The sequence below is a fragment of the Bradyrhizobium sp. CAR08 genome (genome assembly GCF_052871955.1).
In genome coordinates this window covers 230687-345411 of the sequence record NZ_JBIXJX010000006.1, presented here as the reverse complement: position 1 = coordinate 345411, position 114725 = coordinate 230687, and the positions used below count along the sequence as shown (strand labels likewise).

The 114725-nt window shown below is 61.0% G+C and carries 101 protein-coding genes, 1 tRNA gene and 8 pseudogenes (2 of these 110 running past the window's edge); 53 read left to right on the top strand and 57 right to left on the bottom strand.

The features are described from left to right. The 13 genes from ACIPUD_RS15805 to ACIPUD_RS15745 all read right to left on the bottom strand — a co-directional run. Positions 1-136 carry the beginning of a type IV secretory system conjugative DNA transfer family protein gene (locus tag ACIPUD_RS15805; RefSeq protein WP_446481092.1) on the bottom strand. 1811 nt of this gene lie to the left of the window's left edge, so 136 of the gene's 1947 nt are visible here — the first part of the coding sequence; it begins with the start codon at positions 134-136; its stop codon lies off the left edge, out of view. Beyond that, the gene (virB11, locus tag ACIPUD_RS15800; protein WP_446481091.1) at positions 102-1133 is read right to left on the bottom strand and encodes a P-type DNA transfer ATPase VirB11; all 1032 of its coding nucleotides are present in this window, start codon (positions 1131-1133) and stop codon (positions 102-104) included. The genes ACIPUD_RS15805 and virB11 overlap by 35 nt, the downstream gene beginning before the upstream one ends. Then, complete coding sequence (virB10, locus tag ACIPUD_RS15795; RefSeq protein WP_446481090.1) at positions 1130-2275, bottom strand: type IV secretion system protein VirB10; 1146 nt, start codon at positions 2273-2275, stop codon at positions 1130-1132. The genes virB11 and virB10 overlap by 4 nt, the downstream gene beginning before the upstream one ends. Positions 2276-2286: 11 nt before the next feature. Then, positions 2287-3135, bottom strand: a complete 849-nt coding sequence (virB9, locus tag ACIPUD_RS15790; RefSeq protein ID WP_446481089.1) for a P-type conjugative transfer protein VirB9 — start codon at positions 3133-3135, stop codon at positions 2287-2289. Then, positions 3132-3803 carry a virB8 family protein gene (locus ACIPUD_RS15785; RefSeq protein WP_446481088.1) on the bottom strand — a complete coding sequence of 224 codons (672 nt, stop codon included), beginning with the start codon at positions 3801-3803 and terminating at the stop codon, positions 3132-3134. The genes virB9 and ACIPUD_RS15785 overlap by 4 nt, the downstream gene beginning before the upstream one ends. A 350-nt stretch (positions 3804-4153) precedes the next feature. Continuing rightward, a complete protein-coding gene (locus ACIPUD_RS15780; RefSeq protein ID WP_446481087.1) occupies positions 4154-5140 on the bottom strand; it encodes a type IV secretion system protein in 987 nt (328 codons plus the stop codon). A gap of 11 nt (positions 5141-5151) precedes the next feature. Continuing rightward, positions 5152-5394: an EexN family lipoprotein gene (locus ACIPUD_RS15775; protein ID WP_446481086.1), complete on the bottom strand. Its 243-nt coding sequence runs from the start codon at positions 5392-5394 to the stop codon at positions 5152-5154. 2 nt (positions 5395-5396) lie between these two features. After that, positions 5397-6116: a type IV secretion system protein gene (locus ACIPUD_RS15770; RefSeq protein ID WP_446481085.1), complete on the bottom strand. Its 720-nt coding sequence runs from the start codon at positions 6114-6116 to the stop codon at positions 5397-5399. Beyond that, positions 6113-8479: a VirB4 family type IV secretion/conjugal transfer ATPase gene (locus ACIPUD_RS15765; RefSeq protein ID WP_446481084.1), complete on the bottom strand. Its 2367-nt coding sequence runs from the start codon at positions 8477-8479 to the stop codon at positions 6113-6115. Before ACIPUD_RS15765 ends, ACIPUD_RS15770 begins: the two co-directional genes overlap by 4 nt. After that, a complete protein-coding gene (locus tag ACIPUD_RS15760) occupies positions 8472-8810 on the bottom strand; it encodes a type IV secretion system protein VirB3 (protein WP_009859428.1) in 339 nt (112 codons plus the stop codon). The genes ACIPUD_RS15765 and ACIPUD_RS15760 overlap by 8 nt, the downstream gene beginning before the upstream one ends. Further along, positions 8810-9106 carry a TrbC/VirB2 family protein gene (locus tag ACIPUD_RS15755; protein ID WP_009859429.1) on the bottom strand — a complete coding sequence of 99 codons (297 nt, stop codon included), beginning with the start codon at positions 9104-9106 and terminating at the stop codon, positions 8810-8812. Before ACIPUD_RS15755 ends, ACIPUD_RS15760 begins: the two co-directional genes overlap by 1 nt. Before the next feature lie 78 nt (positions 9107-9184). Next, a complete protein-coding gene (locus ACIPUD_RS15750) occupies positions 9185-9712 on the bottom strand; it encodes a type IV secretion protein (RefSeq protein WP_446481083.1) in 528 nt (175 codons plus the stop codon). Between the two features lie 39 nt (positions 9713-9751). Next, positions 9752-10387 (bottom strand): acyl-homoserine-lactone synthase, encoded by a 636-nt coding sequence (locus ACIPUD_RS15745; protein ID WP_354201985.1) that lies wholly within the window; start codon positions 10385-10387, stop codon positions 9752-9754. 426 nt (positions 10388-10813) lie between these two features. Between ACIPUD_RS15745 and ACIPUD_RS15740 the strand changes: the two genes are divergently transcribed. Further along, positions 10814-11545: an autoinducer binding domain-containing protein gene (locus ACIPUD_RS15740; protein ID WP_009859432.1), complete on the top strand. Its 732-nt coding sequence runs from the start codon at positions 10814-10816 to the stop codon at positions 11543-11545. Positions 11546-11623: 78 nt separating this feature from the next. Here ACIPUD_RS15740 and ACIPUD_RS15735 read toward each other — a convergent pair whose 3' ends face one another. Continuing rightward, the gene (locus ACIPUD_RS15735) at positions 11624-11881 is read right to left on the bottom strand and encodes a WGR domain-containing protein (protein WP_446481082.1); all 258 of its coding nucleotides are present in this window, start codon (positions 11879-11881) and stop codon (positions 11624-11626) included. Positions 11882-12526: 645 nt separating this feature from the next. On the opposite strand from ACIPUD_RS15735, the gene ACIPUD_RS15730 reads away from it, so the two are divergent. The 3 genes and pseudogenes from ACIPUD_RS15730 to ACIPUD_RS15720 all read left to right on the top strand — a co-directional run. Beyond that, positions 12527-12703, top strand: coding sequence for a hypothetical protein (locus ACIPUD_RS15730; RefSeq protein WP_028143687.1), 177 nt, complete (start codon positions 12527-12529; stop codon positions 12701-12703). A gap of 206 nt (positions 12704-12909) precedes the next feature. Then, complete coding sequence (locus tag ACIPUD_RS15725; protein WP_446481081.1) at positions 12910-13794, top strand: DUF3991 and toprim domain-containing protein; 885 nt, start codon at positions 12910-12912, stop codon at positions 13792-13794. Between the two features lie 330 nt (positions 13795-14124). Then, positions 14125-14358, top strand: a pseudogene (locus ACIPUD_RS15720) (DUF1419 domain-containing protein); the annotation flags it as partial. On the opposite strand, the pseudogene ACIPUD_RS15715 reads toward ACIPUD_RS15720, so the two are convergent. After that, positions 14359-14487, bottom strand: a pseudogene (locus ACIPUD_RS15715) (DUF1419 domain-containing protein); the annotation flags it as partial. It abuts the pseudogene before it with no gap. Positions 14488-14996: 509 nt separating this feature from the next. Beyond that, positions 14997-16055, bottom strand: a complete 1059-nt coding sequence (locus ACIPUD_RS15710; protein ID WP_446481080.1) for a tetratricopeptide repeat protein — start codon at positions 16053-16055, stop codon at positions 14997-14999. 588 nt (positions 16056-16643) lie between these two features. Here ACIPUD_RS15710 and ACIPUD_RS15705 point away from each other — a divergent pair. Further along, positions 16644-17519, top strand: coding sequence for an ABC transporter substrate-binding protein (locus tag ACIPUD_RS15705; protein ID WP_446481079.1), 876 nt, complete (start codon positions 16644-16646; stop codon positions 17517-17519). A 94-nt stretch (positions 17520-17613) separates the two neighbouring features. On the opposite strand, the gene ACIPUD_RS15700 is transcribed toward ACIPUD_RS15705, so the two are convergent. Next, positions 17614-19362: a cache domain-containing protein gene (locus ACIPUD_RS15700; RefSeq protein ID WP_446481078.1), complete on the bottom strand. Its 1749-nt coding sequence runs from the start codon at positions 19360-19362 to the stop codon at positions 17614-17616. Positions 19363-19528: 166 nt separating this feature from the next. Here ACIPUD_RS15700 and ACIPUD_RS15695 point away from each other — a divergent pair, with 166 nt between their 5' ends. Further along, positions 19529-20548, top strand: coding sequence for an ABC transporter substrate-binding protein (locus ACIPUD_RS15695; RefSeq protein WP_446481077.1), 1020 nt, complete (start codon positions 19529-19531; stop codon positions 20546-20548). Between the two features lie 97 nt (positions 20549-20645). Further along, positions 20646-21605 carry an ABC transporter substrate-binding protein gene (locus ACIPUD_RS15690; protein ID WP_446481076.1) on the top strand — a complete coding sequence of 320 codons (960 nt, stop codon included), beginning with the start codon at positions 20646-20648 and terminating at the stop codon, positions 21603-21605. Between the two features lie 222 nt (positions 21606-21827). Here ACIPUD_RS15690 and ACIPUD_RS15685 read toward each other — a convergent pair. Next, positions 21828-23271, bottom strand: a pseudogene (locus ACIPUD_RS15685) (IS1182 family transposase). A gap of 635 nt (positions 23272-23906) precedes the next feature. On the opposite strand from ACIPUD_RS15685, the gene ACIPUD_RS15680 reads away from it, so the two are divergent. Continuing rightward, a complete protein-coding gene (locus ACIPUD_RS15680) occupies positions 23907-24494 on the top strand; it encodes a hypothetical protein (protein WP_446481075.1) in 588 nt (195 codons plus the stop codon). A 36-nt stretch (positions 24495-24530) separates the two neighbouring features. On the opposite strand, the gene ACIPUD_RS15675 is transcribed toward ACIPUD_RS15680, so the two are convergent. Further along, entirely contained in the window at positions 24531-24752 is a 222-nt protein-coding gene (locus ACIPUD_RS15675) for a hypothetical protein (RefSeq protein WP_446481074.1), read from the bottom strand. A gap of 82 nt (positions 24753-24834) precedes the next feature. Here ACIPUD_RS15675 and ACIPUD_RS15670 point away from each other — a divergent pair, with 82 nt between their 5' ends. Together ACIPUD_RS15670 and ACIPUD_RS15665 are read left to right on the top strand one after the other, a co-directional pair. Then, the gene (locus tag ACIPUD_RS15670) at positions 24835-25761 is read left to right on the top strand and encodes an ArdC family protein (protein WP_446481073.1); all 927 of its coding nucleotides are present in this window, start codon (positions 24835-24837) and stop codon (positions 25759-25761) included. Between the two features lie 650 nt (positions 25762-26411). Further along, positions 26412-26729, top strand: coding sequence for a DUF736 domain-containing protein (locus tag ACIPUD_RS15665; RefSeq protein WP_446481072.1), 318 nt, complete (start codon positions 26412-26414; stop codon positions 26727-26729). Between the two features lie 207 nt (positions 26730-26936). Here ACIPUD_RS15665 and ACIPUD_RS15660 read toward each other — a convergent pair. Further along, positions 26937-27849 (bottom strand): annotated as a pseudogene (locus ACIPUD_RS15660) (nucleotidyl transferase AbiEii/AbiGii toxin family protein). Then, positions 27846-28583, bottom strand: a complete 738-nt coding sequence (locus ACIPUD_RS15655; RefSeq protein ID WP_446481071.1) for a type IV toxin-antitoxin system AbiEi family antitoxin domain-containing protein — start codon at positions 28581-28583, stop codon at positions 27846-27848. The pseudogene ACIPUD_RS15660 and the gene ACIPUD_RS15655 overlap by 4 nt, the downstream one beginning before the upstream one ends. A 262-nt stretch (positions 28584-28845) precedes the next feature. Here ACIPUD_RS15655 and ACIPUD_RS15650 point away from each other — a divergent pair. Then, positions 28846-29053 (top strand): annotated as a pseudogene (locus tag ACIPUD_RS15650) (DUF2285 domain-containing protein); the annotation flags it as partial. A gap of 56 nt (positions 29054-29109) precedes the next feature. Here the strand turns inward: ACIPUD_RS15650 and ACIPUD_RS15645 are convergent. From ACIPUD_RS15645 to ACIPUD_RS15635, 3 genes are all read right to left on the bottom strand, one after another. Further along, a complete protein-coding gene (locus ACIPUD_RS15645) occupies positions 29110-30249 on the bottom strand; it encodes an RHE_PE00001 family protein (RefSeq protein WP_446481070.1) in 1140 nt (379 codons plus the stop codon). A gap of 170 nt (positions 30250-30419) precedes the next feature. Then, a complete protein-coding gene (locus ACIPUD_RS15640) occupies positions 30420-30815 on the bottom strand; it encodes a type II toxin-antitoxin system VapC family toxin (protein ID WP_446481069.1) in 396 nt (131 codons plus the stop codon). Next, a complete protein-coding gene (locus ACIPUD_RS15635) occupies positions 30815-31060 on the bottom strand; it encodes a type II toxin-antitoxin system VapB family antitoxin (protein ID WP_446481068.1) in 246 nt (81 codons plus the stop codon). The genes ACIPUD_RS15640 and ACIPUD_RS15635 overlap by 1 nt, the downstream gene beginning before the upstream one ends. A 1756-nt stretch (positions 31061-32816) precedes the next feature. Between ACIPUD_RS15635 and repA the strand changes: the two genes are divergently transcribed. From repA to ACIPUD_RS15615, 4 genes are all read left to right on the top strand, one after another. After that, positions 32817-34031, top strand: coding sequence for a plasmid partitioning protein RepA (gene repA, locus ACIPUD_RS15630; RefSeq protein WP_009859460.1), 1215 nt, complete (start codon positions 32817-32819; stop codon positions 34029-34031). Beyond that, on the top strand, positions 34028-35047 hold the full coding sequence (gene repB, locus ACIPUD_RS15625; protein WP_446481067.1) for a plasmid partitioning protein RepB: 1020 nt from the start codon (positions 34028-34030) through the stop codon (positions 35045-35047). Before repA ends, repB begins: the two co-directional genes overlap by 4 nt. A 197-nt stretch (positions 35048-35244) precedes the next feature. Beyond that, on the top strand, positions 35245-36477 hold the full coding sequence (gene repC / locus ACIPUD_RS15620; RefSeq protein ID WP_446481066.1) for a plasmid replication protein RepC: 1233 nt from the start codon (positions 35245-35247) through the stop codon (positions 36475-36477). 109 nt (positions 36478-36586) lie between these two features. Continuing rightward, on the top strand, positions 36587-37006 hold the full coding sequence (locus ACIPUD_RS15615; RefSeq protein ID WP_446481065.1) for a hypothetical protein: 420 nt from the start codon (positions 36587-36589) through the stop codon (positions 37004-37006). A 141-nt stretch (positions 37007-37147) separates the two neighbouring features. Here the strand turns inward: ACIPUD_RS15615 and ACIPUD_RS15610 are convergent, their stop codons facing one another. After that, positions 37148-37348 (bottom strand): hypothetical protein, encoded by a 201-nt coding sequence (locus tag ACIPUD_RS15610; RefSeq protein ID WP_085398278.1) that lies wholly within the window; start codon positions 37346-37348, stop codon positions 37148-37150. A gap of 148 nt (positions 37349-37496) precedes the next feature. Here ACIPUD_RS15610 and ACIPUD_RS15605 point away from each other — a divergent pair, with 148 nt between their 5' ends. The 3 genes from ACIPUD_RS15605 (at position 37497) to ACIPUD_RS15595 (ending at position 38901) form a co-directional block, all read left to right on the top strand. Then, positions 37497-37679, top strand: coding sequence for a hypothetical protein (locus ACIPUD_RS15605; protein WP_446481064.1), 183 nt, complete (start codon positions 37497-37499; stop codon positions 37677-37679). Positions 37680-38384: 705 nt separating this feature from the next. Continuing rightward, on the top strand, positions 38385-38696 hold the full coding sequence (locus tag ACIPUD_RS15600) for a DUF736 domain-containing protein (protein WP_446481063.1): 312 nt from the start codon (positions 38385-38387) through the stop codon (positions 38694-38696). A gap of 61 nt (positions 38697-38757) precedes the next feature. Beyond that, positions 38758-38901, top strand: a complete 144-nt coding sequence (locus ACIPUD_RS15595; protein ID WP_446481062.1) for a hypothetical protein — start codon at positions 38758-38760, stop codon at positions 38899-38901. 18 nt (positions 38902-38919) lie between these two features. Here the strand turns inward: ACIPUD_RS15595 and ACIPUD_RS15590 are convergent, their stop codons facing one another. Next, on the bottom strand, positions 38920-39225 hold the full coding sequence (locus ACIPUD_RS15590) for an HU family DNA-binding protein (RefSeq protein ID WP_446481061.1): 306 nt from the start codon (positions 39223-39225) through the stop codon (positions 38920-38922). A 594-nt stretch (positions 39226-39819) separates the two neighbouring features. On the opposite strand from ACIPUD_RS15590, the gene ACIPUD_RS15585 reads away from it, so the two are divergent. The 6 genes from ACIPUD_RS15585 to ACIPUD_RS15560 all read left to right on the top strand — a co-directional run bounded on the left by ACIPUD_RS15585 (position 39820) and on the right by ACIPUD_RS15560 (position 44082). Then, positions 39820-40581 carry a ParA family protein gene (locus ACIPUD_RS15585; RefSeq protein WP_446481060.1) on the top strand — a complete coding sequence of 254 codons (762 nt, stop codon included), beginning with the start codon at positions 39820-39822 and terminating at the stop codon, positions 40579-40581. Beyond that, on the top strand, positions 40571-41551 hold the full coding sequence (locus ACIPUD_RS15580; RefSeq protein ID WP_446481059.1) for a ParB/RepB/Spo0J family partition protein: 981 nt from the start codon (positions 40571-40573) through the stop codon (positions 41549-41551). Before ACIPUD_RS15585 ends, ACIPUD_RS15580 begins: the two co-directional genes overlap by 11 nt. Positions 41552-41975: 424 nt before the next feature. Further along, complete coding sequence (locus ACIPUD_RS15575) at positions 41976-42494, top strand: MobC family plasmid mobilization relaxosome protein (RefSeq protein WP_446481058.1); 519 nt, start codon at positions 41976-41978, stop codon at positions 42492-42494. Continuing rightward, positions 42491-43567 (top strand): relaxase/mobilization nuclease domain-containing protein, encoded by a 1077-nt coding sequence (locus tag ACIPUD_RS15570; protein ID WP_446481057.1) that lies wholly within the window; start codon positions 42491-42493, stop codon positions 43565-43567. Before ACIPUD_RS15575 ends, ACIPUD_RS15570 begins: the two co-directional genes overlap by 4 nt. Further along, positions 43543-43621 (top strand) — tRNA-Ser (locus ACIPUD_RS15565). The genes ACIPUD_RS15570 and ACIPUD_RS15565 overlap by 25 nt, the downstream gene beginning before the upstream one ends. 101 nt (positions 43622-43722) lie before the next feature. Beyond that, positions 43723-44082 carry an SIR2 family protein gene (locus ACIPUD_RS15560; protein WP_446481056.1) on the top strand — a complete coding sequence of 120 codons (360 nt, stop codon included), beginning with the start codon at positions 43723-43725 and terminating at the stop codon, positions 44080-44082. 304 nt (positions 44083-44386) lie between these two features. On the opposite strand, the gene ACIPUD_RS15555 is transcribed toward ACIPUD_RS15560, so the two are convergent. From ACIPUD_RS15555 to hxsA2, 9 genes are all read right to left on the bottom strand, one after another. Further along, the gene (locus tag ACIPUD_RS15555) at positions 44387-47056 is read right to left on the bottom strand and encodes a helicase-related protein (RefSeq protein WP_446481055.1); all 2670 of its coding nucleotides are present in this window, start codon (positions 47054-47056) and stop codon (positions 44387-44389) included. After that, complete coding sequence (locus ACIPUD_RS15550; RefSeq protein WP_446481054.1) at positions 47053-49002, bottom strand: hypothetical protein; 1950 nt, start codon at positions 49000-49002, stop codon at positions 47053-47055. The genes ACIPUD_RS15555 and ACIPUD_RS15550 overlap by 4 nt, the downstream gene beginning before the upstream one ends. Beyond that, entirely contained in the window at positions 48999-49247 is a 249-nt protein-coding gene (locus ACIPUD_RS15545; protein ID WP_446481053.1) for a hypothetical protein, read from the bottom strand. Before ACIPUD_RS15545 ends, ACIPUD_RS15550 begins: the two co-directional genes overlap by 4 nt. Further along, a complete protein-coding gene (locus ACIPUD_RS15540) occupies positions 49244-50215 on the bottom strand; it encodes a hypothetical protein (RefSeq protein ID WP_446481052.1) in 972 nt (323 codons plus the stop codon). Before ACIPUD_RS15540 ends, ACIPUD_RS15545 begins: the two co-directional genes overlap by 4 nt. 369 nt (positions 50216-50584) lie before the next feature. After that, positions 50585-52486: a DUF262 domain-containing protein gene (locus ACIPUD_RS15535; protein ID WP_446481051.1), complete on the bottom strand. Its 1902-nt coding sequence runs from the start codon at positions 52484-52486 to the stop codon at positions 50585-50587. A gap of 168 nt (positions 52487-52654) precedes the next feature. Continuing rightward, positions 52655-53860, bottom strand: a complete 1206-nt coding sequence (hxsC, locus tag ACIPUD_RS15530) for a His-Xaa-Ser system radical SAM maturase HxsC (RefSeq protein ID WP_446481050.1) — start codon at positions 53858-53860, stop codon at positions 52655-52657. Continuing rightward, positions 53857-55305, bottom strand: coding sequence for a His-Xaa-Ser system radical SAM maturase HxsB (gene hxsB / locus ACIPUD_RS15525; protein ID WP_446481049.1), 1449 nt, complete (start codon positions 55303-55305; stop codon positions 53857-53859). The genes hxsC and hxsB overlap by 4 nt, the downstream gene beginning before the upstream one ends. A 17-nt stretch (positions 55306-55322) precedes the next feature. Beyond that, entirely contained in the window at positions 55323-55589 is a 267-nt protein-coding gene (locus tag ACIPUD_RS15520; RefSeq protein WP_446481048.1) for a hypothetical protein, read from the bottom strand. 58 nt (positions 55590-55647) lie between these two features. After that, the gene (hxsA2, locus tag ACIPUD_RS15515; protein ID WP_446481047.1) at positions 55648-55923 is read right to left on the bottom strand and encodes a His-Xaa-Ser repeat protein HxsA2; all 276 of its coding nucleotides are present in this window, start codon (positions 55921-55923) and stop codon (positions 55648-55650) included. A 624-nt stretch (positions 55924-56547) separates the two neighbouring features. Here hxsA2 and ACIPUD_RS15510 point away from each other — a divergent pair. Genes ACIPUD_RS15510 through ACIPUD_RS15500 form a run of 3 tightly spaced genes read left to right on the top strand, consistent with a single transcriptional unit; the run spans position 56548 to position 63138 of the window. Beyond that, on the top strand, positions 56548-56922 hold the full coding sequence (locus tag ACIPUD_RS15510; RefSeq protein WP_446481046.1) for a hypothetical protein: 375 nt from the start codon (positions 56548-56550) through the stop codon (positions 56920-56922). Positions 56923-56965: 43 nt separating this feature from the next. Further along, positions 56966-61705: an AAA domain-containing protein gene (locus ACIPUD_RS15505; protein ID WP_446481045.1), complete on the top strand. Its 4740-nt coding sequence runs from the start codon at positions 56966-56968 to the stop codon at positions 61703-61705. Continuing rightward, on the top strand, positions 61702-63138 hold the full coding sequence (locus ACIPUD_RS15500) for a hypothetical protein (RefSeq protein WP_446481044.1): 1437 nt from the start codon (positions 61702-61704) through the stop codon (positions 63136-63138). Before ACIPUD_RS15505 ends, ACIPUD_RS15500 begins: the two co-directional genes overlap by 4 nt. Positions 63139-64818: 1680 nt before the next feature. On the opposite strand, the gene ACIPUD_RS15495 is transcribed toward ACIPUD_RS15500, so the two are convergent. Next, positions 64819-66564 carry a hypothetical protein gene (locus ACIPUD_RS15495; RefSeq protein WP_446481043.1) on the bottom strand — a complete coding sequence of 582 codons (1746 nt, stop codon included), beginning with the start codon at positions 66562-66564 and terminating at the stop codon, positions 64819-64821. A 300-nt stretch (positions 66565-66864) separates the two neighbouring features. On the opposite strand from ACIPUD_RS15495, the gene ACIPUD_RS15490 reads away from it, so the two are divergent. The 3 genes and pseudogenes from ACIPUD_RS15490 to ACIPUD_RS15480 all read left to right on the top strand — a co-directional run bounded on the left by ACIPUD_RS15490 (position 66865) and on the right by ACIPUD_RS15480 (position 70809). After that, entirely contained in the window at positions 66865-67743 is an 879-nt protein-coding gene (locus ACIPUD_RS15490; protein WP_446481042.1) for a peptidylprolyl isomerase, read from the top strand. A 2186-nt stretch (positions 67744-69929) separates the two neighbouring features. Next, positions 69930-70205, top strand: a complete 276-nt coding sequence (locus ACIPUD_RS15485) for a hypothetical protein (protein ID WP_446481041.1) — start codon at positions 69930-69932, stop codon at positions 70203-70205. A gap of 185 nt (positions 70206-70390) precedes the next feature. Next, positions 70391-70809, top strand: a pseudogene (locus ACIPUD_RS15480) (hypothetical protein). Positions 70810-70970: 161 nt separating this feature from the next. Here ACIPUD_RS15480 and ACIPUD_RS15475 read toward each other — a convergent pair. From ACIPUD_RS15475 to ACIPUD_RS15435, 9 genes are all read right to left on the bottom strand, one after another. Next, a complete protein-coding gene (locus ACIPUD_RS15475; RefSeq protein ID WP_247489829.1) occupies positions 70971-71561 on the bottom strand; it encodes a PIN domain-containing protein in 591 nt (196 codons plus the stop codon). 2 nt (positions 71562-71563) lie between these two features. Then, positions 71564-72022: a helix-turn-helix domain-containing protein gene (locus ACIPUD_RS15470; RefSeq protein WP_446481040.1), complete on the bottom strand. Its 459-nt coding sequence runs from the start codon at positions 72020-72022 to the stop codon at positions 71564-71566. Positions 72023-72148: 126 nt separating this feature from the next. Further along, on the bottom strand, positions 72149-72577 hold the full coding sequence (locus ACIPUD_RS15465; RefSeq protein WP_446481039.1) for a class I SAM-dependent methyltransferase: 429 nt from the start codon (positions 72575-72577) through the stop codon (positions 72149-72151). A 10-nt stretch (positions 72578-72587) separates the two neighbouring features. Next, the gene (locus ACIPUD_RS15460) at positions 72588-73304 is read right to left on the bottom strand and encodes a c-type cytochrome (RefSeq protein ID WP_446481038.1); all 717 of its coding nucleotides are present in this window, start codon (positions 73302-73304) and stop codon (positions 72588-72590) included. Positions 73305-73440: 136 nt separating this feature from the next. Continuing rightward, positions 73441-76626, bottom strand: coding sequence for an efflux RND transporter permease subunit (locus ACIPUD_RS15455; RefSeq protein WP_446481037.1), 3186 nt, complete (start codon positions 76624-76626; stop codon positions 73441-73443). Beyond that, entirely contained in the window at positions 76623-78041 is a 1419-nt protein-coding gene (locus tag ACIPUD_RS15450; RefSeq protein ID WP_446481036.1) for an efflux RND transporter periplasmic adaptor subunit, read from the bottom strand. Before ACIPUD_RS15450 ends, ACIPUD_RS15455 begins: the two co-directional genes overlap by 4 nt. Continuing rightward, positions 78038-78445 carry a FixH family protein gene (locus ACIPUD_RS15445; protein ID WP_446481035.1) on the bottom strand — a complete coding sequence of 136 codons (408 nt, stop codon included), beginning with the start codon at positions 78443-78445 and terminating at the stop codon, positions 78038-78040. Before ACIPUD_RS15445 ends, ACIPUD_RS15450 begins: the two co-directional genes overlap by 4 nt. 94 nt (positions 78446-78539) lie before the next feature. Beyond that, positions 78540-78893: a hypothetical protein gene (locus tag ACIPUD_RS15440; protein ID WP_377831324.1), complete on the bottom strand. Its 354-nt coding sequence runs from the start codon at positions 78891-78893 to the stop codon at positions 78540-78542. A gap of 375 nt (positions 78894-79268) precedes the next feature. Further along, a complete protein-coding gene (locus tag ACIPUD_RS15435) occupies positions 79269-79667 on the bottom strand; it encodes a MerR family transcriptional regulator (protein ID WP_446481034.1) in 399 nt (132 codons plus the stop codon). Positions 79668-79807: 140 nt separating this feature from the next. Here ACIPUD_RS15435 and ACIPUD_RS15430 point away from each other — a divergent pair, with 140 nt between their 5' ends. The 3 genes from ACIPUD_RS15430 (at position 79808) to ACIPUD_RS15420 (ending at position 83488) form a co-directional block, all read left to right on the top strand. Continuing rightward, entirely contained in the window at positions 79808-80386 is a 579-nt protein-coding gene (locus ACIPUD_RS15430) for a cation transporter (protein ID WP_446481033.1), read from the top strand. 484 nt (positions 80387-80870) lie between these two features. Further along, on the top strand, positions 80871-81488 hold the full coding sequence (locus ACIPUD_RS15425; protein ID WP_446481032.1) for an efflux RND transporter periplasmic adaptor subunit: 618 nt from the start codon (positions 80871-80873) through the stop codon (positions 81486-81488). Then, positions 81485-83488: an autotransporter domain-containing protein gene (locus tag ACIPUD_RS15420; RefSeq protein ID WP_446481124.1), complete on the top strand. Its 2004-nt coding sequence runs from the start codon at positions 81485-81487 to the stop codon at positions 83486-83488. The genes ACIPUD_RS15425 and ACIPUD_RS15420 overlap by 4 nt, the downstream gene beginning before the upstream one ends. A gap of 213 nt (positions 83489-83701) precedes the next feature. Here the strand turns inward: ACIPUD_RS15420 and ACIPUD_RS15415 are convergent, their stop codons facing one another. Both ACIPUD_RS15415 and ACIPUD_RS15410 read right to left on the bottom strand, forming a co-directional pair. Continuing rightward, complete coding sequence (locus ACIPUD_RS15415) at positions 83702-84028, bottom strand: DUF3303 domain-containing protein (protein WP_446481031.1); 327 nt, start codon at positions 84026-84028, stop codon at positions 83702-83704. A gap of 292 nt (positions 84029-84320) precedes the next feature. After that, a complete protein-coding gene (locus ACIPUD_RS15410) occupies positions 84321-84728 on the bottom strand; it encodes a hypothetical protein (RefSeq protein ID WP_446481030.1) in 408 nt (135 codons plus the stop codon). 616 nt (positions 84729-85344) lie between these two features. On the opposite strand from ACIPUD_RS15410, the gene ACIPUD_RS15405 reads away from it, so the two are divergent. Together ACIPUD_RS15405 and ACIPUD_RS15400 are read left to right on the top strand one after the other, a co-directional pair. Further along, positions 85345-86328, top strand: coding sequence for an ABC transporter substrate-binding protein (locus ACIPUD_RS15405; protein WP_446481029.1), 984 nt, complete (start codon positions 85345-85347; stop codon positions 86326-86328). Between the two features lie 503 nt (positions 86329-86831). Beyond that, positions 86832-87446: a LabA-like NYN domain-containing protein gene (locus ACIPUD_RS15400; protein ID WP_446481028.1), complete on the top strand. Its 615-nt coding sequence runs from the start codon at positions 86832-86834 to the stop codon at positions 87444-87446. A 283-nt stretch (positions 87447-87729) separates the two neighbouring features. Here ACIPUD_RS15400 and ACIPUD_RS15395 read toward each other — a convergent pair. Further along, positions 87730-87920 (bottom strand): annotated as a pseudogene (locus ACIPUD_RS15395) (arsenate reductase (glutaredoxin)); the annotation flags it as partial. 828 nt (positions 87921-88748) lie between these two features. Here ACIPUD_RS15395 and ACIPUD_RS15390 point away from each other — a divergent pair. The 6 genes from ACIPUD_RS15390 (at position 88749) to ACIPUD_RS15365 (ending at position 95569) form a co-directional block, all read left to right on the top strand. After that, positions 88749-89573, top strand: a complete 825-nt coding sequence (locus ACIPUD_RS15390) for a metallophosphoesterase family protein (RefSeq protein WP_446481027.1) — start codon at positions 88749-88751, stop codon at positions 89571-89573. A gap of 5 nt (positions 89574-89578) precedes the next feature. Continuing rightward, positions 89579-90745, top strand: coding sequence for an ABC transporter ATP-binding protein (locus ACIPUD_RS15385; protein WP_446481026.1), 1167 nt, complete (start codon positions 89579-89581; stop codon positions 90743-90745). Beyond that, positions 90742-91671, top strand: a complete 930-nt coding sequence (locus ACIPUD_RS15380) for a carbohydrate ABC transporter permease (protein ID WP_247295184.1) — start codon at positions 90742-90744, stop codon at positions 91669-91671. The genes ACIPUD_RS15385 and ACIPUD_RS15380 overlap by 4 nt, the downstream gene beginning before the upstream one ends. Continuing rightward, positions 91671-92546: a carbohydrate ABC transporter permease gene (locus tag ACIPUD_RS15375; protein ID WP_446481025.1), complete on the top strand. Its 876-nt coding sequence runs from the start codon at positions 91671-91673 to the stop codon at positions 92544-92546. The genes ACIPUD_RS15380 and ACIPUD_RS15375 overlap by 1 nt, the downstream gene beginning before the upstream one ends. 28 nt (positions 92547-92574) lie before the next feature. Beyond that, entirely contained in the window at positions 92575-93879 is a 1305-nt protein-coding gene (locus ACIPUD_RS15370) for an ABC transporter substrate-binding protein (protein ID WP_446481024.1), read from the top strand. 70 nt (positions 93880-93949) lie between these two features. Next, the gene (locus tag ACIPUD_RS15365) at positions 93950-95569 is read left to right on the top strand and encodes an inositol monophosphatase family protein (protein WP_446481023.1); all 1620 of its coding nucleotides are present in this window, start codon (positions 93950-93952) and stop codon (positions 95567-95569) included. Positions 95570-95618: 49 nt separating this feature from the next. Here ACIPUD_RS15365 and ACIPUD_RS15360 read toward each other — a convergent pair whose 3' ends face one another. The 8 genes from ACIPUD_RS15360 to ACIPUD_RS15325 all read right to left on the bottom strand — a co-directional run bounded on the left by ACIPUD_RS15360 (position 95619) and on the right by ACIPUD_RS15325 (position 103875). Continuing rightward, positions 95619-96008 (bottom strand): NUDIX hydrolase, encoded by a 390-nt coding sequence (locus tag ACIPUD_RS15360; protein WP_211416050.1) that lies wholly within the window; start codon positions 96006-96008, stop codon positions 95619-95621. Between the two features lie 64 nt (positions 96009-96072). Beyond that, on the bottom strand, positions 96073-97167 hold the full coding sequence (locus ACIPUD_RS15355) for a zinc-dependent alcohol dehydrogenase (RefSeq protein ID WP_446481022.1): 1095 nt from the start codon (positions 97165-97167) through the stop codon (positions 96073-96075). Positions 97168-97243: 76 nt separating this feature from the next. Next, positions 97244-98191 (bottom strand): sugar-binding transcriptional regulator, encoded by a 948-nt coding sequence (locus ACIPUD_RS15350; RefSeq protein WP_211416048.1) that lies wholly within the window; start codon positions 98189-98191, stop codon positions 97244-97246. A gap of 144 nt (positions 98192-98335) precedes the next feature. Continuing rightward, positions 98336-99817: an alkaline phosphatase D family protein gene (locus ACIPUD_RS15345; protein ID WP_446481021.1), complete on the bottom strand. Its 1482-nt coding sequence runs from the start codon at positions 99815-99817 to the stop codon at positions 98336-98338. Then, positions 99814-100575 carry a glycerophosphodiester phosphodiesterase family protein gene (locus tag ACIPUD_RS15340; protein WP_446481020.1) on the bottom strand — a complete coding sequence of 254 codons (762 nt, stop codon included), beginning with the start codon at positions 100573-100575 and terminating at the stop codon, positions 99814-99816. Before ACIPUD_RS15340 ends, ACIPUD_RS15345 begins: the two co-directional genes overlap by 4 nt. A 9-nt stretch (positions 100576-100584) precedes the next feature. Then, positions 100585-101505, bottom strand: a complete 921-nt coding sequence (locus ACIPUD_RS15335) for an ABC transporter permease subunit (protein ID WP_446481019.1) — start codon at positions 101503-101505, stop codon at positions 100585-100587. 4 nt (positions 101506-101509) lie between these two features. Beyond that, positions 101510-102547, bottom strand: a complete 1038-nt coding sequence (locus ACIPUD_RS15330) for an ABC transporter permease subunit (protein WP_446481018.1) — start codon at positions 102545-102547, stop codon at positions 101510-101512. Then, a complete protein-coding gene (locus ACIPUD_RS15325) occupies positions 102544-103875 on the bottom strand; it encodes an extracellular solute-binding protein (RefSeq protein WP_446481017.1) in 1332 nt (443 codons plus the stop codon). The genes ACIPUD_RS15330 and ACIPUD_RS15325 overlap by 4 nt, the downstream gene beginning before the upstream one ends. A gap of 100 nt (positions 103876-103975) precedes the next feature. On the opposite strand from ACIPUD_RS15325, the pseudogene ACIPUD_RS15320 reads away from it, so the two are divergent. The 12 genes and pseudogenes from ACIPUD_RS15320 to ACIPUD_RS15265 form a co-directional block, all read left to right on the top strand. Then, a pseudogene (locus ACIPUD_RS15320) lies at positions 103976-104200 on the top strand (substrate-binding domain-containing protein); the annotation flags it as partial. A gap of 116 nt (positions 104201-104316) precedes the next feature. Further along, positions 104317-104622: a hypothetical protein gene (locus ACIPUD_RS15315; protein ID WP_446481016.1), complete on the top strand. Its 306-nt coding sequence runs from the start codon at positions 104317-104319 to the stop codon at positions 104620-104622. 103 nt (positions 104623-104725) lie between these two features. Continuing rightward, positions 104726-104944, top strand: coding sequence for an SDR family oxidoreductase (locus ACIPUD_RS15310; RefSeq protein ID WP_446481015.1), 219 nt, complete (start codon positions 104726-104728; stop codon positions 104942-104944). A gap of 215 nt (positions 104945-105159) precedes the next feature. Next, positions 105160-106554 carry an ABC transporter substrate-binding protein gene (locus tag ACIPUD_RS15305; protein ID WP_446481014.1) on the top strand — a complete coding sequence of 465 codons (1395 nt, stop codon included), beginning with the start codon at positions 105160-105162 and terminating at the stop codon, positions 106552-106554. A 3-nt stretch (positions 106555-106557) separates the two neighbouring features. Continuing rightward, positions 106558-107493 carry a carbohydrate ABC transporter permease gene (locus tag ACIPUD_RS15300; protein WP_446481013.1) on the top strand — a complete coding sequence of 312 codons (936 nt, stop codon included), beginning with the start codon at positions 106558-106560 and terminating at the stop codon, positions 107491-107493. Continuing rightward, complete coding sequence (locus ACIPUD_RS15295; protein WP_446481012.1) at positions 107490-108329, top strand: carbohydrate ABC transporter permease; 840 nt, start codon at positions 107490-107492, stop codon at positions 108327-108329. The genes ACIPUD_RS15300 and ACIPUD_RS15295 overlap by 4 nt, the downstream gene beginning before the upstream one ends. After that, entirely contained in the window at positions 108326-109378 is a 1053-nt protein-coding gene (locus ACIPUD_RS15290) for an ABC transporter ATP-binding protein (protein ID WP_446481011.1), read from the top strand. Before ACIPUD_RS15295 ends, ACIPUD_RS15290 begins: the two co-directional genes overlap by 4 nt. A 4-nt stretch (positions 109379-109382) precedes the next feature. Further along, positions 109383-110156 (top strand): GntR family transcriptional regulator, encoded by a 774-nt coding sequence (locus ACIPUD_RS15285; protein WP_377831289.1) that lies wholly within the window; start codon positions 109383-109385, stop codon positions 110154-110156. Between the two features lie 31 nt (positions 110157-110187). Beyond that, positions 110188-111831 (top strand): arylsulfatase, encoded by a 1644-nt coding sequence (locus tag ACIPUD_RS15280; protein ID WP_377831288.1) that lies wholly within the window; start codon positions 110188-110190, stop codon positions 111829-111831. 3 nt (positions 111832-111834) lie between these two features. Further along, complete coding sequence (locus tag ACIPUD_RS15275; protein WP_446481010.1) at positions 111835-112809, top strand: formylglycine-generating enzyme family protein; 975 nt, start codon at positions 111835-111837, stop codon at positions 112807-112809. A 1-nt stretch (position 112810) separates the two neighbouring features. After that, entirely contained in the window at positions 112811-114403 is a 1593-nt protein-coding gene (locus tag ACIPUD_RS15270; protein WP_446481009.1) for a chloride channel protein, read from the top strand. Next, positions 114327-114590, top strand: coding sequence for a hypothetical protein (locus tag ACIPUD_RS15265; RefSeq protein WP_446481125.1), 264 nt, complete (start codon positions 114327-114329; stop codon positions 114588-114590). The genes ACIPUD_RS15270 and ACIPUD_RS15265 overlap by 77 nt, the downstream gene beginning before the upstream one ends. 67 nt (positions 114591-114657) lie before the next feature. On the opposite strand, the gene ACIPUD_RS15260 is transcribed toward ACIPUD_RS15265, so the two are convergent. Beyond that, positions 114658-114725 carry the final stretch of a GntR family transcriptional regulator gene (locus ACIPUD_RS15260; protein WP_377831284.1) on the bottom strand. 655 nt of this gene lie beyond the right edge of the window, so only the last 68 of its 723 coding nucleotides appear in the window; its start codon lies beyond the right edge, outside the window; the stop codon is at positions 114658-114660.

The window sequence follows — 114725 nt, the reverse complement described above, 5'->3', positions numbered from 1 at the left end:
TGCCTCCATCGTGATGCCTGAGCCCGAGCAGCAGAACATTCGAGGCGACCAGCAGGAACAGCCCGATGGCGCCGACCGCAAGCGCAGTGCCGAGCGCGAACCTAGTGGGCGTGGTCGCGTTTGCGAACGGGCTCATAGTAGATTTCCGAGATGCGGTACCGGCCGTCTCGCTTCTGCATCTGGACGACAACGTCGACCAGAAGCAGTAGCAGGGAGCGGATATCGTCGCGATGAAGGTCACGGCCCTCCGCGCTTTCCTTCACCAACAAAGTCAGTTGCTCGAAGGCGAGCCGGGCGCTATCGGCGTGGACCGTCGTGATCGACCCCGGATGGCCGGAGTTCACGTTCCTTAAATAGAAGAACGCGGTCCCATCCCGAAGCTCCTGCAGCAGGATCCGATCTGGTCGCATCCGCAAGCACGACTCGAGCAGTTCGCGGGGGCCAATTTTGGCGACGCCGTGGCCGTCCTTGGCATAGAGCAGCCGCACGCAATTCTGATGGGGGATGACAAGCTCGGCAGTATCCTCAATCGTGATGAGCCGCTCATGCGACGGAATCGCCGCGATTAGCGCCTTGGACAGAGTGGTCTTGCCGGAACCGGTCGCTCCGGAAATGAGAATGTTGCGGCGAGCTCTCACGGCCAGCTCGAGGAACTCGCGCCATGCGCCGGCTTCCTTTAGGGCAAGTAAGCGATGCTCGTCAGGGCTGAGCTCATTCCCCGTGACACGGATCTCGTCGAACAGCTTTGCCTGCTCGAAGGCGTCAAGCGTCATGGTCAGGGTCGAGGGCTTGCGGATCGTCAGACTTATCGTCCCGGCCGGCACAGCCGGCGGGACCACGATCTGACAGCGCTCCTCGCCGATCAGGGTCGTCGACACCACTGGATGCTCCGCACCGATGTCCTGGCGGGTGTGACCAGCGGCGGCAGTCGCCAGATGCGAGAGGTAGGCATGCGTCAAAGCCGGCGCCTCATGCCGGGTCCAACCGCCCGGCCCTTCCACGAAGATCTCGCCCGGGCGGTTGACGACGATTTCGGTCAGGCTCTTGTCCGCCAGGTATGGGGCCAGCGGCTCCAGATAGCGCTCCAGCACCAGGGGGCCACCGTCGCGTTCGCTCGGTGCACCCGCGCTCATTTCGTCACCACAGCCGGGGCCACGATTGTTCCAGGGATGGTGCGGTCGAGAATCTGGGTCCGGGTCTCGATTCGCCGAAGTTGATAGACCGAGGAGAAATCGACGTCGCGCGCAACAAAGATGTTCACGAGTTCGCCCTGGTTCTTATTCAGCGTCGGCGGGATGTTGATCGACTGCTCAACCGCAATAGCGGCGGCCGTATTGGTGGCGCCCGCGGTGTTGTTGATTTGGATAGAGCCGTCCTGCAGCTGCTGGCGCCCGATCGAGGAGGCATCGTTGACGATCGACAGCAGGAGCGCCGAGCCAAACCGCTCAAAGAAGTGGGTGTCGATGTCGCCGTCGAAGCCGGCACGGCCCAGCGCATCGGTGGCCGGCGAGGACAGGGCTGCAATCACGCCGGTCGGCGTCTTGGCGCGGGTCCACAGCACGAACAGGCGCTTTGAGCCGCGCCGCACATTGCCGCGATACTCGCCAACCACCTGCGTGCCTTTTTCCATCAGCACCACGTTGCCGGAGTCCGACATCACGTCGCGTATGACGACGCAGGAGACGAAGCCGGCCACATCAGACGACATCGCAGTCTCCAGTACGCACGGAATTGAAGTACCCTGGGTGACCAGCAGATTGCGGTTGGGAAGCCGCGCGGCGCGCACGCCCTCGATCGGCGTAGGTTTCAGCTTGTCGCCAAGGTCGTTGCGCGGCTCGCCCCGTCCAAACCCATAGGGATCGGCAATGACACTTCCGGTCACGCTATCGCGGGCGGGACGCCCGGAAGAAACGGGCCTATTATAGGCCAAGACTGGGGCGCGCCGGGCGCTCTCCAGCAGCTGGTCGGAGGCGGGCGCCGGCGCCGCTGGCGCAGCTGCGACCGGCGTGGCTGCAATTGAAGCGGTGATGATTGGTGCAGACGGCGGTTCCGGTGCGGGCTCGAACGCCGCCGCCGGCCGGATCATGAGCTTGCGGGCGGAATCGCTGACTGGCTTATCGCTCTTCCAGGTGCTCCAGATGATCAGAAAGGCAAAAGCGGTCAGCGCCAGCGCGCCGAAGCCGCGCTTAAGCATCGCCGTTCGACCATTCTCCCCTCCTCCCACGGGGGTAATGCCGCGGTCGCCGGCAATCGTCTCATCGTCATGCTCGGTCATGTCGCGCCCGCCTATCGTGACTTCAGGGATGGAGGTGATTTCTTCGCCCGCCGCTCAATCGACGGGCTGGTGGTATTGCCGGGGTTGATTCCCACTGCGTCGAATGCCTCGTTGAAAATGCAGAGCACGTTCTCGCCTTTGCGCAGCCGAAACTCTCGTGCTGTGGCATGAACGACCACGAGCTCGCCGCGGACATCCTTGGGCACCAGGCTTTCCGAGCCGTCTGAGTTGATCAGGTAGATCGCCGGAACTTCGCGGTTGCCCGCGAAGCGGAAAGTGGTCTCCTTGCCGTCATCGAACACGGCTTCCGGCTCGAGGTCGATCGATCCCTGGGCCGAAAACCGCCAGTTGCGCGCTCCATAGGCATGGTGCAAGTCGAAGGTCTGCTCGATCAGCGCGCCTTCCCGCTCGGCGCCCCGCGCGGCCGCTTCCATGCGCCGGCGCTCAATCTCGTCACCGGGATAGGCGAAGCGGACGACAAAATAACTGTCCGCCAGCGTGGTCTCGGCGATCGACAATTCGAACTGATACGAGCGCTTGCGGCCGTCGGGACGGGTGGTCACAACCTGCAGATTGGTCGGCGGATGCTTTTCCCGAGGCTTGAGGAACAAGATCGAGCCTGCCGGGGCAACCTCCCATGCGACGGAGTCGCCGATCGCGACATGCGCGACCTCCTCGTCATCAGCAAACAAAATCTGGGTTGAAGCCCGGATGACGCCGTTGACCCGCACCACGTTGGCCGGATCGTAAGCGACCGTGCGCACGCGAGCGTCGTGTTGACCAGGTGCCGGCTGCTGCAGCGCCAGTACCGGTCCCGCGAATCCAAGCGCAAAGATCATCAAAAGGACCGAACGTTTCATGGCACCACCTCCGGATCGGCGCGATATTCCGAAACCACAAAGCCGAGGGGGTTGATGAGACGGTCGGCGGAGGACATGGGCGCACTGGCATAGGAGAACGTCAGGGTCGAGACCCAATGGGTGATGCGGGTTTCCTCGCCCTTGCGGATCTCCTTCATGAACCGTACGGAGGCGACATTGTCGGCGAGAAGCGAGATCACCTTGATGCGTACCGTGGCGACCCCGAAACGGCCTTGAACGACCTGCGGGCTTTCAGGATTGGAGCCGCGGTACCATGCCGCGAAACGGGCTTGCTCGCCTGCGCCGGACAGCAAGGAAATGGTTCGAAAGTTGGTTTCCGCCTCCGGATAGCTGTAGCCCTCGCGTGCACGCACATAGCGGCCGAGAAAATACTTCGTCACGGCCTCATCGTAGCGCGCCGGCGTCGATTTAAGCGCGGAGACCGTGTCAACAATGCCGGTGGCATTATCGACCCGGATCACGAACGGCTCGACTCTCTTGAGCGGCGCAAGGGCCGCGACCGCACCGACCGAGGCGGCCGCCAATACACAGGCACCCGCGGCGATCACCCATGCCGTTCGGCGCGAACGATGGGCCGACAGCAACAGATCCTGTTCCCACCGGCGCGCGTTGTCGAAATAGGTCTTCAGATCATCCTGCCGGACCATCTCACGCCTCCTTGCCGCAGGCGCGGTAAGAGGCTGCAATGTCCAACCGAGAGCTCGAATTGGCGGTATGGCTGGATGGCGCTGACGGCCCGATCTCGCCTTTGCGGATGATGGGTGGTGGTGCCGATGGCGGAATTGGCGGCTCGGGCGCGGCCAATGGCGTGCCGTTCTCCCAATCCCAAAGTGAACGATTGAGCGGTCGGCGCGTCAGACCATCACAGGACGGCGGCCCCTTTGACCAGTTCGCGCAGCCCCCAAGCTGCCATGGGATAACGCAAATGATGAATAGTCGACGCCACATCGTTCTGATGCCCCTGTCTTTCCTGTCGCCTGATGCCGGCGATCTTTGCTTACGCTGTCGTAGTGCCCTGGGATCGGACCCGCCGCATACTGCCGCCCTGCCGGCTGGCTCTGACTGCAGCAAGACCCCGGCTTGCCGACCAGCGTGCGCCGGCATAAGCGCCGCCGGCTGCGGCCGTGGCATTGGCAATCAGGGGACTTGTGACCAGCCGGCTTGCGAGCGATGCCCCACCCCCGGCAAGACCGCCTGCGATGATCGGCAGTTGCAGCGAGATGTATCCGGACAGACCGAGCACTGCGCTGATCGCGACCGCGGCCACCACCATCTCGCCGGCTGTGCCCGCATTGGCTGCGAACCTGTCGATGAAGCCGCTGACCGTGCTTAACATCAGTCCGACCAGCGCGACCACCAGCACCAGCAGGATTACGAAATTCGCGACCTGCCGAAGCCAGGCTTCCGTAAACGGCCGCGTCGCCTCAAATAGCCCCAGCGCAATGAAGATCGGTCCGAGCGCTATGACGACGCCAAGACCAACTTTCGCGTAAAGCAGGATGGCAAACTGCAAGAAAGAACCAACCGCCACGAACACAAGCAGAATGCCCGCAATGAGCGCCGGCGCTACGTCGGTTATTCCTGCTTGATCGTAGATCTTGTTGGCAACATCGATCCCTTTCGAGAGAAGCTGATCGAAAGGAGCTCCGGAACTGGTGTTTAGTCCTGAGCCCGCTAATGCATTGCCGATTTCCTTGGGCAAGGAGTCGAAGAACAGGCCGGTGACGTATTGCTGGAACGCGCTTGAGTTGGTCGCGAGCAGAACCACAACCACGATCCGCATCGCCCGCCAGGCGAATTCCATGATCGGCTCGGAAATGGCGCCGCGCATCACAGCAAAACCGTAGAGGACCACATAGAGCATCACGGCCACGCGCAGCGGGCCATCGATGTACGACGCGAGATTCGCAACCGACGTCGACACGAATGCCGTTATCGGTTGCTCGAACTCCTTCAGGAAACTGTCGAAGACGTTTACGTGCATCGTGGCGGTCCTTACTTGATGGCGTCCTTCATCTCTTTGACGAAGGCCTTCTTGCGGGCTTCATTGGCGTTGATGCAGTCGGGAGTTTTCCCCCGCTCGCCCGGATTGTCGCGGCACGCCTTGAGGGCCATCGCAAGTGCATCCCGATGATCCAGAAACCAACCGACAGTTTTGACATGCTCACCCTCATTGGCGTCGTTGCAGCCCGTAAGAGCCGCCGCGGCGACGTTGAGGAGAACAACGGCAAGCCTCATCCTCATTGCAGGGCCGCCTTCATTTCATCGATGAGTTGTCGCCGTCTCTCCCGCTCGCGCTGCCCGTCCATGTCCATACGGGCTTGCTGGACCATCGCAAGGCCCTGCATCCGAAGCACATCGTTCTGCAGCAGCGCCTGTTCGGCCTGCAGCCGGGCTGACAAATCAAGGGTCTCCTTGACGTCTGTCGCACTGCTGATGCGAGTTCTGAGTTCCTCCAGCGCATCGATGCGCTGCGAAGCAGTGTCGTACACCGCCTGCCCCATGGAGTGCTTGGCGCCGGTCTGCCGTGCGATCCGGTCGAGCTCGCTCTGGTAATACGAATTGCCGCTGTTGCCGGCATATGCGCGGTTCTGCGTCAGGTAGTGGTCGATCGCGTCGGCGAAGTTGCCGCCCTGCCCCGCGACGAGACGTTCGATCTCTGAGAACTGTTGGGGCAGCGTTTTCCGGAACTGCGGTGTGTTCAAGAGCGCCCCGATCTCGTTGGCGTTGGTCCGCTTGTTGAAGCTGTCATAGAGCTGCTTGGCCTGGTTCAATTGATCCTGCGCTACCTTGAGCTGCGACGTCAGGGTATCGACCTGCTTCTTCAGCTCCGTCAGTTGCTCGAATTGCCGCGCGAAGACGTTGGGGTCGAACACAATCTCGGCTGCTGCCGGAGACGCGATCAGGAGGGCTGCGACTGACGCGGAGGCAAGCATCGCCGCCATGCGCTGAACCATCATCGAACTTTCCTCCGCTCCGCGTGAAATGCCGGCAGCCATTGGGCCGGATCGTCGCCGACCTCGCTGCGAATGCGATCGAGCAGCTCGACCGTTTCCGTCCGCCCTGACAGCACGGCAAGGGCGTCGTCGAAACCGCCGAGATCAAGTTCCGCCACGACCGAGTTGTGGCCCTGTTTGACGAGAAACCGCCGGCTCTCGGGCGCGAGCTCCTCCTTGATCAGGCGGAATTCAGTGTCGGTCAGATGGAAGCCGTCGACATAGTCCGATCGCGTTCCCCGCGCGTTCGCCAGGAAGATCTGCGTCGGACATTGCTCGACAATGGTGTGTGCGATCGGCGAGGCGAGTGCATCCCGGGGCGACTGCGTGCCGAACACCATGACGCCATTCTGCTTGCGGATGGTTTTCAGTTTGTTGTTGGCGAGATCCCGAAATGCCTCATCGCCGAGCGCCTTCCAGAACTCGTCGATGTCGATGATCAGACGCCGCCCGTCAATCAGCCGCTCGACCCGATGGAAGAGATACATCATCAGCGGCGTGCGAACGGTCGGATGATCCAGGAGGTCGGTCATGTCGAACCCGATGAACCTGGCGTCCAGCCCGATGGCATCTTGGTCGCCATCGAGCACCCAGCCGAACGGCGCGCCCCGGCACCATCGCTCCAGCCGCGCTCCAATGCCCTCGCGATCCTGCTGGCCGAGGAAGGCCCGCAGCGTCCCGAACGAGCGTTCCGCCTGCCGCAGTTGGCCAAGAGCTCTTAACCCGGAATCGATCCGTTCCTCCTCGGTCACGGTCAGCGGCCGGTTGTCCGGTGTGACGAGTTTCCGGACAAGTGCGCCGAGGAAAGACAGGTTCGCTGGCGTCAGCTCCAGCGCCTTGAGCGGCGCGCAGCCGGTTGCAATGCCGTTGTGGAGCGTCAGATACGTCCCGCCCGCGGCGCGGACGAAGAGTTCTGCGCCACGGTCCTTGTCGAAGAAGACGTAAGTGGCGCCAAGCCGCTCGGCCTGCGACAGTAGGAAGTTCTGCACGACGGTCTTGCCGGACCCGGACGGGCCGCAGATGAAGGTGTTGCCGAGATCGCCGTGATGGAACGAGAAGTAGAACGGCGAGCCGGAGGCTGTTTTGAGCATCGCAACTGCCGGACCCCAATGGTTGCCGGCAGCCCTCCCCGTCGGATAGGTGTGGAACGGGGAGAACGCCGCGAAGTTACGTGAGCTGATCGCTCCAGTTCGGGCCCGATATTTGAACAGCCCGGGGAGCTGGGCCCAATAAGCCGCTTCAAGTCCAAGATCTTCGCGCGCGACCACGCTACCGGCATCGGCCAGTGCGCGTCGCGCTACGCTCATGTGCTCCTGTAGCTCCGAAGGCGTTTCCGCATAGATCAGAAGCGAGAGGTGATGATCGCCGAGCGCAAATCTGTTGGATTCGAGATCGTCGAGCGCGTCAGCGAGTTCGTCGATCTGCGAGGCCGCCGGATCCTGAGCCGACACCAGCTGGTTCTGCTTGCGCGTCAGGACCGTCTTGGCGTCGGCCTTGGACAAAAACGCGAAGGATTGCGTGAGGATGGTCTCGAAGGGCGCGGAAAGCAGCGCGTTCAACAGCCCAGGTCTGGTGGACGCCGGATATTCCTTGATCCCGAACATGCCAGCGAAGCGCGATCCGCCGGCACCCCGGATTTCGATGGCTTCGCGGCCAAAGATGACACGGTTCGAATAGAGCGCGGGGCCGATCGGTCCTTGCGGCAAAGCGACCGGCAGCCACTCCCCACTTGTGATGGCGTGGAGCAGTTCCATCGGTTCTGAAAACACAACACCGTTGTGCTCGACTAATCCCATGGTCTGGGCACCGTAACGCTCCAGGGCCGCGACCATGTCGCGCCTGGCATCCTCGAGCCGCTTCAACGCGTCGCTGTCGACCTCGACCATGTGTGCAACGCTTCGGCCAAGCTGCTTGAAGAACGCTGCGGCCACGTCCGTGGTGGCACGGCCGGGATGCCAGACCAGTGTCAGATAGAGATCATTACGAAAGAGCGCTTCGTGACGAAGCCGATCGCGATATTGCGCGTCAAGCGCGGCTGCAAATGTCGATCGGAATGTACCGGCCGGATAATTGGACGTGCGGCGGCGCACCAGATGGGTCCATAACGCCAGCCGTGGATCCGCAACGTTGCGCAGTGTGAGGTTCAGCTTGGCGTGAAGGTCGTTCAGATCCGCCGTTTCGGCGGTTTCGAACGAAGTTCCGTCAAGCCTGATCACCGTGAGCAGCGCTCGTGTCGTGAGACTGATCACCGTATCCGTGACATGCCGGCCGAACGGCAGGTAGACGTCAGGCCCGATCTCTCTGGTCTTGAGCGCTGCGTTACGCATATCCAAGGTCTCTTGTTCGATATCGCCGAACGAGCTTGAGCGGCGTGCAGGACGATCCACCCCAAAATGACGTGTTGCGCGTGCGCCCTCGCGTTTCGATCCAGGCCAGCAGAATCCTGAACATGTTGGGGTCGTGCCGGCAGATGATGCGGCAAAGCCCATGGATGGGAATCGCGACCAAACCGTAGAGAATGCTGCCAGCTACTAGAAACAGGATGCAGGAAAACATCACGTTGAGCGCCATAGCCTCCATCGTCACGCCGGCGACCATGGCCGGACGCGTGCAGGCCAGGAACAAGGTGTCCTCCGTGAGACGCGCGGACTCGGTCATCAATGACCCCCAGTCAAGGTCGAAACCACCTCGGAGGCGCCGAACGTGATGGCGACGCCGAGCACGACATAGGCCGCCTTGCGCAGATCGAGATACCCGAACATCCAGGCGATGCCGACGATAATGACCGCTAGCGTCGCCAGCAGGCGGGCGACGTTGCCGGTCAGCATGTTGACGATGTTTTGCAGCACGCCTTCGATGTTCGCCGTCTGCGCGAACGCCGGCTCAACCAAGGCGACGCTGAGAACGGCGCCCAAGCAAAGGAGGGCAGCGGAGTGTTTAACAGGAGAAGTCATGGTACGGCTCCGATTGGCACTGCAGCCGGACCCCAGCAGCCCGGACCGCGGCAGTGAGTTGAGAAAAAACGGCGATCCTCATCGTTCGTAAACAAAGGCTGACGTGCCTATTCCCGAGCGATAGACGTCCCAGGGCCGGCGCTCGCTGGCAGACCCACCGGTGGTCGCCATCGGCTCGACACGAGGCTCCGAGAGCTGACCGGAAGCCTTGGGCGCGAAGCTCGCGATGACTTCGGCAATTGCCTGGTCGCGGTCTGCGCGTTTTACGCTCGCCGCTTGCAGCCGCGCGTCGAACAATCTGCCGAGCCCGGCAATGTGCTGACACGCATCGAAGGTGGTACTAGCGGTCAGCCCGGCCTTTCGTGTTTCCTCCGCATCAAGTTGACCGAGACCTGTTCGGACCTGCTGACCGGTCGCGATGGCCTCGGTTGCGAGCTGGATGGCTTCGTCCCGGTCGGTTGCCTGAATCGGAATCGGCTTGCGCCCCTGAATCGTGATGAGCAGCGGCTCGAAGGAGCTCGCCTGCCGGACGAGTTCCGTCAGCGGCCGAGCCATTGCCGTGGGGGCGCATCGTTCGACCAGAGCCGCGAATGCAGCTGGATCCATGGTTGAGAGCCTTTCTCTCAGCAGCTGAGATGTTCGATGCTAGGCGGCGATCGCCAGGCTTGATGGCGCGTCAATTGCGCAGCTTGAGATCTGCCCGGCCGCTCGGATCGCGCCGAGAGCCTCCTCGGTAATCGGCAACAATCCGGCGACGGCTTTGGTCGCCCCGATTTGACGAGGCGTGCCGAGGCGATCGAGATGCCATCCGGCCCGACGCAGGATGCGTTCCATGCGCAGATCAGTGACGGTTGCGATGGCCTGAAGATTGTGCTGCTGACCCCATTCGATCATGGCCGCAAGCAACAGGAACGTCGCTTTGCGCAGACCATTCTCTGCTGTTGCCGCGACGGTCTTTGTATCAACGCAAAAGCGCGAGCTCTCCCAAATCGTGGTCGCCTTCGGCGCCGGGTTGCCATCCAGCAACACCGGGAACGTATCCGCGAGCATGTTGCGCCCTGTGGTGGGCAGCAGACGAACACAACCAACAACGTCGTTCTGCTCGAGTGCGAGGAGATAAGTTGGCTTGAAGGTGTCGTACTGATCGATCTCCAATCCGTTGCAGACAGAGACGTCCCAGTCGAGCCGTTCCTTGAACACACGCCCACGCAGGCGGTGCATTCCTAGCGTTAGTTCGGAGTCGCGCATGAGTGCCGCACGGCTACGCACAATGACCTTCATTCTTAACCTCAAACTTACGAATCACAGCTTCGAGATCAGGAAAGCAGCCACGGTCACGGCGTTGCGCTGTCAGTTCTGACAGGGCGCTATGGATCTGCTGGGTCACGAACCGTGTTCGCAAGGCACGGTTATCCGCGCGCGCACTTTGGAAACTGTATAAGTTCCGCGATGCGCGGATCTAATAGCGCAGAGAAGGAAATTCCTTAGCCTCTACCAAGAGGAGAAAATATTTTGTTTAGAGTGGCTGCAGTCAGAGGTTGTTCTCCTCCGTCGTATGTGCGCGTTGCTGCTGTAGGTTTGAAAGGGGCGATATCGAATTGTTCGTGCCGCAAAGCTGCCGCAACGTCGCAATAAATGCCTGCACGTGGAGCGCGAATCATCAAAATATTCGCGTTGTGGGAACTAAGAAAAGACTGAAGTGGCGCAATGAAAGACGTCAAAAGAGCATGCGATGAATTTGTCGATTGTCTGCACGCTGCCCATACGGAAGATGATTTTCGGCGTGTTGCGGAACGAGCTGCGCATGCCCTGGGCTTCCGGTGGTTTGCCTATTTTGGTCAGCGCGCCAATGGCCCCATTCTGATCTCATCCTATCCGAAGAGCTGGACCAGCCACTATTTTCGCGAAGGCTATCACAACATCGATCCCGTTCTTCAGGAGCCGCGAAACACGAGCCGTGTGTTCCTGTGGGATGGACGTGAGGCGCGAAGCGCAAAGTCGGCGAAAGAGCGCCGCCTGTTCGATGATGCGCTCAGCTTCAAGATCAGGACCGGCCTGACCATTCGCATTCCCTCAAGCCAAAACCGGTTCGCGGCGTTCACGCTGGCGGTGGATGAGCGCAGCCTTGACCTCGATCGCTTCGTCGAGAGCTCGCAAGATATGTTGCAAATGGTGGGGCTCACCTACCATGCCCATGTGAGCGCTGCCGGAATTGGACGGACGCCTCGGTATGCTCAGCAGGTCTGCACCTTGACCCAGCGTGAAAGGCAATGCTTGGGGTGGATCTCCGAGGGCAAGACGATGCAGGATATTGCCCAGCTCCTCGGTGTTCGCCCGCGGGGTGTAAAATTTCATTTGGATAATGCCCGGCGGAATCTTGCTGCATTAACCCTCCCGCACGCTGTGGCTCTCGCGCTTCGGCAGGGATTGCTCCCGTAATGCGCAAAACAGCTGTCCGGCTTGCAAGAAGTTGTGAAGATCGACGGTTCAAGCAGGTGGGAATACTGGGCGCTGCACTCAGGGCACGGGATTCTTTGGTACATAACCACGGCGTGCTTTGCGGACGAGCCAAGCCTCGAGTGCTTCGACGGCCTGGACCCTCCCGGCAAACAGATCCATCCGCCGGCGGCCGCGCTGGCCCAGACGTCCCCATTCGCGCACCAATGCCGTATCACCGAACAGAGTCGGTTCGATCGTGAGGACATAGAACCTGGCCATATTGCGGGCCGGTTCACACCGTTGGAGCACGAGGTATGGCACCGTGAGTTCGGACATGCGCAAGAATCGCATCTGTCGAAACCGTCGTCCAATTAAGTTATCGAATCGATCAGGCCTATCGATTCAAAATGTTAATACCGGTGATGAAAGCCATTGAGGGTGCTCAACGAGCGGTGTCCGAAACTATAGGGTGTTGTGCGCCTCTGACTGCGAACAAAGTGGGCGTCGCCCTGCGGGCCGGGCTGCAGGCTGCGCTGAAGCCCCCCGAGCGGGTCTTCCCCCTTACGGGCTGCCATCCCTGACGGGAACGGCCCGAGTCCCGAACAAGACAGCTGCTGAGTCATCGAAAGCTCCCGCATATTCGCGTCGGACCTTTCGCAGAGCAACCTCCAGGTGGGCAAATCCACTTTCGCTCCCGACAAAAGGACGGCGGCAGTTCTCGCTATCAATCAGACAAACACTGCGTCCGCTGGACGAAAGATGTGCGCGCTGGCTCGCCGTGCTTTTCGGTGATGGACCAACCCCGCTCTCGAATGGGCTTTCCTTGGTTCTGGTGCGGCCTTCCACGATCAACCCGCAAGGGGTTCGCTACGCAAGCGTGCGACCTCTTCGGCTTCGCCTGCGAGGTGACCGCAGCCACCCCCGAACACGTCGGCGCCTGTCGAGCGGGGATGGTCCCCGCCGCAAGACGGGAGCCTTTCGATGTCGCACGATCTCACCCTCGCTCAGAACCACGCTTTCGATCTGGCCCGCACGCTGATGGTGCCGGTCATCCTTTTCCAGGCTGAGAGCGAATTCGGCGTGATGGTCTCCAGCGAATACGACGGCGATCAGGATGCGATCGTTCATGAATACGACCCCTGGTGCCCGGCTCATTGAGCCGGGTGACCGGCTGCCGCTGGCGCCTTGCCGGCTGCAAGGGAGGCTTCGCCGCGCCCGGCTATCTGACAACTTCGACAGCTTGTCCGCGCGCCCTTGCGCCCGGCAGGCTTCGCGGCCGGTCCGGGATCTGCCGCAAGGCCAGGAACAAGTGAGACCAACAGAAGAAGGGGCCGGACGTCGCCTGCGCGACGCCGGTGCAAACAATGGACAAGAGAGAAATCGAAGAACTCCGCGAGAAGGTTGGCTGCGCAGCCCTGCTGGAGAAAGACGGTTGGAAGGTCGACCTCAAGGAAAGCACCCGGCGGGCGATCAAATATCGCCGCGACACCAACATCATCATTGTCATCCACCAAGGCCGCGGCTGGTTCGATCCGTTATCGCCGGCGAAAGGGGACGTGTTTTCGCTAGCCGAACACCTTGGCGCCGACGGTTTCGCCGAGGCGTGTGACCGTGTTGCGGATATGGTTGGCTTCGTCCCCGCTGCACCTGCGTGGCAGCGCCCGGCAAGGCCCAAGGCCCTTGCGTCCATCGTGGAGCGATGGGGATATCGCGTGGGGCCGCGCCCCGGCTCGCCAGCCTGGCGCTATCTCACCCGCGAGCGCGGGCTGCCGGCAAACATCGTGAAGCAGGCGGTCGCTAGCGACCGGTTGCGAGAGGGCCCCCAAGGCAGCATGTGGGCGGCGCATAGCGATTCTGCTGGAGTGCTCACAGGCTGGGAGGAGCGTGGACCGGGATGGCGGGGCTTCGCCACGGACGGCGGCAAGGAGCTTTTTCGCTTCGGGTCGGAGGAGTCCGAGCGGATCTGCATCACGGAGGCGGCCATCGATGCGATGAGCCTCGCCGCAATCGAGGTCCTGCGGCCTGACACGCTTTATGTCAGCACCGGCGGCGGTTGGTCGCCCGCGACCGATGACGCCATCCGCAGCTTGGCCAAGCGCGCCAATGTTTGGCTCGTGGCAGCAACCGACAACAATCGGCAAGGCGAGGTCTACGCCGACCGAATTCGTGCCATCGCCGCAGACGCAAGTGCGCGGTATGCCCGTTTGCGGCCGTGCGCCGGCGACTGGAATGAGGATTTGAGCGCCTGACGTCTAACTGATGCGGCTCGCCAGGGCGACGCGCCGGCTGCGTGGGGGCGCCGCGCCAAGGCCTTCAAATGAGTGGGATCTTCTGACGGCTTGGCGTTGAGCAAAGGAAGAGGGGATCGAACAATGAGGGAGGGAAAATGAAATGGGAATGAAGCGCTGCAGCATGCCCGGCCGGCGCGTCAAGGGTGAAGCTTCGCCCGCGTTCCGCGGCCCTTGACCCGCCGGACCTTCGATGCGGCCGGCGAGGAGGTGTGATGAAGGACTGAAGTGACGAAGGGATCAGGCGGATCGCTCGCGCTGTCAGTCCGGCCAGGCCAAGAGGAGCCGCCCATGCACACCTCCCCCAGCATCCGCAAAGTCTTCGAAGGCGTTGCGACGCGCCACGAGATGCATCGCTTGTTCAACCGCCATCGTGGTGACCCCGCTATGGCCGAAGGTGACGCCCCGCATCTCTTTGTGGGCGAGTGGTTCGAGATCGCAGAATGCGATCATGATTATATGCTCGAGATCCTGCCGCCGCTATGGATGCGCGCCGACATGTTTGCGATGCGCGAATTCATGACCACGCTCGATGATCGCCGCCTTCATCCGCTCCGGCGCCCCCCGGTCAGACAAGTCGCAATAGCCGTGGAACCAGCGCCGCCTGCCATCGATGGTGAGCGCGAAGAAGATGCTGGTGACGCTGCCAGCGAGCGCTGGCCCACGACCATGCACAAGAGGACGAGGAAATGTCCGCAATGCGTCAAAATGCGAGGAATTCAAGGTTTGAAAATCTGGTCCGCCATGCCTCGCTGAGCGGACCTCAATTTGGTGCGCCACGACTTCGCTGATGGGCCAATCAGCGACATTCGAGATGTAAGAGGCCGACGTCAGCAAGCGAATAGCCTTGCTTCTTATTGCTCCCGAACCCCTCCCTTCCTCAGCCCATCGAGAATGTCGTCGATCTCTCGACGAAACTGCGGGTTCGTTGACATTGAGTAAACAAGATCACGGTACCAGTGGACCGTGAAGTGTGGCCGCAGCTTGTTCAATTCAGTCAAGCTGCGCTGTGCCTGTTCCATTTGCCCCGTGGCTCCATAAGCCGATGTCAGATCTACATAAGCGTACATGTGCGAGTTGTTCAGATTGACCGAGCGCCCGCATTCCTCGATGGCTTCTCCATATTGGTGCAAGTGCAGGTGTGCATGGCAGAGCCAGAAGTGTCATTGGAAAGCAAAAGGATCTCTGGGACTGAGACGGAGAGCCAACTGGACCGGCGAGAAGGCTTCACGCGCGCGCCCGGAGGCGACGAGTGCAATTGCTTTAGCAGCGTAGGCAGCTGGATTATTTGGATCAATTTCAAGCGCCGCATCGTATTCAGCCAATGCCTCCTCAGGACGTCCAAATAGAAGAATGGTTCCCTTGGTCGTATGAGCACTCGCGCTTGCCGGGGTTTTGGACAGAACTCTGTCGATGAGGTAGATCGCTTGCTTTTTGTCTTCAACAACGGACGAAGACCATCGATTGTTCACACCAGCCGCCAGACACCGCGCTTTGCCAATAATGGCCTCAACGTTGTCCGGATCGAGGCGTAGCGCGTTATCGAATAGGTCCATTGCCTGACCGTTTTGGATCTTCGACTGCGGCCCATAGAGTTTTGCCCAGCCGCGCATCGTGAAATCCGTGGCGTCGGGATTTCTCGAGCGGTCCAGTTCGCTGCGAAGGCTTTCGGCTTGGATCAGTTCAATGTTAAGCGAGCGAGCGAGCCGCGCTGTGATCTGGTCCTGTAAGGCGGCGAGGTTCGTACGGTCGCCGTCGAAACGATCGGACCAGACGTCCCGACCGCTCGCGATATCCGTAAGTGATACGTTGACCCGAACCTGATCCCCATTGCGTCGCACCGCGCCCTGGACCGCCCAGCGGATGCCAAGGTCCTTGCCGAGCGTCCTGAAGTCGATCTGCTTGTTCTTGAATGTAAACGCCGTTCCGCGTCCAATAACGAAGGCGCCGGGCATTTGCGCGAGGTCGGTCGTCAGGTCGGTCGTGATGCCATCGGCGAAATAGTCCTGCTCCAGATCATTGCTGACGTTTGCGAACGGCAGAATGACAAGTGACAAGCGGGGAGCAATGTCGGGCCGGGCAGTAGCCTCCCTCTGCGTCTGTTGCTTATCCGCAAACACGTCGGTGCGAAGCGTCTTCCACACAGTCCAATAGCCGACGAGGCCACCCGCGATCGCACCGATAGCCGCAATCGAAGCGAGCGCCCCGCCGATCATTTGCATTCGCACCCGGAAGCGACCCTTAAAGTTGCGAGCCGATGCTGGTTGGTCCGGAGGCTCGTCGTCAGATGGCGCCTTGTTCGGTGGGTCACTCTCGCAGGCTGGTATATTCGGTCGGTCGCTGGAGACGTCAGAGCCTGTCACCATTGCCTCCCCGCACGGGCCAAACGCCCGGATGCTCGAACCTAGCAGAGTTTTGTGGTTTTGCGTTGGTCAAGGTTGCTGACTAGGTTCACGGCCCTTACAAGTTGTTGCGGTGATGTTGAATGGACGTCCGCTTCGGGTCAAAAGCGTCGATCGGGCGCTTGGCTGCAAACGTCCGGTCCGTCCTTGAGAGCCGACACGACGAGCCGCCTCTCGGACGGCGGCGATGGGCCACGACCGGACATCCCGAGAAATCAAGTTTGATACAATCCCATCGATAGGCGATTAAAACCTCGGCTGCATCAAAAGGTGCTAGGCTGGATGGATTGGCTGGGCGGCCACGGAGGCGCAATGCGACGACGCACATTCATTGCAGCTCTCGGCGTTGCGGCGTCATGGCCAGTCGCAGCCCGTTCGCAACTTCACGGGAGGATACCTCGCCTTGGGGTGCTGCTGTACAGCACGCCGAAAGACGATCCCCAGTCAAGAGCCCTCCAGCAAGGCTTGCGGGATCATGGCTACGTCGAGGGGCAGACTATTTCGATCGACTATCGTTTTGCGGAAGGTGTTACTGCGCGACTTCCCGACCTCGCCTCCGACCTCGTGCGTATGAAGCCCGACGGGCTGTTTGTGATAGGCGGCGACGTTGCACCATTCCTCAGTAAAGCGACCCAAACGATTCCGATTGTGTTTGTGATGAGCGCCGATCCGGTGCAGCTCGGGCTCGTTGCTACCCTCGCCCGCCCCGGTGGCAATGCCACCGGCTTTACATTTCTGCAGGACAAACTCGCTTCAAAGCGCCTGGAATTGCTCAAAGAGATAGCTCCCCGCATTTCCCGTGTGGCATTCCTGTCAAATCCAGATCATCCCGACAACGAACTGCGCGTAGCCCAACGGGCTGCAACAACGGTTGGCGTACACATCGAGCCGATTGAAATGCGCGGTGCCGACGACCTCGATGGCGCATTCCAGGTCATGACGAAGGCATCCATTGACGCAATTTATGTGGTGGCGTCCCGCCAGACGGTGGCATCTCTTCCGCGCATCGTAGAGTTTGCCGCGAAGCAGCAGCTTCCATTAGCAGGCGGCTGGGGGGCGTGGGCGCAGGCTGGCGGATTGCTCTCCTACGGTCCAAATGTGGGCGAAGTTGTTCGCAACGCTGCTACCTACGTGGCCAAAATTTTTAAAGGGACCAAGGTGGGCGATCTTCCGGTCCAGCAGCCCGCGCGCTTCGAGCTTTTAGTAAATCTGCGAAGCGCCAGAAGTCTCGGCCTCTCGATCTCTGAATCATTCCTGCTGCAGGCTGATAAGGTGATTGACTAAGGTTGAATACTTCCGAGCCCGGCTGCACTGAGGCATGACCACCAAGGCGGATTGGACAAGACTAAAGCGGGATCGCGGGAAACGACGCCGGCCCTTAAAAGCGAGAGTCGTTGACCGAATAGACGCACAGCGGCTGGTCATAACCCTTGATGGCGAGCTCACCGATACTGTCAAGCCCGATGGCTCCACCAACTGCGCGAGCAAGAACGGGATCGAGCAAGATCTGAGAATCCACAGCGGCACCGCAAAGGCGTGAAGCGAGGTTGATGACGCTACCGATCGCAGTGTAGTCAATCCGGCCTTCGTAACCCACCGTACCGACCGTCGCCGGGCCCATTGCAATACCGACGCCGAATCCGATTGTGTGCCCTTCAACGCGCCAGCCGACGATGAGCCCTTGCACAGCGTCCTGCATATCCACAGCAAGACGAACACCGCGTAGCGCTGGTTCGTCACATTCGAGTGGCGCATTGACCAGGACCATCAGTCCGTCGCCGGCAAATCCAGTGAGCGTTGCTTGATGGCGCGTGATAACGGACCCGAGCGCAGCATAATAATCGCTAAGAACTCTCATGATAATTTGAGGTTCTGCGTGCGCTGAAAACGCGGTGAATCCCCGGAGATCCCCAAAGATTGCAACAACCTCGCGGCGCTGTCCGTTGAGTAGTGCCTGATTGCCGGAATCCTCGACAAGCTCAGCTACTTGCGGAGCTAGAAATCGCTTCAATCGGTTGATGCGCTCGGACTTTTCCTTTGAAGCCGCGAGTTCTCCCGCCATCTCGTTGAAACGATCGGCCAATTGTTCTAGTTCGTCACCACTAGACATATTGATCCGGTGTTCGAACTGACCCGCACCGATGCGTTGTACGCCGTCCTCAAGCTGACGGATGGGGCCAGACATTCGGCGGGCCAGCCACCATGCGAGAGATATCGCGAAGAGCGTGCCGACAACGAGCAGCCCCAGTGAGCGCCATAGCGCGGCGCGAATCGGTGCAAACGCTTCTGCGACCGGTTGCTGCGCTATCACAGTCCAATCGACACTCGCGGTTCTGGCAGAGGTGGCGATCGCCGACTTGCCATCCGCATCCCGCGTGACCACAGCGGCTCCATTGGCAGCGGCGACCGCGGCTCTTATCGACCCGAACCCCTCGGAAGCGGCATGACCACGAAGCACCTGGCTGATATCCGGATGAGCGATCAGCCGGCCAGCATCGTCGATCACGAACGCATGGCCGGTCTCGCCGATCCTGATTGCAGCTATTACTTCCTGGATTAGTTTCAGGTTGATGTCCGCAATGACAATGCCCGCGGCAGCGCGATTGCCGGCAACTGCAATGGTCATGTAAGGCTCGGAATCACGCTCATAGCGTACGGGGCCGAACCAGACCTTGCTGGTGTGGGCGCCCTTCACTGCCGCGTCCGACGCCATGGAGGCGCCCAGCCCTATCCGGTTCACATCCTGCCGGGAGATGAAGGCGCGCTCTCTATCCGTTTCGTCGACCAGTGTGATTGAGGATATTGCCGGCACCTGACGCAACAAGCGTAAAGCATCGATGCGGTGGCGCTCCTCGTCACCAACCATCCAGGGCAGTTGGACAACCCAGCCTAGCTGATCACGAATGCCATCAATGAATGTTTGGATACGTTCAGTGGCCGAACGAGATTCAGCCTGCAACAGTTCATTGAGGGCGGCGCGCTGGCCGCGGTAACCGAACCAGGCCTCGCTGGCCGCGCCAAGCAACAGCGGACCTACGACGGCTATGAGCAGTGTGATGAAGTATTTTACGAACAACGAATTCCGCGGCCTAACCCTGCGAGGAGGCGGCGGCTGATCGGTGCTCATCGGTCACCTTGGTCGTGCATCGGTATCCTGACCCAGTCAGAACGCTCCCGAACGCGGCGCGGCAATCCTCGCAAGTCAGCGAAGGAATGTCGAGTCAGCCTAGCCAGTGCTCTTCGGCTCTGGCCGAAATGAAGACAAAGACCGCGAGCGCGAGATGTGATACCGCTTGCCTAGCTACATCCGGGCGAACGAGCTTTTGGGGGGCGTTGTGCGGCGACTGCAATTTGTTGCGCAACTTAGCGTTGCGCTCCTCACTGTGACCGAGGCCTACTCTCAATCTCTCGAACCAAACATCGGCTTTATGAGCACGCGCTCTTCAAGCGACTCTAAGAGAGTCGTCGCGGCGTTCATCAAGGGCCTGCAAGAAGCGGGCTTCGACGAGGGCAGGAACGTCAGCATCGAATACAGGTTTGCGGACGGCGCGTTGGATCGCCTTCCCGAAATCGCCAACGATCTAGTGCGCTCTCGCGTCAAGGTTATTGTGGCCGCAGGTGGCGCGAATTCGGCGCTGGCGGCCAAGGCGGTCTCGGCCACCACACCCATTGTGTTCGTAATTGGAGCGGATCCGATCAAGTTGGGGTTAGCCGCAAGTCTCTCGCGGCCGGGAAGCAACGCCACGGGCATGACAATTTTCTCTGCGGTTTTGGGGCCGAAGCGGCTCGAGCTACTGCGCGAACTCGTTCCAAAGGCAACCGTTTTCGCTGCGCTGACCAACCCCAATACCCATGAGGGACGCGCCCAGACATCGGATATGTCCGCGGCAGCTCAGAGCCTCGGGCTCAAGATTCACTTGCTGGAGGCAAGCAACTTGGAGGAAATGGAGAGGGCATTCACCACGCTAGCGCAGCTCAAGGCGGACGCGCTGCTGGTTGGAAGCGACCCGATTTACGACGTTCATCGGGACAAGCTCGTCGCAATGGTGGCTGCAGCGGCCATCCCGGCGATCTTTCAATTTCGTGATTACGCAGTCGCCGGCGGCTTAATGAGTTACGATCCGGACATTGCGGACGCACATCGATTGGCCGGCGTTTATGTAGGCAGGATATTGAAAGGCGCGAATGTAGCCGATCTGCCGATACAGCAGCCAATCAAGTTCAGGCTCGCGGTCAACCTCAAGACGGCGAAGACCCTTGGGCTCGAGGTCCCTCCCGCCTTGCTTCTGCTGGCAGATGAAGTCATCGAATGAGGGCGCGACTACACGTTTGACGCAATGCTTGTTACGAACGGCCGAAGTCTCACAAGATTCAGAGGCTGATTTCTTCCGACAACGCCCGGGACGAGCAATGAAGCGACGCAAGTTTCTTGTTGGACTGCTGGGCGGGCTTATTGCGAGTGGCGCACGTGCTCAGCAGCGTGTGCGGATTTCCATACTTCACAGCGGTTTCCCGAATCGAACGCCGATCCATCAGCTCTTCGACGCTCTGAGCAAGCTTGGGCTCGATAACCGCACCGCGACAATTGATCTGCTGGGCGGAGAAGGAGACCCCAAGAGACTGAATGCTCTTGTCGCACAAATCAAGTTGCAAAATCCAGATGTTATCATTGCGATCACTTCGCCAGCGGTGGTCGCCCTCAAGGAGGCCAAGCTGACGATCCCTGTTGTGTTCGCCTTTGTGCCTGACCCGGTCGGGCTCGGAATCGTGGAAAGTCTCGCTCAGCCCGGCGGTAACTTCACTGGAGTCACCTATAGCGAATCTGGGCTTGGTGGAAAGCGGCTTGAACTGCTTGTTGAAGCGATCGCAGGGACGACGAAAATCGCTGTGTTCTGGAACCCGTCGTTTCCCGGGCATGCTGACGCTCTGGAAAACACCCGCACATCCGCTTCGGCGCGAGGCATAGAGATCTTTTCGCGTGAACTTAAGGGTTTGGAGGACCTGGAGCCGGCGTTCGACGATGCCATTCGCGCGAAAGCACAGGCCGCGGTTTTCATGGCTGACAACATAATGTTTGGGAACCGGAAGCGGGTCGCGGAAGTCGCACTTAAACAACGCCTTCCCACCATTCATTCCTTTCCTTCGGAGGTAGAGGATGGCGGGTTGATGTTCTACGGGCCCAGTAACGGTGAAAACTACCGGCGCGCCGCTGCGTTGACCGAAAGAATTCTCAAAGGCAAGCGTCCGGGTGAACTTCCGGTCGAAAGGCCCACCAAATTTGAGTTAATCATCAACTTAAAGACCGCGAAGGCACTCGGCTTGACGATTTCCGAAGCCTTCCTGCTTCGCGCCGACCAAGTGATCGAATAGCGGGTTCTGTGGCCCACCATGAGACGGAAGGCGGTACTCTGCTGACGTGAGATTTGGGCGAATGTCCGCTTCGGGTCTTGGTTGTGTGGAAACGGATAGCTCAAAGGCGGTCGTGGTCGACAATCGTTGCAAGCGTTGATGTTTTCAGGTCGGATCGTCTACGTAGCCGCCAAGGTGATTTATTGCGACGGGCGGCGTCGCTTTTGGATGCACTTCCCGCCTTCAGGTGGCTCGGATAGCTGCAATCAGGCTCGGTTTGCCGACGATGTTCATCACCCGTGTGAGATTATAGGCCAGGACGTGCAAGGCCATCTCAGCGGCTACATTCCCTAGGCGCTTCATCAGGAAGTGTGTCGCACCCATACGGGCTTTGATCGTGCCGAAGGGATGCTCGACCGTCTCGCGCCGCGTCCGCATGGCGTCGGGATTGGAATCGAGCCGTCTCTGGACCTCCTCGACCACATGCTCATGCTCCCAGCGCGTGATGCGGCGCTCCTTTGACGGCGTGCATTGGCTCTTGATCGCGCAGCCTTGGCACGCTGCTGTCGACCATAACGGCGCAGCGTCATTCCGTGCTCGATGTTGGTGGAGCGATGGGGCAGTCGCTGGCCGGATGGGCAGCGGTAGACGTCTTCAACAGGCAGGTAGGCGAAGTCCTGTTTGCCGAACCGGCCCTCCGCCTTGGCATTCGACGTCATGGGCTTCGGCAAGGTAACTGCAACGCCAGCATGTTCGCAGGCTAATATCTCTTCTCCGTCGAAGTAGCCACGGTCGGCAACCGCCTCGAGTTTGTCCACTTCGAGCACTTCTTTGGCTTGCTTCGACATCCGAGCAAGCTGCCCACGGTCGTTGCCGACGTTTATGACCTCGTGCGTGACAATCAGATGATGTTCGGTGTCCACCGCGATCTGGACATTGTAGCCGACGACACCCGATCCGCGTCCGCTGGTGGCCATGGAAGGGGCATCCGGATCGGTCAGCGATATCTGTTGATCCGGCGTGTTGCGCATCTGGGCATCAAGCACTTCCAGGCGGCTCATCTCCTGCTTCAGTCGCGCGATCTTTTCCTTGATCCTCGTCGTCTTGATGCTGATCGCTTCCGATGGCTCCTGCCGATCCGCGCTTCAAGTTGACGCAGATATCGACCGACACTTTCCTCGATCTGGGCCATCCGCCTCGCCATCTTGGCATGCGTGAAGTTGCGGTCGCGGTTGTTCACCGCCTTGAACTTGCTGCCGTCGATTGCCACGCTCGGATTCTGCAACAGGCCCATTTGCCGACATAGGGCAACGAACTTCGCGCAAACCTTCCGGATCGCCGCGCCATTGTCCTTCCGGAAGTCGGCAATTGTCTTGTGATCGGGAGCCAGGCGGCCGATCAGCCACATCACCTCGATATTGCGGCAAGCCTCACGTTCCAGGCGGCGACTGGATTGCACCCGATTGAGATAACCGTAGATGTAAAGCTTCAGAAGGACCGCAGGATGATAGGAGGGCCGGCCCGTCTCCTTGGCGATCACACGCTCGAACCCCAGTTTATGCAGGTCGAGCGCCGCGACGAACGCATCGATCACATGGACCGCGTTGTCCTCGCTTACCCAATCCTCCAGGCAGTCCGGCAAGAGCGTCAGCTGGGATCTGTCCGCGCCTTCAACGAAGCGTCCCATCCGTATCCCCCCAATCAGGAAGTGGAGGAATCGTAGCCGACTCGTGGCTTTTCACACAGCCAGGGTCAGAAGGCGAAATGCTGATCTCCCCTACATGGGTCTGCTTTACCCGAGAAGCGGCGCTTATTGAGTGCGCGCCCAAGACCCGCTCCTGACGACCAGGTGCGCGCGCATCGCACGGACGAATGTCCCACTCCGGCCCGACGGTCGTCCGGGGAAGCGGCATGGCGCGGCGGCATAGCGGGACCGTGTCTGAATTCGCGGCTCGTTTCGGCGAACGTCTCGAGCATGGCGCGGCGGCGGCGGTCTGCCAGGGCGAATCTTTCCGGCATCGTCGACCCGGCCCCAACCCTGTCGCCTCTCCCCTCGGGTTTGCTGCGGTCTGCGCCCCCGGCGGTCCGCCTCAAGGCCAAGCCGCAAGCGACCGGAGACCCCCGATCTCGGCAAGGCCCGGCCGCGTCCGGCGCAGGGCCCAGTAGCGTGGCCCCGCTTGTCCGCAACCGAACCTCGCTCGCCTGGCGGTCCCCGGACCTTGAAGCGGCCCTCATCCCGGCGGCGCTGGGCGACGGCACCCGAAGGGAGAGCCGGCAGGGGCCGGACCGAACCCGACGGCGAAACCAGAAAAGGACTTCACCATGACCAAGATCGCTCGCGCACCTCGCACCAACGCCCGGATCGTCCCGCTCCGCCGCGGCGCCACAGTCGAAATGGTCCGGCTCGTTTGCCCGGACGCAGCCCAGGCCACCCGCATCGCCGAGAGCTTCGGCCTCCCCGTCCTCGACAGCGACGGCATCCGCGATCTCCATCAGCGGCTCATCAGCGAGACCGCCGACGCGCTCGGCGAAAGCGTCAACGAACGCGCCATGCAGATCCACCTGCAGCGGATCGTCGGCTCCTATGTCGGCTCAGCCCACGGCGCCGGGCAGTTCTACAGCCGCGCCGTCACCGAAGCGCGCGAGGCGACGGCAAAGCTCGCCAACGACACGCGCGACGAGGACCTCGACGGACCTGTCGGGTTCGAATCCGCGGCCCAGCGCAAGCGCGAATTCGCCGCCGAGGTCGCCGTTCAGGCACACGCACTGCGCATGGCGGCCGAAGGCGCCGCCGCAGCCTACGAGCACGTCGTCGGCGAGAGCTGGAAGCCGTTCGAGCGCCAGCCCGAACAACCCGGCGAGACCGTCAGCCGCAAGGCGGCCGAGGTTCAGATGGCGGCGTTCGGGTGACGCCGCCGGCGGGGCTTCGGCTCCGCCTTTGCTCGTTCACAATCCGACGTCGGCCGGCCCCTGCGGGCCGGCCGTTTTCATGTCGCACATCGCGACGGCGCAAAAGCGCAAAGAGAAATGAACCGGGATGGAGCGCACGTTGCGGCCCGTACCGGCTTTCGGTCGATGCTCCGGCCGGCGCGGCAGCGCAACGGCTCTGCCGTCCTCCACTGCGTTCCGGTCCGGCGTCTCTCCCCTCACCCCGACGACCAGCGTCACCGGATGCGCGACCCCGCAGGCCTTCGCAGCGGACCGCCGTGACGGGCCGCGACGGGCGCGGCCTCCAACGGAGGTTAGAATCATGACTGGTAAGGAAACCAAGCCCCGCGCCGACATCTATGCGCGAATCACCGATCGCATCGTCGCAGACCTTGAGCGCGGTGTGCGTCCGTGGGTCAAGCCATGGAATGCGGCCAACGTGGCTGGGCGCATCACGCGTCCACTGCGTCACAACGGCATGCCCTATCAGGGCATTAACGTCGTGCTGCTGTGGTCGGAAGCGGTCGCGCGCGGCTTCACGTCGCCGATCTGGATGACGTTCAAGCAATCGCTCGAGCTCGGCGGCCACGTCCGTAAGGGCGAGAGCGGAACGATGGTGGTCTATGCCAACAAGATCACCAAGACCGAGCCCGACGAGCATGGCGATGACGTCGAACGGGCCGTTCCGTTCCTGCGCGCCTATACGGTGTTTTGCGTCGATCAGATCGACGACCTTCCGGATCACTATTACGGGCGCGCGGCACCGACCGTCGCGCCGGCGCAACGCATCGCTCATGTAGATACCTTCTTCGCCAACACCGGTGCGAACATCCGGCACGGCGGCGACAAGGCATACTTCGCGCCGGCGCTCGACCTCATCCAAATGCCGCCATTCGAGAGTTTCCGTGACGCCGAGAGCTATGCCGCCACGCTCGCCCATGAATGCGTGCATTGGACGGCGCCGGCGCATCGCGTCAATCGCGATCTCAGCCGCTACGCGAAGGATCGCAATGAGCGGGCGCGCGAAGAGTTGGTCGCGGAACTCGGCGCGTGTTTCCTCAGCGCGGACCTTGGTATCGTGCCCGAACTCGAGCCGCGTGCCGATCATGCGAGTTACCTTGCATCGTGGTTGGAGGTGCTGGCCAACGACAGGCGTTTTATCTTCAGCGCGGCCGCCCACGCTCAGCGGGCAGTCACCTATCTGCACGATCTTCAACCCAAGCCGGCCGAGATCGACCAGGCGGCATGAGGCGCAACGATCCGTGTCTCGGCCGCTTGCGCTCATCGTTCACCTTTCTAGACAATGGCGAAGGCGTCGTCTCACGGCGAGGCCGTTCTTTTGTGCATCATCATGCCTGTGTCGGCGACTGGAGAGGCGGCGCTTCCCATCCCGACGGCGTAGGCGAGATGCGCCAGGCGGATTCTTCTGGCTTCCGAGATGCCCGTCTGTTTCTGGGCGAGCGTCTTTCCGAAGCCGCAGAAGGCTAGTGTCGTCACGATACAACAGTCCGGGGTTGTTATTGCGTCCGCTGGACTGGCGGAAAGCTTACGCGGCGCACGCGAGTGCCTTTCACCAACGCGCCCGTCGTCGTGCGGTGTGGCTTGCCTGTGGCTCAGCCGTATCCTCACGGTTCGGCCTGTCGCGCCCAATGCGTCCTCGATTTGGCATGTCTAACCGAAGGCCGTCGTCGCTGCGCTCCGCCTCGATCAAAAGACCGCAACGGCCGTTCTCGGCTTTCTTCCCCTGGCCGCTGCGCCCATTCTCGCGAGACAAGAAAGCCTCACCCTGGCCGTCCTCTACTGCGTGGCGGCCCTTCGGGTGCGGCCCGATCGCCTCCGGTCAACGACAGCCATCGAGGTCGCGATGGTCGCGGCCCGAGAACGAAAGAGGACACGAACATGGCTACCATCGGCAACTTCAGCGTCAACGGCAACGGCTTCGTCGGCACCGTCAAGACCCTCGCTCTAGGCACCGTCAAGACCAAGATCGTTCCGGCCGAACGCACTTCAGACAAGGCCCCGGACTACCGCATCTTTGCGGGCGCGAACATCGAGTTCGGCGCCATGTGGAAGAAGAAGTCCCAGGACACTGGCCGCGAGTACCACTCGGTCAAGCTGGACGACCCGAGCTTCCCGGCTCCGATCTACGCGACGCTGGTCGAGGTCGAAGGCGAGGAAGGCCACTCGCTCATCTGGTCTCGCCCGAGTCGCGACTGAGACGCCGCGCAGGTGGCCCCGCCGCGAGGCGGGGCCTTCACCCCGTAGGCGGAAAGGAGAAACGATTTTGAACGCGCGCGTAAGGTCGGCATGCGCTGCCTCATTGTGCAGCTTATCCCTTCACGGACAGCTGATGGGGAGACCGGCAGGGCCTCGTCGGCAGTCACACCGCATCACCTGCGGGCCGTGGCGACGGCCCACCTACGCTCATCCAAATAGCCGAGCCAGCGCATTCGATTGCTCGGTGAATTTTCGAGCGTTGGCCTTCCGAAGCCGTTCCAGGTTTTGCAGCTTCCATCGCAGGCCGGGAAGCTGCTCCAAGTGCGGCACGCCCAGTAGCGACCATTCGGGCTCTGCGGCAACCAGCGACAGCAGGAAGCGGCGCTCGTCGGCGCTCAGACCTTGCTGCAGCTCGCGCATCATTCGCTCGCGCGCTGCCAAGAGCGCGTCAAGTTCAACGGGCTCGGTGGTCATGCCCGCGAAATTGTGCTCGAACTCCTGGCGGAGATCCCGCAGCGATGGAAACAGGACCTCGTGCACCGGCCGGTTATGGCTCGCAAGATAGACGACGAAAGCGCGGCGAATGCCCGCCGTGATTCCCTCGTGCACAAAAAGCTGCGTGACATCGAACAGATCGCGGGGATGCTGCCGGTCCATCGCCGCAACCAGTTTGCCGCCATATACGTCTTCGAACGACACCACCGGGATTTCGAGATCCGCCTGCAGCGTGTCACGCGCGGCCTCTGTCAGCGACGCCATGTCCACCGGACGGACGGTGCCGCGCATGACGAAGTTGACCTCGATCTTGACCTCAATGCCCCCTCGCCGCACCATCAGCTTGGTCTCGCCGGATTCCGTCGCGGCCGGCGCATGGGTCAGAAATCCCTGCTTCTGCAGGCGCGCGGCCGACTGACGGATGGCCTCGTTGATGCGCCGCAGCCTGCTCGCGCGGCAGTGTGTGGTTGGGAAACACCAGATCAAGATCGACCGAGAGCCGCGGCATGTCGCGCACGAACAGGTTGATCGCCGTGCCGCCCTTAAGTGCGAACGTATCGTCGACGAGCACCAGCGGCGCCACGCGCGTCAGCAACCGCGCGCTGTCGAGGTAGACCTGGTTCATGGCTTCAGCACCAGGAGCCCATCAGCGGAGCGGGACACCCAGGCCCTGTCGCTGCCCTTGGGCAGTTGAGACGGATCGAGCTTGCTGGCCCAGGGCTGAGAGAGTTCGCGGCCAAGCTGCAGGCACAGACGCACGGTCTTGATGCTGGTGCAGCGCTTGAGCAGGTCTCGCAGCAGATCGGCACGCAGGCTGTAAGTGCTTTCGACCAGCTCGCGCGCTTCTTGCAGCGGCTGCCGGACGCCGACTTCGCTCAGCACCTCCAGCAATGCGCGTTCCGGCGCCGAGACGAGCGGGCCGCCCTTGCGGCTCTCGAAGGGCCTGACTTGAAGCAACGCGCCGGGTTCTTCCTTGAAGAGTCGCTTGCGGTGGTACTCGGCCGGGAAGCGCTGGGTGAACCACTCCGGAAGGCGTCCCGCTTTCCAGCCGTACAGATGGAGGATGGGCCGCTGGGGGACGTACTGGCGGATGCCGTGCCAGTCGAAGGCCGACTTGCCGCCGACATGCAATCCTTCGAAGCTCCGCTGCAGCAGGGCGAGGCTCGGGTGCAAAGTGGGCGGATCGTTTGGTCGGCAATAGACGCCGCGTGCCAACCGTTGCAACCAGCCAGCACGGACATAGTGGACGGCAAGGTCGGCCGATATCCCGAGGGCGGCGAGGTCATCGGAGGTTAGCGGCGCTCCCGGCGCCAAACGGGTACAGAGCCTTTTTAGCTTGTTTCTTGGGGTCGTAGCCATGCTACGATAATAGGAATAATGTCAAAGTTCTGCAAGCCTGAATTGTAGGTCGAAGTCGTAGTCACGCTACGATAACCCGGATTAAGCTAAGAAGCCCCAGATCGACCATGAACTCGTCAGCTGCGATTGCGCTATGCCCGGTGATACCCGACAGGCACCACGCGGTGCCCAATTCGGGTCTACTCACCGGTGCACGAACGCGCCTAATCTCTGCTGACAAGAAACTTGCCGGCGAATACACCCCATGCAGAAGTCACCTTAGGATCCTAATGTCGCCGATGCCGCGCCGACGCGCCACTTCTGACCGGCTACGACGAGCAGCACCTGGTTACCTCTCTCCGTCTGCTCGACGCCGCAGCCGATGGCATCGACTGGAAAGAGGTCGCACGGACCGTGCTGCATATTGACGTCGTGCGCGAGCCCGATCGGGCGCACCGGGCTTGGAAACCCATCTCGCCCGTGCCCGCTAGATCACCGAGCATGGCTACCGGGATCTGCTGCGGGGCGGGCACCGCACCGAGGGCGCTTACAGAATCCCCCAGGCCCGATATCGTCCCCTGCCGGTCACCTCCCGCAGGTCAAGCTCGCCGACCAGGTCCTGAGCGGCGCGCGGCGTGATCTTAAGCTCCTTCGCGATCATACCGGCCGAGGCGATCGGCCGGGTCAGCATATAGTCGAGCAGCGCCGGCAGTTTTGACGTGGCGCGACGGCCGGCGAGTTTTCGGGCGAGCAGGGTTCGCTGGTTAAGCCAGCGGTCGTGGTCCTTGAGACCGGCCGCCGCAGCAGCGGTGATGGCCTCGAGTTGCACGGCGAGTCGCGCCGCCGCGTCGCGCGGCCGCCGGCGTTCGCGGGGGATGGTCTTCAACCCGTCATGCAGGCAGGGCAGATGCCAGCGGGTCTTGGCCCGCGCGCGCAACACGCTGGCTGCCATCAGCCGGCCGAGCCAGGGCGTGTGCTGCAGCGGGGCGATGGCGTCCCAAGCCTCAGTCGCAAGCGCGGCCGCGAGCGTCGGCGGCAATATGCGGGTCTGCTCGACCACGGCGCGCCAGTCGTCGAGACGCGCGTCCTCGTCCCAGTCGGGGTCGTAGACCAGCGGGTTCCGCTCGGACTGGGTGCGACTCCCGCCGGCGAGTGTCCGCTCCGCCTTGGCATTCGCGGCGTCGACCGCGGCGAAGGCGGCGGCTAGGTGCGGGTCGGACTCGATGCCGCCAAGCGGCGTGTCGAGATCAGCGTCTCCGCAATCGTAGCCGCCGACGAAGCTTCGCTCCCCTTCCTTTCGGATGCCCCTGCCCTCCTCCCACTCGCCCTGCCCGGTGCGGCCGCGCAGGCTGTCGAGCCCCACCGGCGATGGCGCCCAATCCGGCTTCGCGTCGGCGATGCGGCGCCGGGTCCGTAGCACGGCGTGGGCGCGGGTGAGTTCGTGGGTCGGGGCGCGGATGTCCATGCCGGCGTCGTGGAGAACCAGATCTTCGAGGTGGACCAATTCGCCTTCTAGCCACAGACTGGCGCAGGCGTCAGTATAATGTGTGCGCGCAATCCAGCCGTCGCGGATCGGGCTCCTGGCCAGGCGTTCGTCGAGCCGGGCAAGCGCGTCCTCGGCGGTGGCGAGTGGACCGGCTAGCTGAGCCCAAGGCAGTGGATCGGGAATTGAGTAACCGTTTTGCAAGGTCTTGATAACCTTAACAGGAATCGTTCAAACGGAAGCTATCACGGAAATAACTTCGGTCATAGCGACAGGCTGGTTCCCCGTGGCGCTCGGCCGCTGCCCGGTAAACTCCCTGCCCTGGTCCGGACAAGCCCCTTCTTTCCGCGCCGCGGCCGCCCCAGCCGGGTCGCTTAGGCGGCTTCGATATCGGTTTGCGGAAAGTCACCGCCCTTGAACATCAAGGGCTGCCCCAGATGCCGGGCGCAAGCGTAGGCAAAACAGTCCCCGAAATTGAGGCTCGCCGGATGCCGGCCCTTGCCGAATCGGTCGAAGGCGTCGAGAGCGAGCCTTGCCGTTTCAGCCGGCACCGCGACAACGGCGATCTCCATCAGCGCCAAATACTCTTCGACCGCTTCGGCGGCGGCGCTGACCGAAAGATCCAGCACGCGCGCGACCGCGACCGCCGCCTCCCATACCGCCAACGGCGACGTCAGACGCGTTCCGGTCTGCTGCAGGCGAGCCAAAAGCTCTCGTGCCTCCTCCTCGTCGGTCAGGAGCGCGGTCAAAGCCGAAGCGTCGATGAACATTAGGTGTCCTCATACAAACTGTCGCGGAACGCCTTATCGGCGGGCAGTCCCTTGGCGGCGTCGCCCCTCGCGCGTAGATCCCGGCAGAACTGGACGCCAAGGTCGACCAAAGACGGCTTGCCCTGCTCGCGCTCGAGCTCATGGGCGAGCGCCACGTGCACTGCTTCGGTGAGGCCGAGTTTTTTTAGCGTGGCCACCTTGCGAGCGAGCGCGTCGGTCTCAGGGTTCTTGATGTGGAAGGCCATGGCGCGCTCCTCTAGACCGCATCGTGTATACCTGTATATCATCACGGATACACAAATGGGAAGGGCCGGCCTCGTCGTTTGCGCCCCGAAGACGTGCGGCCTTCGTGACGTGTGAGGGCAACTTTTATGGTTAGTTGTCTATGAACACCTGCCCTCTCCCTCTCCGGATGCTGCTTCCCTTAGGGCTGTCCTCGCAGGCCGTCGGGACAATAACGACCATCCCCCTCGCCCGCTCCTTCCTCTTTGAATTCTGCGCGGCGCGGATCGACGTCGACTACCGATGGGATACCGACTGGTGCGACGCGCCTTGGCGAATTGAAGCGACTGACGACCGCAGGTCCCAAATTGTTGTCAGCTGACAACATCCATCCTTGGTAGGGCCCTGTTGTCAGCTGACAACAATCGCCCAGGCGGGTCGCTGCTGTCTGCCATGATCCAACGGCGTCCATGGGGCAGATCGGCTTCGTTCGAGAGCCAAGCAGCTCGATATCCGCGCCAGCACCCACCATTGAGAGATCGTATTCATTCGGCGGCCTTGCCGCCTCGCCAAAGGAGCACCCCCCACGCCGGACGCCTTCGGTCAACCTCCCGTTAAACGGGGCCTTCAACCGCGAGCTCGGCCTGGACCTCGCCCAAAGGTCCTGAATGCGTTCGCCTGCTTAGCCCCTCACGCCGGTCCATTGTTGCGCCGGGCGAAACGAGTCAACAGGAGGCTCTTGCGTAGCGATGCGGACTTTCGAGGAAACCGTCCCTATCTGGAACCCGGGCGATCTCGGCGAGCGTTCCCGCGGATGGATCTGAAGGCCCGGCGTCGAGCTCCCCGCTTAAGATTGGATCCGCACCACGGCATCCCGGACAAGGTGGCGGCCCGTTGCCGTTCGTTCGTCGGATCGCACGCGCCCGGGATGAAGCGATGATCGACGCGCTGCGGCACTCTGAAAAGGGCAGAAGGGTCTCCGTTACAGCGCCGAGCCCTGAGGTCGATGTCGCGCCTGACGATCCGTCGGTGTGGCCACACGGAAGTGCAAGAGAAGGGCCAGCGCGCATGACCTGGGATGTGTCTGCTCGGTTGCTTGCGACCTGTTCGTCCGGCCCCGGTGGACCCCTGCGACAGTGCGGTTCTTCTGCTTGCCCTTTTGGGGCGAGCGGCGGCGCAGCGAAGTGACGCGCCAGCCCCCCGATCAACACCCGGGAAGGTCCGGCGCGCCTCCGATCCAAGCGAGACGACATCGTCGCTTTACGGTGTTTTGCCATTCAGCACGGGCGTCTGAGGCAGTTGTCGTAAACGAGGCGGGGAGGGTGCTTCTCGCGGGACCGCGGCGCTAGACGTTGGGCAATGGCGGGCAGGAGCCGACGCTACATGCCGGCGCGATTCTCTAGAGTTTGCCCTACATGACCTGAGATCAGAGCATTGAACGGAGGCTACAAGCCGGGGCATGCCCCGTCGCCCGGACTCCAGCCGTGGCAGCACCGTTCAGCGCAGCGGTTGACGAGCTACAAAATGACGCACTGGGGACTCGTGACGGCGAGCCGACTCACGCCATAGTCGAGGCTCATCCCATTCGCGCTGAGCTGTTGTTGTCAGCTGACAACAACAGGGCGGTGCACCAAAAAAAAGGCCCGCGCGCCGTTTGGCACGTCATCGAGCGTTAATAACTCGTTAACCCTTTAATTCTTGCTCAAATCACAGAATCGTGGCCATCTCTCAAGACGGAGACTAGGCGTCTGACGAGCAGAAACCGTCTTGAGAAGGCAAATGGCGATCTTAGCGGAAGATTCGGCTACCATGAGCGAGACTGCGTCTGCGCGGATCACTCGGCACGCGGGAATTCTTTCCGGCCAGCTTCGCTCGCTCGCGACAACTCTTTTCCCGCCTTCGGCGAGCAAGTCGCTCCGGTCGTTCACCTCTGGAGAGGTTGCGCGAATTGCGGGCGTGTCCGATGGGTACCTTCGGCAGCTCTCTCTTGACGGGCTTGGACCGACCCCAGCGACAGGAACCGGGGGGCGACGGTCTTACACTCTGGGTCAGATTCATGAGTTGCGCGAGTATTTAGCCACTGCGCGGCCGCGCGAAGCAATGGAATTCCTTCCGCGCCGGCGCCCAGGCGACAAGCTCCAAATCATCACCGTCGCAAACTTCAAAGGCGGCTCCGCCAAGACGACGACGGCATTGTATCTGTCGCAATACCTCGCCCTTGCCGGCTTTCGGGTCCTCGCGATTGACCTCGATCCGCAAGCTTCGCTTTCAGCAATGTTCGGGTACCAACCCGAGTTTGACATTGGGGCGAACGAAACCCTGTACGGGGCCATCCGATATGACGAACATCGCCGGCCACTGCGCGAGATTGTCCGGCCGACCTATTTTGACGGGATAGGGCTCGTTCCAGGCAATCTCGAGCTTATGGAGTTTGAGCACACTACGCCTCGAGCAATGGTCGAGCGGCGAGAACGCGGACACGACCTGTTCTTTCGCCGCGTCGCCAGTGCCATCGACCAGGTTGCAGACGAATACGACGTCGTTGTTATCGACTGCCCACCCCAACTTGGTTACCTGACCATGGGCGCGCTAAACGCGGCTACCGCTATGCTCGTGACCATCCATCCGCAGATGGTCGATGTCGCATCCATGAGCCAATTTCTCCTCATGACGTCCGACCTCATGTCCGTCATCGAAGAAGCTGGCGGGAGACTCGATCACGATTTCATCCGGTACGTCATCACGCGTCACGATCCCAATGACGTGCCCGAAGCTCAAATCGTGGCTCTCCTCCGCACCCTCTTTGGTTCGGATGTGCTCCAGGCGACTGTGTGGAAATCGACCGCCATCGCCAATGCCGGTCTCACGAAGCAATCACTTTATGAACTGGAGCGCGGCGCCGTAGGGCGGGGCGCCTACGACCGGGCATTAGAATCGGTCGACGCGGTAAATGCCGAAATCGCGCAACTTCTTAAGAAGGTGTGGGGTCGATGAGCAAACGTACTGACACGATCAAGAGCCTTTTCACGGCCCCGCAATCAAGTGCGTTGTCAGCTGACAACATGCCCGCTGCCTTGCCGCGGGTCTCGTCGGGCTCGGTTCGCTCGTTGAAAGACTCTTTCTCTGAGGTCGAGAAAGAGAACGAGGAGCTTCGCGAAAGAATTGCATCCGGGGCTGTGATACTTGAAATCGACCCCTCGCTCGTCGATCCGTCACCGCTGGCCGACCGTTTTCGAGATCAGGATGATAGCTCGTTCGAAGCGCTCAAACAGTCGATCGCACAGCGTGGCCAAGAGGTGCCCATTCTCGTTCGCGAACATCCTGAAGCGAAAGGGCGCTATCAGAGCGCCTATGGTCATCGCCGCGTCCGCGCCACGCGCGAACTAGGTATTTCCGTCAAAGCGATTCTGCGACCGTTGACAGATGAAGCGCTTGTCGTGGCGCAAGGACTTGAGAACGCACCGCGCGAAGATTTGAGTTTCATCGAGCGCGCCAGCTTCGCGATGCATATCGAGGATGCCGGGCATAGCCGCTCAGTCGTGCAAGATGCGTTGTCGGTCGATCGGGCGGAGGCCTCGAAACTTCTTGCCGTGGCTCGGTCGGTTCCCGCCGAGGTTATTCAAGCAATCGGGAAAGCTCCGAAAGTTGGCCGAGGCCGCTGGCAGTCATTCGCTGAATTGATCAAGGATTCTGCGGCACTCAAACGTGTCAGAGCGGCGGTCGCCGAACCTAAATTTGCAGAGCGCGAAACCGACGCACGATTTCTTGCAGCATTCTCCGCAGCAACCCGTCCATCTCGCGGGGAGCCCCGGAAAGAGCCGGACGAGAAGCCGGTCTTTTCCGTGTCCGGGGATAAGATTGCGCACGTGCGTCAGGCCGAGCGCGAATTGAAGCTTACCATCGACAAGAATGTCTCGACGACATTCGCGGCATTTCTTGTGGACCAACTCCCGGCCCTGTTCGACGCCTTTTCCAAGACGAGCAGTGGCCAGGAAAGTACCGAGACCTGACGGTCTCGTCCCGTAAACACGAACCAGGAGCAGACAAGGCAAAAGAAAAAGGCCCCCGAAACGGAGTTCCGGAAGCCCTTCTCTTCAAGTTTGGCGACTGACAGAGAATCACTTTCGCGAATCGCAGTCAAGAGTTTCTACGCGATTTTATCGTCGTTTCGGCGAGCGGATTTTCTTTGCCCAACTGAGGCAAAGACATGCAGTCACACTCTCCAACGACGCCCTTTGGGCGGCGATCGCTGACGCTTGCCCATGTGGCAAGCCAGATGGTCGCAACCGAACGTCCTCCCGAAAAGATCGTGCACAAATGGAAGATCTTCCACGCCATCTGCACGGCACGGCCGCGCCTTGGGGTGTCGGAGCGCGCGCTCTCGGTGCTAAACGCGCTCTTAACCTTCCATCCCGAGACCGCGCTGACAGGGGAGGATGACCTGATTGTCTTCCCCTCGAACCATCAGCTCGCTCGGCGAGCGCACGGCATGCCGGCATCGACGCTGCGACGCCACCTCGCTGTGCTGGTCGACGCGGGGCTGATCGTTCGACGTGACAGTCCGAATGGCAAGCGATATGCGCGGAAGGACGATGCTGGCGAAATCGAGCTCGCGTTCGGCTTCGATCTGTCACCGCTCGTCGTGCGCTCGGAAGAGTTCGAGAGCCTGGCGGCCGATATCGAAGCCGAGGCCCGCGCACTCAAGCTCGTGCGTGAGCGGATTACACTGTGCCGGCGCGACATCGCGAAGATGATCGCAACCGGCATCGAGGAAGCCGTCCCGACGCGAAGGGGAGGGCAGGGGCCTGCCGATTGGCAGGTCGTGCACGCTGCCTTCCGCGCGATCGTCGATCAGATTCCGCGCACGGCGAGGCGCCAGGAGCTCGAGCCGATCGCCGACGAGTTGTCCCAGCTCGCAGACGACGTGCTCAATCTTCTGGAAGCACACATCAAATCCAAGAATCCGAGCGCCAATGAGTCCCATTCTGAGCGCCACATACAGAATTCAAATCCAGATGCCCTCATTGATCTTGAACCTGTCTTACGAGAAGGCAGGACGGCGGGAGCTGAGCCAAAGCCTCAACCATCGCGAGTCGGGGAGGGGGCGTATCCATTGGGAATGGTCCTGAGTGCATGCCCGGACATCGTCGATTATGCGAAGGGCGGGATTTCGAACTGGCGCGATTTCCTGGCCACAGCGGCCGTCGTGCGATCGATGCTGGGGATCAGTCCGAGCGCCTGGGAGGAGGCGCAAAAGGTTATGGGCGAGGTGCCCGCAGCCATCGTCGTCGCGTGTATCCTGCAGCGCGGGACGGCGATCAATTCCGCTGGCGGTTATCTGCGCGGTCTGACGCGGAAAGCCGAGGTCGGCGAATTTTCGCTTGGCCCGATCCTGATGGCACAGATCAATTCTCGCCGCCGAGACAAGCAGCGGGCGTGAGGCGATGAGGCGCCGTTCCCAGACCTTGCCGTTTTCGCGTAATCGAAGATGCGCGTGCTGACCCGGCTGCTGCGCTGTGTCGACGCAAAGCCGTTCGGAGAGATAGTCAATGGCAAAACACCCTCCAATCACCCTCACGCGGTTTTTCCAGCCTCGTGATGAAGGCGCCGCGGAGCAACGGATGTACGTGGCGGGGTTCGCGGACGAGACGGGCGAGGCCTGGGGAACGCTGATTCCGTTGGATGCGGAGATGGTCGAGCACGCCGTTCTGGGACAACAGACATTCACCATCTGGTGCAACTCCGACGGTGGCATCCAACCGCAGCCGAGCAGCGACAGTCTTTTTGAAGAGCTTCTGGAGAAAGGCCATTTGACGGAGACGCCCCTCGATGAGCTCGTCGCCGAAGCCATCGAGCAGGGCAAGAATGAACCCAATGATGACATCCTCGATATGTTCGACACCCTGCATGAGCGGCTGGTGCGGGCGGAGGGCATGGTCGCTGACGAGATCGCGCGGCGCAGGCGATGACTCCTCGCGCTGCAGTCAGCGCGGTTCAGTGCTGGAGGGCCAGCTTGTACTAACGGGAGCACCGCGACCGCGGGCGGCCGACACCCGGACCGGTCGATGAACACATAGAAAACCGACGACCGGGCCGCGCTCCGACTACTCTTAAGCTTCGCCGGAGCCGGAAAACAGCACCGTCGGTGGCGTCGCGCGCGGCGGCGGGAGAGTCCGACCGCCCGGGGCTCCCGGTTTGCTCTTGAGATCGTATCGCTGGGCTAGGTCGAGCAGCCGCCGCTTGGTGAATGGGTCCGCGTTCTCCGCCAAATCGCGCGCCCGCTGCGCGAAGCCCCTATAAAATTCTTCCACGACGCAACCCCCGCAACAACACTGAGAATCGGATTTCAACGTGAGACGCACTCCGCGTCAAGCGGCCTGGTGCATGCGGACAATTTTCGGCGATTTACTTGTGCTCGCGGCGCACGGGGAACTAAGCTGGTCCCGGCAGGCAAAAATCATGACTCCGCTCTACCTCAGCCGGAAGCTGTGCCCGAAGTGCGGTAAGCCGATGACGGCCGTGCCCGACGACCTCGCGCCCGGCGGGCCGCGCTACGTCTGCGTGGTCTGCGAGGACGATCCGCTGCGCGATCCCCTCGCCCGGAAGTGGTCGGAAAGCCCGCTGCGACCGCCGGCCAAATAACGTTCGGGTTGAATCGAGCCCGGCAGCCGGATTGCTGCAGAGGCCGATTGTGCTCACAACCCTCTCCGACGATGTGGCGGGGCAACCCGAACGCCCAGCTTCGTTCCATCGCGCGTGCCGGCGGAATCATCCCGGACTCGGAGGCCGGCATGACCAGCGACGCATCTGTTTTACGCCTCGGGAGCGTTCGGCCGCATGGATGCGCAGGGCAGGGTTGATCCACATGGCGAGTACGTTGCCAGCCTCGTTATCGATCTTGCGATGGCGAGTTCGACAGGTGCGCCGACGTTGCTGACAGCGACGGTTTCCATTGCGGGTGATGACGCGCCGTCCAGGTGGCCTGCTTAAGGTGAGCTACGTTTCGTTGCGACGCCCTTGCCTTGATGCGAATGGCCGGACCGACTAGGGCCGCCTGTCTTCAGTCCATGTGTTTTCGCGACGGGCGCACCCATCAGCGTCCTCGATAGAGGCTGGTCTGACCGAAGGCCGATCCCGCTTCGCGGGCTCTCGATCTTGTCCCTGCAACGTCCGTCCTCGACTTTCTTCCCCTGGCGCTGCGCACCATTCCTCGCGGTCCAAGAAAGTCGCTGCCGGCCGCCCTCCATTTCATTCCGGCCCTTTGGGTGCAGGTCGATCGCCTCCGGTCCCACGACCGCCATCGAGGTCGCGATAGGCGCGGCCCGAGAAAACCAAGGGAATGAGACAATGGCTACCATCGGCACCTTCACCTCCACGGGCAACGGCTTCTCCGGCGCCATCAAGACGCTCAACCTCAACGTCAAGGCCAAGCTGATCCGTGTAGAGAGTCCTTCCGACAAGGGACCGCACTTCCGCATCTACTCGGGCAACGTCGAGCTGGGTGCTGCCTGGCAGAAAACCGCCAAGGACACCGAGCGCGACTACCTCTCCGTCAAGCTGGACGATCCGAGCTTCCCCGCTCCGATCTACGCCACCCTGACCGAGGTCGAAGGTGCGGAAGGTCTCCAGCTGATCTGGTCCCGGCCGAACCGGGACTGAGGTTCAGCCAGCGGGCTCCGCCGCAAGGCGGGGCCAGCTCCCTTCGACTGGAGATGCGATCATGACCATCGACACCATTGAGGAGTTGCGCGCCGAGCTGCGCGGATGCGTATTCACGCCGGCGGAGCGCAAGGCGCTCGAAGTCGAACTGGCCGAACTCATCCGCCAACGCAACGAAGCGCTCGCAGCCGAGGAGGGGGCATAAGCCCTCTCGTCCTGCATCTTACGATGCGCCGTCGTTACGGTCCGCTCCTCCGTTGAGACCGTCCTCGTTGGCTTTGGCAGGCGTAAAAGTCAGCTTCCTGGAAGCAGCGATCGCAATCGTTGCGCCGGTCGACGGATCGCGGCCCTCACGAGCGGGGCTATCCTTGACCTTGAACTTGCCGAACCCGGGAAGGCTCGTCTCGGCTCCGCTCACGGCCGCATCAGCGATCGCCTTGAACACGCTATCGACGATGGTTTTCGCCTGAGCCTTTGTTAGGTCGTTCTCGGCTGCGATCTTTTCGGCGATCTCATTGGTAGCTGTCATGGGACGAGCTTCGTCTTGTTTCGAATTTGCGCGTCTGACACCAAGGCCGTGGAACAGATAGAGCCGGCACCACAGGCAGAGCCGTAATCCTCGAAAATTGTCAGACTAAGACGGTTTTTCGTCCGCGACAGCGTAACCGCGCCTCCGCTTGGCACGCTCGGGACGCGCGCGTCGCAATGCCCTAGCTTGCAATTGCGCCAGTCCTGATCACAACAGCCGCCCGCAAGAGATCGGCTCCTAGTTCAAAGGTTCCTACGCCTCTTCCAGCCTAACCTGCCTGGGCGAGCCCCTTCGGGGACGGCTCTACTCGCGCCGCCGCGGCAATGCTCCCGGAACCCACAAGCGGTCTCCGCGCCTTCGCGTGACGATCCTCTCGCGACCGCGTCGCAGAGTCCCAGCAACGCGCTCAAGCGTTCCAGAATTTCCCTCGATGGCGGGTGACCTGACTCTTCTGGCAGGGGATACGCCGGATGAATTCCGGGATCGTTCCGGTGGTCGGATTCGCGATCGCTGTTGGTTCAAACCAACATCCGCCACGACATGATTGGACGAAGAAATGCGCCTCGCGCCAATAGACCCATTTCGGACCTTAAGATGAAGACCATTGTCATCAACAATCAAAAGGGCGGGGTCGGCAAGACGACGCTCGCGGTGCATTTGGCCTGGTACATGGCGGAAGCGGATCTCCGCGTTCTCGTGATCGACGTTGATGCGCAGAGCAATGCATCGGATACGTTGAGACACTACGCCGGTTCAACGCTAGCCGCGGATCTGTTCAAGCCGGGGATACGGGTCGTACCTCGGGAAGACGAAGGCCTAACGCTCGCGCCGGCCGATAGCTCGCTGACTGATCTGGATCGTAGCAGTGCGGCCGCCATAACGACTCTGCAAGACAACCTCGCTCTCGCGTCGGATCAGTTCGATGCCTGCGTCATCGACACACCGCCGTCACTTGGACTTCGCAGTGTCGGCTGCTTGGTTGCGGCCTCGCATGTGCTGGCCCCTATTTATCTGGAGGATTATTCGATCAAAGGCGTCAAAGGGCTGATGCAGACCGTGATCGGTGTGCAGAGGCGTTATGGCCGCCAGGATACGAAGTTCCTCGGGTTGCTGCCTTCGAACTTCAACACGAAATCGCCCCGTCAAAGGACCCATCTTGAGCAACTCTTGCGCGAGGCGGGTAAATATGTGTTCCCGGGCCAGATCGTTGCACGGGACGGCTACGCTGAGGCCGTTGCGGAACGCCTGCCGGTCTGGAAGCTGAAGCGCCGCTCTGCGCAGGAGGCTGGTCGGGAAATCCGCGATGTTCTCGCCAAGATCGTTGCGCAGATGGACGAGCCGGCACATGGCGCTTGATCTCAGCTTTAAGCAGCTCATCGACGCGGCGGAAGATGGTGCCGCCACAATCGGACGGCCGACTTGCATCGCCATCGACCATATTGACGAAGATCCGGACCAGCCTCGTCGCAGTTTCGACGAACAGAAGCTGGAGGAGCTTGCGGAATCGGTCCGTCAGCATGGTGTGCTGCAACCGATCGTGCTGAGGCAAGCGACGGAGGAAGGTCGATACGTGATCGTCATGGGTGCGAGGCGGTATCGCGCTGCTAAGCGCGCTGGCCTCGGTGACATCCCGGCTTTCATTCATGCCGCTGGTTCTGCGGACCGCTATGTCCAGATGATCGAGAATATCCAGCGCGACGACCTCAATGCTCCCGAAATTGCGGCGTTTATCGCCGGCCGCTTGGAGCAGGGTGATAACCAAGCCGACATCTCGCGCAAGCTCGGCAAGCCGAGGGACTGGGTGTCTCGCTACGCGTCGGTCCAGAGCATGCCGGAGTTTCTCCGGTCGAAGCTTGCGGGCTCATCAATCCGTGCTGTGTATGAACTCTACCAGGCTTGGCGTGAGCAGCCCAACGCCATCGAGATTTTATGCGCAGCACAGGAGAGCTTCACCGATGCCCAGGCCCGTCAATTGGCTCGCAAAGTTCGGACGGGAGTCCGCGGCTCCCCCGCTGATGGAGAAGGGCCGTCTGGAGCTCAACGCGCACGAAGCCCGATCGCACCGCAAGTGGAATTGCTACCCAAAGAGAGAGACCCCGTGGCGGCGATCGCAGAAAAGCCCCCCGACTCTTCGGTCGATCGGAACGGGCGAATGAGCACATCACTGACGATCAGAGTGCGTCACCAAGATCGCACTGGCTGTCTTATTGTCGATCGACTTGCGTCTCAAGGGTCACGGCACGCAGTCCTGTTGGTTGATGGCGCAGAAGACGCGGAAGAGGTTCCAGCATCGACCATCACAATCGAAGAGATCCGTTTCGCATGAAGCTTGTCTTTGACAGCCTCCTCAGAAACGCTGGTGCAGTTCGTGCGCCGGCGGAGCGGATTTCCCATCCGAAGGATGGCGCGTTAGCGCAGCAGCCGCAGGCCGAACGCGCCCCCCACAGCGCTGGAGAGAGGCCGGAGGCTGCTGGAAAGCCGCGGCCCACATATTCGGTGCCAATATTGCCGATCGGGACGCGCGGCGTTCGCGGAGTACAAAGATTAGGGGCGACGGCGGCGTCATTCCAAGGGGAATTCTCCGCATCGATCGTCAGCTGGGTTGGATCCCATCTGGGGCAACTCTTCAGCTTTGAATGCCGAGCCCGTTGGTTTGAACCAACACGGAGGGGGTGGAAGGATTCGCGTTTTCTAGTGCAGGATAGGCTTCGCGCCAGCGGTGTATTACATCGCGATTGGGGTTGGAGTGCATGGCTCTAATCTCGCTTCGCGTCCCCGACGAAGTCGCGGCACAGTTCTCCGCTTTTGCAGCTACGCAAGGCGGCAAGTCCGCGCTGCTGCGGCGTCTCATTGCTGATGCCCTAGCTGCACCAGTGCCGCACATCTTGGCGTTGCCGGTCGGACGGCCGGAGAAGGTGACTGTGCGGTTTCGCGAGAGTGAGATGCGGCAGCTCGCTGAAGTGTCACATCAGCGTGGCATGACCCGAACCGGTTGGATCGTTGCCCTGGTGCGCTCACGATTGGGGTCGCCAGTGCAGCATTCCCCAGATGAGCATGCGGCGCTTCGCGCGATCGTTCGCGAGCTCAACCGGATCGGTGGCAACGTCAACCAGATCGCGCGTGCCGCAAACACGAGTGTGCTGCAGGGCAGGGCGGTTGAGCCCGATCTGTCAGTAATTCGAGAGGCCAAATTGGTCATTGAAACAGAACTCTCGCAACTACGTAATGCGCTGCGTGGTAACGCGGATTATTGGGATGGGCGGCGATGAGCCGGCGCCACTCGCCGCGTCCGACCGACCTGGCCTCCGAACTTCCGCCGATCTCGTATGTCTGGAAAACGCCCAATCGGCGCGCGCGGCGGGCCGAATGGGATATCCCCGATCCGGCCGCTCCCGGACGCCTTACGCCGGCGATGCGCGCAAAGCTCGAACGCATCGTTCGCCGGGCACCAGAGGTGATGGTCAAGATCACCGGTCGCACCAAGGGCGTGGCGCATCTCAAGTCGCACCTGGCATACATCACGCGAAACGGCGAACTCGATGCGGAAACGGAGCAAGGTGCGGCTCTGACGGGTCGTTCCGGATTAAAGGATCTGCAGCAACGCTGGGAGGATGATGCCGGTCTCGACAACAAGCGTCGCCGGGATGGATCGTTTTCGATCAACATCATTCTGTCCATGCCGGCCGGCACCGATGCGGTCGCTGTCAAGGATTCAGCTCGGGCATTTGCCATCGAGACGTTCGGGGACAACCACGACTACGTCTTCGTCCAGCACCTCGATGACAAGCATCCCCACGTGCACTTGACCGTTCGGTCTTTGGGCCATGACGGCAGACGCCTCAGCCCCCGCAAAGCGGATCTTCAGGCCTGGCGAGAACGGTTTGCCGGCGAGCTCCGGCTGCGCGGGATCGCGGCGGAGGCAACGCCGAGGCGAACCCGCGGACGGGTTCGAAAGGCCGCTCGCGGAGCGGTGCTTGGTTTACGCAAGCGAAAGATCACGCCCGATGTCGATCGGCTCGCCCGTAAGGAGGTGCTTTCGGAGGTGAGGGGCGGCAGAACCGCCAAACATCCCTGGGAGGAAAAGATTGAATCACGTCAGGACGCCATTCGGCGGCGATATCTAGACTATGCCGCGGAGCTGCAGCCTTCTGGAGCGGCAGCAGATCGCGAGTTGGCTCGCCAGGTTCGGCAATTCGTCAAGGATATGCCCGCAGTCGAAACCCGCCGGCATATGTTGAAAAGCGAGTTGTCGGAGCTTGCGAAAATCCGGAGCGTGGGCGCAGAGCAGGGCGTCGTTGCAGACCGGCGCGACGATACGCGAGGCGATGAAAGGACGAGATAGGCGAGCGCAGGAATCATAATCCTGGGGTCGGGGGTTCGAGTCCCTCTCCCCGCTACGATTAAAGCAAGGACTACTTTTGACTGTCCGCGCCGGTCTGGCATCTTCGTACCACGCTTCGTACCACATTTGAATCAGCCTTTGTCGCGGAACCCGGGATGGGCCTTCATGGATTTCTTCCGCTTGCGCCGGATCGGAAGGGCAGCGACAACATCGTGCTGAGAACGGCCGAATACTTGGACGTCATGAAATCGGTGTGGCGGCCGTTGCTCGAGTCCTTCCTGCGAACTCATACTTTTCTCTACATAGGCCTGTCCGGCTCGGACATGCATCTGCAGAGTCTGATCCACGGTGTCAAAGACGGGCACGCAATCAAGGAGGAGCGGATACTTTACCACACCGTGCGGTTCGCGGTTGAAGGAAAGCGAGACGATATCGGAGACTTGCTTGAACCGCAGGGGTGTTCACTCACCAGATCCCTGGTTACTCCGACATTCCTCCATTTCTATTCGCAATAAGTCAGGCTGCTCGAAAGATCAGGACGACAAGCTGACAGCGAACACACCTCGGTCGCAGCCTTCTAAACTCACTTCTTTGCAAGGTGGCGCATTCCGAAGGGGCGCAAGTCGTCCCGGCGCAGTTGGCCGGCACCTATCTAAATTTCTTTGTCACACGGAAAAGCGTGCTGCCCGCGCGCTTCAGCGACGAGCAGGAGGATTCCATGCCCCATCTCTGAATCCGTGGCTGTCTTGGGCTGTGTCGAATCTCGAAGCGGCGGTCCCGGTGACTTTGCTATCGCAGTTGCCAACACGAGGCCCGCGTTTACTGCTGCGGATCCCCATGCTCTCGTTTCAGAGGCGAAAATTCAGGTCGCGACTGTGCGATCTGTTCAAGGATCATCCGGCCTTCGTCATCTTCGCCCGCTCTCAATCGTGCAGGGATCGCTTCTCCGTGTAGCTGTGCCCGAAGGTCATCCCACCGTTCCTGCAGAACCTTCCAATTGTGCTCGTCGTACGTACCCTTAAAGATGACGGGCCGGATTTCGATGCGAGGCAGGTCGGCGCCTGTCTTTCCCTCCGCTATGGCTCGGTTGAGCTCCATGGCCCAGCGGCAGTTGACCCGGTCGACCCTGCCGATCTGCTGCTCGACCACACCTGGATTCCACTCGGGGTGCAAGAGAACGACGATCCGGCAGCTTTCGTGCAGGTTCAGGCCTTCGCGCCCAACCAGCGACTGGGTGACAAGGACACGTGGGAAGCTGTTGGATCGGTTGAATGCCAACTGCATCATGCGGCGGGCCTGAGGCTTGGTCTCGCCGTACATCAGGCGGGCGTAGCCTCCCTGACGGTTTGTGTAACCTCCTCCGAGATGCTCTTCCAGGCCCCGCCAAGCATCCCGGGCAGCCTCGTCGTCCAAGTGATCATCATCTGCATCGTCCTGATCGCCAGCGGCGTTCACGAGCGCAATGAAAGCTGACGCAATGTCGGCGTCGGACGCGTCGGTGCTGTCGGTGTTGGCCGTAATTGCGCGCGCAAGCAGAGTCAGTTGACGGTCGTCATCGTCCGGATCGTCGGCTGCTTGTTGCGATTGCAGTTCAACAACACGCAGGATGGCTTCGTATTTCGTGCTGTTGTTTGTCGCTTCCGGGAGCCCTGCGCGGATGCGCGGGATCATGGTGTCGCGCATTTTAGCGCGGAGTTCGGTGTCTCTGCGATAACGCTCGGCGAGCACGTCGTCGAGCGCATCGAGATCGACCGGCGACGATAGCTGGTAATGCGCGGCGAGGACCGCCGGCCACTCGCTGTCGCCGTAAATTGCATTCCGGTCGCCATGAACTTTTCGCTGCGGCCAGGCTTCGCCCTTGCCGACGCGCAACAGCATTTGCCGGGCGTTCAACAAGCTGACGAGCGCGCGAAGCGGGCGCGTGAATCGCCCAAAAACAAGCACCTTCTCGCCGATTTCGGTCTGATGTTCGATGTACTTGACCGCAGCGAGGATGGCCGGATGCTCGAAGAGAAGTTCCCGGTCGTCAGGAAAGGAGCGGCGAAGGGTGTCCATCCACCACGCGGTTCGATCCGTAACGGGGACTTCGGTCTTCGGGGCAAGTTCCGACTGACTGGCTTCGAACGAGTCCTGCTTCCGATCGTCTTCGGCGTCGTGCAGATTTTCATCGATCACGCTTGCTATGCCATGCCCGTTGCCGATGGTGAGGCGGAGAAGTCTGGTCCTGTTGTCGATGGCCCCGTCGGTCAGCGACAGGGCTTCCGCCGCACAGACTGCCTGACGCCATGCCGGGGATAGATCGTCGAATTCGACCGCTATCTCTTGCTGGCGCCGATAGTCATGGATGGGCAGCCGGCTAACGCGAGCGAACGTCAAAACATCTTCGTCTTCACGCTTGTCACGCCGGATGAGATAAGGCGACAGAGCGCTCTGAAACTCTCGTGATGCATCCACGTAATTGCTTCGCAACTCCGCGCTTGCTCTCCAGCCGAGCCGCAAACGACGGATGGCGTCGGCATAATGGCTGGTCGCTGTCGTGATGATTTCCATCTGATCCGAGCGAACGGAAATGCGTTTGAGCGTCGATTCCCATTGCGCAACGTCGAGTTCGATCGGTGTCGCCGTCAGGGCAATGCGACGACTTTCATTTCCTTTCAGAACGATATTGTCGAGGACGCGTGAAAGGCCGCTCTCGTCGTCGCGGCTCTTATGAGCTTCGTCAACGATGATCAGATCGAAAACTCCCATTCCGAGGCCCACGACGTTTTCGAGCAGCCTACGCAGCACGTCGTTGCGTCCGTACCGCTGTGGATCAAGCGGTTCTGGCCAACGCACCTCCAGCAATTGTTTGAGAAGTCGGCGCGCTGGATGGCCGGCGCTGCGGGGTACCGCCTGCGTCATTGACCTCGCCGCGGTGACCACGCGTTGAACCCTGGCCTGATCGGCGTGATCATTTGCGTCACGATAGGAGCGCGGCAGCCGTCCTTCGGTCAGTTGACGGGCTACTGCGTAGACTTCCGGAAGAAGCCACCAGCGCCAAGGATGGGGATTCGATCCAAGCCGCCAGTCGGAGAACCGGTGCGATACCATCACCACGGACTCCCTGAACCACGGCACCATTGTCTTGGTGTCGCCTTCGGCTTCGCCCCAGGCATCGTAGTAGCCTTTCAAGCTGCGAATGACCGGCGGCACGTCGGTTCCGCATGCCCGGAATTCCGCTTGCCACTGGAAGCTGAGGCCTGGCGGGATAAGGACTACGCTTCGTCCGCCGCTGCGCGTGACGGCGTTGGCCACATAGGCGGCAATCCGGCTTTTGCCCATGCCGACTTCGTCAGCAACGACAATACCATTGCTGGCGATGCGTGCAGCGATAGCTCTGAGGCTTGCGCGCTGGCCATCGTTGAGCGTCGCGGCCGAAGGCGGCGATGAAGAAGCAATTTCTTCGAGATGGCCCGCGACTTCATCCCATCCTCTAAAAGTGCTCTTCACGGCAGAACTCCGAGCGCGGGTCGGTCGGTGAGTTGCCAGGCTTCGGTCACCCGATGCAGCGCCGTCGCGTAGCGGACACCTTCGGCGGTTTGAATGTCAGCGGCGAAGTGCGGCCGGAAAGACGCCTGGAGAAGAGGGTGAAGCGGGTTCAGCCCGATTGCTCTGAATTCCGTGACAACCGCGCTGTCCTTGGATTGGACCAGGACTTGTTCGAGGCGGTTGCACCATGCTGTCCAGTCGGCTTGATCGACGTTGACCTGCTTGCGGGCAATGTCTTCGACCAGCGTCATCATGCGCCGCACTGGATAGCCGGAGGAGCGCCCCTGCGCGGCGGTCCCACTGGCCGCAACGCCGTCAATCGAGGTCGTCGCATCGCCGCCGGCTAGTTCCTCGTCGTCGGGCGGCATCGGGAAATTGGCAAGTTGTATCCAGGCGTCTTCAAGATCGAGTGACGGAAGATCGGTCGCACAGAAGCGGCCATAGTGATCGATGACGGGCACGTCTGCGCGACGCGGGCCGTCCTCCGCCGACCAGATAATCGTGACTTGGCGCGGGCGAGCTGAATTCCACGCCAGGTTGCCGTCCGCAAAGCGATGACAGGGACGCCCGTGAGGATCGAGTATCTCGAACGGGCTTGTCGGCCCGCCTTGCGGAACGAGGATTGATCCGTCGGGAGTTTCTCGCCACAGAAACAGGGCAACCGGCACCGCCGCGAAGGCGACATCGCGCTCCGGCATGTCGTCACCGGGCTGCAAAGGCGGAAGAGGAAAGCTCTCATCATCCCAATGGATGGGCAGCAAATTGGTGACCATGCTCACAGGCTCGCTACCGCGGTCCTGCTCCCACCTCAAATTCGCGGGAGCGAGGATGACGCCAGCCTCCAAGTTTCCGTTGGCGCCTGCCTTCTGCTTGAAACCCGGGTTGGTGAGATTGCCCGAGCCAAGATAGATCCACGGACTTGAGCAGTTGTTCGAGCCACCACGTGAGGTGCAGCTGAACACAAACTTCGCATGGAGGACCCGTGGCGCACCGCCAAAGTATTCGGGGGCGCGCGCTGGCCGGATCTTCCAGCCTTTGTTTTCAAGCGCAGCACGCCCCCTCGCGATACCTTGGCAGGCCCGTGGATTGACGAACAGGTTTCGGTCAGAGCTCGTGGTAAGCAGATCGTGTTGCTTAAGATCAGTAACTATACTGTCTGGAACGTCGGGCGCGCCTGATTGAGTGCTCTCGTAGTATCCCGATCCCAACGCCAGATAGTTCCGGGCCGTCGGACCCGCATGGTGCCCGATGAGGTCAGGCAGCTGCCGCAGCAGCGATGCTTCCCGATTGTCGAAAAATCGCGCGCGGTATCCCCGGTGGCGCGTCCCGAGTTGAGCTGCCCATGTGGCAATCTTCTCGATTGCGCCGGCAGATTCGTTGCTCGGGTCGATCGCGAGGTCGAGAGGACGGGTGTCAAAGTGTAAGCGAACCCAGGTGAGAAAAGACCAGACCGCGGCAAGGTCGGTTCGGTCCTGCCGGGACGACTCCGACGGCCTGTCCTCGACGTCGACGTGCCAAGCAAGGTCCAGGCTTTCCTCGAGGGTCTGCCGGGTCCAGTTTCCTGTGGTGACGATGACACGAAGGAGAAACCGGCCGGCGCCCTGGAAGCCGAGAACGGCGACTTTGGCGTGCAGGAGAAGAAATGGCAACGGAGAGGACTTGATCGGCAAATGGAGGACAGCGGGAACTTCGGAGGGCAGAATCTGCGGGTTTCCCGGATCGAGCATCACGGCAAGCAGTATCCGGCCTTGATGCTCGCGTTGAGCCTTGGTGAGCCCGGAAAATCGTTCGGCAGCATCCTCAAGGAAGCCGGCGTCCGCGGAATAGCCGCAGATCCAGCCGAAGATGCCTTGATAGTCATCAGGAGGGTCGAACAGCTGAGCAAGCGAACATGGTTTGAAGTTCATGCCGCTTCCTCGTCAGCAAGCGGATTGAGGAAGGTACCGAGCCGGTGGTTGAGATCGAGTTCGAACAAATACAGGTTCTGTACCCGTGACGAAATGCCCTCGGGGAGAGGAATGCGGCTCGCATTCTCGGTACCCGGACCCGCGGCATCTTCTTCGACATCCTCTGCTTGCGCCCGGCCAACGAATGCCGAACCGGGAACGATATTGTTGTTGCGGAGCTGAAGAACCCGGCGGTCTCGCGTCACGAGTTGCGGATGATCTGCGCTGGGTCGGCAACGATGCATTCCCGGCAGAAACTGGTTGCTATCCTTGCTTCGGTCGGATCGTCCTCTTCATCCAGAAAACGCTGGGCCGAGTTGCGCAGCCTGCCGAGCTGCTTCTGCATCGCGGGAATTTCGGCAGCAGCGCTCGAGGCCATTGCCTGAGCATTTGTCCGGGCGATGGCTGTTTCTATTTCGATGAGCAAGTCGATGGCTGTATCGCGGGCCTGAAAGAACAGCGCGCCGCGGCGAAGGTCGTTCCAATGATCAACATCGATGGTTGGCGGTCGAACCTTCCAACTGGTGGGTTTTTCCGGATCAATGGATGCGACCCATGCAAGGCCATTTTTTCGACGAGCCGCGTCCTTGTTCGCGCCCGCTCCTTCGCAGAGCCTGCTTCGAACAAGATCACGTGCAAGGGGTGCCAAGGGTTCTATCGGCGACAAGGCTCGTTGCAAGTCTCGTGTAACCGTGATCGGCGCGGATTCGATCGCCAGGCGGACGAGGCAATCTTCGACGGTCAATCTGTACGGCCTGTACTCGCTGGTTGCCGCTTCGACCAGGTCGCGGCCGGACTCGGTGCATCTGAAGCTGTTGAAGCGTGTGCTGCCGGGATGCACAAAGCCAAGGTCGACCAATGCCTCCACCGTCGCCATGCGCATGGGCTGAGTGACGTAAAATCTTGGCTGCCGAAGTCTGGCGAACGTCAGGTTGGCTTTTCCCGCGAGTTTCTGCACGCCCCGAAGACGAGCGTCTCTCCGCCAGCCGTTGCTCTCAAACGCTCCCCAGCACGCGAGGGCTTCGACAGCGTTGGCCACTTCCAGCGTTTTGACGTTCCGGCTGGTCTCCCGAAGCCGCTCGGCGACAATCACGCCAAGTGTTGCAAGGACCAACTGCTTGGCGAACCAGACACCCCCCAGACCGGGTACGGCCAACTGATTGAATTTTCGCACGGCAGCGCCAAGTCCAAGCGTGCGCGTTCGCCGCGACCCGGCTAGTTGCTCGGGTCCCAATAGGCCCCAGTCCATTTGTAATCCCCCGCTCCCTGCAGCAGCAGAAATTCGTCGGCTATTTCCACCCAATCATACGACGCGTGTAACCAGACCTGAAACGTTTCTCGGATCTCGCTTGCGATGATCGCAGACCGTCGAAAGTGGACGCCAAGAACATGTTGACCTACTCGTCAGACGCGCCTTGCGGCCCGAGCCCGCGGCTGTCTATTTTGCGCATTCCCCGCCAGAAGCAGCAGCATTTCAGGGCGAGCGACTGGGGGCCCAAACAATCGGTCCTCTGACGCGCGCCGGTCAGCGAAGCTGCGCACCTCATGGTATCGGCGAAGGCCATATGGACGTAGCCATCTTAAAAAGGTCATCGGCGCGTTTCACGATGTCATCCTCAGACCATGTGACGAGCGAGTGATCCTGAAACCGAGCATTCAGTCGCAGGGCACTGTTCGCCGCAATCTGGGGACGCTTGTCGGCGAAGGGTCCGTTGCTGATGGAGGAGTTGAGCGGTCCCGTGAGAAGCGTGAGATTTCCCAACGTGTGGAGTAGCCTTCTCCGGCGCTCATCCGGAGAGTCGCCCATCTTGTCCGCCGGAAGTGGCGCATACGGGTAGTCGGACAAAGAGCCGTTCTGTGGGAGCAGATGCTCCACCGTCAAGTTCTCGGGTAGAACTACATTTTCCGTCTTGCTCGTATACATACGTGCATCAAGGGCCTTCAACAATATGACGGCGCGGTCCGGTCGTGATTTGACATACAACGGCGTTTCAAGAAATCCAGCCTTCAATTCGACATCGCCAGGCCAGCGTACCGTCACGTCGTTCGAACGGACCAGTTCGGCTCTGACGACCTTCTTAATCCTCGAACTCGTCGGCTCGAGACCGTCCTTGTTGGTCTTCTCTGTCTCTTGGACCTTCGCGAGTAAGGAGACGAAGAACTTGTTGTAGTTTTTGTTCGTGAGCCCACAGATCATCCGTCGTATGAGCCAACTTTCCACATCGGACAGCACTTGTTCCTTGTCTGAAAGATCGAGCCGATCCGCTGGAAGGCCTACAATATGCAGCAAAAAGGGATAGACCGTGCTTGTGTCCAACGCACGAAGTCGGCGTGCGAACGTCGCGGCCCGGCCGTCGCCCACAGGTGAGATGAGGGAGCGAAAGATCGAGCCGAATCTTTTGAGTTCGCTGAGGAAAGCTTCCAGCCCCTGGTCCGACTCGTCACGCCAATCCCGAAACTCCTGAAAGATCTGACCGATCGCCAGCTCTTTGCCAGTCTTCATGGTCAGGAAATGGAAGATGAAAAGATCGATGCGTGGTCTATTAAGCCGTCCTTGCCGCTCTTCGACGTGCCAATATCGGGTTTCGCCTTTTATGGCGGTTTCGATGCGGTCGTTGTCGAAGTGGTACCAATACTTTGCGTAGAGCTCGTCCGCGTAATGCTCGTTCGCCGCGTGCTCTGGATCGGCCGCCGCCTGTTGGAAAACGGTGTTTCTGATTAGGTCGGAAGGCAACAACGGCTGCCCACGGGCGTTAAGAGTCTCGAAGATTACTTGCGGATCATCGTTCTCTTCCAACTCGATGACTACCAGCTGAAGACCCGTCCGCAACGCTTGGAAGAGGCCGAAGATGTGAAGGTCGACGCTATCGGGATCGTTGACCGACGTCGCGAATGCCGTGATTTGGGAATGGAAATAGATGTAAGCTCCTATCATGCGGGGGAGCTCGGACTGCGTCGTGAGGCAGCACTCCTTTAGCAGAGCTTCGGGCGTTTTTGCGGAAAGTATGAGCCGAAAGGTCGATCTGTCGGCGTTCGTTGGCCATACCTTGAAGCTGCTGTCGGCGCCTGGGTTTTCGTCCTCATTCAGCGTCAGCCGATTGATCTTCGACGAATGGACGGACGAATTCGAAGTCGCGAAATCCCGGAGCGCGCAAATAAAAATCTGAAGGGTCGTCAGACGTTGCTGCCCGTCGATAATTTCGGACCGGGCGACGGCGCTGCCGACAATCTTCTGCACGTTGAGCACGACGGCGCCGAGAAAGTGTGAGCGCTTAGGGCTGCCGGTCTTGCTCGCTATACAGGCTTCAGCCTGCCGTTGGATATCGTCCCATAGCGGTTCCCATTGTTCGGCCTCGTTCCACACATAGGCCCGCTGGTAAAGCGGGACAATATAACGGCGATCCTTCTGGAACAGTTCGTAGATCGAAAGCTTGTCGGGCTTCATTGCGTTTCCAAGTTGATTTCAGTTCGATCATCAATCCGAGCAAAAACTAGTAGAACGAGTGGTTTCTCAGGCCCTAAAGTTGTGCACGTCAGCCGCGGAGATGCCGTACACAATCGCAGCAGCAATGAGACCAGTACCGATCTTCATGTTCGATCTTTTTCTGGCCTGCTAGTCCGCCAAGCAATCATTCGTCTCATTGGAAGTGATCGCGTGCACACCTCGACTGAACCGCGGGCGTCCCGTCGTAAAAAAGCCGCTGCACGTATTCTTCTCGTCGCATTGCTGGCATTCTTCCACGAACCCGTTTTTCCAGTCTGAGATCGACTGGAGCGCATGCGGCCAGCTCGACTTTGGGAGGACACATTTCGGTAGGTTATAGATTGATACGTTGACGCCAGCGGCGCTCAAGTGATCGACGGCTTTTGCGAGCCCGTCCGCGTAGTCCACCGGATCCATCCAGAGCATGGCATCGTTTGCGATGGCAAAGCCCGTGTTTTCGAGCCCCATTAACGCGACGTGGTCAACGAACGGCAGATTGCGGGCAATCCACCGACCGGTGTCCTCAATGATCGGCGCGGTCAATGCATGCAGCACAACACGGATTTCCACGCGTTGTCCTCGATCCTTGAGCTTTAGGATGCCTAGGATTGTCTCGTCGAACGCACCCTTAGCCTGCACCACGTGATCATGGATATGATCTACCCCGGCGTAGACGGGAATGGCCGCCATCATGTTCGGGTGGCCGATCTCTTTCCAGGCGTCGACGATCCGCGAGTCCGCGAACGCCCGGCCATTGGTCAGCACTTGGATGGCCGTTGCCGGCAGCCAATCGCGGCATTTCTTGAGGACGGCGATAAAGTCTTCCCAATCCGACAGGGTCTCTCCGCCGGTGAACGTCAGGGCGCGGGTCGCTGGATCGACGAGCGGCAGACTTTCCTTGATTTCGCTGAGGATCCATCGGTCATCGACATCTTTGGGTGGTTGCGAGCACATCAGGCAATAATTGTTGCACCGTTCCGTGACAAGAAACGAATTGTGCGCCGAATTCCGCCGATACAGCGTGCGGAATTTCCCCGACACATGATCGAACCCGATGATGTCTCCGTCCGAAAAATAGTCATATTTCGTGGAGACCGCGACGAGCCGTCCTTTGAACGTGCCGGGTGGATCGATTGGAGTGTCGGAGATGGCAAAGATGGACGGCCAATCGGCTGCTATCGCGCGTTGGACTTCGTCCGGCGTTCTGGCGAGCGCAAAATCAGCCACGTGACGTTCGGCGTTGCTGTCGATCCACCGGAGCCTGAGGGCTGATCGGGCTTTGTTCGATGAAAATCCATTGCTCTGCAAGGCTGTGCCATAGAGAGGGAGGGTCATGCAGTGGCCCATCGTCGCAGGATGGCAGCATCTTCCGGACAACTCTCCATAATGTCCAAGAGCAGCCCCATGATGCCTTTTTGCCGAGCGCAAAATGCCGACAGCGGCTTGATCCCCAGGGCGTCACCCTGGGTCGCGTGATGATAGACGGGGTCCGCCCCGCAGTGGCTCTCATACACGCAGGTCGAGCATTCGGGCGCGCACTGGGTAAGCGACGACGAAATCGCCCCCATCAGCTTATCCGACAGGATGAGAGAATTGTAACTGTCGCATTCGACGTGACCGAGCCGGAAAGCGTCGTCACCGGTCTCGGCCAGCATCCTGCCTTCATCCGATGCGAAAACACTGCCGTCATAGTTGTAGACCAGCGCGCCCAAGCCGGCCCCCGCGGGGCTGCGCAAATCAACGTAGCCGATGGGCCGGTCCGAGAGCATCCGTGTGAGAAGCAGCGCCGCATAGAACTCCCGGAACGGGGTGCCCTGTCGGTTGATCTCCAGAACGCGGCGCAATCCTTGCTCATAGAACGCAAGCCACTTCTGCGCGTCGTACTTGGCGAACTGCTTCGTTTTGATCGCAAATCCGAATGGCGAAAGCGGGCGCAGGAAGATGCCATCCAGCCCCAGCTGGAGATATTCGTCGATGATTTCATCGACCCGGTCCAGGCTCGCCTCCGTGGTAGTCATCAAGGCCCCGACCCTGTCGGGACCTAAAGTCTCCCTGGCTCGCCGTATTCCCGCAACAGCTAGTTCATGACTGTTTGCACCGGGGCGGGGACGGTTTTTGTTGTGCAGGTCGGATGGACCATCGAGGGAAGTTGAGAGCAAGACGTTATTTTCTTTGCAAAACTCGAGAACGGTGTCGTCCAACAGGGCCAGGTTTGAGGCGATGACGAAGTCGAGCTTCTTGCCGGACCGTTGTTTCGCAGCGGCAACAATCTTCCTGATCAGCGGGAAATTGAGAAGTGGCTCCCCACCCTGAAACTCAATCTTGATCCTTGCCGACGGGCTGGCGAACGCAATATCGAGGGCACGCATCGCGGTTTGCTCGCTCATGTCGAAGCGTGAGCGGTCGGTACTTTGACGCGAGACCTGGCAATAAGGGCAAGAGTGTTCGCACCGAAGCGTCACGACGAAAATATGAAGCGGGGTCATCTGCTGCAGGAACGACATCCGGCTTCTCAGTCGGGCGGCCAGAAGCTGACGTTGCGCCTTCTGGTTCGCTCCGGTGACGAGATGAGCGGCATAGGCCCTTTCGTAGAGGCCGTCGCCGGGTCGGACCCGAAGGTCGACAAGCCTGCTTAGTTCATCCTTCGTCAGGCGGATGAAATCGCCGATCATGTTGGCGACAAGATACTGGCCCTCGCCGGTGCGCTCAAAATTGAACGGCAACAGCGATAGATCTTCGGTTGCCGCTCTGAAGGTCTCAGGAGATAAAAACCGCGCCATGGTTCTCCGGCAGGACTCTAATTTTGGTTGGTGGCCAGGGCCCCGAAGGCAAGTGCGAGGATGACGTTCCGAACGCCTTCGGTTTTTTCAGCGACGTGAATCCGCAAGTTTTCGTCGGCGACAAGGTGCAGAAACCGCTCCTTCAGTTCGTCCGAACTAAGCACGGCTCCTTTTTGCGGATTGCCAGACGAAACTAAGCGGCAAATATAGCGGTCGCCTGCACGGTCAACCTGGCAGGTCGCCGATCCGATCAGACGATAGGCTGCCGCATCCAAAGCGTTCAAGCTTTGGATGCTTGAATCGAAATCGACAGCTACCTCGACCTGAGACGCCGCAGGAAGCTTAGCGGCTGGAGGCATGAGAGGCATGTGAAGCATGCGACGCGTGCGAGCTATGTCCCGCGACGATGGTGCCGTCGGCCTGCTTCGTCATGACAAACCCGAGAAGGTCTTCTCCTGCTTGATAATAGGCATTGGGCCGAGGCTTATCAGCAGTGACTTCGGTGGCTACGGAGGTCCGTTCATCGGCAACTACCGCCTTGGCCTCGGCGCCCGACATTCCCGCGAGCGACGCAAGTGCAGCGCCAAGCGAAAGCACAATTTTTGATTTTTCAGTCACGTAGCCCCCTACTTTGCTCAATTAATAGGCTCTCTTTACAACTCCGGGGGGCAAGAAGTCTATAGTTCTATTGAACGAGAGGGTCCCGGTCGGGCAGCGGATCAGCTATCCTTTACGCACGGCCGATTCGATCGAACGCGCGCGAACCGCATGTCAAGATGACCGCACCACGCCTTATGTCCGGAACGGACGCCGCGGCCTATTGCGCCGTCACGCTGAATACCTGGTCAAAGTGGGTCGCATCCGGATTGGCGCCGGCACCGCTACCAGGGACGCGCCGTTGGGACCGCAAGGCGATCGATTTGGCCCTCGACAAGGCATCGGGGATAGTCGCCCCCTCAAATCGTCCAGCGAATTCGGCAAGCTCGCCGCACGCACAAAATAGGACTATCTGCGTTTCCTCGCTGTGATTGAAGTACGGTTCGGCACGCTGCCCATCGCGGCACTGCAAGAACCCGGAGTGCGCGGACTTTTCAAAAAGGCGGGATGAAATCGCCAACGCGCCGACGCGGAGCCCGAAGCAACGCGCCGAACTAAAGAGGGCCGGGGAGTCTGCGCCGATCGAAGGGGACCGCCAAGCCGATTATGCACGGGGCGTGCTCGCGCGCGTGCTGTCGGTGGCCAATGACCGTGGCACCATCTCAACGAACCCCTGCAAGCGCGGCGGGAGGCTGTACGAAGCCGAACGGGCCGAAGTCATTTGGCAGCCGCCAACATCAGGCATTCGGCGAGGCCGCTCCGGACGAACTGCGCTTTGCCCCGGTGCTCGCGCTATGGACCGGCCAGCGGCAAGACGATCTAATCAAGCTCACCTGGTCGCAGTATGACGGCACTCATATTCGGCTGCCAGGGCAAGCGCAAGGCCCGCGGTTTGCTGCCCATCGATCGGTGCTGAAAACCGAACTGGACAGCCGGTGCCCGGAGAAGCCGGAAGGGGGCTATCCTGCGCAACGCGCGGCGATGGCTGGACGAGCGATGGCTTGCCGCGAGCACTTTTGACATACCACAACCTGTGCAAAGGTATCGACCACGATCGGTTCGAATGCCGCGATTCGCGTTGACCGAAGGGGGAGATTTGATGGTCTGTCGAGTGCGATACCTGAGCAGTGCGGGTATTCACCGCCGTGAAATCCCAGGCATTAGCGCCCTTGCAGAGGCCTATTCGGCCGACTGGTTACTCTACGCATCGTTGCAGTGCTTTCCTCGCGGGGAAACGCCGATCGAAATGGACGCCATAATAGTTATGGGCGACCGAATCCTGATTCTTGAACTCAAAGATTTCAATGAAAAGCTGACCCATAACGGCGATCAATGGAAACACGGACGTCGACGGTTCCGTTCGCCTGTTCAAGGATTGGCCGAGAAGGCTCGTAAGGTCAAAACTTTCCTGCAACAGCACATTCCCGGCTTTCATTACTACGTAGATTCTCGCGTTGTGCTGACCGGTATTGCAACGAAACGAGATCTTGCCGCCGCCGAGCAACCCAGCGTCTGGTCACTGCAAGAAGCGATATCGATCTCTACGGCAGCGGGCAGACAGGCACTGCTCAACAGAACAAGACTCCATTCTCAGAAGGCCTTTGCCCTGGAGGCGGATTTCGAGCGCATCACTCTGAACCCGAAGATGTTCGGTCCTTTAGAAGCCGAGTGGGACGGCTATCGCGTTGTCGACGAGGATTTCGTGACCCATCCTGATAGAGTTTGGCGAGAACACCGCGCCGAGCAGATCAGTGACCCTCGGTTCAAGGCACTAGTTCGGATTTGGGCGTTCGACAAACTTCCCGTGGGCCTGAACAGTCCCGACCGGCGACGCTTCATTGCCGGTCGTGAGATGCGCGCGATTGGCCGTCTGCATGCACTTGGTAGCCCTCTCGTTGAACGCAACGCAATTCTTGCGCCCGTCGGCGACGAAAAGGAAGAAGTTCTAACTCAACATTTCGAACTCAGGCGGCTGACTGCTGGCCTCACTACCCTAGACCGCTATCTCGAACGCGCCTCTGAAGATCTCAACACCGATGATCGCGTCACAACCGTTGCAACCCTGATGGAAATCGTCGCGGAGCTGCATGCGCAGGGCATAGCTCATCGAGATTTGGGTCCAAGATCAGTGTGGGCGGCTACTCCGACTCGCGTTGCACTCGGCGGTCTGATGACCTGCCAATTGCCCGACGAGGAATCACTAAGTGATTGGGCGTCCGTCATTCGAGGCCACGTTAGCTATCTGCCAGAAGATATCGATAAGAGCCTGGCCGGCACGGCCAAGCAACGCGACGTCCACGCGCTCGGACGGCTGGCATTCCAAATATTGACGGGCTCTCCGCTGCCACCCGATGCGGCCGCGGCTTCGGAAATGCTGCCTGTCACTCTACCGGATATCGCGACCTGGTTTGCGCGGGCGATGACTAGGGATGCTAATTCCCGATATTCGGATGCTCGTGTCATGGCGGATGGTTTTGCCGATATCGTGGACCGATCGCAAACCGGCGACATTGATCAGACCCTGATAGACCGGCACGAGACTGCCGATTCTCCATACTTTCTTTGGCCAATCAAACGAAAGCTTAAAGGCACCACCGTTTACGTCGGCACGAGCGAGGATAGCCAAGAAATTGTCGTCAAGACCTGGCCACGCATCAGGCGAGGCGCGAATGTGGCGAGCGACGTCGCGATGACACGACTTTTCGATGGTGTCGGAAGGCTAGTCAGTAGTCCTTTGCCGGGGCTCCCGCGTTACCTACGGGCAGGGCTGTCAGAAACAGGCCCTTTTGTTGCCTACAAGTTTGAGCCCGGCACCCCGCTCGACGAGACGTTCCCGAGAGACACGGAGTTCACGGTCAAGCTAGCAAATAGACTGGTCCAATGCATCATCGCAATCCACGCGATGGGGCATTCGCACGGTGATGTTGCGCCAAAGAACATCTTAGTTTGTGACGAGGGCAACGATATTCGACTGCTCGACTTTTTCGATATGTCCGATGTTGGTGATGGCCGCGTTCGGACGCCGGCAATGTGCCCTGAAAACGCCGATGCGCTTACCGATGAGCAGCTTGACCGATATGCAACGGTGAAAATCATCCGAGACATGCTCGCGAGCACCAACGACTCAAATTTAGTTGACGACATTGCTGAACTTGATCGCGAACTGACCCGCCCACGGCTCGACACGCTTGATCCAGTCACCGCAGTTCTGCGGAGCATAATTCTTCGCATTGAAGTAGATCGCCCTCGCAGAATGACGGTTTCGTTCAGAGGCGCAGGTAGCGAACCATTCTTGCCCGACGGCGGGCGCTACTATGTGCAAGCCGACAAAATCGATTCTTCGACGGTCGAGTATAAAGTCTTCGGGATCGAACGTGAACTGACAATACAGATGCGCGGTCGCGAGATTGTACATGTGCGCTACGCCCCCGCCAACTTTACTCGCCTTTCTTACGCTTCGCAGCACGGCCTCCCCGTGAGGGTTCTGATTGATCTTACGGATGGCCTGGATGACGGCCTGGATGAGTTGCTCGCGTTCATAAAGCCCCTCGTCGAATTACAATTCTCGTCGCCTGACGATGATCGGGGCGAAAGACCGCCGACGCTTGACGTGCCTCGCTACTGGCGGAAACTTCTCGAATTAGAAGCCTCCTTCCAACCGGAAGTGGAGATACTGCAAGATATCGGACCACCGAGCGGCGCTGTCGCGGTGTATGCTTATGAACGACAAGGACAAGATTTCGACTTTGATGCTGGCACGACCGTGGAAGTGAGGCTGCCAAATGGCCGTAAGGTTGGTGAGGTAAATCTCGAACAGACAGACGCTCAGCGGCTGGTCGTTGAATACTCAGACCGGCGACTTGTCCCGGGCGATCGGGTAAACTTGGTTGACCGGAGATCTCGCTCGTCGTTTGATCGGCGGACCAAGGCAGTTGACCGAATCCTTGCTAACGAGGCCGCGATCCCCGCGCTTATCAGCTACTTCGAGACCGAACGTTCGGTTGCTGCCATCGATTTTGGTGACGATGTTTCCGACGAAATGCTTGATCGCTACAAGCTGAACCGTGGCCAGCGGAACGCGTTTCGGCATGTGATCGGGCATGGTCCGGTTGGCTTGTTGCAGGGGCCACCTGGTACGGGCAAGACGCACTTCATCGCGTCGCTGGTGCACTGGCTCACGACCGAGAAGGGTGCGCGAAAAATATTGATCGCGAGCCAGTCGCATGAAGCTGTGAACAACGCGATCGAAGCCCTTCTTGATCTGTTCAAAAAGCTCGGAGGTCGGCGCCCCAGCCTTCTACGCATTGGGTCGAAAGGTATTACAGAGAAAATTCGGCCTTATCATACCGCGTCGCTGCAAGAGCGATTTCAGTCGCGGTTTGAGAACGCTTTTCGATATCGGGTCGGTGTTCTCGGAAGCGCGATCGGTCTGAAGCGCGCCTTGGTCGCCGACGCGGTCGACGTCGACCGCAGCCTTGGCGAACGTGTTCGCCGGCTGAAAACACTTGCTGAAGGGGAGCGAGATTCAGTAAACCTCACTCGGGCCGAACGAAATAGGCGAGACGCAACCGTGCGCACCGCCGCGGCGGCCTTTTCCTCCTCTGCTGAAAAAATTCTTGGGCGTCCTGCGGACGTTACTCAAATCGACGCCGAACTCGACGCCGCATTCGATAAATTATTGGCGCGTCATCCCGAAACATCGCCCTCGGACCTAACGAAAGCGCGGCAGCTAATAGAACTATCGCGAGAATGGTCGGCGTCACTGGCATCTCCCTATCGCAACTTCGAGGAATTCCTCGCCAAAACTCGGACGATCGTCACAGCTACGTGCGTTGGAGTGGGGCAGACGAAGATACGAATGGAAAAAAGCACCTATGACTGGGTGATAGTCGACGAAGCGGCGCGTTGCACGCCCGGAGAGCTGGCAGTGCCGATCCAGCTAGGTCGACGCGTGCTGCTTGTCGGCGATCATCGGCAATTGCTGCCAATGACTGAGCGCGCTGTGCTCAAGGGCCTTTCGGCAGAAATGCCAGAAACACCGCGCGTGGAGTTTGAGCGAAGCGATTTTGAAAGAGCATATCTGTCGCGTTACGGGCAAGACAACGGCCGAACGCTGACGGAACAATACAGAATGGCGCCTGAAATATGCGATCTCGTATCGAAGGTGTTTTATGAGCCGCACGGTGTTAAACTCATAACTTCCGATAACCGAGAATCGGATCAGGCGTTTGCTCGCGAATTATCTGGGCCACTCTCGTCGCCCGTTACTTGGATTGATACTTCAGACGAGCCCCGTCATTTAGAAACGCCGGCCACCTGGGATGAGACAACGTTCAGCAATGAGGCGGAGGTCGATGCGGTTATGCGCCTACTTGAAGTCATTGCTGCTGATGGCGTTCTTGTCGAATCGCTTTTAGCCGCCAAGAGCGAAACGCCGATCGGCATAATTTGCATGTATAGCGCGCAAAAGGCGCGCATAGAGGAGGTGTTTTCTCGGCGGCCGTGGGACGTGAGGTTCCGCGGCACAGTGCGTATCGACACGGTCGATTCCTACCAAGGTAAGGAGAATACGATCGTGATCGTCTCGCTCGTCCGGAGCAATAAGCGCGGTGATCAGGGGCATGTGCGGATACCTAATCGCTGCAACGTGGCCCTGTCGCGCGCGAAAGAGAGGCTCTTTATAGTTGGTGCGCGCTCAATGTGGGGCGCCGTACAAAAGCGATGGCCGATGCGGCAGGTGCTCGACGAGATCGATTCAGGCCCCGCCACTCTCGCGGTTTTGAAGGTGGGAGATATTCGATGACGGAGGGTATCTTAGGGCCAACCCGGGTGCGTAGCTTTGGCTTCAATATTCCTTGCCGGCGGTTTCTGATCCGCGCGAACGTAACGAGAGACCGCCGTCTGCCTGTGGTTGACGAGTTTGTGCTTCGGACCTTGAAACTTTGCGAGGACGTGCCGGTTCAGCGGCTTGCGACTTACTTTGGTTTCACGCCAGCCGAAACAGAAACGGTGATGGCCGATCTTAAGGGCGCGGGTCTTGTCACGCTTGAGGGAGACACAGCACGGTTACATCTCTCTGCCCATGAATATTTTCGAGGGGCTGAGGATGGCGCGCCGCGTGTAGTCGACGTTGACAGTTGGGTCGTTCGCTTGTGGTTCGATCTTGTGAGCAAAAACATGGCGGCACCCGACCGAACGCGGTCGGCCCGAAACTTAATCGATATCCGCCCGGCAAGCATGGCGCGCGACTTGCCAGCATCGTATGCGAAAAAGGCGTTCGAAGACAACTTTGCGGAGTATCTGCGCAAGGTCCGACGAACTTCGAACCCTGATCGCTTCGCCCTCTACTCCGTCTCGGAAGCAGTCGCCGAGCGCTTTGGTTCACTCGTTTTCCGGATGGATGAGGATCTGGTGTTTGACCCGGAACCGCGGTTAAGACCCAATCTGGCTGCTATCGAAGCCGTAGATATGCCTCGATTCAGGTCTCTCGCGACTGCGATGCTCGACGCCTATCGTGGTCTCAACTGGATGGAATCGTCGGCAGCAGCACTCGCCGACTTTTCCGGCCTATCGGGAGAAACCACTGTGACCGACGCTTACAGCGGAGGGGCCAGGTTCGATCTCACGAGATGGTTGTTGTTGAATCCTGAAAAGACAAAGCCAGATCGACAGAATCTTGTTGGCGCATCGTACATTCGCAGGAATGTTGATTTTCTAGTCAACCTTATTGAAAGCTATCCCATCGCTCCGTCATCAACCGAAGCTCGAAAAGGGTGCGAGGTTATATGGTACAGACCCGGGGGGTCTGGTTGGGGCTGCTCGCCGGAGTTGCAAGAGGCTCTTTTGTCGATAAAGTTCGCGCTACGGAGGAAGTTGGGAAAGCTTCCAATACGCACGAAGATCGTTTTTCCGAGCATATCCCGGCGCGACCACCCAGATCGGTTCAAGAATCTTTTTGATGAAGGTCATATCGCGCCCGCTGGATTTCTTAGCCCGGCTGTCGAAGTATTGCACATCCCGCGGATAGCGACACTTATGCTCGTCTCCGTGGCACTGTCGGGAAGTGTGGAAGTGCCAGTAGGCTTTGCTTCAATGGCGGCCGAGCCATTGGCCAGGGTCGCCCGGAAGTTGACGAACGTCGATGCTCGCCTCGAAGAGCTTTGGAGCAGGCGAGAACCGGAAGATGAAGAATCGCTGCCCCTTGAACCTGATGTCGACGAGGCCGAGGATGTGTGATGCTCCGACAACTGGGCTCGTCGCGGCGCGCTACGGTCGGGCGCGTGGACACATCGCCTTGCAGTCGAGATGAATTCCGGCCGCAAATTGGTTTGCACTGCTAAAAATACGGCAATGCCGTCAAAGGGGCCTTGGCGCACCGATTTGCGCGTATGCCATTGGTGCAACTGCTGATCTTCAGGACACTAATCAACGGGTCCCAGAGTCCTGGTGTGGCATTCGCCGCGCAGGAGCGGGAAGTACCCGGCACCCATCGCGCCCAACTCACTGGGGCTTGCGGAAATGGTTTTCGAGAGCATGTCGCTCTCGATCTCCTACTTCAAGCCTCGTCCCGTCGGGCAATGGAGACAAACCGCTTTCCGACGAGGAACGTTGTGCAAAGAGAGGGGGAGGGCGTGCGCGGGCGCCCCCGCCACAAAAGAAAGCAAAGCTCTCAGGAGGTGCACAACATTCGGAGCCAGCACCAATCCATCACGCGCGGCTCATCGTTTCGATACCAACGGATCAAACGAATGGCAAGATGGCGGATGCAGCTTCCTCCAAATGCACATGATCTTGATGAGTGTTTAGCCGTTTCTTGTTTTTGTTCCACGGCACCATGCCCAGTTTGATCAGCAAGCGCCGTTGGCGGCCCTTCGCTGAGTTCTTCAGGCACCGCGGAGAGCTGTTCGAAGTGGAAGACGTTATCGGTGGTAGTCAGCGAGAAGCGAAGAGCTAAAAGGCGGGGCTCCCGCGCTCGTATTTATCAAGGTGACGCGGGAAAGTCACAGTCGCTTGCTACTCGTTCTTCAAAAGAGGCGTCCTGCGTGATCAATCGGAGACCGACATCTTCCAAACGAATAAACGCACCTTGGCTGGGCAAGCCCGGAAATTGAGGAATATTGTTCCCTTCGGCGTGAAGGACCAGCTGCAATCTTCGAAAGTTAGCGGGAAGGATAGGGTCTTGCGCATACCATTTGCCCGGATTGAATATGGGACCTCTCGTTGCGCCGCTTTGTCCAGCTAGCTTGAAAAGCGGTTTGCAAACCTGCCAATCCTTTTGCGGGACGCCGGCGGAGTCCAGCAGCGCTAGATAGTCCACGCCGTCACAGTAGTGATGCCAGTCAACTCGGCATTCATAGAATGTGTAAAATATGAGGTCGACGGGTTTGCGCGCAGCGAGCATGGCGGGCGTGGGCGACGCCGCCGGCGGGGGAGTTGATTTCGACGAATTGGTACGCTCCAATGGCGGTTGCGCAGGCACGCGCCTACCGTCCGAGCTCAAGCAGTCGGACAGAATTTGGGTAGGTGAGGGACCAAGGAACGGAAAGGAAATTCCCGGGCCTAGCACCACTGGCGGCAGCCCAACCCCGCCCGGGGCTCCGCCAAGCAGGCCCGGGGGAAGTGCGCCCCCGGCCAAGGCATCCAGACATTTGGGGATGTTAACTTGCGGAGCCGGAAAGCCGGGCGGCAGCAACGGCCCGACAGGCAGACCACCGATAGGGGGAATTGGAAAAATTGGCGGTAGCGGCAGCCCAGGTGGCGCGAAAGGTATTCCCGAACCGCTGCCCGGAAGCAACCCTCCAAGTCCTCCGTCCTTGAACAGGCCTGCGGACCCTGGGCTGGAAAAACAGCTCAACAGAAGCGAGCCGGCGAGCAGCAATTTGAACAAGCGCAGCATAATGTAGTTGCCTCCCCCGCTCACATGTTCAGGCTGGTCTTTATGTTGCTGTAGGCACCGTTACGCTTGGCCCGGTCCAGACATTCGGCAAACAAGGCGCAGCGCTGAGCGCTGATCCGTTCGATCCAGTGGGAATACAGCTGCATGCTATAGAAATACTTGCGATCGTCGAGATCGCCCTCACGCGCTTCGAGTTGCTTCACCAACGTCGGATCGACCGCGTTCTTCGGTACAGGCAAGCGAACAAGGAAACGAAAATCATCGGTATCGATCTGTTTGGACTGATAAGGCGCCATCGCCTCTCCGCATGACGGCATCGCATGCCGCGAACCAGTCTTGTTCACGCAATGCGCGTCGAGAGTTCGAATGGCATCCTCAACCAGCTTGATCTCAGTCCCGAGCTCGTCATTCAGGGCAGGATAGTCGATAGCCCGCAGCCGATGAACATTGTCATGCATGTATGCGGCTGCTGCAGGGTTTCCGCGGTTCGTGCGAAAATCCGCGATGATCACCTGCAACTCGTCGAATGCGGACCGGAGCCGCCGAAGGTATCGGACCAGACTCGTCCGGAGATCGACAAGCTCAGTCGGCTCGAAGTTGAAAGGCCAGTTGTACAGCTCGCTGTACGGAACCACAATCACGTAAAGTGGGCGTCCATTGGCAAACGCCTCCACAGGCAGGGCTCCAACCCGTGTGGTGACGTCCGCGGCCTTGGTCGGAAGCGCGGCTATTTTTCCGCCGTTTTGAACGTAGAAGATTCCGAGCTTGTTGTGGTCGATCAGGTCAGTCAGCTGCAAAGTTGAGTCCATTGAACCACCGGCATTGAATACGCCGACGCCCCCGCCACCTTTCATTGATGTGAAGATCTTCAGTCGCTTGTCGGTTTCAAGGTCGGTAAAGTGATAGAGCAGATATAAATCAGCACCGGTGCCGATCGCCGCGATGAAGCCATCGCCGCAAGCCGCGCGAAACATCTCACGCCCCCCATCTTTCAAAAGGTTCAAAGCGCCGGCACTTATTTTTACGCCAGCAATATTTTCTTTTGTGGCGGGATTAACAATGTTGACTGCATTGGTCGAACCGCTGTCGGATTTCCCATCTGCTGCGGTCCTCTCGGTTTGCGCGGTGACATATGTTGCACCGTTAACGACGGAAGCGTGCGCAACAATGAGATCGTCTTTCGACGTCAACTTGAAAGAGGCTTCGACGTTAAAGGAACCCTCGGCCTTTCCGGAGAAGTTTCCGATGCCGCCGGAGACATTCGCAGATGTGTTGACATTTAGTGAAGCGAAGAACGTTTCTGTGTCGACGGCCTGGGTGTAGTCCATTCGCGCTTGCTGAAAACCGTCGGTCGCGGCGGCACCATAATTTATGCACTGACTATAGACTCTCGTATTCGTGACAAAATCCCAACCATCCGCAAGCCTCGCTCCCGATTGTTGCGGATACTCAACTGTCCTGCGGGACAACAAGAGACCGGTGCCAGCCGAGGTCAAAGAAGGCAGCAAAGGTGAGGGGGGCTTGGGGGCACTTCCAGCGCTCTTCCCTGCTTTGCCACGCCGATAGCTCACCTTGCGACTTGGCAAGCCGCCTGCCGAGGGTTTGGCACCGGACTCATGCGTCTCAGCGAGCCGCTTCACAACCTCAGCTATCTGGTTTTTGTCGAGGATAGGGCCGTTGCGTGTTGCTTCCCATGTCAGGGCTGGACCGGCGGAAAAAAGGACGATGACTGGAGCTGCCAAAAGACGCGTAATCTTTTCGGACAATGTAGCCTCCTTCTGCCGACCTCGATTCGACCGCGTGCAACATCGCGGCCTGCAGCAAGGCTCTTCTGAGGTGGTTGCTCTCGCTTCGATACCGTAGCCGGGCGACTAGCATGGGACGCATTTGCACGGCTGCGGCGTCTGCGCGAAGGTTGGCAAAGATAAAGGCGAGCCAATTCTCGCTATCTTATGAGCAATCTTCGGACAGCCGTAGATAATATAAGGCGAACTTTACACCAACACAGAAGAAATGCAACTCTACGTAAATAAACCTGCGGCGTGAAACGCATTAGGAGGAAACTAATGGAGCAGTGGGACAGTGAAGCAGCGATACCCTTGCTGGCGAAACCGGCGACGGCTGTAGGCTTGCGTGATCGAAGGGTTACGCGCGCAGTGTTTAGGGCTGTCCCGGCTGCGGGTGCCATTTTATGGTTTCTGATGCCGGTTTATGCCCAAGACTCTGTAGTGGCAAAGATCAACGGGGTGGAAATTCGGCAGAGCGAAATCACGCTCGCCGCAGAAGAGGTGAGCGCTGCGGTACCCGCGGCGCTTTCCAATGACGAGAAGCGAGATTACTACATCGCCTATCTGGCGGACTTGGTCCTAATGGACAAGGCCGCTGAGCAGCAGGGCATCACCGCCAGCAACGACTATAAGCAACGTTTAGAGATGGCGCGCCGGAAGCTGTCGGCTCAGATGCTCCTGCAGGCTGCAGCGGCGAAGGCATCGAGTGCGGAAGAGTTGCAGAAGGCATACGCTGAAGCGTCCAAACAGATCGGAAAATTGGACGAAGTGAGCGCTCGTCATATTGTCGTTCGTACGGAGCAAGAAGCCAGGGCTGTAGTGCAAGAGCTGAACGATGGAAAGGACTTCGCCGAACTCGCCAAGGCCAAGTCGATCGCCCCGGACGCCAAGCAGCAAGGTGATCTTGGCTATATTACAGAGGACCAGCTCACGCCTGAATTTTCGACCGCGGTATTCAAGCTGTCGAAGGGCGAGATTTCGGCGCCTATCAGGTCCGACGATGGATGGCACATCGTAAAAATCGAGGACCGACGCAAAAAGGTGATCGGCAGTTTCGACGACGTGAAAGAGAGTTTGCGCGAGTACTCTGTCCGCAAAGCGCAAAGTGACCTTATGACGAAGCTTCGCTCGACAGCTAAGGCAGAACTCTTGAAGTGAGGATAGAGGCACATGCAGGCCCCAGAAGGCATGAGTCCGCCCTTCATTCCCATCCGGCGCCCGTCGGGTCCTCCGAGTGTCAGCCGCCCAGCTGCTCGGTTCGAGCGCTTCTTCCCGGACGTATTGCGCAGTTCGAGGCCGGGTTGACGTGACATCAAACGAGCATAGATTGTGAATGAAAGAATACGAGAGACACGGGTTGCAAAATATAATTCGGATGGAGCAGTTCATTAGTTGGTGAGCACGAACGGAGATCTTTATGATTCGATCAGTTGTTCTAGTGCTTGTGCTTTGGCCCACCATCACTTTCGCGCAGTCTTTCGAGTGTGTCATCAATGATGACGGCGGCATTGACTTGTACGGCATCAACAATATCTCTCGTGTCCTCCGATGCACCGTAACGTGCAGCTACTGGCGTGCCGATGGTAGTGAGGGCTTTGAGAGGTGCGGAACTCAGATGCAGCCTGACTCGCCTCGTACGAAGTATTGCAGTTTCAACAGGAATGATGCCAAAACAATCATTGGCACTTCGCACGACTGTCATTAGCAACGTAGGACGTTCGGAATTGCATCCAGACGGCCGTCTGCTTGAAGGAGGTTCGAAATGTCGAGCTTGCAAAAGCGCAAGCCTTTCTTTTCAGCGCTTGTTCTATTTGTAATCACTGTGCTTGCTTGCGCTCACTCTCATTCTGCGCGAGCCGACACGTCGGCCACAATTTGGTTTACTAATAGTGGCCCAGCAATAGACCCTCTCAAGGTAACGGACGATGTTTGCGGTCAGACTAGGGTAAACCAATTTTTCCCCGCAAGCGACGCGAAGAGGGTAGAGAGCTTCTGCGTAAGAGATGCCTCGCAAGTGAAGACCGACTTGTCGATTTTTCGAGACAACGATCCAAACCCAAAATATCAACTGCAAGATGTTCCGACTGACTCCACTGTAGACGTATTTACAGGCCAAGTTGCGCCGCACTAGCATCCATTTCGGTTCCACGCCAACGACCGACAGCTGACAAGTGGCGCAAACAGAAGTCGCAAGGCCTTTCTGTAACTGTCCCTCAACCTACGAGAACTCGATGACCGGGGCTTGGAGCGGGTGCGCGATTCGCTATGATCGTGGCCCCAAGCTGGCGCGGACCAGCCAATCGAGTTTCTCCAGATTTGCCGGAGTTTCCCGTCCGATTTTTCCCTAAAGAAAAACCGTACAAATCGGGCATGTAGAGAAACAATGGCGGAAAATAATTAAGCCTATACAAAGTGCCGATTTAGCTGTGCTCGGACCGGCCTATCTGAACGTGAAGGAGACTGATCCCCCCGGGGTCTGGGCTATCAACGTATTTATAGCCGTCGAACGGTGCTGCCAATCACCTCCTCTTCTCTGTCCAGATGCTGTTGGAGTATCGCCGGCGACTAAGAAGCAAACCAACGCGGTAGTGCCTCGAAGAGGGCTGTTTGACCCTAAGGTAGGACTATGCCGAAAAACCTTGTTGTACGTTACACGAAGAAGCAGGTCGACCACCTTACTCCAGTCGTCTTTGCCGCCAGGCCAAGCTCGGCGGCCGTGCGCTCCTGCTCCTGCCATTTCAGCGATGTAGGTGCCGAGCATCGGTTCATTGATGACATCGCTCGGCGTTGGCAACGCCTTGTGTTGTGTCCAGATTGGCGGAGCAGCATGGGTATTCCTGAAGTGGCGATCGATCACGCCGAACGTGCCTGATTGCGCTCCAGCTGTCGTCGCGAGGAGATACCGATCGGTACCGTACACAGGATCCGCGAAAGAAAACTGAGGCCAGGCTTGCAGATCAGGGCGGCGCGTCAGAATACTGCCTGGTGAACCTGGATTCCAACCAAGACAAACAGCGATAGACGAGAGCGCGCAAGAGCGACGTGTTCGGAAGCGAGGCATGGTCCGGCGCGTGGGTTAGGCTGTGGGTTGAGTCTTCAAAATCGGAAATCTAGTCGTAAAAACAGCACCCTTTGGTTGACACCCCTTCCGCAAAATCGGTGTCCAGCACAATCCAGCGAAGTCTTGTTTCTCGCGGCCGGCAGCGAATTCGTGTTCCCGGGCAGATCCAACGATAAGCCGATGTCAAATATGGCGCTGTTAATGATCGTCCGCCGGATGAAGGTGGATTGCACGGTGCACGGTTTCCGGTCGGGATTCCGGGAGTGGGCGTCGGAGCGCACCAATGTCGCTCGCGAGATCTGCGAGGCGGCGCTTGCCCACACCGTCAAGGACAAAGAAGGAGGCTGCCTACCGGAGAGGAGATCTGTTTGATAAACCGAAGAATGTGCGCGAGGTGCCGCACACGCCCGCCGAGATCGAAGCGCTGGCCGCCAGCATCGCATCCCTCAGTATGCTGCAATTCCCGTTCGAGCCCGAACTTGGACCCAAGGGCAAGCCGACCGGCCATTATCTCGTCAATGCAGGCGAGGGCCGCCGCTTGGCCCAATTGCTATCGTAAAGCGTAAGGAGATCAAACAGGACGAGTTGATCCCCTGTATTTGCGATGATGTCGAGCACAATGCGACCGAGATCAGTCTCCCCACGAAGACCAGCGGATGAATGTCGTGAGTCGACAGAGGTTCACCGGATACATCTAAGAGGTCGAGGGAGTAAGTTCGCCGGAAGCCGGGTAGGGTGTGGCCAGTGAACTTCCAGGTGACGGTTCTCAAGGTGCTGGTCAGCTATCCAGATGGGTTCGCCGTGATGGGGGACCTTAAGCGCGATATGGCGATCTCCCGGCGACCAGCGGACGGGACTGGGCCGAACGCACGAAGCGATTGGCAGCCCGCGTACCCGACTTGGATATATTGGCCCAAAGTCTCATCGAGCGGATGAACGGCGGCTGGCGTGTCACAGATAAGGGGCGCTCGGTTCTCGAGATTATGGAGGCGCGGTCCGCACCCGCCCAAGCAACGGAGCTAACTCCCGTCCGCGCCGTCGAGGAGCCGACGCTGGCCACCTCTCTGTCACCCGTGCCTTCGATACCGCCAGTCCGGCGCAAGCGCGACCGAAAGCGGCGCCAGCGGGACACTGTACAGCGAAGACAGGCGAAGGCGTCGTAACGAAGGTCGGTCGCGGTTGGATTCGAGTGAAGCGGCGCAAATTACACGTAAGGCATTGATTTTTCTAGGTTTTATTGATTCGCATAACCTTCATTATGGAATATCCGAATTCGAGTTTGCGTCAAGATCGTGTTGCCAAAAGGGCCGTCTTAGTTACTGAGCTAGAGGGATTCGACGTGTGGCCTTAGCACGTCAACCGTCTCAATCAGTCCCGCAGCCTCCATCACGAGCAAGAGCTCGGCCGGCGTCATTTCCGGCTTCTTGAAGCGTTCGCGCATACGCCGAATGGCTGCAACGGCGCGAGCTTCGTCGAGTGCGATAGCATCGGCAATGAAAGCGTCTGCCGATTTTGCCTCCATGTTCAGGTCGGAAAGAACTGCCGCCGGAAAGTCCTTAAGGTTTTCCGTTACGATCATTGCGGCTTGCGTCTTGGCCGCCGCAGCAACAACGTGGTGATCGTTGGGATCGGGCAGACCCGCCGCAACCGGCAAGAAGTTATCAAAATCCGCAACCATGGCGTCTTCGAAGGCAGCTTCCATGCTGGCGCGCGCCCGCTCTGCGCGCGCCTTGGCATCGTTAAAGCCTTTGCCGCTCAAGATTTCTCCGATAGCAATTTCGGTCTCGTCCAGGACGCGGCTCGACCAGCGGAGACGAAAAAATTCCGCCTCTGCCAAGGAGAGAAGCAGGTTCCTTTTGAGCGCGCTTGCAAGCGAGCACGCATCGACGAATGCGGTGAAGCGGTTTGCAAACAAGCTTACAAGTGCTCCGCGTCCCGCTCAGCGAGATTCGCAAGCGCTTTGCCCCGCTTCTCATCACGCGTGCGCTTATAGGCGAATAGGTCCTCTGCCTTAATCCTGCGATGACGCCCCACTGTCACGTGCTGAATTTCGTTCTTCTCAAGCAGCGAGACCAGAAACGGACGCGAGACGTTCAGGATGTCGGCAGCTTGCTGCGTAGTCAACATCTTATGCACAGGCACAAGCGTCACCGCATCGCCGCGACCGATATGCCGCAGCAATTCCATCAAGAGATTCGACAGGGCCGGTGACAAAGTGATCTCAGCAGCTTTTTGCGCATCGTCGAGCACGCGCAGTTTGGCATCTCCCGTCGCATGCGACGCGAGTATCTGACGGAGCTGGTTGGCTGCCGCCTTCTCGCTCGCGGAAGGCAGGCGAGTACCTCCCAGCTCTTCGGCGTAGGCTGGCATCGTCATCGTGTCTTCTCCCCTGTATGGCTCTATATGTAGGCGATATTCGAAATAAACGCAACAGGTGAAATGAACGAAACGTCGGAAAGTTCCCGGGCAACCGGGTTCCCCTCTCCTTTGTCCAGCAGATGTTCAGCAGGTCAATTTAAGAGGGACTTTTAGGGCAGCCCAGCCAAGCTCGGAACTGCCAGAGGGATCTTCACAAGCATAAGGCTTGCGAGCTAGGAATATATTCCGAAATCTATGTTGCGCCGTCACCACCGTATCGATGCTGCGATCATCGAGCGGAATGGCCTCTGCCGAAGCTTGCACGAACTCGATCGGGATGTCCTCATGTCTGGCGCGGCTGGCCATCTCGAGCAGCTTCGGAGCGGGTTTGAGTCCGACAACCTGCTTCACGGACGGCCCGTAGAACGGGAGGTTGCGCCCCGATCCGAGACCGATTTCGAGTACGCGTCCCCGTGCCGCACGGATCGCCCGCTCCCGGTAGGGCACCAGATTCTTTTTGCGCATCGCAAAGTCGCAAAGCTTCGGAAGGATGGCATCGTTGTAGAAGCCCATCCCGGATCTCCTAGCATCGTCCTTCGATCGTCTTGCTGATCTCATCGGGTGCGGCAAAAATCACGTCCGCCCGATCGCCCATCATGCCGGCCGGCACCAAGGCCGGCGCGCCACGGTGCGGACCGTCCTTACCGGAATCCGTCTTCAAGCGCAGATTGCGTTCCCAGAAAGCGCGCGTCTTTCCATCCGCAGTGGTGACGCGGTAGGTGTCGTGACAGTAGGTGATCGCCTTGACCTGCTTGGCCGGCTCCACGCTCTTGAGGTCGGGATCGTGGCCGCCGCCCATCATCCCTCCCATCATGCCACCGCCGCCCATGCCCTTCATGCCGCCCTGCTGCGCCATCTGCTGTTGCGCGCCCGGCTTGGTCGCTTGCCTGAGGAACGCCAGCAGGTCCGCGCGGGCACGGGAATCCTTGATCCCGGCGAAAGGCATGTCGTTGCCGGGCACCATCGCTTCCGGATCGACGAGCCAGCCATCTAGGGAGCGATCATCCCAAACGACGCCGGACGACTTCAGCGCGTCGGAGTAGCGCTCGAAGCTCGGCAGCGAGGCGGCCTTGCGCCCCCAAATGCCAGCCAGACTCGGGCCGGTCATGTTGCGGTCGGGCTGGAGCGAGTGGCACGGGGCACACGCCCTGAAATCCTGCTGCCCTCGCGTCGGATCGCCCTCCGCGAACGCGGGTGACAGCAAGATGGTGGCAAGCGCGACTGCTACAAGTCTCTTCATTTCGGCCTCATCCATCACGAATTCAGATATTTGATGAGCGCAGCCGCTGCGAGGACCAGGACGACGATCACAAGCAGCCACAGAACTCCCATTCCCCCCATCATCCCCGACATCATGTCTTGCATCATGGTTCACCTCATTCGGCTGGCTCCGGAACTAGTTGCAGGCATTTGGTCGGCTTTCGGACCTGCGGCGGAGGCTTGCGATGTTCGCGCGGCAATCCGAATCCTTTCACCAGCCCGAATATCGCCGGGATGACGATCAGCGTGAGCAGGGTCGACGAGATCATCCCGCCGATCATCGGCACCGCAATACGCTGCATGATCTCCGAGCCCGTCCCGGTGCTCCACATGATCGGTAGCAGGCCCGCCATGATCGCGACGACTGTCATCATCTTGGGCCGTACGCGCTCCACCGCGCCCTCCATGATGGCGTCATAGAGGTCGCCGCGGGTCAGGGCCCGCCCCTCGGCGGCACGCCTGGCCGCGGTCTCCGCCAGCGCCTGATTGAGATAGATCAGCATGACGACGCCGGTCTCTGCGGCGACGCCGGCGAGCGCGATGAAGCCAACGGCGACTGCCACCGAAAGGTTGAAGCTCAACCACCACATCAGCCAAAGCCCCCCGACCAGCGCGAACGGCAGCGAGAGCATCACGATCATCGTCTCCGCAATCGAACGGAAGTTCAGGTACAGCAGCAGGAAGATGATCAGCAGCGTCACGGGCACGACGATCTTCAGCCGCGAGGTTGCGCGCTCCAGATATTCGTATTGACCACTCCACATCACGTAGTAGCCCGGCGGAAACTTGATGCTGGCCTGCACAGAGGCTTTAGCGTCCGCGACATAGCCCCCGAGGTCGCGATCGCGGATGTCGACGTAGATGTAAGTCGCGAGCTGGCCGTTCTCGGTCCGGATCGAGGTCGGCCCGCGCGCCGGCGCGACCTTGGCGACCTCGCCCAGCGGTACCGCGCCGCCGGCCGGCATCGGCACCAGCACATCGTTGGCGATGGCCTGCGGATTGTCGCGCAAATCACGTGGGTAGCGCATGTTCACGGTGAACCGCTGCCGCCCTTCCACGGTCGTGCTCACGGTCTGGCCGCCGAGCGCAGTCGCAATCGTGTCCTGAACGTCCTGGACCATGATGCCGTAGCGCGCCAGCGCGGCACGGTCGGGGGTGACTTCCAGATAGTAACCGCCGATGCCACGCTCGGCGTAGGCCGATGAGGTGCCCGCCACGACCTTGAGGACCTGCTCGATCTGCTTGGCGAGCTTGTCGATCTCGACCAGGTCGGTCCCGATCACCTTGACGCCGATCGGCGTTCGTATGCCCGTGGACAGCATGTCGATGCGGGCCTTGATCGGCATGGTCCAGGCGTTGGAGACCCCGGGAAACTGTAGTGCCTTGTCCATTTCGGCGATCAGTCCGTCGATGGTCATGCCGGGCCGCCACTCCTCCTTGGGCTTGAGGTTGACCACCGTCTCAAACATCTCGGACGGTGCCGGATCGGTTGCCGTCGCTGCGCGCCCCGCCTTGCCGTAGACCGAGGCCACTTCCGGAAAGGAACGGATGATCCGGTCCTGGGTCTGCATCAGTTCGCCGGCCTTCGTCACCGAGATCCCCGGAAGTGTCGTCGGCATGTAGAGCAGCGTGCCTTCGTTCAGGTTCGGCATGAACTCGGTGCCGAGCTGCCGCGCCGGCCAGATGCTCACGGCCAGAATGGCGAGCGCGAGCACGACCACCAGCGTCTTGGCGCGCATGACGCCCTTGATCACCGGGCGGTAGATCCAGATCAGGAGGCGGTTGATCGGATTCCTGTGCTCCGGAACGATCCGCCCGCGCACGAAGATCACCATCAGAGCCGGGACCAGCGTCACCGACAGGAGCGCGGCGGCCGCCATCGAGAACGTCTTCGTGAACGCCAGCGGGCTGAACAGCCGCCCCTCCTGCGATTCCAGCGTGAAGATCGGCATGAACGACACCGTGATGATCAGCAGGCTGAAGAAAAGTGCAGGCCCCACCTCCGAGGCGGCGGCGATCAGGACGTCGATCCTGGGCTTTCCCGGCTCGGCGCGTTCGAGGTGCTTGTGGGCGTTCTCGATCATGACGATGGCCGCATCGACCATGGCGCCGATCGCGATCGCGATCCCGCCGAGGCTCATGATGTTGGAGCCTAAGCCCAGCAGCTTCATGGCGCCGAACGCCATCAAGACCCCGATGGGCAGCATCAGGATCGCGACAAGGGCGCTACGGACGTGCAGCAGGAACACGATGCAGACCAGCGCGACCACGACGCTTTCCTCGAACAGCGTGTGCTTGAGCGTATCGATGGCCGCGTAGATGAGGTTGGAGCGATCGTAGACCGGCACGATCTCGACCGACTTCGGAAGGCTGGAGGCGATCTCCCGGAAGCGCTTCTTGACGTTCTCAATCACCTCCAGCGCATTGAGGCCGAAGCGCTGCAGCACGATGCCGCTGGCGACCTCGCCCTCGCCGTTCAGCTCCGTGATGCCGCGCCGCTCGTCGGGGCCCAGTTCGACACGCGCGACGTCGCGCAGCAGCACCGGCGTCCCGTTGTTCGTCTTCAGCACGATGTCGCCGAGGTCGTTGATCGACTTGATGTAGCCCTTGCCGCGGATGACGTACTCGAACTCGGACAGTTCGACGGTCCGCCCGCCGACGTCGGCGTTGCTGGCGCGGATAGCATCGCGCATCTTCTGCATGGTGATGCCGCGGTCGCGCATGCGTTGCGGATCGAGGATCACGTTGTACTGCTTGACGAAGCCGCCGACGCTCGCAACCTCGGCGACACCCTCGGCCTTCGCCAGTGCGAACTTCAGATTCCAGTCCTGGATGGTGCGGGTATCGGCGAGGTTCAGTTCCTTCGATATGATCGCGTACTGGTAGACCCAGCCGACGCCGGTCGCGTCGGGGCCGATCGTGGGGCTCACGCCGGCAGGCAGGCGCGCGCTGGCGCCGTTGAGGAATTCCAGCACGCGCGAGCGCGCCCAGTAGATGTCGGTGCCGTCCTCGAAGATGACGTAGACGAAGGAGACGCCGAAGAATGAAAAGCCGCGGACGACTTTCGATTTCGGCACGGTCAGCATCGCCGTCGTCAGCGGATAGGTGACCTGGTCCTCGATCACCTGCGGGGCCTGGCCCGGGTACTCCGTGTAGACGATGACCTGGGTGTCCGAGAGATCCGGGATGGCATCGAGCGGCAGATGCAGAAGCGCGTAGAGCCCCGCAGCGGCGGCGAAGCCCGTCCCGAACAGCACCAGCAGCAGGTTGCGGGCGGACCAGGCGATGAGGCGCGCGATCATTGCTGCGCCCCCTCGGCAAAGCCCTTCAGGGCGGCCTTCAGATTGCTTTCGGCATCGATCAGAAAATTCGCCGAGACCACCACGGCCTCGCCCGCCGCGAGGCCTTGCCGGACCTCCACGAACCCGCCGCCACGATTGCCGAGCTCGACCTCGCGCGGCTCCAGTCGACCCTGCCCCTTGTCGACGAAAACAGCCTGCCGGGCGCCGGCGTCCATCACGGCACTCTCGGGCACCGTGAGAACCGCCTCGCCGCTTCCCGTGTCGATGTCGGCATCGACGTACATGTCGTGCAGCAGGATCAGGTCCGGATTCTGCAGTTCGATCCGGACGCGCGCGGTCCGGGTCTCCTTGTTGATCTCCGGGTAGATGACCTCGACCTTCCCCGTGAACTCCCGTCCCGGAAAGCTCCGCGCTTTCACCGTGACCGGCTGGCCCTTGGCGATCATGCCGAGGTCGCGTTCGGCGATATCGATCAGGGCCCAAACACAGGAGTGGTCAGCGATCCGGAACAGGACGCCGCCTGGCTCGACGCGCATTCCCTCGATGGCGTTGCGCTCCAGCACGATGCCGTCGCGCGGCGAAGTCCATCCGATCGACGTCGGCACGGTCCGGCTCTTCTCGATGGCCGAGATCGCAGCATCGGGCACGTCCAGGTTCATCAGGCGCTGGCGCGATCCACGCCCATACTGAACGTCGCCGCTGGTCGTCTTCGAGGTGATGGTGGTGAGGTACTCGGCGGCAGCAGAGGAGACGGATGGGCTGTAGACCTCCATCAGCGGCTGCCCCTTGATCACGTGAGATCCGGTCGTGACGTCGGCCACCTTCAGGATGAAGCTTTCCGCCCGCATCGCGACGACGGAGATCCGCCGCTCGTCGAGCGCGATCGTGCCCGGCGCCCTGACGACGGTCCGGATCACACGCATCGCTGCGGGCTCCGACTTGACGCCGGTCCGCTGGATCTTGCCGGGCGAGAGTTTGATCGATCCGTCGTCGCTGTCGTCGCCCTCATAGACGGGGATGTAGTCCATCCCCATCGCATCCTTCTTCGGCGTCGGCGATGTGTCCGGCAGGCCCATGGGATTGCGGTAGTATTTGATCTTGCGCTCTCCGGAGGCGCCGGCCGCCGTTGTCGCCGGCGGCGGGGTTTCCGCCTGGTCATCGTCGAAGCTGATGTCGGCGCCTGCGGGCACCGCGCGGAAATCCCGGCCATCCGGGGTCTTTCTCGGCACCAGCGAGTACGACGGCTTGCCGTCCGGATCCCGGTAGTAGATCGGGGCGCCGCTCTCCTCGGCCGCAGCGGGACCGATCACGGCGGCGGTTCGCGCCGTCGGCCACTGCGGGCCGGCGAAGACGAACGCGATGCCCGCCGCCGCGATCAACGCGGCTGTCAGGCTTACTGCGATGGGGCGGGTCACTTCTGCGCCGTGATGACGAGCTTGTTCTCGACGGTGCCGGTCTCGCCCTGAACCTTGGCTCCGAGCGAAAGCTGCCAGCGCCCCGCCATGCCGAAGGTCGCCTTGAAGCGGTACGTGCCGGGCTCCGCCCCCGACATGGGCGTGACCTTGGTCGCCATCTCCTGCATGCCGTCCGGAGCCATGTCCAGACGGCTGGCGAAGATCACCGCATCCGGCACAGGTTTGCCGGTCTTGGTGTTCACCAGCCTCACGGTGACGATCTTGTCAGGCCCGGCCTGGACCGACTGGTCGACGAGCTCGAACTTGTAGTCCTTGATGTCGGCCAATGCGGCCGCGCTTGTGCTGGCGATGGCGGCAGCGATCAACGCCGCCTGGACGGCGCGCGCGAAGGTAGACGTCTTCATGTTCTGTGTCCTCGATATCCTAAATTCGCCGCTAAAGCGGCGTGCGTCATCCGCGCGCGCGAGGCGCACGGACGCGATCGGCGTCAAGCGCCGTTCAGGCCAGGATTCGAGGAGGTTGGTCGGGAGGTGGACGGGTCAGACCGTCGCCGACCAGGTCTTGCGCGACCAGGTGGGTAGACCGGATCGCGTGCCGCAGCAGGAGGGCGGCAGAGTCGGAGGGTCCCGCCTGGGCCGTCTTCAGGACGCAGATCGCAACCAGCGGGCAGTCCTGGCAGTCCTTGCCCTTCTGCTCATCGGGGCAACAGGGCATGTCGGCCGACATGGACATGTCGCTCATGCCGTCCGCATGCACTTGCGCGGCGGCGGCCGGCGCCGCCAAGGGCGCCAACGCCAAGCCGGCGGTCACCAAGACCGCGAACGCAACTCTGAGCAGTCGCCGCAGATTCATGACCGAACCATCCCACCGGGGGCGGGACTTTGGAAGGTCGCCGCCTTCACATGTTCGCCAGCCCGGAAGGCAACGCCCTTAAGGTTCACACCCTCTGCCGATGGTTTTAGCCCCACCGCCGAGGGTTCGTCACTGCAGACGGCCTTGGCACCGCGTTTGGCCAGGAACGCGATCCAGAGGCTTGTGCGGGGGGCCGCAGCCTTCCGCACCGTTCGGCCTCTCCCTCGCTCAGGTGACGCCGCCCAGCGGGGCTTTGCGGGGTGGCCGGGTTCCCCACGTCCGACGGCGGGCTTGACTTTTACGGCCGCCGAACAGTCTGATGGCGGGCCTGGAACGCCATCAGTGTCGTGCCTGGCCGCCCCCAAAGACGCCCAGCTAATCAGGGCGTGCGCTCAAGCTGTCGATGACCCGACATTCGGCTACAGAGCCGCCGCGACATTCATCGAGCATCCTTTTGAGCTCGTTCCGGAGCAAGGTCAGTTGCCTGATACGCAGATCGACCGCGTCGAGGTGGCGGGCTGCGATCTTGTCGGCGTCTTCGCACGGTCCACTGGGCTGTGCGCTCAGCGAGAGTAGTTCCCGGATGTCATCGATCTCAAACCCAAGTTCGCGGGAGTGACGAATAAAATTCAGCCGGCGTACAGTTTCTGCGCCATAGCGGCGCTGCTGGCCTTCGGTACGCGAGGGCGCCTCGAGGAGGCCGATCTGTTCGTAGTACCGGATGGTCGGAACCTTAACCCCGGCCTCCTTCGCCAGCGCGCCGATGGAAAGCATGGCCAGTTCCCACTTGAACCTCTAGTGACTAGAGGGTCTATAACCCTCTTCCGGACGATTGAGAAGGACCAAACCATGAGCGCGGCCTGCTGCGGCACCATCACAACGAGCCTTCGGCGACAAACAGGGCATATCGCCGTGTGCTGTGGGCGGTTCTGGCAATCAACGCGTCGATGTTCGCCGTAGAGATCGGCGCCGGCCTGCACGCGGGCTCGGCGTCGCTCCTGGCCGACGCGCTCGACTTCCTGGGTGATGCGGCGAATTATGGGATCAGCCTCTTTGTGGTGGGCATGTCGTTGCGCCATCGCGCCGGCGCCGCGATCGTCAAGGGCGTTTCAATGGGTCTTTTCGGTCTCTGGGTATTGGGAGTCGCGATCTGGCACCTCTATTCCGGCACCCGGCCCGAAGCGATCACGATGGGCACGATCGGCATCTTGGCTCTCGCGGCTAATGCCGTTTCGTTCGGATTGCTCTGGGCCCATCGCGGCGGTGACTCCAACATGCGGTCGGCGTGGATCTGCACCCGCAACGATGTCTTCGGAAACCTCGCGGTGCTGCTCGCGGCCGCTGGCGTCTTTGGGACCGGCACCGGCTGGCCCGACATCATCGTGGCGGTCGTCATGGCTTGTCTCGCCCTCCAAGGCGCTTTTCTCGTCGTCAGGCATGCCGCGTCGGAGTTGACGCTTGGGAATACCAGACACGCTCCGGTAGGTGGATGAAAAGCGCACCTCCCGGATCGGCTCAGGAGGAGCGCGGCAACCGGTGGTCACGGTTGCCGCTGGTCCTGATGTTGACGGTCGGGCTGCTGCTTTCGTTGCTGCACTGTGCCTGCTGCGATCTTCCCTTCGCAAGCGACGGACCGACGATCATCGCTTCCACCACTTCGGCTCCAGACACAGGTTCGGATCCTCCGGAGCAACGGTTGCCGCCTCACTGCGGCCAGTGTCTTTCGCACGTCACGACGCAGCGCCCCGCGTCGGCGCTGACTCCAGACGATGCGGTTCGTGTCGTGCCGTCCTTGGAGCATGTTCGCCCGCTCGCCGGAGTTGCGGACCTGCCCTTGTTCAGGCCGCCCCGAGCCTGAGGGCGGCGGTCGAACGGCTGCCGCCGGGCGACCGAAGCGGCCATCGACGACTTCGAGTGCGGTCATGCACCCATGAGGACGGGCGGCTCACGCCGTCGGCTTCGCATCGGAAAAACATCATGGCAAACAAGCCAACCATCATAGTCATCGCATTTCTGGCAGGCGCCGCAATCTTCGCCCTCGCGCCAGGTCTGTCGACCGGAGTTCAGCGCACGCTCGGGATAGGTTCGCAGACCCGACCGGCAGTCGCAGCAAAGCCCACCGCACCCGAGCCGTCCGCCAGGTCGCTGACGATGAACGAAGAACGGATCGAACTCGCGCAGATCGAACAGCGGAGCGTCGGCGTGGCGACCGTGGCCAAGCGCCTTGCCGTGCCTGGCACAATCGTGCCCGATGCCGCACGCGTCGCGCACATTTCGGTCAAGCTGTCCGGGACCGTTGCGGAGCTGCGGAAGAACATCGGAGACGACGTGGTCAAGGACGAGGTCTTGGCCGTCCTCGAGAGCCGGGAGGTAGCGGACGCCAAGAGCGAGTACCTGGCTGCCCGGCTATCCAACGACCTGCAGCAGGACCTGACGGCGCGGGACAAATCGCTGTGGGAAGGACGAGCCGTTCCGGAGCAGCAGTATATCCGCTCTCGTAACGCGGCGGCGCAGACCGAGATGCGCTTCGGTATCGCGCGCCAGAAGCTGCTGGCGCTGGGAGTGCGGGACGACGAGATCACGGCGCTTCCATAGGCTCCGGATGCTTCACTGCGCAGCCAGAACGTGCGAGCACCTATTCCGGCGGCACCACCATTGCGGGCGGAACGTTGCGGCTGGAGAACAACGCGGCACTCGGCACCGGTGCGGTCACGACCACCGGCTCGGTGCTGGACTATGCAAACGGCATTACGATAACCAACCCCATTCAGATCAATTCCAGTCACACCCAGTTGCAGGTGCTTGCCGGCACAGCAACGCAGGAAGGCGTTGTTTCCGAGCTCAATGGGCCGCGGCCGCTGGAGAAGATCGGCGGAGGCCGGCTGGTCCTCACGTCCGTGAACACCTATAGCGGCCCGACCACAGTTACGGGAGGCGCGCTGGATGTCGTGGGCTCGATCGCGTCCTCCAGCCTGGTCACAGTCAACACAGGCGCCGCGCTGACCGGCACCGGCCTGGTAGGCAACACCATGATCGCAAGTGGCGGCACATTCGCGCCGGGTAACGGCACGCCAGGTTCGTCGATAACAGTGAGCGGCAACCTCGCCTTCCAGTCCGGTGCGGCCTATCTGGTGCAGGTTAGGCCCGCCGTCGCCGCCTTTACCAACGTCTCAGGCAGCGCGACCCTCGATGGAACGGTATTCGCAACCTATGGCGGCAGCAACTACGTTAAACGCTCCACCATTGTGAGCGCCGCGGGCGGCATCAGCGGCACGTTCGCTGGGCTTGCCAGTACTAACCCGTCGTCCAATTTCACACCGTCGCTAAGCTACGATGCAACGCACGCCTATCTGGATCTGACACTGAGCTTCACGCCAGCGGGCGGAGGGTCCAATCCCGGACTGACCGGCAATCAGCAGGCCGTCGGCAACGGGCTGATCGGTTACTTCAACACCACTGGCAGCATGCCCGTGGCGTTCGGCGCGCTGGGTTCGGCGGGAATGATGCAAATCTCTGGCGAAGCCGCGACCGGCACGCAGCAGGTTTCCTTCAATGCGATGGATCAGTTCATCGGACTGCTCACCGACCCGTTTGTGGGCGGGCGCGGCAATTCGGATGTCGCAACTGCCTCGCAGTTTGCCGAAGAGCGTGATGCGGTAAGCTACCCCACCACAGCGAGCCGCGGCTCGGAACGCGATGCTTATGCCGCGGTGTACGGTAAAGTTCCGCCGCGCGTCGTCGATCCGTTCGCAGGCCGCTGGAGCGTGTGGGCCGCCGGCTTCGGCGGTGCGCAGACCGCGGATGGCAATGCGCGCCTGGGGTCAAATACCGCGACCAGCCGCGTGTATGGCACGGCCGTCGGCGCCGACTACCGTCTGTCGCCGAATACGCTGGCCGGCTTTGCCTTGGCCGGCGGCGGCACCAGTTTTGTTATCGCCAACAATCTCGGCCATGGCAGCTCGGATCTATTCCAGGCCGGCGCCTTCCTTCGTCATCGCGCGGGAGCGGCGTATATTTCGGCTGCGCTGGCCTATGGCTGGCAGGATATCACCACCGATCGCAACGTGACCGTCGCTGGCCTCGACCAGCTTCGGGCGCGTTTCAACGCCAACGCGTTTTCAGGCCGCATCGAGGGCGGTTATCGCTACGTCACGCCGTGGATGGGTGTCACACCCTATGCCGCCGGACAATTCACGACATTTGATCTGCCCAATTACGCCGAAACTATCGTCTCCGGCGCAGGCATCTTTGCCTTGAGTTATGCCTCGAAGAGCATCACGGCGTCGCGCAGCGAACTCGGCGTGCGTAGCGATAAATCCTACGCGATCGGTGACGCAATCCTCACGCTGCGCGGACGGGCGGCATGGGCGCATGACTTCAATCCCGACCGCAGCATCGCCGCGACGTTCCAGACGCTACCTGGCGCGACCTTCATCGTGAACGGCGCGGCATCAGCCCGTGACGCAGCGCTCACCACCGCCTCCATCGAGTGGAGCTGGCTGAAGGGCTTCTCCCTCGCGAGCACCTTTGAGGGCGAGTTCTCCAGCGTCACGCGCAGTTACGCCGGCAAGGGTGTCGCTCGCTATCAATGGTGAGGTGATCTCCGCTGCTGGCCCTTCCGCGAAGTGGCAGCATCGCTCCACGAGGTCCGCTTATTGAGGCAAGGTGGACCGGATTTGCTCAAGTTGAGTTCTTCGCGTTTTGGACCCAATTCAGACATCGGCCTCTCACTTTTCATGTTCCGTCTTTGAATTGGGACGCCCCGACTAATGGTCGGAGCGCTCGTCGATTTCAAGATCATCCGCCAACTAGCCCTTGGACGCTTGTCTCGCCCATTCCAGTGAACTCGCGTTTATCGGCACTGACTCGCTGATATCGACGACCGGAACGACATCAATGTCATTCCAGAAGTTGTACTTTGCCACGAAGGCGGTGATGGCTTTTGGGTCGTTGGCTTCGACCAAAACATAGCCCCCTCGTCCCGCCAGGTTCGCTACGAACGCGTGTATCGTCAGCCCCTTCTCTTCATCCGGCTTCCACTTGCTGAACGCAGCAAGAAGCGATTGCGATCCTGCAAAGTTTTGCTCAAAGGAAAGGCCGGCAGTGCGGACTGTATATTCGAGCATGTATTTCATGAAACACCTCCTTCAAAACTGGACAGTGAGCCACGCGACCCATCTAATCCGAAGTGCGAGCGATCGCGCAAGTGTTTGCAGCGGCGAGAGCGGTCTCATTGGTCGAGAAGTTGTCCGGTCATCGCTCATCGCGTCGGTTGGCGCAGCGACATATCCAGAAATTCGGCGCAACCCGGAAGTCACCGTCACAGCGCAAACCGACGCGATCGGCGCGTAGCGGTCCCGCACGCGAATGGCGCGCCGTCGCGTGCACCATTCGCTGCTACAATCATTCTTACGGAATAAGCGAGCCTCAAGCCTTCAGGTCCGTGATCCACATGACCGCGACCACGTTCCCATCATTGAACGCCTGCTCCTTTGTGTCCTTGTTGCAGGTCCAGACAAAATTCTTCTTGCCGGTAAAGGTCTTTTCGTCCTGCGCAAGCCGAAGCTCTCCTTCGGTGATATGGCAGACCATGGCATTCATCATCGGGGGACCCATGGTCTTCGATCCCGGCTGCATGATGATATCGCGCATCGAGACGGTCTTAAAACCGGGGATCAGTGATGGTGTCTCGCCATCATATTCACGCACCACCACACCTAGCCACGGAGTTGTGTCCTTATAGCCCGTAGTTTGAGCGGCGGCCGGATTTATCATGGCCGCCGTAGCCGCCGCCAACCCGAATCCCAATGCAGACCTTCGATCGATCTTGCTCATCGCTTTTCTCCCTGGGTTACTGCAACAAGCCGCCGCAAAAGCTGCGCGCGTGTGGAATGTGAAATCGTGGTGTGAAACCGAAAAGGGGGCGGTCTCTGAGGGTAGCGCACCTGCCGACAGCGCTAGAACTGCTCGTTCGTCCCGAACGGTGACTTCGGCACATCCCGCTTCAAGGGCAACCACATTCTACGAGGCTGGACGCGTCCTAGAAATGGGTGTTTCGCCCAAGAGGCATAATGCCTCAGTTTGCTAGGGCCAGAAGATCGGCCCCAGTGTCAGCAACTTCACACTGCGACCAACTGAATACGCAAGTCAGCGTCGCTGACTTGTCCTGCGCTGGTCGCAGTAAGGCGCGGCCACGACCTATTGGCGTCGAGTGCGGAGGCGATGATGCTGCTCCTGCGGGGTGGCCCATCGCCTATGTGGCGGCCCCCTCCACGAGGTCCCCTCAACGAGGCATGACGGACCAGATTTGCTCACGTTGAGTTCTTCGCATTGTGACCCCATAGCGTTCATTTGTGATCGCTTCATCATTTCGCAGCTGCTATTAGTCGCACTTGCCGGACAGACGCTCGGCCTGTCGACCCGATCGCCTTTGCAACGATACGGGGATCGCATGAGACGGTTTGCCGTTACAGTATCCGCCGTTCTGGTTGTGCTGCTTTCCTTCGCGTCGACAGCCACAGCTCAATCGCTGCGAAGAATGGCGCGAATCGGGATGCTTTGCGCGCCCGCCTGCAAGGTCTCCTTTGATGAGGCGTTTTTGGACGAGCTTAAAAAAATCGGTTGGGTGGAGGGCACCAACATCACGATCGAGCGGAAGGACCCGGATTATCACCTCGACCAGCTTCCGGCGCTTGCGTCCGACCTCGTGCGGTCGAAACCCGATCTCATCGTCGCGTTCACCCCTCACGCCGCGCGGGCTGCAAAGAACGCCACTTCCGACATCCCAATTGTAATAGTCTTGGTCGCCGATCCGGTCGGTATGGGACTCGCGTCAAGCCTAGCCCAGCCTGGCGGTAACCTGACAGGCGTCGCAACGATGGACCGGATCGATTTTGGTGGCAAGTTTCTTGGTATTCTTCGAGAAGTTTTGCCACAGGCCAAGCGCGTAGCAGTTTTCCTCAACAGCTTAAACGAGATGCATCGGCTGGTGTTTCCGGAGACACCAGCTGCGGCAGCTAAGCTCGGCTTTCAGTTAGACGTGTTTGATTTGCGAGAAGCAGGGGAAGTGCCTCGCGCCATTGCCGCTGCAAAAGCTCAGAGAGCAGAGGCACTGGACATATTTAGCGACCCGATATTTTCCTTTCCATCGAATCGTGTACCCGATCTCGCGGTACAGGCCGGCTTACCATCAATCTCCTTCGACCTCGACTTTGCGCGAGCGGGTGGATTGATTTCCTATGGGCCGGACTTTCTTGCTTTGGCTCGAATTGGGGCTCGCTATGTCGACCGAATTCTGAAGGGCGCCAAAACGGCCGAGCTTCCTATCGAGCAGCCCACCAAATACCTGCTTGTCATCAATCTCAAGACGGCGAAATCGCTCGGTATCGAAATCCCGGCGAACGTCCTCGCGCGCGCGGACGAGGTGATTGAATAAGGCGTGTCACTTCCGGTTTTGGTCCACCGGTCCATCGACGCCGTGCCCTACATGTCGGCTCACAAGAGCAGACCGGAAGTTAGCAGCCGAGCGCCAAAATCGACGCTTGTGGCCCGTTTAAGACATGCTGAGGGCGGTCTGACCTGTCCGTTCATAGAGGTAGATCGGACCAGTACGGCATGCGGAAAAGGACGCGATTGACCCGTTGCCGCGGCGGCCTTTGTTCATATCGGGTCTACTGCGACGTCGCCTACTGGCCGATTTTGTTGCAAAAGTCGGCTGCAATGGATTTGGCCGTTGGGCCTTTCGTTGAGCCGCGCTCTGAAGCGCTGGCCCTGACGCATTCTACGTAACTTCGACGCTACGCGATGCGCAGAGCCTGAGCCGGTGGCGGTCGTGCGACCAGCGATGCAAACCGCCTCAGATTTCCTCAACTTCATTTGCTTCGCTAAACCAGAGCCCGTGCAGAAACGCCTGCCCGCACCAATTCGAGCCGCGCCGGAATGTCGTCCACGTCCACCAGGATTGCGCTCTTCATCGATGGCCCCAATCTCTACGCCACCGCCAGGTCGCTCGGGCTCGACATCGACTACAAGCGCCTCAGTGAATTCCAGAACCGCGGGACCCTGCTCCGCGCGTACTACTACACCGCCGTTGTCGAGGATCAGGAATTCTCCTGGATCCGGCCGCTGGTCGACTGGCTCGGCCACAACGGCTACACCGTCGTCACGAAAGCGACCAAGGAATACGTCGACGCCTCCGGACGCCGCAAGGTCAAGGGCGACATGCACGTCGAGCTGGCGGTCGACGCCATGGAACTCGCCGGGCGGATCGACGAGCTGACCCTGTTTTCCGGCGACGGCGCTTTCCGCACGCTGGTCGAGGCTGTGCAGCGCCGCGGCGTCCGCGTCCTGGTGGTCTCCACCACGATCAGCCGCCCACCGATGATCGCCGACGAGCTCCGCCGCCGCGCGGAGGTCTTCATCGATCTGGTGGAGCTGCAAGCCAACATCCGCCGGGACTTGTCTGAGCGGGGGCCCTCCAGCGAGGGCAGCGAGACCCACAGTCCGCCGCGGCGGCGCACCACCACGGCAGAGCCGGACGAACTCATTCCGTAGGTCATCGAACTCACCCGGCGGAGCGCGACTTCTTGGGAAGTCTCATGGCGGTCCTTCGCACTCAGCCGAGCTTCGATCACGAGTTCGTCGCCGATCGCCGAGCTCGGTCTGCCCGAAGCCGGCTGGGCGCCGCTCGGCTGACGGTCCGGCCGCCACATCGTGGGCACCTCACTCAGTGCTCTCCGACCGACTTGCTTGAGATCACCCCATTGAAGTCTCGCCGCGAGTCGCGGCTTCGAGGATTTTCGAGGCGACGTGCGGCGAGCGGAGGTCTCGTCCCGGGAATATTCTCGTACGGCGTCCCTTTCTCGCGCACCGAAATTCCCATCGAGGCGATCAGTTCTTTCAGCGTCTCGCGCGATGGTCGCGTCTTGAGATACTCGATGATCGTTGGCTCGATGCTGCTCTGCCGGATCATCGCGAGTGTGTTCCGCGAGGTGCCGCAATCGGACTGTGGTAGATAGTGACGCTTATGGACGTGTGGGCTGGCACCGTGGTGGTGAGCGCTTGCCAAATTGCGCTCGACCTCCTGCGCATTATACCAAGATCGACTATCGCGACCACAATGTCGATATCCATGCCGAACGAAGCTCAAGCGGCGGTGGTCTCAATCAGAGCGATGGCGGATACTAAGGTTTCATTGCCGGATGTTTTCAGTCGATTGCGATGAAGTGGCGAGGGGTGAACGAACGATGTCAAGCCATCCTTGGCCTTCATTGTGCTCAAGGCGGCTTCCCGATCAACGTCGCGACGCACCGACAACTAGCGACACGAAAGACGCGCGTGCGAACTTCGATCCGGTTCAGGTTGCGTTCGCGAATATGCTCAACTTGGACAAGGATCAATCTGAAGCTCAGTGTCTTGCGATACATTGGCAGACAGCAAACCTCCGACATCCCAAGCTCATGGCCGGTCGCGGCCCGCGCTTGGCGCCAACGCTCCCTCGCATGCGGCCAAAAGGAACGGCATCTGGGTGCCCTGAGCAGGTTGTCCTCATCGAGATGCTCGCTCGTTGCCGCTGCGAGGTAGTTTGGCAGGGCCAAACCTCAGTGCAGTGATCGAAACGACTCTGAGATTCCGGCTTGAAATTACATTTGTCACCATCGTCATTCATATGTATAGTTTCGAAAAACATTCAATCCGCTTAGCGACTTCACCAAGGGAGGGAGAGCGCCAAAAACCTCAGATCCCACGATTGCAATCACCGCCAAGTCCGCGCTGCGAGGAGCAGCGCGTTCGATTCGAGCGAGACCGCTGCGCGACCGACGCACGGCGTGACACGCGAGCCATAGCAGAGGCGTCATGGTCCGAGTTGTTCAGATTTCCGATACGCATCTCAGCCCGACCAAGCAGCACTTCGAGGCAAACTGGGCGCCCCTTGCACGCTGGATCGCGCAACACAGGCCAGATCTCGTCATACATACCGGCGACGTAACGGTCGATGCGGCCGATCAGGAGACCGACGCGGCATATTGCGCCGCCCAACTGGCCTCGCTGGGCGTTCCGGTCGTGGCGGTACCGGGCAATCACGACATCGGCGAAGTTGGCAATCCCCACCAGCCGGTGGATGACGAGCGGCTCGATCGCTTTCACCGCCACTTCGGTGACGACCGCTGGCTACGCGATGTAGGCGGCTGGCGCCTGATCGGGCTCAATTCGATGATCTTCGGCGGCGGCCCCCAGGAGGCGCAGCAAACCCAATGGCTCGAGGCCGCGATGGCCGATGCTGCGGGGCGTCGCATTGCCTGGTTCACGCACCGGCCACTCTTCATCGAGTCACCGACCGAGGCCGACACTGGTTACTGGTCAGTCAAGCCGGAGCCGCGCCGGGCCCTTCTCGATTTGCTGCATCGCTATCGGGTCGAGATCGTGGCAAGCGGACATCTGCATCGCTGGCACGAAATTCGGCTGAACGGCACGCACTACGTTTGGGGGCCGGCGGCCGGCTTCCTGGTCGGTGAGAAATTGGCGCCGCCGATGGGCGGCGTCGCGCGGCTCGGAGCCGTGATCTACGACATCGACGGCGAAAACATCGACGTGAGCATTCGTGCGGTACCCGGCCTTACCGATTACTGGATCGACGACGTGGTGCACGAGGTCTACCCGCCGCGCGAAGCTAAGGCGTGATCGCGATGGCCGGCCTCACATTGCGCGGCATCCATAAGGCTTTCGGCGACACGGTCGTCCTCAACGACATCGATCTCGATATTGCGGACGGCGAGTTTCTGACGCTGGTGGGTCCCTCCGGATGTGGCAAGTCGACGCTCCTGCGCATCATCGCCGGCCTCGAATCGCAGGATCGCGGCTCGGTCTCGATCGGCGGGACCGCGGTCGACCATTTGCGCCCTCACGAGCGCAGAATCGCCATGGTGTTCCAGAATTACGCGCTCTATCCCCACATGTCGGTGTTCGACAACATCGCGCTGCCGCTCACCATGACGCGCCTCAACCTATTCGAACGCCTGCCCTTGATGCGTCATTTGTCGCCCCGGCGCAGGCGCGTCATGGACGAGATCGCGCGTGAGGTGCGGGTCGTCGCCGAGCAGCTTCGCATCGAAACTTTCATTCGCCGCCGCCCCGGACAGCTTTCAGGCGGCCAACGGCAGCGCGTCGCGCTCGGCCGCGCAATGGTGCGTCATCCGCAGGCTTTCCTGATGGACGAGCCCTTGTCGAACCTCGACGCCAAGCTGCGCGTGCACATGCGCGGCGAGCTGACCGAGTTGCACGCGCGTCTGGGCGTCACGATGATCTACGTGACACACGACCAGATCGAGGCGATGACGATGTCCGATCGCCTCGCCGTGATGGATCACGGCGACATACTTCAACTCGGCACCCCCGCCGATGTCTATGAACGGCCAGCTACGACCGCGGTCGCGCAGTTCATTGGCAGTCCTGCGATTAATCTATTTCCGGCCCGCGTTGGGCCCAGCGGCCAGGTCGAGCTGCTCGGCCGGATGCTGCCGATCGATGTTCGCAACGCGCCGGCGCCGGAACTGACGGTCGGCGTGCGCCCGGAAGCGATGCGGATCGGGGGTGGACCGTGCGTCGTCACGTGCAGATTCCGGCGCCGCGAAAATCTCGGCTCGGAAAGCATCCTTCACTTCGACCTCGTGGCCTCTCCGGAGGTCGCGGTGCTCTGCCGGGTCGACAACAACATGCCGATTGCCGAGGGCGAGGTCACGCTCGCCTTTGAGCCGCGGGATTGTCACGTGTTCGACCACAACGGCCGGCGCATCGAGGTGGAAAGCCGTACGGCGGCCAGCCGCGATGTGCGCCGCGGGAGCGAGGTCCGATGAACGCGGTCGCGGCTCAAGTCACTCCGCTCGACCTGGCGCCGCCAGCCGGCCGCCAGAAATGGGGCGAGCGGTTCGCGGGCGTGGGCTTTGCGGCGCCGGCCTTCATCCTGCTGGTCCTCACGAATCTGCTGCCGCTGGCTGCTCTCGCCTTCCTGAGTTTAACCAACTACGAGTTGGGCGCGCTCGATTTCTCGTTCGTCGGTCTCAAGAACTTCAGCGCGGCGCTGCAAGATCCCGTGATTCGGCGCTCGGTGACTAACACGTTGCTCTATGTGGCGATTGTCGTGCCCGGCGGCGTCCTGATCTCACTGCTTGTCGCGATCCTGATCCACCAGCGCCAGCGCACGCGCAGCTTCTATGAGGTTATTTATTTTCTCCCGGTCACCTCGACGCTCATCGCGATGGCCACGATGTGGCAGTTCCTGCTGCACCCGACCCTGGGACTGATCAATCAGACCCTCAAGGGGCTGGGTTTCGCCGAGACAGCGTTCCTGAGCGAGCCGCGCCTCGTCATACCGACGCTCGCCGCGATCGGCATCTGGCAGCTCGTCGGCTTCAACATGGTGCTGTTCCTTGCCGGTCTCTCGGCGATCCCCCGCGACCTCTACGAAGCCGTCGCCGTCGACGGCGCGAGCCATCCCATCGACCGCTTCTTGAAAGTGACGTGGCCAATGCTTGGTCCGACGACGATGTTCGTGACCGTGACGACGTTCATCACGGCGTTCAAGATCTTCGACACGGTTGCGGTGATGACGCGTGGCGGCCCCGGAGGCGCATCGGAGGTGCTGCTCTATGCCATCTATCTGGAGGGGTTTCAGTACTTTCACATGAGCTATGCGGCGACGCTCACGCTCGTCTTCCTCGCGTTCACCCTGGTGTTTTCGGTGCTGCAGACCTTCATCCTCGACCGACGGGTGCACTATTGATGCGCATATCGGCCACGATCGCCCGCCCGCCTGCGCCGGTCGCGGTCCGGATGCGGCGCCTCGTGTCGCTTGCGCTCGTCCACGCAGTGCTGATCGGCGGCGCCGTCTTCATGCTGCTGCCCTTCGTGTTCATGTTGACGAGCGCGATCAAGCCGCCGGGCGAGATCTTCGAGGCGACGTTCCGGCTCTGGCCGCGCCAGTTCTACGGATGGCAGAACTTCGAATCCGCCTTGAGCACCGCGCCGCTGCTGCGCTTCCTACTCAATGGTCTCATCGTCTGCGGCGGCATCCTCGTCGTCCAGCTGCTGGTCGCGATCCCATGCGCCTATGCGCTCGCCAAGCTGAGGTTTCCGGGACGGCCGATCCTGTTTTCGCTGGTCCTGCTCGGACTCTGCATTCCGGTCCAGGCGCCTTCGCTCCCGCTCTACATCGCGTTCGCCGAGCTCGGCATCCTCAACACTTACCTGTCAATGATGATGCCGTTCTTCCTGTCAGTGTTCGCGATCTTCCTGTTCCGCCAGTTCTTCAAGTCCTATCCGGACGAGATCATCCAGGCCGCGCGGCTGGACGGTGTCGGCGAGTTCGAGATCGTGTGGCGCATCGTGGTGCCGAGCGCCTGGCCGGCAATCGCGGCGTTTTCGATCTTCTCTGTCGTGGCGCACTGGAACGACCTGTACTGGCCGCTCATCGTCGTCTCCGACACCAAGCTCGCAACGCCGCCGCTCGGCATGATGTACTTCGCCGATTCCGAGTTGGGCTCGAATTACGGCGCGCTCGCTGCCGGCGCCACCATCATCACGGCGCCGCTCGTCATCGCCTTCCTGATCGCGCGGCGGCATTTCATCGCTGGCATCACGATGACCGGAATCAAATGACTTCAACCACTGCCAGGGAGACAACGTCATGCTGCATCGCCGAGACCTCCTGAAGAGCGCCGCTGCCGTCGGGACCACTGCGCTTTCAAGTCCGTTTCTGACACGGTCGGCCTATGCGCAGGACGTGACGCTGGATGTGCTTTATGCCTTTCCCGCCTTCGCGAAATTCCATGAGCCGATCGCCCAGGAGTTCATGAAGCGGCAGTCGAGCATCAAGATCCAGTTCCGGGCGCCGGCAGCGAGCTATGACGAAGGTCATCAGACCATGCTGCGGCAGGCCGTCACCAACCAGCTGCCGGACGTCTACTATTCCGGGTACCACCTGCTCGCCGAGCTGGTGCGCACGCTGGTGAAACGCAACCAGATCACCGAGGTTGCTCCGATGCTGCAGAAGGAGGACGCCGCCTGGCGCAAGGCCAATTATTCCGACGGGATCCTGGCGCTCGGGGCGGTCGACGGCAAGATCTACGGCCTCGCGTTCAACGCCTCGCTGCCGATCATCTATTTCAACGCGCAGCTCGTGAAGGAAGCGGGCGGCGATCCCGACAAGATGCCCGACAACTGGACGGACATGATCGCCCTCGCCGTCAGCATCAAGAGCAAGGGCTCCGACGTCGCCGGCATCGCCTACAACATCCACGACTGGCCCGACGATTGGCTGTTCCGTTCGCTGATCCTGCAAGGTGGTGGCCAGATGCTCGATGCGTCGGAAACCACTGCCGGATTCGGCAACGACGCCGGGCTGAAGGCCCTGACCCATTGCCGGCGGTTCGTGGCCGATGCCAAGATGCCGCTGATCGATTGGGACTCGTCGCGCCAGCAGTTCATCGCCGGGAAGATCGGCATTTTCGCCGACACACCGGCCCGGTTGCGCCAGGTCACGGACCTGATCGGCGACAAGTTCACTTTGCGCACCAGCACTTTCCCGATCGACAACAAGCAGAAGGGTGGACTGCCCACGGGCGGCAACGCGGCAATCATCACCGCGAAAGATCCGGTCAAGCAGCGGGCGGCCTGGGAGTTCCTGAAGTTCGTGAGCGGCCCGGAAGCGCAGAAGATCGTGGTCGAGACCACGGGCTATATGCCGACCAATTTGCGCGCCTCGGGGCCCGAATTCCTGGCGCCGTTTTACGACAAGAACCCGAACTTCCGCACCGTATCGCAGCAGATCGAGCGCGCGAAGCCGTGGCAGGGTTATCCAGGCGGACAGTCCGTGAAGATCTGGCGCACACAGCGCGAGATCATCCATGCCGTCATGCGCGGGGAGACGACCGCCGAGGCCGGACTCGATCGCATGGTCAAGGAAAGCAACGCCCTGATGAAGAGCTCGTAGGCAGCGGGCGATCGATTGCGGCAAGCGGCCTGGCGCTGGCCGCTACTGTTCCCTTCGGAGGCGGAATTCTGTGTTCATCATTGCCCAGCTGAGCGATCTGCACGTCCGGCCGCCCGGCAAACTCGCTTACGGCGACGTCGATACCAACGCGATGTTTCACGGCGCCATCGACGCCGTGCTGAGGCTCGAGCCGCGGCCCGATTGCGTCGTGATCAGCGGCGATCTGACCGACGGCGGGCTCGACGAGGAATACGAGATCGTCGCCGCCGGCCTGGCCAGGCTGCCGATGCCGGTGTTCGTCATCCCCGGCAACCACGACCGCCGCGAGCAACTGATATCTTCGCTACGTCCTCGCCACCGCTATCTTCCGTCCGATGGCTTCGTCAACTTTGTCGTGGACGATTTTCCGGTCCGGCTGATCTTCCTCGACAGCGTCGAGGCCGGAAAGATCCACGGCACCTTCTGCGCGGTCCGGCAACAATGGCTGCGCGACGCGCTCGCGACCGGGCGCGGCCAGCCGACGGCTATCGTCATTCATCACCCGCCGTTCCTGGTCGGAGCCGACGGGATGGACGAGCTGCGCCTCCTCGGGGCCGGCGCGCTCGACGCAATCATCAAAGACCATCCCGAAATCGAACGCGTGCTGTGCGGTCACTATCACCGCTCGATCACCGCGCGCTATGCGGGAACCGCGGGCTATGTGGCGCCAAGCACGGCGCATCAGGTTGCGCTCGACCTGCGGCCCGGCCACAGCAATCGCTTCATCATGGAGCCGCCGGGATTTGCCTTGCACTGCTGGCGGCCAGACATGGGCATCACCAGCCACCTCGTTCCGGTCGGAGACTACGGTCGCCCATTCGAGATCGCGGCCGACCAAGACCATCCGGGAACGGACCGGGGCGACGGCCTTCCGGCACTGCTGAGGCGCGCAGAGGCCGTCGTCGGCGAGGCGGCGGCCAAGCTGGTCGCGATGCAATCCACGCCGCTGCGCACGGAGCGCAAGGACCATCTCGACATCGTCACCGAGGCGGATCTCGCCTCCGAAGCGATCGTGGTCGCGGGCTTGAAGGCGCTGACGCCGGAGGCCGGCATCCTCGCCGAGGAGAGCGGCGCGAGCCCCGGGGACAATGCTGCGCGCTGGATCATCGATCCGCTCGACGGCACGATCAACTACGCCCGGGGGCTGCCGTGGTTTTCCGTGACGGTCGCCTACGAGGTCGACGACGAGACGAAGCTTGGCCTGATCAACGCGCCCAAGATCGGACTGACAGCGCGCTATCTCGCGGGGGAAGGCGCGACGATCGACGGCTTGCCGGCACGCGTCTCCACGACACGTTCACTGTCGGATGCGGTGATCTCGGTGATTCTGACCTCGCATTTCTCGCCCGACGAGGTCCAGCGGACGACGCGGGTGATCGAACTGCTCGGCAAAGTGGTGCGCGGCGTACGTATCGTCGTCTCCGGCGCCTTCGAGACGACGATGGTCGCCTCGGGTCGCCTGGACGGCTTTGTCTCCCTGAAAGCCGACATCGTCTCGCACGCGGCCGCGATGCCGATGGTGTGGGCCGGCGGCGGAAAGGTCACGACACTGACGGGGCGGCCGTGCCGCAACGACGATCTCGACAAGATCGCTTCAAACGGATTGATCCACGAGGAGTTGCTCGTTCTCCTCCGCCAGGCGCTGCAATGACGAGCAGTTCCGGACGACGAACCTTCGCTCATCGTCTGGCGCAAGCGACCTAGCGGCGGCCGCGCCTTGGAAACAGCTTGTCGCGGATGTAGCGCGAGGTCGGCGTCAGTCTGGCGCCGCGCGGCTTGCGCCAGACCGCCCGGTCGATCTCCTTCTTGTCGCCGACTTTCAGGCGCCCCGACACCTTCTTGGCCAGGAAGATCGCATCGCTCATCCGCCGGCCGGTCCGGCTCTTCCTCGCTTTGACTTCCTTCCAGAGTTTCAACGGCCCGAGCTTCAGCTTGGGAAGCTCCTCCTTGATCTCGCGACGAAGGCAGCTCCTGTCGCTCTCGCCTGCCCGCCTGCGGCCGCCGGGAAACATCCAGAGCCCGTCGCGCTTGCGTCTCACCATCAGCACGCGCCCTTTTCGGGCGACGACCAACTTCGACGATTTCGCCATCACGACCGGTCCTGCTTCTGTGCCTGCTCCACTGCACCAGGCTCTTGACGAGATGACGCTCCGTCTACGGGCAGATGATCGCCTTGATGATGCCATCGCGCCGCGCGACCTGCTGCTCGAATGCGGCGGGCGTCTGGTCGAGCGAGAAGCGATGCGTGGCCAGCGGCGCCAGCTTGATCTTCCCCGACTGCGTAAGGGCAATGGCCCGCGGATAGACCTCCGGCATGCGGCGCGAAAACTTGATCGACAGGCCCTTCCGGCGCGATTCCGCGCCGCTGAGGATGTACTGATTGTTCTCGGGGATGCCGACGAGAACCGCCCGGCCGCCGATACGGGCGCAACGCGCCGCATGCTCGAAGCCGTGCGAGGAGTCGGTCGCCTCGATCACCAGATCGACGCCGCGGCCTTCGGTGGCCTCGCCGACCTCGGCGTAGCTGCGGCATGCCACGTCCGCACCGAGGTCGCAGGCCAGTGCGGTACGCTGCTCGACCGGGTCGATCGCGATGATCTTGCCGCTGCCTGCGAGCCGCGCCAGTTGCACCAGCAGCAGTCCCACCGGCCCGCATCCGAGCACCGCCACACTTTCCAGCAGCCGCGGACGCGCCAGATCCATGGCATGGATCGCGACCCCAAGCGTCTCCAGGATCGCTGCGCTGGCGGGATCAATGCTGTCGGGCACCAGATGCACAGCCGATTTGGGCACGCAGACGAATTCGGCCATGGCGCCGTTGTGAGGCGCGTAACCGAGGAATTTCACATTGGGGCAAAGATTGGTGTGCCCGCGGTGACACCACTCGCAACGGCCGCAGGGAATGGACGGATCGACCGCCACCAGCGCGTCGGCCGAGAACCCCGCCTTGCGCGCCGAGTCCGGCGTGAGGACACCCGAGAATTCATGACCCAGGACGAACGGCCTGACTTGCGTCGGACCGGTCGTTCCGCCCTCAAGATAGGAGTGCAGATCGCTGCCGCAGACGCCGACAGCCTTGACGCGGATGATGAGCTCGTCCTCCGCGACCGGCTTCGGCTCGGGAATATCGAGGACGCGGATATCACGAATGTCCTGGAGCACCGCAGCGCGCATGTCGACGCCATCCTTCTGAGCAATTGTCTCCGGCATATTACATATGTAACAACGAGGTGACAAATGCTTTTGCACGCCTTTCGGCGCACGTCGGCCGCGCGTGGACAGGGGTGCCCCACGGCGGATGTCATAGCTGTAGCGGAAAGGACGGCTATTTCTGCTTGTCGATCAGCTTCAGCGCCGCGATGGCGGTGCTCTCGTCGGTCACCAACACCTTGCCGATCCGGCCGCGCAGCACCGCAGCGATGATCGGCGCCTTGTTGAGCCCTCCGGCGATCAGCATCGACGTCGGCACGCGGGCTAGCTTGTCGAGCGGCATGGCAATGGCGCGGCTGTTGATGTTGTGATCGATGGGCCGGCCGGTCTTGTCGAGAAATTGCGCCAGGACGTCGCCGACGGCGCCAGCCGCCCGCAGATGCTCGGCGCGCACGTCCGGCGGCAGCCCATGCCGCATCAACAGCGACCGGGGCGTCATGTCTCCCATGCTCAATAGCGCGAGATCGATCTTCTCGACGCTGTTCAGCACCTCCTGATAGACCTCCTGGGCCAAAAAGGTGTCGCGCGAGCGCCGGCTGCTGACGAAAATCGGTGCGGCCAGATAGCTGCACTGGGCGTGCAGCCGGTGCGCGAGCTCACCGGCGATCTCGAAGGTGTTGAGCTCGAGTCCGCGCGACAGGCCGCCCATCATGGAGACGATGGAGAGATCGGGATAGTCCGCCGGCGTGACGTAACGGATGGTCTCGCGCAAGGTCGCCCCCCATCCGATGCCGATAATGCGCGGACGCTTCTGTTCGAGGAATTTGGACAGATACGCGCCGGCCGCCATGCCGATCAGGCTGCCGACCTGCTCGGGATTCTCCGGGCTCGGGATGACGACGGCATCCTCGAGGCCGCATTCCCGGCGCAAGCGGTGCTCCAGCTCCGTGCAGCTCGCAAAGGCGGAGTTGAGACGGATGTTGACGATGCCGGTCTGCCGCGCATCCGACAGCATGCGGTTGACGCGGGCGCGGGTCAGCCCGAGCCGCTCGCCGATCTCGGCCTGGGTCAGGTTCTCCATGTAGTAGAGCCAGGCGACCCGCAGGATGGTTTGATCAGTCACGGCGCAGCCCCCCGCAGCGGCCTCAAGGCACAATCAGATGTCGAAGCATTTGAGGCGATCTTTCGTTGGCCGTCAAATCTGCAGCATGCGGATGTCGTCATGCGGTCTTCGCGCCCGGCACGCCGTCCTCGACCACAAAGCTCGTCAGCCGGCGCACGGCGCTCGCGGCGTCCTTGACGTCGTCGAGCGCTTCGAATCCCACGGTGCATGCCGGGTGTCGAGCTCGACGGTCGCATAGCCGCGCTTGTCGCCACGCGCATAGACCAGATGCGGGTTCTCCGCCAGCGCCTTGCGGACGCTGGCTTCGCTTGGCCCGTCCGAGCTGATCGACGTGCCGACGAACTCGGTCGCAATGGTCGGGCCATCCGGGCGGGCGTCATCACGCTTGAGATCGGCGCTAAAGAAGGCGTGGCGGTCGCCGCCGATCACGATCGGATTGCGCCGGCGACGCGCCATAAGCGAATCAAGCAGACGGCGGCGGGCATTGGGATAGCCGTCCCAACCATCCATCCAGAAACGCGCGCCGTCGTCTGCTTCGCGCTTGTCCTGCGCCATCAAGGTCTGCTGCGCGACGATGGTCCAGCGGCCGCGACAGTCGCGCAGGCGCGCATCGAGCCATTGCTCCTGTTCCCGACCCAACATCGTCCGCGCTTCGTCGGTCCGGCCTGCACAGTCCGTCACCCAGGTCGGCCGCCCACTTCCGACACACGCAGATGCCGAGCGATATTGCCGGTCGTCGAGCAGGAGCACGTCGAGCATCTCGCCGAAGCGATAGTGCTCATAGATCGTGGCGTTCGCGCCGCGCGGGCGCGCCGAAAGCGGCAGCGGCATGTGCTCGTAATAGGCCTGATAGGCGGCCGCGCGGATCTTCAGGAACTGACCGGCGTCGTGCACGGTGTAGGAGCGATCATTGGTATAGTCATCCATCACCTCGTGATCGTCCCAGACCGAAAGCCAGGGAAAGGCGGCGTGCGCCGCCTGCAGATCGGGATCGCCCTTGTAGAGCGCGTAGCGGTTGCGGAATTCCTCGAGCGTCGTCGGAATTCCGACGCCGTGCTGGCGGACGTGGTGCGATCCCCAGGATTTCTCATAGATGTAGTCGCCGAGATGCACCACGAGGTCGAGATCGCGTACGGCCATGTCGCGGTAGGCAGTAAAATAGCCCTGCTCGTATTGCTGGCAGGACGCGAAGGCAAAACGGAAAGCCCGCGCCGACCCGGCGGGCGCGGTTCGGGTGCGTCCGGCCGGGCTGAGCGCCGGACCGGCACGGAAGCGGTACCAGTAGACGCGGTCCGGCCGGAGCCCCACCGCCTCGGCATGCACGGAATGGGCAAGCTCTGCCGTCGCCTGCACGACGCCGCGGGCGACGATGCGCGAGAAGGCCTCATCCTCCGCAATCTGCCATTCGACCTCCACTGACGCGTCCTGCATGCCGCCACCCTCAAGCGGCTGCGGCGCTAGGCGGGTCCACAGGATGACGCGATCCTCCCGCGGGCACCCCGAGGCAACACCGAGCGTGAAGGGATCTGCGCTGAATGAGACCGGCACTGCGCGCACGAACCCGGCCGGCGCAGCCAAGGCGACGCTCGCCAGCGATCCCACAAGAAAGCGACGGCGGGGAATCATGGGCGCGCCAGCATCGTTTCGAGCCTGCGACGAATGCTCACGGCGAGATCCGGCCGATCTGTCGTGATCTGCCGCACCGGCTGTGCGAGCCAATAGGTAATGTCCTCGGGCTCGTTGGCCACCCACGCACCGAGACGCCCGGGACCAAGCACCTTGGTAGCGAGCGGTAGCGCTAGCCCCAGCAACGATTTTTCGACCGCGACGATGCAGCCGGGAATAGCGGCCAATTGCGCCAGTGCGGGCTCAATTCCGCCCACCATCTCTGCCGAACGGCGGTCGAGCGAAACGAGCACCCGCGCTTCCGGCCACAGCCGGCGCACGGTCTCGATCACCCCCGGCACGAAGCAGGTGATGACGGCACGCCGCTCCAGACCCCGGCGCTTGATATGATCGATCAGCCGCGCCTCCAGGCCTGAATAGGGATTACCGAACGCATCCGTCTTGATCTCGATATGCAGCTCGAGCGTGGTCTCGCTGTACACATCGAGCACCTCGTCCAAGGTCGGAATGCACTCATCGCCGGCATCACGCAGACGCGTTGCCGTCAATTGTCGCAGGCTGCGCGCGCCGACCGGTCCCGTCTCGAAAGTGGTGCGATCGAGCAGCGGATCATGGATCACGACAAGCCCGCCATCCCTGCTCTGATGCACGTCGAACTCGACTGCGTCGACCCCTTCCCTGCACAGATTGCGGAAGCCCATCAGGCTGTTCTCCGGCCAAAGATTGCGTCCGCCGCGATGCCCGGCGATGAAAACCATGATCAATCCCTATTTGCTGCTGTCGACAAGACCCTTGATGAACCAGCGTTGCAACAGCAGAACGACCAGTACCGGCGGCAACATCGTGAGGAGCGCACCGCTCATGGCAATATTCCAGGCCGGCTCGCTGTCGGAGCGCGGGATCAGGCCCTTCAACGCGATGACCGCTGTTGCCATGTCCTTGTCGGTCGTGAACAGCAGGGGCCAGAGATACTGATTCCAGCCGAACAGGAACAGGATGATGGTGAGCGCCACCATGTTCGGGACGGACAGCGGCAGCAGGATGCTCCAGAAGAAGTGCAGCGGCGAGGCGCCGTCCAGCCGCGCCGCCTCGCACAGCTCCTCCGGGATGGTCAGGAAGAATTGGCGAAACAGGAACGTGGCAGTGGCCGAGGCGATCAGCGGCAGGATCAGCCCGGGATAGGTGTTGACCATGTTCCATTCGAGCGCGATCGCGACCTCATGCCCGCTGATCCAGGTCCAGATCTCCGCGACATGCAGGGTCTCCAGGAGCCATTGCAGCGGCAGCGCCGCATTGGCCACGGCTTCGAAGGTCGGCACGATCCGAACCTCGATCGGCAGCATCAGCGACATGAAGATGAGCCAGAATGCGAGCATTCGGTAGCGGAAGCGGAAGTAGGTGATGGCGAAGGCCGAGAGCAACGACACCGCGATCTTGCCGGCCGTGATGCCGAGCGCCACGATGATCGAATTGGCGAAGGTGCGGCTGAAATTGCCCTTGCTCCAGGCCAGCTGCAGATTGTCGAAGAACTGGCTTCCCGGCAGCCACGGCAACGGCACCTTCTGCACCTCGGCCACCGTGAGCGAGCCGGCGACGAACGCGAAGTACAGGGGTACGCAGACCATCAGCGCGCCCGCGATCAGGATCGCGTGGCAGACCATGTTGAGGACCGGCGAGCGCTCGACCATGCGGCTAGACCCCGTAATTGACCTTGCGGTCGAAGTAGCGGAATTGCAGCAGCGTGCAGATCAGCGCAAAGCTCATCAAGAGAACCGATTGTGCTGCCGAAGAGCCGAGATCGAGATTGACGAAGCCGTCGACGAAGACCTTGTAGACCAGGATATTGGTCGCACCGGCCGGCCCGCCTTTCGTCACGGCATCGATGATGGCGAAGGTTTCGAAGAAGCCATAGATGAAGTTCATCACCGTGAGGAAGAAGATGGTGGGCCCGAGCATCGGCAGCGCGATTGAGACGAAGCGGCGGATCGGTCCGGCGCCGTCCACGGCGGCGGCCTCCATCAGCGAGACCGGCACCGCGAGCAATCCCACGACCAGGAAGATGTAGTCGTAGCAGATGTGCTTCCAGGACGCGGCGAGCGTCACCAGGATCAGCGCATCGGTCGGATTGAGGTTGGGGTCCCATGCGATGCCGAAACTGTGCAGCACCTGCGCGAGCGGGCCGACCGCCGGATTGAACAGGAAGGCCCACAGGATGCCGGCGATCGCGGGCGCTATGGCATAGGGCAACAAGATGATCGTGCGATAGGCCGAGCGACCACGCACGATCCTGTCCGTGGCAAAGGCCAGCACGAGCGCGCTGCCCAATGTCAGCACGTTCTGCGCCACCGTGAACCAGAACGTCACCGCGATCGACTGGCGGTAGTCGCTGCTCGCAAGCAGCGCCTTGAAATTATCGAACCAGACGAACTGGACGTTATTGCCGAAGGGATCGCTGAGCAGGACGGATTGCATCAGCGCCCGCAGCGACGGAATGAAGAAGAAGAACAGCAGGATCAGCAGTTGCGGCAGCAACAGCAGCGTCGGCAGGCCCGGACCATCGCCGAAATTGGCGCGCTTCAGTCCGGCCTCCTCGCGCCGCCGCGTCTTTCCCGACCTGCGCGAGCTGCCGGCGGCCGCCGCCGGCAGGGCCTTGGACCCGCCGCTCCCGTGCCTTCGCAAAAGCACGGGGGCGCGCGCGTCACGCCACGGGACGGACAGGCGCAGCGTCATGGACGCTCGGTTTCCGGAGTCTTTCCGGCATTCAGCTTCTCGAACTGCCGCAGGATCTCGTTACCCCGCTTGATCGCGTCATCCATGGCCTGCTGCGGCTGCTTCTGGCCGGCGAACACAGCCTCGACCTCCTGGCGCTGAGCCAGCATCGTCTGCACGAAGTTGCCGAAGCGGAAGCCGCGCGAGTTCTCGTTCGGCGTGCCCCGCGAGAGCTGCAGCACCGCGATCTCCCTGGTCGGATGATCCTTGTAATAACCCCGCTCCCGCGCGAGCGCATAGGCGCGATTCGTCGCCGGAACATAACCGGTCGCGCCGTGCCACCAGACCTGGGTTTCCGGCTGGGCGACGAAATCCAGAAAAGCCGCGACGGCCTCGTAGCGCTCCGGCGTGTGACCCTTCATGACCCAGATGGCGCCGCCTCCGATGGTGCTGTTGAGAGGCGGATTGATGTCGCTTTCGTGCGGCAGGAAAGTGGCGCTCCAGCTGATGGTCGCGTTGCGCTCGATGTTGCCGTGCGATGCGGTCGAGTTGACGAAGGTCGAACACCGGCCCGACGTGAACAATTGCTCGGGACTGAAGCCCTGGCCCGCGATCTGCATCACGCCGTCATCGAGCCATTTCTTGAGCCGCGCGACTTGCGACACAACCTTCGTCTTGTTGTACACGAACTCGGTGCCGAGCCCGTCGAAGCCGTTCGCCAGCGTACCGTAGGGCTGATTGTTGATGGCGCTATAGTTCTCGAGCAGGCTCCAGTAGAAATCGCCGGGCAGCACCGTGCCGCATTCGCTGATCCCCTCGGACTTGATGGCGTAGAGCTGCTTCTCCAGCTCCTGCCAGGTCTCGGCCGGCTTGTCGAAACCGGCCTTCCGGAAGTGATCCTTGTTGTACCAGAAGATTGGCGTCGACGAGTTGAAGGGCATCGCCGACATCCGCCCCTTGTAGCTCCAGAAGCTCGCCACGGGCTTGATGAAGTCCGAAAAGTCGATCTTGTAACCCTTCTGCTCCACCAGATCCTGCACGGGAACGATGGCCCCTGACAGCAGCATGGTCATGTAACCGCGCTCGGCGATCTGCACCATCTCCGGCGGCCGCTTGGCGCGATAGGCGGCGATCACCCCGTTGGTCACCTCGTCATAGTTTCCCTTGGCAACCGCGACGACCGTGTACTTGTCCTGCGAGGCGTTGAACTTCTCGACCAGCTCATTGAGCCGGTCGCCGAGGACGCCGCTCATGGCGTGCCACCACTGGACCTCGACCCGCGCCTGCGCCGGACCAGCCAATGCCAACGCACCGAACAAGGCCGCAATGAATGCGACTTTCCTTCCCATGGGCAGCCCTCCCTCGCCCGGCCGAGAGGCCAGTATATACATTTGTACTGCTATAATGACATATGTGTCGAGATGATGAAAGAGGGGCAGCGGCTTTTCGGTACCACGCGATCTGTCGGTCGTTGGGTTCGACGATCTCGACTGGAGCCGCCATCTGCGACCGAGCCTGACCACGATTCACGTTCCGACTGGAGAAACCTGGCAACGAGCCGGCGAATATCTAGTGCGCAGCCGCGCCGGCGAGCAGGCCATCATGCACCGCGAGATCGATTTTTCACTGGCGGTCCGCGAGTCGACGGCGCCGCCTCCAAAATCCCTGAAGTGAGACAGTCCCGATGAGTTTGAATTTCGCTCTCGCCCCCCGCTTTCATGCGATCGTAATCGGCGGCGCCGGCGATCGGCGCAGCAATCAGCAACCAGTTTTGCGATCTCGGCGCGACGATGACCGCAACCGGCGCCAACGATGCCGATCTCGCCCGCACACTCCTCAAGCCGCGCGCTGGCTTCACGCTCGGGACGCTCGACGTCACCGAGGATGCGGCCGTCAAATTCTTCGCCAACAAGCACAAGCGGGTCGACTCGCTCGTCAAATTGCGCCGGGATTCTCGCCCGCGACAAGGAATTCGAGATCGAGACTTTCGTGAAGATTTCTCGACGTCAATCTCACCGGCACCTTCCGGACCTGCATGGCTTTTCGCGCGCTGTTTGCGGAGTCGAACGGATCGATCGTCAACATCGCCTCGATGAACGTGGTTTCGCGCTGCCGCGCATCCCGGCCTATTGCCCCAGTAAGGGGGCGTCGTGATGTTGACCAAGGCACTGGCCTTGAAGTGGGCCGAAGAGGGCATTCGTGTCAACGCGGTTGGCGCCCGGCTATATCGAGACCGCGATCAACGCCGCCGGCCGGACTGATCTCGCGCATTACCAGCGGATCGCCGACCGCACCGCGTTCAATCGGTGGGGACGGCCGGAAGATATTGCCGGCGCCGTCGCGTTCCTCTGCATGCCGGCGTCGCAATATGCGACCGGTACCGTCGTTGCTGTGCATGGCGGGTTTCTCGCAGGCTGACGTCGCGCGAGCTGGACATCGACGGATACGTCAAGCGGCGCATCGTCGGGTTCGAACTATCTCTGGTCAGGAAGCGAGCGCCGGAGTTCCGAGCGGCGCAAGATGACGTTCCAATGTCAATGACCAGCGGCAGCCTTGCCGCGGTTGACTTGTTATAACATTTCGGCAAATGTTCTGACTAACCGGAGGAAAAATCCGGATTTCGGGAGGACAGTATGACGTCATTCAGGCCGACACGACGAACGCTACTCAAAACCGGAACCGCGGCTGCTGCGCTGGCGACGTTTGGACCCGGAATTTTGCGGCACGCGTCCGCGCAGGACATTGACCTTGCGCCTTACAAATCCGCGCAGATCGACTGGCAGCAGGTCTCCGGCGAGACCATCACCGTCGCGGTGATCCCGGCGAGCTATTTCGAAAACCTCATCACGCTGGCGCCGCAGTTCAAGGCGCTCACCGGCATCGACGTCCGTTTCGAAAAAATTCCGCCGGCGCAGATCCGGCAGAAGAGCGTCATCGACCTGACCTCGAAAACCGGCACCTACGCGACCCACGCCGCGGATCCGATGTATTATGCGCTCTACGCCGCGAACAAGTGGGTTGAGCCGCTCGACACTTATCTGAACGACAAATCGCTGACCGATCAGGCCTGGTTCAAGCTCGACGACATCATTCCGGCCTGGCGCAGCGCCAACGGCATCGACGGCAAGCTCTACGGCATGCCCTATGACGGCGAGGTCACCATCCAAGTCTACCGGAAGGACCTCTACGAAGCGAAAGGCCTGAAGCCGGCCGACACGCTGGAAGCCTACATGACGAACGCCGCGGCGCTGAACACGCCGAACGATCGCGTCTGGGGCGCAGCGTTGCGCGGCGTCGCCGGTGCCGGCCAGAACATGTACATCTATCCGTCGATTTTCCGAGAGTTTGGCGGCGACTGGATGAAGGGCGGCAAGCTCACCGTCAATGGCCCCGAGGCCGAGGCGGCGCTCGCCTGGTATATCGACATCATGAAGAAGTACGCGCCGACGGCGGCGGCGAACTGGAACTGGCCGGATATCGCCGACGCCTTCTCGCAAGGCACCGTCGCCAGCTACATCGACGCACATTCGTCGGCCTCGGTCGTCAACAATCCCGAGAAGTCCAAAGTCATCGGCAAGGTCGCCTATGCGCGCTGGCCGAAGGGCCCATCGGGCAAGCGCACCACCTCGATCTGGAATTGGGGTTTTCCGATCAATTCCGCGCTGCCGGAAAAGAAGCGAAAGGCGACCTGGCTTTTTATCCAGTGGGCCGCGAGCGCCGAAACCCAGGCCCGCACCGCGCATCGTTTTGCAGGTCCGACCAAGCGCTCCGGCGTCAACCGCACCTCAGTCTGGAAGGATCCCGACTACATCAAGCTGATGAACGGCTTTGGTGAGAATTTCGTCGAAGCCACGATGGGCGCCCTGCAGGAGGACACCGACGTCGACTGGCGTCCGCGCGTACCGCAATGGCCGGCGATCGGCGACACCATGGCGACCGCGATCCAGTCGGCCCTCTCCGGCCAGGCCACAGTCAAGGCCGCACTCGACGATGCGCAGCGCCGTATCGAACCGATGATGCGCGGCTGATCTATGGCTACGACAGTGGTGACATCAGTCGAGATCGCGAGCGAGGTGCCTCGCAGCGATTTCGGTCGGGTCTTGGCGCAGCGCGAGCGCCGGTTCGCAGCGGCCCTGCTTGCACCGGCGTTTCTCGCCCTGCTCGCCACGACGACGTTCCCGCTGCTCTTCCTGGTCTATACCAGCACGTTCCGGATGGATCTGGCGATGCCGTTCACCAATGGCTTCGTCGGATTCGAGAACTACCAGGTGCTGTTCTCCGACGAGCGCTTCTGGACCTCGCTGCTGGTGAGCCTCGTCTACACCGGCTCGACCGTCGCGCTTCAGGTCATCATCGGCCTGGCGCTCGCCTTGCTAGTCATGGACATGAAGCGCGGCCAGGGCTGGTTCAGGGTCATCGCCATTTTGCCCGTGGTGCTGTCGCCGGCCGTGGTCGGCATGATCTGGCGCACTTTCATGCTGGCACCGGAATTCGGCATCGTCGACTTCCTCGCCATCAACGCCGGTCTCGGCAGCAAGAACTGGCTCGGCGATCCCAGGCTTGCGATGGTCTCGGTGATCGCAATCCATACCTGGCAATGGACGCCGTTCGCGTTCATGGTGCTGCTGGCTTCGCTGGCCTCACTCCCCGAGGACATCTATGAGGCCGCGCGGCTCGATCGGGCCTCGGCCTGGCAGCGCTTCCGCCGCATCACACTGCCCTTGCTGCGGCCCGCGATCGTCATGGTCATCATCATGCGGACGATGGTGGCGCTGACCGCGTTTGCTGCGATCTTCACCGTCACCGGCGGTGGCCCCGGAACCGCGACCGAGATCCTCAATCTCTATGCCTACAGGAAATCCTTCACTGAGTTGTCAATCGGGTACGGTGCGGCGCTGGCGGTGGCACTGCTGATCGTGACCATCATCATCTCCGGCATCCTGTTTGCCCTGCGGAGGGCGAAGTGACGGCAAAGCGCCTCCGCGCCATCGCCCTGCTCGCGATTTCCATGGTCTTCCTGCTGGCCTGGGCGTTCCCGATCATCTGGAGCGTGCTGAATTCGCTCAAGACCGATTCCGACGTGCTCGCCTATCCGCCCAAGCTGGTTTTCTCGCCGACGTTGGAGGCCTATCGCGACGTACTGTTAGGCTCCGGATCGATCCTCCCGAACCTCCTTTCGAGTGCCATCATCTCGGTCGGCACTACTATCGCCACCATGTTGATGGCGGTGCCCGCGGCCTATGCGCTGGCGCGCCTGCGCTTTCGCGGCAAGAAGTTCGCGGGCTTCTACGTATTGGCAACCCAGATGCTGCCACCAGTCGGCATCATCATCCCCTACTTCCTGGTGCTGCGGAACATCGGCTGGATCGACACCTATCAGGGCATCATCCTGATTTATCTGTCGTTCTCCCTGCCGTTCGCGATCTGGCTACTGGTCTCCTATTTCGAGGACATTCCCTTCGAGATGGAGGAAGCCGCCTATCTCGACGGCGCCAGCAGGCTCAAGACGCTGTGGCGCATCATCATTCCGCAGGTCCGCGGCGGCATCGCAGTAACCGTCGTGTTTGTGTTCCTCAATGCGTGGAATGAATTCCTGTTCGCCGTTGTGCTCAGCGGCAACACAGTGCGGCCGGTCACGGTAGCCATGTTCAATTTTGTCTCCGTCGAGCAGACGCTGTGGGCCAAGCTCGCAGCGGTCTCGGTCCTTGCCATGCTGCCTGTCGTCGTGCTCGGCGTGGTCGCACAGAAGCATATCGTTAAGGGCCTGACGGTCGGTGCAGTCAAAGGCGGAGGGCGCCGATGAGCGGCCAGGGTCAGGTCAGTTTTCGCAACATCGTCAAGATGCACGGCGAGTTCGCCGCGCTCAAGGGCATCAATTTCGACATCAAGCCGGGCGAGTTCTTCGCGCTGCTCGGCCCCTCTGGTTCGGGCAAGAGCACCACACTGCGCATTCTCGCCGGCCTGGATGCGCCGTCCGCCGGCCGCGTGCTGATCGACGACAAGGACGTCACCTCGACTGACGCGCGCGATCGTGACATCGCCATGGTATTTCAAAGCTACGCGCTCTATCCGCACATGACGGTCGCAGAGAACATCGCCTTCCCGCTTGAGATGGCCAGGCTGCCAAAGGCCGAGATTGCGTCCGCCGTGCAAGAAGCGGCAAGAAAAGTGAAGATCGACCACCTTTTAGACCGGAAGCCGGGCCAGCTCTCGGGCGGTCAGCAGCAGCGCTGCGCACTCGCTCGCGCCATTGTGCGCAAGGCTCGCCTGTTCCTGCTCGACGAGCCCCTGTCCAATCTCGATGCGAAACTCCGGCTGGAGACCCGGGCCGAGTTAAAGAAGTTGCAGCGCTCGCTGGGCGTCACCGCGGTCTACGTCACTCATGACCAGGAAGAGGCCATGACGCTGGCCGACCGCATGGCGGTGTTCATGTCAGGTGAGATCCAGCAGATCGGCACGCCCGCGGAGGTGTTCGCGCGTCCGAACTCGATCGACATTGCTGGCTTCATCGGCAATCCCCCGATGAACCTCGTGCCCGCCCGCTATGTCGACGGCGACGTGATCATTGCCGGGCATCGTCTCAAGACGACGGCCACAACCGCGGGCGAGCGTGATGTGGTGGTCGGGCTTCGACCTGGCGCCCTGCGCATGACTGAGGGCGGACTCGGCGCGCGCGTCGACCTGATCGAGGACCTCGGAGATACCGCCGTGCTCGATCTCGACTGCGCCGGCACCATGATCCGCATGCGGGTCAGCGACGGCAACATTCCCGGCGAAGGCGAGACCATCTCGATCACCGCCCGTCCCCAGGACATTCACTTGTTTGATCCCACGACCCGTATGCGGCTCTGACACCATGGCTGTTCAAACCCGCAAGAAGAAACCCGCTCCGCTCGGCAGCGATGTCGTCGCGGAAGGCTCGACGCCCCTGCACGTCCAGATTCGCGAGTCCATTCGCAGTCAGGTTCGCGACGGCAAGCTGATTGACGCAACTGGCCGTCTGATGACCGAGGCCGAGCTCGGCCGTCATTTCAGCGTCAGCCGCATCACCATCCGCAATGCCATTGCGCCGTTGGTGAACGAAGGCATGTTCGACCGCTCACGCGGCCGCGGCACATTCCTGCGCTCGAACCAGCCCGAGAACTGGGTCGGCCGCCTCATGGGCTTTTCGGAGACCATCCGGGACGCCGGCTACCATGCCGGCGCCAGGATTTTGCAGCAAGGTATGACCAATCGCCACGACGCCGCCGTTCGCGATCAGCTGCGCGAGCGCGCCGTCTGGCAACTCAAGCGTCTGCGGCTCGCAGATGAGACGCCAATCGCGATCGAGCACGCCTTCTATCCGCCGGACATCGGTCTCGAGCTCGAGAAGCGGGATCTGATATCGATCATTATGTATCGCGTTTTCGAGGACGAACTCGGCTTCGCCATTAAGGACGCACAGCAGACCATCAGCGCCGATCTTGCCGACACCGGCAGCGCAAAACTGCTCGGCGTGAAGGTCGGGTCCCCCCTGCTTGCGATCGAGCGCGTCACCTTCGGAAAGGACGGACGGGCGCTGGAGCTTCTGCGCGCGGTCTACCTGCCAAACTATTTCCGCCTCAGCATCAGCCTGACGCGCCGCCACTAAGACGCCACACGTCAATAACGAGGACACAAACATGCCGAATGGCGCAAAGACTCCTGATAGCCCCAACATCCTGCTCATCCTCAACGACGACATGGGCTTTTCGGACATTGGCTGTTACGGCGGCGAGATCCAGACGCCGAACCTCGATCGTCTTGCGGCGAACGGGCTGCGCTACTCACAGTTCTACAACACCGCGCGCTGCAGCCCGTCTCGCGCCTCGCTGCTCACCGGCCTGCATCCGCACCAGACCGGCATCGGCATCCTCACCTACAGCAACGGTCCGGAAGGCTATGCCGGCAATCTGAACAAGAGCTGCGTGACGATCGCTGAAGCGCTCAAGAGCAGGAACTACACGAGCTATCTCAGCGGCAAGTGGCATATTGCCAGCAGCCTCACCGAGCCGACCGACGCCTGGCCGATGCAGCGCGGCTTCGACCATTTCTATGGCACGATCATCGGCGCTGGTAGCTTTTATCACCCGAATACGCTGACCCGCGGCAACGACAATATTGAATACGAGGCCGTCAAGGATCCGTCCTTCTTCTATACGGATGCGATCAGCGATCAGGCGGCCGCCTTCATTCGTCAGCACAGGGCGGAAAAGCCCGACGCGCCTTTCTTTCAGTACGTCGCCTACACTGCCCCGCACTGGCCGCTCCACGCCCATGACGAGGACATAGCAAAATACAGGGGCCGATTTGACGTCGGCTGGGACAAGCTGCGCGAGGAGCGCCTAAAGCGCCTCGTCGAGGACGGCATCATCCATCCGAACTGGCGCCTGACCGACCGCGATCCAACCCAGCCCGCGTGGACCGACGCCGAGCAGCGCGAATGGACGCTGCGCTGCATGGAGGTGTACGCAGCCCAGATCGACCGGATGGACCAGGGCATCGGGCGTATCCTGAAGGCGCTGGAAGAAACCGGCCAGATGGACAACACGCTGATCATCTTCCTCTCGGACAACGGCGCCTGCGCCGAGGACATTCCGGAAGGCGTCACTGCGAAGGAGCTGGTCGACCAACTCATGATCGCGCAGGCAAAGACTCGCGACGGCAGGCCGGTGCGTTTCGGCAACGATCCAAGCCTTATGCCCGGCGGCGAGGACACCTACCAGAGCTACGGCACCGCCTGGGCCAATCTCTCCAACACCCCGTTCCGGCTCTACAAGCACTGGGTTCACGAGGGCGGTATCGCCACGCCGTTCATTGTGCATTGGCCGCGCGGCATCTCCGAAAAGGGCGGCCTGCGGCACAATCCAAGCCAGCTCACCGATGTGATGGCGACCATTCTCGACGTCACCGGTGCTACCTACCCCAGTGAATACAACGGCAACACTATTTTGCCCTGCGAGGGCGAGAGCCTGGTGCCATCATTCGGAGCGGCTTATGGCAATCGGGGCCCGCTGTTCTGGGAGCACGAAGGCAATGCGGCTGTGCGTACCGGCAAGTGGAAGCTGGTGCGGAAATATCCCGGCCCCTGGGAACTCTACGACATGGAAACCGATCGCACCGAGATGAACGATCTGGCTGCGCAGCATCCGGATCGCGTCCGCGAGATGGCGGCGCAGTATCAGCAATGGGCCAATCGCTGCGGCGTGATCCCGCGCGAGAAGATTCTCGAACTGATGAAGGCCGAGGGCGGCACGGCCTTCTGGGAGGAAGAAAAGCAGACGTAGGACATGACGAAGGACCGTTCGCATTGCTGCTCGCAAGGCGCCACCGGCAAAGGCCCGGCGTCGGCCGATGATGCACAACCGGTGATCGTTCCGAGTTCAACTGCGATTCCGCGCCGCTGGAGCTCACCGATTGGGGGGACCTTCCACATGGGATCTGCCGACCGGGGCTTCGTTGAAGATGGCGAAGGCCCGGTGCGGCCCGTCACGCTGTCGCCGTTCGCTATTGCCTGCCACGCCGTAAGCAACCTGCAGTTCGGCGACTTCGTCCGTGCCACAGGCTACACAACCGAAGCCGAACGCTACGGCTGGAGTTTCGTCTTCGAGGGGCTCCTGCCGGAAGAGACGCGCACCGCGCAAACGGCGCGCGTTCGCGAAACGCCCTGGTGGATTCGGGTGTTGCATGCTTACTGGGCGCAACCGGAGGGCCCGTCGAGCAACATTCTGGACCGGCTCGATCATCCGGTCGTCCATATCTCCTGGAATGACGCTCAGGCCTATTGTGCGTGGTCGGGCACGCGGCTTCCGACCGAAGCGGAATGGGAGATGGCCGCGCGTGGCGGCCTCGACAGCGCGACCTATCCATGGGGCAATGAGCTTCAGCCCGGCGGCGAGCACCGCTGCAACATCTGGCAGGGCGATTTTCCAAGCCACAACACTCTGGACGACGGCTATCTCGGCACGTCGCCCGTCCACGCCTTTGCGCCGAACGGATATGGCCTGCACAATGTCGCCGGAAATGTCTGGGAATGGTGTGAGGACTATTTTTCGCCGAGTTATCACCGCCTCACAACATCTCACGATCCCTTGACCCGCGAACTAGCCCCGAACCGCTCGATGCGCGGCGGATCCTTCCTTTGCCACGCATCCTACTGCAACCGCTACCGCGTCGCGGCGCGAAGTTCCAATTCACCCGATTCGTCATCGAGTAACATCGGCTTCCGTGTCGTGCGCGCTGAACCGCCGCGGGATCCGGCATAGCATGGCGCCAGCCCCACATGCCGCTAAGCCGGCTCAAGCTCCTGGCACCCGTTTGCTGCCGCTCTTTCTGCGCAACTTCGTGCGCAATCGCGAGACCGGCCTTGTGCTGGTCGCCATTGTCGTCGGACTGCTCAGCGGCGTTCTCGTCGCCACAATCTCGGGCCTCAGCCAGGTTTCACATGCGCTGCTGTTCGATATTCCCTTCGACGCACATCTCAGCGCCACTGGGGTGATTTCCTGGCAACGAACGCTGCTGATCCCGATGCTCGGTGGCCTGGTCCTCGCGCTGATCGGGCTGTACTTCGCCCGGCGCGTGAAGGGCCAGCAGCTCGCCGATGCCATCGAGGCCAACGCGCTCTATGGCGGCCGGGTATCGTTTCGCGGCAGCTTGCTAATCTCGGTCCAGACCCTGCTCTCCAACGGGTTCGGTGGATCGGTCGGACTGGAAGCTGGCTACACTCAGATCTGCGCGATGTTCGGCTCTCATATCGGCCAGCGCCTGGCCGCCCGGCGTAACGACATGCGGCTCCTGGTCGCCTGCGGCGCCGCCGGCGCGATCAGCGCCGCGTTCTCGGCACCTCTGGCTGGCGCCTTCTACGCCTTCGAGGTCGTGCTGGGCGCGTATACCTCCGCCGCACTCGTTCCCGTTACCGCAAGCGCTGTTACTGCGTGGCTGGTCGCGCGGCAATTGACGCACCAATCGTTCCTGATGGTGCCCGGCTTCCCCTCGCCGGTGTCCGTCGAGCTGATTGGGCAAACCGTGCTGATCGGCGTCATCTGCGCTTTCGTCAGCATCCTCGTCATGCTCGCAGTCGCGTTCTCAGAGCGGTGCTTTCAGCGCATCGCGGTATTCAAGGGATTTATGCGGCCGATCCTCGGAGGCTTGCTGCTCGGCGGTCTTGCGCTGCTGACGCCGACCGTGCTGGGCGCCGGCCACGGCGCGATGCAGATCCTGCTTGTCAGCAATCCGACCTGGCTCCTGCTCACCACGACCATCGTGTTCAAGATCCTGGCCTCAGCCATCTCGCTCGGTTCTGGGTTTCGTGGCGGACTTTTCTTCGCTTCGCTGCTGCTCGGCGCGTTGATCGGGCAACTCTACAGCATCGTGCTGACCGGCCTCCTTCCTACGCTCGCCCTGCAACCGGGCACCGCTGCCATTGCCGCGCTGGCTGCACTGGGCACCGGCGTACTGGGCGCGCCGTTCAGCATGGTCTGTCTCGCGCTCGAAATCACCGGCGACTTCTCCGTCACCGTTGGTGCGGTCGTCGCATCATCCGTTTGCGCGCTCATTGTCCGCGAGCTTTTCGGCTACAGCTTTGCGACATGGCGCTTCCATTTGCGTGGCGAGGTCATCCGTGGCCCGCAGGACATCGGCTGGGCCAGGCAAATGAGCGCGGCCTCCCTGATGCGCACGGACTTCGAGAACGCCCCGACGACGATGCCGATCGCCGAGGCGCAAAGGCTGTTTTCGCCGGCACTGGTACGCCAGGTCGTACTGCGCGACCCCGACGACACTTATGCCCGCCGCGACGCTGCATTCGGCCGCCAACCGGGACGACGAGCCGATCGGATCGCTGGCGCAGCAACAGGATGAATGCCTGCTTCCGACGACGTCGGTTCGGGAGATCCTGAAAGCCTTCGAGCGGAGCGAGGCAGACGTCCTTGCAGTCGTTGACCCCGGCGACAGTCGCACAGCGATCGGCACGCTCAGCGAATCCCACGTGCTGCGGACCTATGGCGAAGAACTCGAGCGCCGGAACCAGGAAATGTTTTCCCGGTAGACGGTCAAAGTCCGGGTTTGCGCGTGGCCTTGCCCGAAAGCCGCTCCGCGCTCTTGCGGAATAGGCGCTACGGCCGCAGGTCCATGTCGATTCGCACGAAATCGCCGCGATAGGTGACCTCGCCGAGATAGATCA

Excerpts from the sequence above, each read along its gene's own strand:
- ACIPUD_RS15605 (WP_446481064.1), top strand. The coding sequence starts at position 37,497 with ATGACTCCGCTCTACCTCAGCCGGAAGCTGTGCCCGAAGTGCGGTAAG.
- ACIPUD_RS15595 (WP_446481062.1), top strand. The coding sequence starts at position 38,758 with ATGACCATCGACACCATTGAGGAGTTGCGCGCCGAGCTGCGCGGATGC.
- ACIPUD_RS15390 (WP_446481027.1), top strand. The coding sequence starts at position 88,749 with ATGGTCCGAGTTGTTCAGATTTCCGATACGCATCTCAGCCCGACCAAG.
- ACIPUD_RS15755 (WP_009859429.1), bottom strand. The coding sequence starts at position 9,106 with ATGACTTCTCCTGTTAAACACTCCGCTGCCCTCCTTTGCTTGGGCGCC.
- ACIPUD_RS15585 (WP_446481060.1), top strand. The coding sequence starts at position 39,820 with ATGAAGACCATTGTCATCAACAATCAAAAGGGCGGGGTCGGCAAGACG.
- ACIPUD_RS15460 (WP_446481038.1), bottom strand. The coding sequence starts at position 73,304 with ATGAAGAGACTTGTAGCAGTCGCGCTTGCCACCATCTTGCTGTCACCC.
- ACIPUD_RS15500 (WP_446481044.1), top strand. The coding sequence starts at position 61,702 with ATGACGGAGGGTATCTTAGGGCCAACCCGGGTGCGTAGCTTTGGCTTC.
- ACIPUD_RS15275 (WP_446481010.1), top strand. The coding sequence starts at position 111,835 with ATGACGAAGGACCGTTCGCATTGCTGCTCGCAAGGCGCCACCGGCAAA.
- ACIPUD_RS15735 (WP_446481082.1), bottom strand. The coding sequence starts at position 11,881 with ATGTCCGAACTCACGGTGCCATACCTCGTGCTCCAACGGTGTGAACCG.
- ACIPUD_RS15380 (WP_247295184.1), top strand. The coding sequence starts at position 90,742 with ATGAACGCGGTCGCGGCTCAAGTCACTCCGCTCGACCTGGCGCCGCCA.
- ACIPUD_RS15330 (WP_446481018.1), bottom strand. The coding sequence starts at position 102,547 with ATGACGCTGCGCCTGTCCGTCCCGTGGCGTGACGCGCGCGCCCCCGTG.
- ACIPUD_RS15690 (WP_446481076.1), top strand. The coding sequence starts at position 20,646 with ATGAAGCGACGCAAGTTTCTTGTTGGACTGCTGGGCGGGCTTATTGCG.
- ACIPUD_RS15345 (WP_446481021.1), bottom strand. The coding sequence starts at position 99,817 with ATGATTCCCCGCCGTCGCTTTCTTGTGGGATCGCTGGCGAGCGTCGCC.
- ACIPUD_RS15580 (WP_446481059.1), top strand. The coding sequence starts at position 40,571 with ATGGCGCTTGATCTCAGCTTTAAGCAGCTCATCGACGCGGCGGAAGAT.
- ACIPUD_RS15305 (WP_446481014.1), top strand. The coding sequence starts at position 105,160 with ATGACGTCATTCAGGCCGACACGACGAACGCTACTCAAAACCGGAACC.
- ACIPUD_RS15590 (WP_446481061.1), bottom strand. The coding sequence starts at position 39,225 with ATGACAGCTACCAATGAGATCGCCGAAAAGATCGCAGCCGAGAACGAC.
- ACIPUD_RS15300 (WP_446481013.1), top strand. The coding sequence starts at position 106,558 with ATGGCTACGACAGTGGTGACATCAGTCGAGATCGCGAGCGAGGTGCCT.
- ACIPUD_RS15615 (WP_446481065.1), top strand. The coding sequence starts at position 36,587 with ATGGCAAAACACCCTCCAATCACCCTCACGCGGTTTTTCCAGCCTCGT.
- ACIPUD_RS15775 (WP_446481086.1), bottom strand. The coding sequence starts at position 5,394 with ATGAGGCTTGCCGTTGTTCTCCTCAACGTCGCCGCGGCGGCTCTTACG.
- ACIPUD_RS15740 (WP_009859432.1), top strand. The coding sequence starts at position 10,814 with ATGAAAGACGTCAAAAGAGCATGCGATGAATTTGTCGATTGTCTGCAC.
- ACIPUD_RS15600 (WP_446481063.1), top strand. The coding sequence starts at position 38,385 with ATGGCTACCATCGGCACCTTCACCTCCACGGGCAACGGCTTCTCCGGC.
- ACIPUD_RS15570 (WP_446481057.1), top strand. The coding sequence starts at position 42,491 with ATGAGCCGGCGCCACTCGCCGCGTCCGACCGACCTGGCCTCCGAACTT.
- ACIPUD_RS15360 (WP_211416050.1), bottom strand. The coding sequence starts at position 96,008 with ATGGCGAAATCGTCGAAGTTGGTCGTCGCCCGAAAAGGGCGCGTGCTG.
- ACIPUD_RS15765 (WP_446481084.1), bottom strand. The coding sequence starts at position 8,479 with ATGCGTAACGCAGCGCTCAAGACCAGAGAGATCGGGCCTGACGTCTAC.
- ACIPUD_RS15405 (WP_446481029.1), top strand. The coding sequence starts at position 85,345 with ATGAGACGGTTTGCCGTTACAGTATCCGCCGTTCTGGTTGTGCTGCTT.
- ACIPUD_RS15315 (WP_446481016.1), top strand. The coding sequence starts at position 104,317 with ATGACCGCAACCGGCGCCAACGATGCCGATCTCGCCCGCACACTCCTC.
- ACIPUD_RS15410 (WP_446481030.1), bottom strand. The coding sequence starts at position 84,728 with ATGAGCAAGATCGATCGAAGGTCTGCATTGGGATTCGGGTTGGCGGCG.
- virB9 (WP_446481089.1), bottom strand. The coding sequence starts at position 3,135 with ATGAAACGTTCGGTCCTTTTGATGATCTTTGCGCTTGGATTCGCGGGA.
- virB10 (WP_446481090.1), bottom strand. The coding sequence starts at position 2,275 with ATGACCGAGCATGACGATGAGACGATTGCCGGCGACCGCGGCATTACC.
- ACIPUD_RS15760 (WP_009859428.1), bottom strand. The coding sequence starts at position 8,810 with ATGACCGAGTCCGCGCGTCTCACGGAGGACACCTTGTTCCTGGCCTGC.
- ACIPUD_RS15505 (WP_446481045.1), top strand. The coding sequence starts at position 56,966 with ATGCCGCGATTCGCGTTGACCGAAGGGGGAGATTTGATGGTCTGTCGA.
- repC (WP_446481066.1), top strand. The coding sequence starts at position 35,245 with ATGCAGTCACACTCTCCAACGACGCCCTTTGGGCGGCGATCGCTGACG.
- ACIPUD_RS15400 (WP_446481028.1), top strand. The coding sequence starts at position 86,832 with ATGTCGTCCACGTCCACCAGGATTGCGCTCTTCATCGATGGCCCCAAT.
- ACIPUD_RS15290 (WP_446481011.1), top strand. The coding sequence starts at position 108,326 with ATGAGCGGCCAGGGTCAGGTCAGTTTTCGCAACATCGTCAAGATGCAC.
- ACIPUD_RS15640 (WP_446481069.1), bottom strand. The coding sequence starts at position 30,815 with ATGTTCATCGACGCTTCGGCTTTGACCGCGCTCCTGACCGACGAGGAG.
- ACIPUD_RS15700 (WP_446481078.1), bottom strand. The coding sequence starts at position 19,362 with ATGAGCACCGATCAGCCGCCGCCTCCTCGCAGGGTTAGGCCGCGGAAT.
- virB11 (WP_446481091.1), bottom strand. The coding sequence starts at position 1,133 with ATGAGCGCGGGTGCACCGAGCGAACGCGACGGTGGCCCCCTGGTGCTG.
- ACIPUD_RS15465 (WP_446481039.1), bottom strand. The coding sequence starts at position 72,577 with ATGGGCTTCTACAACGATGCCATCCTTCCGAAGCTTTGCGACTTTGCG.
- repA (WP_009859460.1), top strand. The coding sequence starts at position 32,817 with ATGGCGATCTTAGCGGAAGATTCGGCTACCATGAGCGAGACTGCGTCT.
- ACIPUD_RS15785 (WP_446481088.1), bottom strand. The coding sequence starts at position 3,803 with ATGGTCCGGCAGGATGATCTGAAGACCTATTTCGACAACGCGCGCCGG.
- ACIPUD_RS15340 (WP_446481020.1), bottom strand. The coding sequence starts at position 100,575 with ATGGTTTTCATCGCCGGGCATCGCGGCGGACGCAATCTTTGGCCGGAG.
- ACIPUD_RS15280 (WP_377831288.1), top strand. The coding sequence starts at position 110,188 with ATGCCGAATGGCGCAAAGACTCCTGATAGCCCCAACATCCTGCTCATC.
- ACIPUD_RS15725 (WP_446481081.1), top strand. The coding sequence starts at position 12,910 with ATGGACAAGAGAGAAATCGAAGAACTCCGCGAGAAGGTTGGCTGCGCA.
- ACIPUD_RS15635 (WP_446481068.1), bottom strand. The coding sequence starts at position 31,060 with ATGGCCTTCCACATCAAGAACCCTGAGACCGACGCGCTCGCTCGCAAG.
- ACIPUD_RS15680 (WP_446481075.1), top strand. The coding sequence starts at position 23,907 with ATGACCAAGATCGCTCGCGCACCTCGCACCAACGCCCGGATCGTCCCG.
- ACIPUD_RS15490 (WP_446481042.1), top strand. The coding sequence starts at position 66,865 with ATGGAGCAGTGGGACAGTGAAGCAGCGATACCCTTGCTGGCGAAACCG.
- ACIPUD_RS15335 (WP_446481019.1), bottom strand. The coding sequence starts at position 101,505 with ATGGTCGAGCGCTCGCCGGTCCTCAACATGGTCTGCCACGCGATCCTG.
- ACIPUD_RS15670 (WP_446481073.1), top strand. The coding sequence starts at position 24,835 with ATGACTGGTAAGGAAACCAAGCCCCGCGCCGACATCTATGCGCGAATC.
- ACIPUD_RS15745 (WP_354201985.1), bottom strand. The coding sequence starts at position 10,387 with ATGAAGGTCATTGTGCGTAGCCGTGCGGCACTCATGCGCGACTCCGAA.
- ACIPUD_RS15535 (WP_446481051.1), bottom strand. The coding sequence starts at position 52,486 with ATGAAGCCCGACAAGCTTTCGATCTACGAACTGTTCCAGAAGGATCGC.
- ACIPUD_RS15575 (WP_446481058.1), top strand. The coding sequence starts at position 41,976 with ATGGCTCTAATCTCGCTTCGCGTCCCCGACGAAGTCGCGGCACAGTTC.
- ACIPUD_RS15665 (WP_446481072.1), top strand. The coding sequence starts at position 26,412 with ATGGCTACCATCGGCAACTTCAGCGTCAACGGCAACGGCTTCGTCGGC.
- ACIPUD_RS15285 (WP_377831289.1), top strand. The coding sequence starts at position 109,383 with ATGGCTGTTCAAACCCGCAAGAAGAAACCCGCTCCGCTCGGCAGCGAT.
- ACIPUD_RS15425 (WP_446481032.1), top strand. The coding sequence starts at position 80,871 with ATGGCAAACAAGCCAACCATCATAGTCATCGCATTTCTGGCAGGCGCC.
- ACIPUD_RS15510 (WP_446481046.1), top strand. The coding sequence starts at position 56,548 with ATGACCGTGGCACCATCTCAACGAACCCCTGCAAGCGCGGCGGGAGGC.
- ACIPUD_RS15485 (WP_446481041.1), top strand. The coding sequence starts at position 69,930 with ATGTCGCTCGCGAGATCTGCGAGGCGGCGCTTGCCCACACCGTCAAGG.
- ACIPUD_RS15415 (WP_446481031.1), bottom strand. The coding sequence starts at position 84,028 with ATGAAATACATGCTCGAATATACAGTCCGCACTGCCGGCCTTTCCTTT.
- ACIPUD_RS15370 (WP_446481024.1), top strand. The coding sequence starts at position 92,575 with ATGCTGCATCGCCGAGACCTCCTGAAGAGCGCCGCTGCCGTCGGGACC.
- ACIPUD_RS15440 (WP_377831324.1), bottom strand. The coding sequence starts at position 78,893 with ATGAATCTGCGGCGACTGCTCAGAGTTGCGTTCGCGGTCTTGGTGACC.
- ACIPUD_RS15770 (WP_446481085.1), bottom strand. The coding sequence starts at position 6,116 with ATGATGGTTCAGCGCATGGCGGCGATGCTTGCCTCCGCGTCAGTCGCA.
- ACIPUD_RS15265 (WP_446481125.1), top strand. The coding sequence starts at position 114,327 with ATGCCCGCCGCGACGCTGCATTCGGCCGCCAACCGGGACGACGAGCCG.
- repB (WP_446481067.1), top strand. The coding sequence starts at position 34,028 with ATGAGCAAACGTACTGACACGATCAAGAGCCTTTTCACGGCCCCGCAA.
- ACIPUD_RS15270 (WP_446481009.1), top strand. The coding sequence starts at position 112,811 with ATGGCGCCAGCCCCACATGCCGCTAAGCCGGCTCAAGCTCCTGGCACC.
- hxsB (WP_446481049.1), bottom strand. The coding sequence starts at position 55,305 with ATGGCGCGGTTTTTATCTCCTGAGACCTTCAGAGCGGCAACCGAAGAT.
- ACIPUD_RS15470 (WP_446481040.1), bottom strand. The coding sequence starts at position 72,022 with ATGACGATGCCAGCCTACGCCGAAGAGCTGGGAGGTACTCGCCTGCCT.
- ACIPUD_RS15455 (WP_446481037.1), bottom strand. The coding sequence starts at position 76,626 with ATGATCGCGCGCCTCATCGCCTGGTCCGCCCGCAACCTGCTGCTGGTG.
- ACIPUD_RS15385 (WP_446481026.1), top strand. The coding sequence starts at position 89,579 with ATGGCCGGCCTCACATTGCGCGGCATCCATAAGGCTTTCGGCGACACG.
- ACIPUD_RS15375 (WP_446481025.1), top strand. The coding sequence starts at position 91,671 with ATGCGCATATCGGCCACGATCGCCCGCCCGCCTGCGCCGGTCGCGGTC.
- ACIPUD_RS15730 (WP_028143687.1), top strand. The coding sequence starts at position 12,527 with ATGTCGCACGATCTCACCCTCGCTCAGAACCACGCTTTCGATCTGGCC.
- ACIPUD_RS15445 (WP_446481035.1), bottom strand. The coding sequence starts at position 78,445 with ATGAAGACGTCTACCTTCGCGCGCGCCGTCCAGGCGGCGTTGATCGCT.
- ACIPUD_RS15325 (WP_446481017.1), bottom strand. The coding sequence starts at position 103,875 with ATGGGAAGGAAAGTCGCATTCATTGCGGCCTTGTTCGGTGCGTTGGCA.
- ACIPUD_RS15560 (WP_446481056.1), top strand. The coding sequence starts at position 43,723 with ATGGGCCTTCATGGATTTCTTCCGCTTGCGCCGGATCGGAAGGGCAGC.
- ACIPUD_RS15710 (WP_446481080.1), bottom strand. The coding sequence starts at position 16,055 with ATGCAAATGATCGGCGGGGCGCTCGCTTCGATTGCGGCTATCGGTGCG.
- ACIPUD_RS15655 (WP_446481071.1), bottom strand. The coding sequence starts at position 28,583 with ATGGCTACGACCCCAAGAAACAAGCTAAAAAGGCTCTGTACCCGTTTG.
- ACIPUD_RS15435 (WP_446481034.1), bottom strand. The coding sequence starts at position 79,667 with ATGCTTTCCATCGGCGCGCTGGCGAAGGAGGCCGGGGTTAAGGTTCCG.
- ACIPUD_RS15780 (WP_446481087.1), bottom strand. The coding sequence starts at position 5,140 with ATGCACGTAAACGTCTTCGACAGTTTCCTGAAGGAGTTCGAGCAACCG.
- ACIPUD_RS15750 (WP_446481083.1), bottom strand. The coding sequence starts at position 9,712 with ATGGATCCAGCTGCATTCGCGGCTCTGGTCGAACGATGCGCCCCCACG.
- ACIPUD_RS15550 (WP_446481054.1), bottom strand. The coding sequence starts at position 49,002 with ATGAACTTCAAACCATGTTCGCTTGCTCAGCTGTTCGACCCTCCTGAT.
- hxsC (WP_446481050.1), bottom strand. The coding sequence starts at position 53,860 with ATGACCCTCCCTCTCTATGGCACAGCCTTGCAGAGCAATGGATTTTCA.